The sequence below is a fragment of the Alcaligenes nematophilus genome (assembly GCF_026344155.1).
GTDB lineage: Bacteria > Pseudomonadota > Gammaproteobacteria > Burkholderiales > Burkholderiaceae_B > Alcaligenes > Alcaligenes phenolicus.
The window spans coordinates 170,690-286,032 of sequence record NZ_JAPKMZ010000003.1 but is presented as its reverse complement, the minus strand read 5'-3'; the positions used below and the strand labels follow the sequence as shown (position 1 = coordinate 286,032).

The window sequence follows — 115,343 nt, the reverse complement described above, 5'->3', positions numbered from 1 at the left end:
GCCGATTCTGTTGGCCGCCCTGCAAGCTCGTAGAAAGCAGGCTTGGTTTATACAGGAGAATTTGATTTGGCCAAGCGCTACGCGCTATTGACAGTAGATACCGAGGCTTTGCCCAGGCGTGCTATGGATAGCCATGTCCAACGCCTGGTCTGGGGTGAGCACCCCTCCGGAACTGCTGGTATCCGTGAAATGAGCTCTATTGGTGACGAGTTCGGTGCCAAGCATGTGTTCTTTGTAGACCTGTGTGCCACGATTGCGCAGCAGCCTCAGATGTTGGAAGCGGTTCGCTGGTTGGATCAGCAAGGTCAGGATGTGCAACTACATGCCCATCCTGAAACTTTACCCAAGTCTTTTTGGGCTAAACATCGTTTGCCTCCCAGTCCCGGTTTGATGAACCAATACAAGGACCAAGCTCGCGCCGAGTTCGTCTTCCGACACTTTGGCAAGCTGATCTCGGACGTTACCGGCAAACCCATCCTCGCCCACCGCGCAGGCTCGTTCCGCTGGAATGCCCTGACGATCCGTGCTTTGCAGGCCGTTGGCATTCCTTTGTCCTTCAACCAGTCCATGCGGGCTGCCTTGTTAAAACGCTGCCCAACAGGCCAGCCTGATTGCTTGCCTTATGCCTGGTCGAACGGAACGATTGAAGTGCCGGTCACAGAGCGCTTTAAGCCCGGTGAACCGGGGGGTAAACCAGATCGCTGGTCCAGCCTGACTTATCCGGAATCTTCTTATTTTCAATATGGTTCGCGGCCTACGACTTTCTGGAAGGATCCCTTGTGGTCCTTGCCCAAGGTCTCGGTGGTGTTGATGCACTCCTGGTCCTTGTTGGATCTGGATGAAAACGGCCATTTCCAGTACACGAACGACCGCTTGCTGGAGGGTTACCGCCTGTTCTTGCAACGAGTTGTTAAGGATTACGACGTGATCACCACAGCGGATTTTTTAGATCTGCAGGCGCGGGGTAAAATCCGTCTTTCGCGAACAGTTAACTTAGAGCAGGTAGAAACACAGGTATGAGGGATCGCTACGCAATGATTACGGTCGACACAGAGGCGCTGCCAAAGCGGGCCTCTGACGACCATGTTAATCGTCTGATCTGGGGGCGATTTCCAAAGGGTACGGCCGGGGTGGCCGAAATGTGCAAGATTGGTGACGAGTTCGGCGTCAAGCATGTGTTCTTTACGGACTTGTGCGGGGCTTACTCCCGCCTTGACGAGCTGAAAGAAGTGGTGCGTTGGCTGGATGAGCAAGGCCAAGATGTACAACTGCATACCCACCCGGAGTACTTGCCCGACAGCTTCTGGAAAGAGCATGGTTTGTCGAACCGTCCGCAGTATATGAACCAGTACACCGAGCAGGCCCGTGCAGAGTTTGTGTTCAGGCACTTTGCAGGTGTGATGTCCGAGGTAACAGGCAAGCCGGTTCTGGCTCATCGGGCGGGTTCATTCCGCTGGAATGCGGATACGATTCGTGCTTTGAAGGCAGTGGGCATTCCTCTGTCCTTCAATAATTCTGTATGCGCTGTCCACAATAATCAGTGCGTTTACAGCAAACCCACAAATAATCCTTTTGTTTGGTCTAACGGCGTGATCGAAGTGCCTACGACCGAGAAGCGGATTTTAGGTAAGGTAGGCAAGCCTGAATGGTGGGCTCGCCTCACTTACCCAGAGTCCAGCTATTTCCGCTTCCGCCCCTGGTGGGGGCAGTTGTTGTTGAATACGCTTAGTGGCAACCCTTCATTTGCGGTTTTCTTGCTGCATTCCTGGTCCTTGTTGTTCTGGGACGAGAACGGTCTGGGTGAATATCGTGACGATAGCCGTATGGAGGGGTATCGCAAATTGCTGGCCCGTCTGACTAAGGACTATGACGTGATTACGACGGCAGAGTTTCTGGATTTGAAGGCTCGCGGAAAAATTGTTGTGCCTGATACGGTGGACTTGTCATTGGCAGAGCTGAAGGCAGAACCGGACAATAAAATTCAGAAAAAGGCCTGAGGAACATGTTCTTTAAGTTATGGCGTGGGCTGGTGCGCGAGCCTTGGATGGCTTTGAGCAGGCGTTTGACCTTGTTTACTGTGCGTCGGCAAACCCGACGCGGTCAGCGTCGCCAGACACCTTACGAACCCGTGCCAGGACGTTTGCTGTATGTGCCGGCTAGTGCCTTGCCGTATCACATCAGTGGCTACACTACCCGAACCCATGAGATTATCCGTGCCATGCAAGCGGCAGGCGGGGATATCTGCGTGCTGACTCGTCCCGGCTATCCATGGGATCGTAAAGACAGACTGGTGGAGGCCGAGCAGGATGAAACTTTGGTGGATGGGGTGCGTTACGCACATGCTCGCAATCCTTCCAACAAGCGCCCCGTCATGCAGTTCGCCATAGAAGCTGCCGCCCCCATTGCTCAGGAAGCCATCAAGCAGCGCGTTGCTGTCATTCATGCTGCCTCCAACCACGTCAATGCCTTGCCAGCCTTGATCGCCGCACGTCAGTTAGGCATTCCGTTCCAATATGAAATGCGTGGCTTGTGGGAGCTGAGCCGAGCCTCCCGCATGCCGGAGTTCCGTGACTCGCAGGGCTTCAAGCAGGGTCTGGAGCTGGAAGGTCTGGTTGCCAGTCAGGCAGACCGCTTATTTGTGATTTCCGAGCAGTTGGGGCAGTACGCTCGCGAGCATTGGAATGTTGACCCGGCACGCATGGGCCTGATGCCCAATTGTGTCGACCCCTCGCGCTTTACTCCTGGCGCTGCCCAGGATGTGCAGCCCAACACGATTGTCTACGCTGGATCCCTGATTGTTTATGAAGGGCTGGATGTCTTGATCGATGCAGTGGCGGATCTGGCTGGCCGTGGCAAGGATGTGACCCTGACCATTATTGGAGATGGGGAGGCGCGCGCTCAGTTGCAGGCTCAGGTGCAAAGTCTGGGTATGGAAAAGCATGTGCTGTTTGCTGGTCGGGTCTCGCCTGAGGAGGCTCGCGCCTTACAGGCCAAGGCCGCGCTGGTATGTATTCCTCGTCGTCCCTTTGAGGTGTGCCGTATTGTGCCCCCCATCAAGTTGGTTGAGGCGATGGCGATGGGCAAGCCTGTTCTGGTGCCAGATTTGCCGGTGTTTCAGGATGAAGTGGGTCCCTGCCGTTCGGTGCGTTTTTTTAAAGCAGGGGATGTGCAGGACTTGGCTCGTGTGCTGGAGGAAACGTTTCAGGCTGGTCCGGAAGTGTTGGCCCAGGATGGTGCCTTGGCACGTGAAGAGGCCACGCAGCGTCGTAGTTGGGCTGACTTTGTGGTGCATGCTTTGCCTGCCGGGGCTAATTCATGATTGGTCGCGCAATCCGGGCTTTGGGGGCGCGCATCTACACGCACCCAACCGTCAGTGAAGACGGCAAGCCCGCGGGGCAGTTTGGGCAATTGAAAGTAGCCTTGGTCTCGGACTACTTCACCGCAGACTGCCTGTCAGCCGAATGCTCTATCCGTATTCTTAACCCGCGCAATTACGAGGAGGTCATCTCCTCCTGGAAGCCTGATCTGCTTTTTGTGGAGTCCGTGTTCCATGGGCTGGGTGGCGCGTGGCGCTACGAGCTGGCCAAGCAGTCGCGACTGATCCGTTTGCGTACGCCTCGCACGATTTACAAGCTGGTGCAGTTCGCTAAAGATCAGGGTGTGCCCACGGTGTTCTGGAACAAGGACGACGGGGCGTATTTCGAGCACTTCATTGATGTGGCCAAGGCCTTTGATTATGTGTTCACCACGGACAGTGATTGCTTGCCGCGCTATCGCGCTCGCTTGAATCCTGATGTACCTGTGAACACCCTGAGCATGCCGTATCAGCCTGCATTTCATAATTTCACGGGCTTTGATTTCACACGCAAGGAAGGGTGCTTTACGGGCAGTTATTACCGTCGCATCCTGAGTGAACGTAGGCGTTTTCTGGACATGATTTTCGGGGCCTGTGAGGATGCGCAGATGCAGCTTAATGCCTACGACAGAAATCACGACAGATTGTCCCGGCATATCGAATTCCGCTTTCCGCGCTCGACGCATGTGCAGGTTCATGGTCAGGTTCCGCACCGCGAGACGGGGCGTATCTACAAAGAACATGTGATGTGCCTGAACGTGAACTCGGTCACGGATTCTGACACCATGTGCTCGCGCCGCTTGCTGGAGATTCTGGCCAGTGGGGGCATTGCGGTGACTAATCCCGCTCGTGCGGTGGATCGTTATTTCCGCGATTTCTGCCACGTGGTGCATTCCCGTGAGCAGGCCACTGAGTTGTTTGCACGTCTGCGCCAGGGCCCCACCGCGCAGGATTGCGAGCGTGCGGCGGCGGGGGCGGCGTATGTGCGTCAGTTCCACACCTGGGAGCATCGCCTCCAGGAGCTGGCTGATGTGGTCGGCTTCTAGGGTGCGCTTGTTTCCATGATTGTGAGCATTTTTGCGTACCTGATTCAGGCGCTGTTCTTGTTGGTTGTGGGGGCCTTTGCCCTATACGTGGTTCTGGAACTGCGGGTACTGCTGATCTCGCGACGGGTGGAGCGTCGTAAGCTAAGCGAGCTGGTGCAGACGTCCGCCTCCTTGCAGCAGGATTGGTATCCCAAGGTCAGCGTTTTATTACCGATTTATAACGAGGCCGCTGTTGTCGAGCGTTTGATCGATGCGGCTTGTCGTCTGGATTATCCGGTGTCCGCGCTGGAAATTCTGGTGCTGGACGACTCAACAGACAAGACTGCGCTGTTGGCCCAGAACAAGGTGGATCAGTGTGCTCGGCAAGGTGTGCCCATTCGCCGCATTCAGCGTGCTGATCGTGCAGGCTACAAGGCCGGGAATCTGGTGCATGGCATTCAGCATTCCCAGGGCGAGTTTTTTGCGATCTTCGATGCGGATTTCTTGCCACCTGCCGATTTTCTGCAGAAAACCATCCCCCCCTTCAAGGACGAGAAGCTGGGGTTTTTGCAAACGGGTATTGGCTATGAGAACCGCGATCATTCTTTTCTGACCCGTTTTCAGGCCATGGAAATGGGCCACCAGCAGTATGTGACGGTGGGGCTGAGTGAAGATGGGGACATGGCCTCGCTAAGTGGCAGTTCCTGTGTCTGGCGACGCGCTTGCGTGGAAGCCCTGGGGGGCTGGAATGCCTCTACCATTACCGAGGACGTGGACCTGGGCTATCGAGCCCAGTTTGGTGACTGGAAATATGCTTATTTGCGCGATGTGGTGTCCATGTCCACTTTGCCCGAGAACATCAGTGCGTTCCGTGTGCAGCGGGAGCGCTGGGGGCGGGGTTTGATTCATAGTGCCTTCAAGCATCTGGGGCAGATGTGGCAGCAGGACATGCCCTTGATGAAGCGCATGCATGCGTTTTCCATGATGTTTTCATCGGTCATGCTGGCGTCGATTTATGCCCTGATCTTGCTAAGCCTGCCGCTGAATTATTTGCTGAATTTTGATCATGTCGTCTTGCAGTGGGGCGCGCCGCTATTCTTTTTGCTGGTCGCTGTCTGGGCGCTGAATAATGCTTTCGGTGCCCGCAAGGGAGCCCGTTTTGATGACAGGCCGGGCGTGTTGGGTACCTTGTGGCATACCTACTTGTATGTCGCCATGTTCCCACCCATGGCTTGGTATTATTTTGTCGGTGGTGTGCGAGCCGCCTTCAAGGTCTACGGGGAATTTAATCGTACCCCCAAAGGGGAGGGTGAGAAGGTGGCTAGACAGCCCCGCATCAATCTGTATTTGCTGATTGGTGAAGTGTTCACTTTCCTGTATTCGGCATTGGCCTTGTATGTGGCCATACGCATGGGCAATTACTTGTTGATTCCTTTGAATGCGACGGTTTGTGTAGGCTTTGGCATGGTTTTGTACTGGTCCTTCCAAGAAAGGAGAGCGCGTGGGCGTAGCTGAACCAGCAGAGCAGGAACGGATTCTGATTACCGGTGCCACCAGTGCCATTGGTGGCGAGCTGGCGCTTTACTACGCCAAGCCCGGTACAGAGCTGACTTTGCATGGACGCAATGCCGCGATTCTGGAACCTCTGGCCGAGCGCTGCCGACAGGCGGGTGCGCAGGTACAGACTCATCAGCTGGATTTGCGTGATCTGGATGCCTTGCATGACTGGTTGTCGCAATGCGCAGCCTTTGATTTGGTCATCGTGAATGCAGGCATGAATATCCATGTTGGCCCCAATGGCGAGCCCGAGGTTTGGGAAGATACCGAGCTGCTGCTGGATATCAACGTGAAGGCCTCGCTGCGAGTTGTGCAATCTGTGCTGCCTGCCATGCGGACGAAAGGGCGCGGTCAGATCGCCTTGATGAGCTCCTTGGCCGCTTACTTTGGTCTGCCCACCACGCCGTCCTATAGCGCTAGCAAGGCGGCGGTCAAAGCTTATGGTGAAGGTCTGCGTGGTTGGCTGGCTCCGGAAGGAATCAAGGTTAATGTGGTGATGCCAGGCTACGTTAGCTCGCCCATGTGCGATGCCATGCCGGGTCCCAAACCGTTTCTGTGGACCCCGCAAAGAGCAGCCAAGCGTATTGCCCGTGGCCTGAAAGCCAATAAAGCGCGTATCAGTTTTCCGTTCCCTTTGAACCTGGGTTGCTGGTTTCTCGCCGTGCTGCCCGCCCGGGTGTCTGTCTTTATTCTGAGCAAGATCGGTTATGACGCTTGAGCCCGGATTCTGGACTGCAATCCTGGCTGCCGTGTCGGGACTGGCCCTGACAGTCGGGCTGGAGCGTTTTCTGCAAACAGCAGCCAGCTTGCGTCGTCCTGCAGCGGCCTGGGCTTTGCATGCTGGCCTGTATGGCCTAGCGTATGTTGGGCTGGTTTTCGTGTTGGGACGGCCTATCTTTGCCACGGCCTTGCTGTGCGCTTTTTTCCTGCTGCTGGTCGTGGTCAGCAATGCCAAGTTCAAGGCCTTGCGTGAAGCTTTTGTATTTCAGGACTACGAGTATTTCACGGATGCGATTCGTCACCCTCGGCTCTACATTCCTTTTCTGGGGTGGGGGAAGTTCTTTCTGGCAGCAGCGGGTTTTATTGCCGCATTGACGATTGGCTTGTGGCTGGAAGCCGTGCCTGCCTTGCGGGCTGCCTGGACAGCGCAATGGGGAGCCTTGGCGCTGCTGGCTGTGCTGAGTCTGGGCTTGCTGCTTTGGGGCAATAGTGCGCGTTTGATGGTGCAGATTGCACCTGAGCAGGACGTGCAGGCCTTGGGGCTGTTAGCCAGCTTCTGGCGTTACTGGCAGCAAGGGCGGGAGCGCCCCAGCTTGTCCTCCCCTTTTGAAAGTGTTGCTCCAACGTCTGCACCTGTTTTGTCCGGTGCGGATTCCTTGGGGGGTCTGCCGCATCTGGTTTCCATACAAAGCGAGTCTTTCTTTGATGCCCGGCGAATTTCTGACGGGATTCGACCAGAAATTCTGGCGGAGTTTGACCGCTTCAAAACCGAAGCGGTTGCCAGCGGATACTTGCAGGTCCCCGCTTGGGGCGCGAATACCGTGCGCTCGGAGTTTTCCTTCTTAAGCGGTATTGAAAACAGCACTTTGGGCGTGCACCGCTTCAACCCCTATCGTGCAGTATGTGCGGGATGGTCTGTGGCGACTTTGGCTTCCTGGTTGAAGCAGCAGGGTTACCACACGATTTGTATCCACCCTTATCCCGCCAGTTTTTACCAGCGCAACCGTGTATTTCCGCTGTTTGGGTTTGACGAGTTTCTGGACATCAAGGCCTTTGCTGATGTGGAACGTACAGGCCCTTATATTGGCGATCTGGCGGTTGCGGATAAAGTCGCCAGTGTGCTGGAGCAGGCTACAGGGCCGGTATTCATACACGTGATTACGATGGAGAATCACGGGCCTTTGCATCTGGAAAAGGTTGCAGCGGGTGATATCGAGGCCTTGTACCATCAGCCACCTCCGCAAGGCTGCGAGGATCTGACGATCTACTTGCGTCATATCCGCAATGCCGATGCCATGCTGACACGTTTACGCGTAGCCTTGAGTGCATCGGATAGAGCCGCCAGCCTGTGCTGGTATGGCGACCACGTTCCCATCATGCCTTCGGTCTACGCGGCGCTGGGTACGCCTTGTGGGGATGTGGATTACTTTATCTGGAACTCTACACAGGGGCAGACAAGAGCGCCGCATCGGGATGCGGCGATTCATGATCTGGCACGGGAGTGGATGTGTTTAAGCGGAGTGATGTTCAAGCAGACGTTGTAAGCGCCTGCTTGGGGTCAATCTTTGAAAACGTCTATCCAATGCCGAGTAGACGCATCATGTTCAGCAGAGCTTTCTTTCTCTCCCGACAGTTCCTGCAAAATTCCATTCGCCAATACTTTCCCGTATTCCACCCCCCATTGATCGAAGGGATTGATCCCCCAGATCAAGGCCTGCACAAAAATCTTGTGCTCGTACAAGGCCAGCAGGGCGCCTAGCGAGAAGGGGTTCAGGCGAGGTAACACAATCAGGGTGTTAGGGCGGCCGCCCGAGTGCACGCGATGGTGGGCCAGTTCGGCAGCCTGCTCGCCCAGACCTTGTTGTTCGCACTCGGCCAGGGCCTGCTCGTAGGTTTTGCCGCGCATCAAGGCTTCGCGCTGTGCCAGGCAGTTCGCCAGCAGCAGGTTATGGTGCTCGACCTGATTGTGATCCGCCTGCTGGCACACAATAAAGTCCACAGGAGCGCCATCGCTGCCCTGGTGTAGCCACTGATAGAAGGTGTGTTGTGCGTCTGTTCCGGCCAGTCCCCAGACGGCTGCGCCGGTAGCGATTCCAACGGGGTCACCGCTGGTCGTGACGGACTTGCCCAGCGACTCCATGTCCAGTTGCTGGATATATGGCACCAGATTGCCCAGACGGAAGTCGTAGGGGGAAATGTTCAGTGAGCCATAACCCAGCACACTGCGGTTGACCACGCCAGCCAGTGCCATTTGCACGGGCACGTTGGACGTGATGGGGGCTTCCTGAAAATGCTGGTCCATGGCTGCAGCGCCTGACAACATCCCGGCCACCACGTCACTGCTAACCGCTAAAGCCGTTGTTAAGCTGACTGCCGACCACAGGGAGAAGCGGCCACCTACCCAATCCCAGAACTGGAAGACATTTTTTTGTGGAATCCCCCAGTTGGAGGCCGTTTCAGGGCGCGCGGTGACCGCAACGATTTGTTCGTAGGGGGTGGCAACGCCAGCGGCCTGCAGCCATTCCAGGGCCCGCTGTCCGTTCTTGAGAGTCTCGGTCGTGGTGAAGGATTTGGAGGCGATCACGATCAGAGTGTCGTGAGGGTCCATACCCGACAGTGCATGCTCCAGCGCATGGCCGTCGATATTGGCCAGAAAGCGTACGTTGCGCCAGCTGTGGCGATAGCCAAAGGCCGCCAGGGACAGGCGCACGCCCCAGTCGCTGCCCCCAATACCAATATGGATTATGTTGCGCCAGCGGCGCTCGGAGTCGGCGACGCGCACGAATTCGTTCATGCGCTCGCGTTCCTTGGCGACTTCCGCCATGGGGGCGGGGGCGCGCAAGGCGCTGTGCCAGGCGGCGCGTTGTTCGGTGCCGTTGACGATGCCGCCGTTTAGCAACTGTTTGCGTGCCGTGTCGAAATGGCGGGCTGCTAAAAGAGCGGCTCCGGCTGCCTGAAGTTCCGGTGAATGCCGCTGTCCACTCAAGTCCACTTGCAAGCCTGCTGCCTTCAAGCAATGCAGGTCCAACGCATATCGGTCGGACTGGTGTGCTGCCTCGCAAAACCCGGTCCATTCTGGCAGACCGGGTAAAGGGGCGGCAGAGGGAAGGGTTTCAGCGTTCAGGGGCATGGGGATTTGGCCTGCAGTAGACGAAACCGCCATTGTACGAGGCTTTATCGGGCTTGAGCGTCTGCCGGTAAGCGGGTTTGTCTTGGTGTTTACGAGTGCATCCGTACTAGCTGATCACCATCGTAGGGCAGCACCCATGCCTGCAAACCAGGATCGCCAGCCAGTACCCGAGCTATCTCTGGTGGCGACATCCAGGAAAAGGCTGTGGACAGGGCGTCGGCAATGGTGGCATTTCCGGCCACGACAGAGACACTGCGATACAAAGGACGGGCCTGACCATTGGCGGGGTTGAACAGATGGGTGACGGAGCCATCCCGGCTAAGTGCTGTGCCTGCTCCTGACGAGGTGCTGACTGCCTGATTGTGTATATCCAGATTCAACAAGCTGGCTGGCTCTGCTTGATCGCCTGCCAGACCGACGCGCCAAGGACGATTTCCCGGAGCCGTGCCCAGGCTGCGTATCTCGCCCATATCGACCAAAGCGTGCTCCAGGCCTGCCTGTTTTAGCTGTTCAGTGATGCGATCGGTGATGTAGCCCTGAGCAATCCCGTTCAGGGTCAGGGCCATGCCGGGGTGTTGTAGCAGGACTGTGTCACCTTGAATGTGGATGGCCTGGTAGCCGACTTGCTGCAGCGTTTGGCTAATCTCGGCGGCATCAGGGATGGAAGCTTTAGCGCTGCGTTGGGCTGCCTGGCTATACAGCTCCCAGAGCACCTGCACGGTTGGATCAAAGGCCCCGTTCGTTAATTCACTCAGGCGCTGTGATTCCAGCAGCAGCCGCGTCAAATCGCCGGGGGCTTGCTTCAGATAGCCATCGCGATTCAGGCGTCGCAAGGCGCTGTCTTGTTCATACAGACTGAATATTCGCTCCAGCCGTCGCACTTCGGACAGGGCCTGATCGATCAGGGTTTGTGCGAAAACCGGGTCGGGATGGTGAATATGCAGTTGTGCGTCCGCACCTAAAGCCACCCCTTGCCAGGAGCTGAGTGGGGTAGTGGCTGCTTGCATCGCTTTGACGGCCCAGGGCACGCAAGTCAGGGCGCTGGTCGCGGCCACGATACCGATAAAACGACGGCGGGAAACAGGAGTAGAAGTCATGGCAAATACCTGGGATCAGGAAGATAAGCGTTTCAAGGCAGCGCGACCGCACCAAAGATGTAGTTCTCCGGCATCTCGGCAAAGCGAACCACTTGGCCGCCATGCTGCTGCTGGAAGTCCTTGGCGGCCTGCTCCTGGCTAAAGGGCAGGGCATCGATGGTGCCCATGCCACCGGTGTAGCGGCTGTAGATCAGATACCAGGCATCTTGTGCCGGTATCCAGGCTTGGTTGGGGAACTGGCCGTCCTGATTGCGTTGGGCCATGTCTTGCACATAGGTGGCGGCAATGGCTTTGGATTCTTCAGGCAGCATGGTGTAGGCAAAGACCTCACGTATGGTGGTGAACCAGAGCGGCGCTTCGCGTTCGCGCAGAAGAATCTGCCCTTTGGGGCCTTGGTGCTCGAACAGGTACATGCCGCAGTAGTGGCCTACAGCCGTTTGTGGGATCTGGACGACGGGAGGCGGCGGGGCTTGCACCTGTTCCGGTTGGCCGCAGGCAGCCAGTATCAGACCCAGGCACAGCAACAGAAGAGTGCGCAGTTTTTTCATAGTGCTTTTCTTTTGAATACCAGGCTTGCCAGACCAAAAGGCACGGCGATCCACAGCAGCAGAACGCTCATCAACACACTGGCGGGCAGACGAGCCTGTTCGCTTAAACCGGCCATACCAGCAAACATGGCGACATTCTCGTAGCCGGTCAGATTCAGCAGGCGGTACACGTCGGTGGGGTTGAACAGCAGGATGATGTTCAGCCAGGAAGCGGTGATCATGGCACCTTGGTCAGCGACCAGAATACCCAGCAGAGCCATGTCATAAATCACCACGAAAAACAGCCAGATACCGATGGCCAGTCCGGCCGCAGTGGCACGCTCTCTGACCAGGGTGCTGATGAAATAGCCCATGGACAGGAAGCTGGCGCCGAGCAGAACGCTGGCACCCATCATGGCCAGAAAGGGCGTCCAGACGCTGAAGTCCAGGCCGCCATGTGCCACTTGCAAGGTAACGCCTGCCAAACCGTAGCCCACCACGGTAGATAAGCTCAGGATCAGGGCATGGCCCAGGAATTTACCAACCAGAACTTGCCAGCGATGGACGGGGTAACTGAGCAGCAAGGACATGGTGCCGCGCTCTATTTCACCCACAATGGCGTCGTAGGACAGCAGCATGGCTATTAGCGGGATCAGGAAAATAGACAGGCTGGACAGGCTGACAACCGTGACTGTCAAAGGATCTACCTTGACGCTGCCGGTGGGGGCGCTGCCCAGAAAACCCAAGGACAAAGCCAGTGCGGCCAGCAAGAGGGTGACGGCCAGTACCCAACGATTGCGCAATCCGTCGCGCACTTCCTTTTGGATGATGATCAGGACAGGGTTCATGGCTTAGTAATCCTCGCGCTTCAAAAAATGCGCATACAACTCGTCCAGACCGGGGGATTCCAGCTCCAGGTCGGTTAATCCTTGAATGGCATGCGCTTCGCGCAGAATCTGGATTTTTTCGGCTTCGGTGCAATGACGTTCCAGGCGATTGGCACCGATGGCATTCCAGTGCTGTGGAACAGAATCGGGGATTTGTTCCACGGTCAGGCGAATACGTACCGGCAAGCCAGCGTGTTGGCGCAATTCGGACAAGGTGCCATCGGCAATCTTGCGTCCTTGTTGCATCACGATGATGCGGTCTGCCAGACGTTCCATCTCCGCCAGAGCGTGGGTACTGAGCAGGATGGTGGCCCCGGCATCGCGCAGTTCTTGGACGATTTCGTAGAACAGCAGACGGGAGGCTGGGTCCAGTCCAGTGGTGGGCTCATCCAGTAACAGCACACGAGGTTTGCCCAATAGGGTTTGAGCCAGTGCCAAGCGTTGGCGCATGCCTTTGGAATAGGTGCCCACGCGCTTGTGAGCCGCTTGTGCAATGCCGACACGTGCCAGCAAGGCCTGGTTGTCACTGGTCGGCAGCCCTTTCAGACGAGCGTAAAAAGCCAGTGTTTCGGTGCCGGTCAAGGCGGGGTGCAGGGCGACGGTTTCGGGCAAGTAACCGATATGGGCCCGTAGTCGGGCAGCCTGGGATGAACCAGCGTCATGATCCAGCAACGTGACCTTGCCTTCGTCGGCGCGGATCAGGCCCAGAATCAGTTTGATGACAGTACTTTTGCCTGCGCCATTGTGGCCAGCCAGTACCGTGCATTGACCAGGGTAAAGCTCGAAGTTCACCGCGTTGGCGGCACGCTGCTGGCCATACAGCTTGCTGACATTGGCCAGCGCGACAGGGGCCGTGCAGTTATTGGATGGAGTCATGATGGGCCTTGTAGCGCTCCCAGACGGGATTGTCGGGCGCACGCATCAGCGGTGCGCTATCGATGATGCCGCCGGGCAAAATGGCAGGAAATTGGGTTTGCGCCCAGCGCACAATGGAAACGGCGGGGCTGTTCAAGAGCACGCGGGCCGAAGGGGCTCGCCACACCAGTTGTTCAATCAGGCCATTGGGGCGATAAGCGGTGTCACCAATGCCGTCACCGTTCAGGTCAAAGGCGCTGTGATCGCTCCAGTAATTGCCCCGGTCCTTGCTGGACCACTCCAGGTAGCGGGTACCCACATACTTCACCTGATTCTGGTTCTGGATGAAGGCGTTTTCCGTGATCTCATTGCCCTCGGAACCGGCGGTGTAGTGCACCCCGATCTGTGTGTTCTGAATCAGGTTGCCGGAGATCTTGTTGAAGTTGGCGTTGTAGAGAAAGACGCCTTTTTCGGCACCGTCCACGATATTGTCAGTAATGGTCGATTGCTGAGCGGCATTGAGCATCAAGCCCTGATGTGTGCTGTTGATGCTGATGTTTTCACGTACTGTCAGGAACTGCGAAAACATCAGGGCATAGGCAATGTCATTGCCTATGGAAACATTGCTGCTGACCTCGCTGTTATTGGTGTACATGTAGTGCACCGCATAGCGAAGTTGGGTAAAGCGGTTATGGCTGAAGACGTTGTCGCGGCTGGTATTGGAAAAAATGCCGTCGCGACCCCAGGAAATATCGTTGTGCAAGATGCGTGAGCCGGGGGAGTTCCACAGCGTGACGCCATTGCCGCGTTCGTTCAGGCGCAGCTCTTTATTGCCTACGATGGTGTTGTTTTGCACCAGCGCGTTATGGGGCCCCCAGACATACACCCCCACCAGATTGTCGAGGATGTCGTTGTTTTCAATCAGGGCGTTATGGGCGGGTTTATCCAGGAATATGCCTGCATCCATATCCGGCAGGCTCAAGCCGGAATTACGCACGGTAATCTGACGTATCTGCACATCTTCCGCCTGCACCCACACCGTGCGGCCTTCACGTTCGCCCAGCAACACGGCTTGCCGGTTGCTGGGGCCTTGAAGCGTCAAGGGCTTGTTCACGATGATGTTGCCCTGATACGTGCCGGGAGCCAGCATCAGGATGTCGCCAGCTTGGGCGGCATCGATGGCGGCTTGTAGCGCGGTATCGGCAGACACCTCAATGGTGGCCGCTTGAGCCATCAGGCCACTGGCCGCCAGGGCCAGGACCGTAAGCGGCTTGAAGGCCAGCCTCAGCACCAGAGCTGGGCTGAGGCATCGTGCACGGGTAGGGAGCAGGCAGAAAGGCTTCATGTCACCGTCAGGCTTTGGGTTTCACGTTCATCTGACCGGACATTTCCATGTGCAGTGCGTGGCAGAACCACTGGCAGTAGTACCAATGCACACCGGGGCGCGAAGCCGTGAAGGTGACCGAGCTGGTTTGCTGCGGTCCAATTTCCATGGCCACGCCGTAGCCGGACAAGGTAAAGCCGTGGGTCAAGTCCTCGATCATCTCCATATTGGTGACCACGACAGTGACCTCATCGCCCTGATTGACCTCAAAGCTGGGTACGGAGAATACGGGTGCTACTGCGGTCATGTAGACCCGCACCTTGTTGCCATCCCGAATGACTTTGGACGCACCCTCCAGGGTGACGCCGTCTTTTTCAGCCATTTTCCGTGCGCCGTCCCACCATGGGTCGTCGCGAGTCCAGACGCGCTTGGGTCGTACTTTGTCAGCTGCAACCAGCAGCATGTCGTGTGGTTCGGCAAAGCTTGGGCCATCGTGAACCAGCTTCATGACGTCGCCCGAAATGTCGATCAGTTGATCGTTTTCTGGTTTGAGCGGGCCTACGTTCAGGAAACGGTCTTTGGAGAACTTGTTCAGCGAGACCAGCCATTTACCATCGGCCTCTTTGGTCTCGCCCATGGTGGTGTGGTTGTGGCCGGGCTGGTAGTGCACGTCCAGCTTCTGGATGATGGGGTCTACGTCCTTGCCCTGGTAAGCCTCAATGGCTTTGGCCATATTCCACTTCACGATCTGGCTGTCGATAAACAGCGTGGTGTAGGCATTGCCGCGGCCGTCATAGGCCGTGTGCAGTGGGCCAAGACCCAGTTGAGGCTCTGCCACTACGCAGTCGCGCGGTTTGATCTTGTCGGCAAACAAGTCGTCCAGGCGGCGCACGTCAATCATGGTGACGGTGGGCGAGAGCTTGCCGTTAAACACCACGTGGATGCCATCGGGGCTGGCATTGCAACCGTGCGGGGAGTTGGGCACAGGAATGTAGCGGGTGTAGCGCGACCCTTTGCGGCCATCCAGCACTTTGACGCCCTGCATCTCTTTGAAGTCGCCTTTCTTGACGCCGTCTTCAATGGCCTTCAGGTTGAACACCACGGCCCAGTCCTGCTCGTTGGCGCTCATCTCGCCGACGTCCAGCCCCTTTTCAGAGTTGTAGCAGGTGGAGAAGGCGTACTTGCCCTGGTAGTCGGCGTCGCAGTTGTCCAGGTTGCCATCCACGATCACCTGCCAGGCAATTTCCATGGTGTCGCCATCAATGGCGGTAAAGACGGAGAAGTAGTTCTCTTTGGGGTTGCCGAAGATGGTGCCGTTATTGGGCAGGGGAACGATGTGTTCGCCGTTGCAGAACACATAGCCGGTGCGGGGATAACGTTGGGGGCGCAGGCCGTGGATGCCGTCGGCATTGGGGATCTCGATGATCTTGTCGCACTTCATGACATCGCAACGCACGCGAGCCACGCGGTTATTGGCCTTGTCATTGATGTAGATGAAGCGCCCGTCGTAAGTCCCGTCGGTAAAGGACATATGGGGGTGGTGGGCATCGCCGTTAGGCAGGATACCGCCCAGGGAGTCAGCAAAGGCCAGGGTTTCAGGCGTCAGGTTGGCGCGCATGATCTGGCGGCTTTCGTTGGTAATGCCCCAGCCCGTCGCGCTGCAAATGTTGAAAATCGGGATGCGCATCAGCTCGCGCATGGAGGGCAGGCCCATGATGCGGATTTCGCCGGACTGACCGCCGGAGTTGAAGGCGTAGTACTGGTCCAGTTCACCCGGCTCAATGTGGGCATTTTGCCCGTCCGGTGCTTTTTTCGTATCGGCCAGGGCATTGCCAATATGGGTGGCGCTGACGACTGCGGCACCTGACAAGGCGGCGGTGCCCAGAAAGGCGCGGCGACTCAAGCCGTGTTTATCCTGTGTGTTCTCGGACATGGTGTGATCTTCCTTTTGTGTGATGACGTGACCGACTTGGCGCTGGGGCGCGCCCAGCCGTCTCACGGCGTGGCTGGCGTGGAATCGGTACTGTCTACGCTGCGTGGACGCACGGTAGGGCGGGCAGCAGCATCGTCTTGCAGCGAGCTGGCAACGGCGACGGGGGCCGGTTTATCTCGCTTGCGCTTGGCGATCTTTTGAATCAGGTGCGGGCATTTTTTCTCGTGGTGATACAGCATCTGGCAGTTCAGGCACTGGATGCACTCGTTGGGGTTGATCGGGCCTTCTGGCTCGATGGCTTGGACGGGGCAGTCGGTTGCACAGCGCTGACAGGGGTTGCCACACATGGGGTAGCGACGCAGCCAGTCAAAGATGCGCAAGCGGGCGGGGATAGCCAGGGCAGCGCCCAGGGCACAGAGGTAGCGGCAGTAAAAGCGCTCGATAAACAGGCTGGCAATCAGCAGCAAGACGGCAAAGATGGTGAAGGGCCAGTCGCGGATGAATTTCAGGATGATGGCGGTCTTGAAGGGTTCGACTTCGGCCATCTTTTCCGCCACGGCCATGTCGTACAGGGCAAAGCCAAACAGCAGAATGAAGATCACGTATTTGATGGACACCAGGCGCTTATGGGCGCTGTAGGCTACCTTGATTTGCGGAATGTGCAGGAAGCGGGCCAGCTTGTTGGCTAGTTCTTGCAATGCTCCAAAGGGGCAGAGCCAGCCACAGAAGGCACCTCGATTCCAGAAGATCAGGGAGATGGCGGTGGCGATCCACAGAATGAAGACCAGCGGATCCATCAGGAAGTACTCCCAGCGGAAATCGGTGCGCAGTGCGTGGGAGAAAGTCAGTACGTTCACCACGGACAACTGGGCCGAGGCGTACCAGCCAATCCAGACCAGGGAGAACAGCAGAAAGCCGATGCGAAAGCGCTGGTAGAACACTTCGTGCTTGGTTAGCGTGTCCTGAAAGAAGAAGACTCCACCCAAGGTCAGCAAGGACAGCAGTAGCACGGCAATCTGCACTTTTTTGCCCGCCCAGATTTGCTTGTACAAAGGCTCGCCGGCGGTTTCCAGGTCATCTTGCGCTGCGGTATCGGGGACCGCTGCAACGGCTGCTGGAGGGGGCGCTGTCAAATAGGCGTCAGGAAGCTGGTAATTCAGGTTCAGCGTTACAAAGGCTTTGTCCTTGACGCTCAGCACGCGCTGAACCAGCAGTTGGAGCCGCCAGGGCTGGACCGGATCAAAGGTAGCAGTAGCCGGAATTTTGAACAGGGCGGCTTCTTTGAAGTCAGGGGCATTGGCAGCTTTCACGCCGGGCAGACGCTGGTGGTCCAGATCGGTGAAGTGAAAGCTGTCCAGATCCTGGACGATCTCGATACGGTCAAAAATCCCGCCGCGTACATAGCCTGACCCTTTGAAGGAGTACAACCCGTTCCCGACGACCAACATGGCTTGCTGACCGGGTTTCAGCTCTTGCTGCAGGTACGTGTAGTCAGATTCGCCCAGCAAGCTTTTTCCAATGCTGGGTACGCTGACCAGCGCGGCGTACAGATCAATAAAAGTGTCTTGTGGGTCGCCTTCCTGGGGATGGGCGGCGGCTTCTGTACGGCCACTGTCGATGAAGGCCTGGTTGATGTCGGCCACGCTGACGTGCAGGCGTTGGATGGCACCGCTTTGGAGCAATTCATCCCAGCTTGCAATGGTTTGATTGCTGCTGTCTATGCTGCGTTTGACTGCAGCCGGTGCTGTGGCGGGGGCGGCAGGCTGGCCTATGCCTTCTTGCCGGGCCACCAGTTGCGAAGAGCGCATGATGCTGTCACCGACCACCATCAAGGTCACGGTGGCGCCACTGATAATGTCGACAGGTGGTGGTGCGCCGGGTTTGGGACGGTTCTTGATGTAGTTCTGACCCACATAGCCTTGAATGAAGGCCTCTACTCGCGACTCGGGGATGCCAATCAAGACAATGGGTTCATGGTGTTCCAACAGTTTGGCAGCGACGATGCTGCCATCCATGCTCATGGCGACCAGGGTGTCGATGGGGAAGCTGGAGTAACCACGGGTGTTGACGATGTCGGTCGTCACATACACATACCCTAGCTGTTCCTGATCCTTAAAGACCTTGGCAACAGGCAAAGTGCCTGCGGGCTCGCTGGTGTGGGTGGCGGTGGGAAAGATCTCGTTAAGGGCAATGTCCGGCAGGAAATGGGCAATGCGTGAACTGGAGTGTGCCGGAGGACTGATCAGACAGGCTGCCAGTACAAAAAGCAGGAGCCAGATAATACGGAACTGAACATGCCGGGCAACGCGATTGAGGGACGTCATTTCTTACCACCTGCAACAAGATTCTTGCGAGATGGTAGGGGTTACCCTTTGTTTACTCTTTGTGTCAGAGCAAGGACAGATTCTGACAAGAGTGGATGTGGGTCGGCGTCAGTCTGTCCTTGATCTGTGAGGAATGGTGGCAGGCTTTGCTGGCCGGGCTTTAGATGAGGTTCAGTCTTGTTGACGCAAATAATTCAGGACCGCGTCGGCATCACCCTGAAAAATGATCCGTTCCGCTTTTTGTTCGCGTTGATAGGCGTACATGGGGTCGTAGTATTGCGTCAGCAAACCACCGATCCAGTCCCGGTGACCCTCCAGCGCGCCGCAGCGCTCCTGCTCCTGCAAGGCCTCGTCCATGATGGCGGCCAGCTGCTGGTAGCGTTGATGGCCCAGGCGCTTGGTAATGCGGGCCAGGCTTTGACGCAGTTGTTCGGCAAAGAGGGCAAAGCCTGTTTGCGGGTCGTGCTGGGCAATGTACTCCGCGTGCAGGTTCTGGACATAATCGCGCACGATGCGCGTAATGCGGTTTTCCAGGCTATCTTCCAGCCAGATGATGGACCACTGCTGCATCCCCCGGTACAGGCCCAGTGGCAGGCTGCAACGGCCTATGGTTTGGCTTTCATCTTCCAGGACGAAGCGCTGGTGCCCTTGGGCCGTCTTTTTGAGCATGGCGATCGATAGCCTGTGCTCGAAGTCGATCTGGCTGGGCTGGCTGGTGGCGTGTTTGCCAAAGCTGGAGCCACGATGATGTGCGTAGCCTTCCAGGTCCAGACTGTTATCAAGCTGCTGCAGGACATCGGTTTTGCCAGTACCCGTCATGCCGCCCAGAACCTGAAAACGGGCGTTGCCGACGGTTTGTTCCAGATTATTCAGCAAAAAGCCACGCATAGCCTTGTAGCCGCCCACTACGCGGGGATAGGGAATGCCTGCCTCTTCGCGCAGCCAGGTTTGTGTGATCTGGCTGCGCAGACCGCCTCGAAAGCAATACAGGTAGCCGTCGGGGTGGTCTTGCGTAAATTTCGCCCAGGCCTGCAGGCGAGCTTGCTTGAGCTGGCCACTGACCAGCTTGTTACCCAAGGCAATGGCGGCATCCTGGCCATGTTGCTTGTAGCAGATCCCCACCAGGTGACGCTCCTCGTCGTTCATCAGTGGCAGGTTCAATGCGCCGGGAAAGGCGCCTTTACTGAATTCGATGGGAGCGCGAGCGTCCATCAAAGGCACATCGTTCAGGAACAGCTCGCGGTAGTGGTGGGTATCAGGACGCATCAAGCGATTTCGACGGCGTGGGTTTTGGCGGGGATGAATTCCCCGATGGCTTCCAGGGGCAGGCCCAGTTCTTGTGCTGTTGCCAGAAACTCGGCAGTGGCAGCAGGCTCTACGGCGATCAGCAAACCGCCGCTGGTTTGTGGGTCGCACAGAATGTTGATCTGATCCTGGCTGATAGGAGCGATGCGATGGCCGTAGCTGTCGAAGTTGCGTTGCGTGCCGCCGGGCACACAGCCTTCTTGCAGGTAGTATTCAATGCCGGGCAACAGGGGCACACGGTCCAGATTCAGACGGGCGGTCAGGCCGCTGCCATCAGCCATTTCGATCAGGTGGCCCAGCAGGCCAAAGCCAGTCACATCGGTCATGGCTTTAACACCGGGCAGTTGTGCAAAGCGGTTGCCGGGCTTGTTGAGCGTGCACATCCAGTCGCGGGCCAGGTTTTGATCTTCAGGACGAAGCTTGGCTTTTTTCTCGGCCGTGGTCAGCACGCCAATACCCAAAGGCTTGGTCAGATAGAGCTGGCAGCCTTCAGTTGCGGTGTCGTTGCGTTTTAACTGGCCTTTATCAACTACGCCCGTTACAGCCAGACCAAAAATAGGCTCGGGGGCATCAATGGAGTGACCACCGGCCAGGGTGATGCCAGCGGCATCGCAAGCCGCACGCCCACCACGCACGACCTCGCGGGCAACTTCAGGGGACAGGACATTGATGGGCCAGCCCAAAATGGCGATGGCCATGATCGGTTTACCACCCATGGCGTAGATATCGCTGATGGCGTTGGTCGCAGCAATGCGCCCAAAGTCATACGGATCGTCCACGATGGGCATGAAAAAGTCGGTGGTCGAGACGACGCCTGTTTCCTCATTCAAACCGTACACAGCCGCATCATCACGTGATGTATTGCCTACCCACAGGTTCGGGTCCACATTCTGGGCTCCGCTTCCCGCCAGGATTATGTCCAATACTTTGGGGGAAATCTTGCAGCCGCAACCGGCTCCATGACTGTATTGGGTCAGACGAATGGGAGTATCCATGAGCGCGTACCAAGAAAGAGGTTGAAGATGAAATGATACTAAATTGCCCCTATGCTCTGCAGGCTTTTGCTACGGAAAGGGCAGAGGTCGAACACGCTGGGCCAGTTGGTCGGCGGCCACCCACTGTGCAAATTGCTCGCCCAGTCGCTGGCTTTGTTCGACGGAGTTTTGCCAGGCAATACGCCGGTCTGCGTCGGGCAGACGCTTGTAGTCGGAACGATCGGGGATTTTGCGGTCTTTTAGACGCCGATAGAAACGTTCGGTCGGGCACAGCAAAATCAGATTGTCCAGGTTGTGACGGCGGCGAGCCTTTTGCCAACGGGGCAGGTATTTGTCGAACCAGCTGGCGCTGATCTTTTGAGTGAAATGCGGAAACAAGGTCAAGCCTGGGCTATCCAGATCCAGAGCGCAGAAGTTGTAGTCGACTAGGCCTCCATCCCGGTATAGACCGGCAGGCCAGTTATGGGCGGCATTCACACCGTCAATCACGAGTGGAATAGCGGTGCTGGCGGCCAGGGTCTCGAACAGATTGTGCTGATCCAGTGCGGCGTAGCGAGCCAGGTCTTGATGTCTGCCGTGAATGGGCAAGGGGCTGCGGGTGTCGTGCACGATAACCCGCTCAAAGAACCAATGCGGGATAGCAGAGTGCACATAATTGCCGACCATGCAGCTGAGCAGGGCTGCACCAAGCTGTTTGGGGTTGCGGGAACCCGCCCAGCCCTTGCTGCGTGCCACGGTAATGGCGAAGCGATAGCGTGGATGCTTCAGAATCGCAGCCTGTGAGTCGGCGTCCCCCAGCAAGGTTTTCAGCATGGTCTGGGTAGACCGGGTAATGTCCGCTACCGTGGATTTGGGCAGAAAGGGGCTGTGTATATAAAGCTGCGCAAAGTCCGCAAAGGCTTTGTGCGGATCGCTCTGGGCCGCACAGGCAAAGCGCCAGGAAGCGATGGAGCTGCCAAACAACCATAGCGGCTCATCATGCGTGTTGAGCCAGTCGCCAAACAAATACTGATCCAGCCCGGTTAGCGCCAAAGCCTTGGGCCCACCCGCGCTGCCAATCAGCGTGCTGATGTCCTTGGCATGCAAGCCCTTGCTTTGAATATGACGATAAGCACGAGGCCCGGCGTAGATCGCGAGATCAGACTCGGTGGACGACAAGATCAGCTCCCGAATGAGGTGATTCTATGGCCAGAACGCTGGCCAACCAGGCTTTAGTCTAGCGCTGTTATGGCTGAAGGAAGAGCTTATCGGTCGGGTGAGGTAGACGAATGCAGTGGAGAAATAAAAATGGCCGGCACGCGAGGCGTCGGCCATTTGAAGTGGATGAAGGTGCTTAGAAGCGCAAGCCTACGCCCAGCCAGTAACGGCGGCCATCTTCAACATATTCATAATCTTCGTAGCGAATTTGTTTGTCCAGAACGTTGTAGATACCTGCGTATAAGTCGACATTCTTGTTCAGTTTGTAGGTGCCGCCCAAGTCTACAAATGTGTACGAAGGAGCTACGAAAGACGAAGACGAAGCGGAGGAAACTGGGTCGCTTTCTTTGCCCCGGTAGTTCACACGAGCCCAGGTGCTAATTTTCTCGCTCGGACGCCAGTCCAGACTGACATTAGCCATGTGCTTGGGCAACTGATTCAGAGGTTGACCTTCGTTGGGGCCACTCTTTTGCCTGGAGTGTGTGTAGGTGTAGTTGGCTTTCAAGGTCCAGTCCTTGGCCAGATCCCACGTGAAGTTGGTTTCAAGACCGCGAGTGACTGCCTTGTCAACGTTTTCGTAGGTAGTTGGGTTGGAGCCAAATTGGTTGGGACCATCGGTACATTTAGTGGTCGGGCATGCAACGCGAGTGATCTTGTCCTTGAAATCGTTGTTGAACAGGGTCACGCCAGCGGAGAAACCCTCTAGGGTGTCATACATGACGCCGAGTTCTTGCGACAGCGATTTTTCTGGCTTCAGGTCAGGGTTACCGTACATATTGCCACCACGGCTGACTTGGCCCCAACCAGGGATGGTTTGACGCAGGTCAGGTGCACGGAAGCCGGTGGATACACCGCCTTTGATAGTCCAGTTGTCTGTGGCAGACCACACGCCATAGATACGTGGACTGAAGTGTTTGCCGAAGTTCTCGTCGTGGTCGTAGCGCAGGCCGCCGGTCAGGGCGAAGCTGTTGGTCAGGCTCCACTCGTCTTCCATGAATAGCGCCCACTGGGTGCGTTTGATACGGCTGATGCCGGTAGTAAGCTGGTTACCGGTTTCATCATTCAGCTTCTGGTGCTGGTAGGAGGCACCAACTGTCAGTAGGTGATCCCCCAAAGGAGCAACCCATGCTGTACGTGCATCAGTATTCTTGATGCGCATGTCACGCGATTTGTTGTTGAAGTCTTCCTGCTGCACGTAGGTATCGGAAGTGGCAAAGCCCCAGTTGCCGTTGTGAGTCAAGGAAACCTTTTCACCGCGGTAATCGGTTTCGGATGTGTCACAACCGTATCTGGCGCAATTAGGTCCATTCGGATTAACAGTTTTGTCCAGCGTAGAAGTGTACTTTTGCCGTTTTGTACTACCTTCCAAGACAAAGCTGTGATTCTCGGAAGGAGTCAGGCTCAGTTTGGCACCGACCTCAAAGGACTCACGTTTACGATAGCCTTCATAAATATCGTCTTCTTTACGATTGGTTTGCTGACCATAGATCTGCAAGCCCAGCACGCCATCCTTGATCGGGCCACCCAGCATGAAATTGCCTTGGAAAATATCGCCCGAGCGGCTGTGCGACTGCAAGGTGCTATCCAGGCGAATGGAGCCGCCCCATTCCTTGGGCACTTTGCGGGTAATGATGTTGATCACACCGCCCATGGCGTCGGAGCCATACAGCGAGGACATAGGTCCGCGTACGACCTCGATACGCTCAATTTCGGACAGGGGAGGGGTCCAGCCGCCTTCCACACCGGAGGAGTCCGAGTTGGTGCGGGTTTCTGTCGAGCTTTGGCGTTTGCCGTCGATCAGGATCAAGGTGTACTTGGAGCTCATGCCGCGAATGGTGATGTCGCGACGGTCGCCGCCGCCAGTCACAATAACGCCGGGTACATCTTGCAGGGCGTCGTAGGCATCGCGGTAGAACTTGTTTTCCAGTTCATCGCGGGTAATGACGGTAATCGACGCAGGAGCTTCTTTAATGTCTTGTTCGAAGCCCGAAGCGGTAACGACAACAGGGCTGAGTTGAACGGGGGTGCTTTCTTGAGCAACTGCACCACTGGCAGCAAAAACGCTTGCCAGAACGAGCGGCAAGCGCTTTACGGTAAATAGAGATTTCATTGACGACTTCCAATTTGTGTCTGTTTTTAGCGTGTGCTGCGGTTGCTTTGCTCTTGATGGCCGTGTTCCCCGTACAGCGAAATTAATGATACCTATTCTCATTTCCAAAGCAAAAATAAAACGCTGAATCGAGGGTAAAAATGAGAATAATTGCTAAACACGTGGTTGAATTGCAACATAACTGTAACTTCAACGGGAGAAGCGGGAACAAAGTCAGAGTGTTGGGGGTGTGGTATTCGTCTGGAAGGTTAGAAGATCCTGGGTATTACTTGGTAAGCGGGGGGGGGCGGACGTTTAGGTGGCTAGCCGTTTAACTTAGGAGTTTTGGCATTGCTTGGCGCTGAAATGTGTCGTATCGGGCTTCTGCAGCCAGTGTTTGAGGATGTCGCTGCCACTCGGTGGGCGTTAAGGGCTTGGTAAAGGTTTGATGGTGTATGAGCTCTGAGGAAATTCTGTTTCCTGATTGACAGGATTGGACTTTAAAGGAAACATGCTTGCTTGAAGATGTAGTTCAGAACAATTCCAAACAACACATTCTTCATCTTACGGATACGGCTAATGCTGTATCAGCCTTCACAGCAGTTCTTGGCCTGGGCCAGGGTCGCCATCACTGAAGCGACTTCTTTTCAATAGCGCAGGAGCCCTGTTTAGGCATGAGGCTCTGTGCCTTTTGATGCTCCAGGCTGTTCACAAGGAATACTCATGACTACGACGATGGATTTGTCCAAATCAACGTTGATCACCCGCGCCCAGGAGCAGATGCAGGCTCAGTTTCAGGTTCCGAAACGTAGTGTTAGAGAAAAGCTGGCTCTGACCTGTCGCATCCTGTTTGATGGTGGTCATGATTCGGGCTTGGCGGGGCAGATTACGGCGCGGGGCGAGCAGGAAGGTACGTATTTCACCCAGCAGTTAGGGCTAGGGTTTGATGAAATCAGCGTGTCCAATATCTTGCTGGTGGATGAAGATCTGACGGTTCTGGAAGGTCAGGGCATGCCCAACCCTGCCAACCGTTTTCATTCCTGGGTGTATCGTGCGCGTCCTGATGTCAATTGCATTATTCATACCCATCCTCTGCATGTCGCGTCCTTATCCATGCTGGGCGTGCCCCTGGAGGTGTCCCATATGGATAACTGCACGCTGTACGAGGATTGCGCTTTTCTGAAGGACTGGCCTGGTGTGCCTGTAGGCAATGAGGAAGGGCAGATTATTTCCCGGGCCCTGGGTGATAAGCGGGCGATCTTGCTGGCGCATCATGGCATGTTGATTGCGGCCAGCTCTGTTGAGGAGGCCTGTGTGCTTGCCCTGCAGTTCGAGCGTACCGCGCGGATGCAGTTGCTGGCCATGTCAGCCGGAAAGATCAAACCCATATTGCCGGAGTTGGGGCGCGAGGCACACGACTGGATTTTGCGCCCTCGCCGGTCCGAGATCGGGTTTGAATATTACGTGCGCAAGGCGTTGAAGCATCATGTCGATGCGCTCGAGTAAAAAGATGGGGGCTGTTTGGGGGCGAGTCAGCTTGGAGCAGTGCTTTGGCCCAGAGGTCGGTGGCGGAAAGCAGCAGGAGTCGAACCTACCTGGGAACGTCTGACGCCCCCAACCGGGTTTGAAGCCCGGCCGTGCCACCGGGCACGGATGCTTTCCTTCAAGAGGCCCTATCATACGTTAGGGCCGATGACGCTTCAACGATCAGGGCGTTGCCTGCTCTGGTTCCCGCATGAAGCTCCGGGCTCAGTCCGCCGCTGCCCAGGCTTCACCTCGTAATACATGGCGATCACGCACACGTCGTGTATAGCCGACGCGATCAAAGAACTCCAGAATCTGAATGGCCCGTTTGCGGCCCAGTCCCGTTGCGTCCCGGAACTGCGCGGCGCTGACGCCTTGGCCGCTGTGCAGCTCCTTGACGATATTGGCTAGCACCGCGGTTTGGCGGCGGTGATAGAACAGGTCATGCACGATCTGAAATAGCTCCCCCTGGCGTACCAGTCGGCGCAGTACGTTGCGGGTCTGGTCTTCCGGGGTTTCGGTTTCTTTGGCCAGATCGCGTGTCCATGGAGGGTCGAAGCGGCCTGCCTCGATCAGGGGCAGCAGGGCGGTGGCTAAAGCTTGGTCTTCGGCGCTCAGAGTGACGCGGTGGCCTGGTGTATGCAGCCAGGCTCCTTGTCGGGCCAGGCGCTGTTCTGCCAGCAGATATTCGGTCAGGAGCTGCCAGATTGCGTCGGGCATGGTGGGGACGGCCATGCGTCGCAAGCGGCTGTTGGACAGGCCCGGCTCGTCCGGATTGCGCTCGTGGAACTGCAGCATCACGCTTTCTATGTGCTGACACAGCGCTTCCAGGCGTGCATCGCTCAACAAGATAGGCTGACTTTGTGGGCGAGATCCGGTGTGCCAGCGGGCATTGGCGGGGGCGCTCAAGCCTTGTTGAGATCCTCCTGACAGACGCAGCAGCGTTGCTTCGTCCAGACCGTAAGGCGCTTGGGCCAGCAGGCTCTCCAACGGTCCGCCGCGCGTCCATTGCGCCAAGGCGTCCAGCCAAGCCAGGCGCGTCGCAGAGCGTCGTTTGCGGTCCGGTGCGTTCGGGTCCAGCACAATCCCGCCGCCGACCGTTTCGCTGGCCTGGGCATTGCGCAAAATAAAGCGCTCGCCCGTCATGGTGCAGATCGGGCGGTCAAAGACCAACTGGACCTTGCCGGTCTGGCCGGGCTGCAAGGACTCGCCATCCAAAGGCACGGCATGGGCCGTCAGGTGAGCAGCTCCCATGTGGACATGCCAGGGCGACCAGGTACGTAGGGCGGGAATATCTTTGTCCAGCAGGCTCAGTTCCACATCGATACGTGTGGAGGGGGTGAAGCAGCGGGCGTCGGCCAGCCAGTCGCCACGCTCGATATCCTGTACATCAATTCCGCCCAGGTTCAGGGCACAACGCTGGCCGGCACGGGCCTGGCGTGATGCCTGATTCTGGGCGTGAATGCTGCGCACTCGTACGGGTGTACCGCGTGGCATCAGGCGCAAGTCCATCGCCGGGCCATCAAGATCCAACACGCCATCGTGCACGGTGCCGGTCACGACGGTGCCGTGACCTTGCAAGGTGAAAACGCGGTCAATGGCCAGGCGGAAATAGCCGTTGCCATCCTGCTTGGTGGATTGCATGGCCTGTGCGTGCAGATGTTGGCGCAGTGCTTCCAGGCCGGGTTTGTCGGCGGACAGGGCATCAACAACGAAGATGGGGGCATTGTCCAGAAAGCTTCCTTGGACGAGTGCTTGCAGCTCGGCTTTGACGGATTCAATTCTGGCAGCATCAGCGCGATCCGCCTTGCTCAGGACGATAGCTCCCGCCTGCAAACCCAGCAATTGCAGTACGGCCAGATGCTCGCGGGTTTGCGGCATGACGCCGTCATCTGCGGCCACGATCAGCAGGCCAAAATCAATGCCGGTCGCACCCGCGACCATGGTGTGCACCAGACGTTCGTGACCGGGCACATCAATAAAGCCCAGGATCTGTCCGTCGGGCAAAGGCGTATAGGCATAGCCCAGCTGGATGGAGATGCCGCGCTTTTTTTCCTCTTCCAGACGATCGGTATCCACGCCAGTCAAGGCGCGGATCAAGGTGGTTTTGCCGTGATCGATATGTCCTGCGGTGCCAACAATCATGCTTGCTCGGGAATCAGTTGTGCGCTGAAGGCGGCCTCAAAGGGCTCTTCCAGGCAGCGCAAGTCCAGCCAAAAGGCATCTTGCGCAATGCGCCCGATGACGGGCTGGGGCAAAGTGCGCAGGCGTTTTTCCAGTTGAGTCAGATGGCGGCCCGGACGGCCTGTGCCTTTGTAGGCAAAGCGCAGTCCAAAGCTGGGCAGTACGTCTTCGGGCAACGCACCGCTGCCGATCTGGCTTAGCATGGCAGTGGGTTCGACTGCAAATTGTGTCCCCACCCATTGCTGCAAGACAGGGGCCAAACGTAGTGCTTGGGCACGCATTTCAGCCGAAGGTCGAGTCAGCAGACGTAAGGTGGTCAGGTGCTCGGGCAGGCGCTCTGGCGAACGGTACAAGGCCAGCACAGGTTCCAGTGCGGCCAAGGTGATTTTGCCTACGCGCAGAGCGCGTTTGAGCGGGTTTTTCTTGATCTTGGCGATCAGGTCTGCACGGCCTACGATCAGACCGGCCTGGGGGCCACCCAGCAGCTTGTCGCCGCTGAAGGTCACGATATCGGCACCGGCTTCGATGGTCTCGCGCACGGTGGGTTCAGGCGGCAGGCCCCATTGGCTCAGGTCCACCAAGGTGCCGCTGCCCAGATCCACGCTGGTGGGCAGGCCGTGTTTTTTGGCTATCTGTGCAACTTCTTCGACTGAAACGCTTTTGGTGAAGCCTTTGACGGCGTAGTTGCTGCAATGCACCTTCATCAACATGGCGGTGCGCTCGTTGATGGCGGTTTCGTAATCAGCTGCGTGGGTACGGTTGGTGGTGCCTACTTCATGCAGGCGAGCACCGGCACGCTTCATGATGTCGGGAATACGAAAGGCTCCGCCAATTTCAACCAGCTCGCCACGTGACACCACGGTTTCGCGGCGGGGGCTCAGGGTGCTGAGCATCAGCAGCACGGCGGCCGCATTATTGTTGACGACTGTAGCCGCTTCAGCGCCAGTCAGTTCGCAGAGTAAGGGGTTGATCAAGTCATCGCGGTCGCCTCGGCCACCGGTTTCCAGATCAAATTCCAGATTGGCGGGCGAGCGCATGGCCTGGACAACAGCCTGTATGGCTTCATCCGGCAGCATCGCACGCCCAAGATTGGTGTGCAGTACGGTGCCGGTCAGATTGAAGACCGGGCGTAGCTGCAAGCGGGATTCTTCCTGCAGTTGTGATTGCAGTGCTTTGGCAAGCTGAGCGGGCTCCAGATCCTGAGGGCTTAGTGCTCCCTTCAACACGGCCTCCCGCAGTGCCTGCAAATGGGCACGAGTGCGTTGACTCAGGCGTGTGTGGCCGAACTGGCTTAGCAAGGGCTCGAACTCTGGCGAGCGCAGCAAGCGATCCAGGGAAGGGATGTGGGCGGGGGAGAGTTCAGGCGTAGGGCTCATCATTCAAAGGCAGGCGTTTGAGTCTATGGGCAGGGTCCGTCAGCTACGCCTTGTGCTCGGGGCAGCAAGGCGTAGGGGAATCTTAGCTTAAGACTGGTGCCAAAGAAGTGGATTGCCGCTGGCGCGGGAATAGCCTTCTTCACCCATCAGAACGTCCAAAGCCAGGCTGGCCAGGTCGTCCGCCACCGGGTCAATGCCCAGCTGCTTTTCCTGATAGAAGATTTTGCGGTAGGTATGGCAGTTGTCGCAGGACTCGGCCTTGATGCCTTCCGGGCCATCTTCAATGGCGTGATACGCCACGCTTTTGGTGCTTTCGCAATGCGAGCAGGTGACACGCACCAGATGCCATTCCACGCTGCAGCGCGGGCAGCACATATAGCGGCAGCCATCTTCACGACCACCCACACGCACTACGCTGGATACGGGCAGGCTGCCACATGATGGGCATACTCCAAAGGGGCTGGTTACAGACAGTTGGCCCTCGGTCAGCGAGCAGGCCAGATGCGTCCAGTAAACCTGCAAGGCGGCCATGACAAAAGGTGCTGCGGCACCGTCTTGCTCAGGCAATTGCTCGGCCAGAATGGCGTCAGCCAGATCTTCCAGTTGTTGTGGGTCAGACTCGGCTTTCTTTAGCAGGCCCTGACAGACCTCTTGGGCGGCTGCAGGCACGTCCGAAGTGTTGATCATGTGATTGAGCAGGCTGCTCAAAATGCTGAGCCACTGCGGATCACGCTTCCAGCCCGATGCCAGCAGGGGCGGCATACCGTGTCTTTGTGCTGTTTCCAGCATATCAGCGGGCAGTTCAGCCGGGGGCAGGGCATTGAGTTGTTTGTGCTGTCCATCAACCAGATGTGCCAGCAAGAGCAGGTAGGCACCAACGGGATTGCCGTCAGCCAATTGGCGCAGACGTGCTGCCCGGTCAGCAAAGACGCTGGCTCGCACAGGCAGGCGCAGTCGGGGGATGGAGGTGTGGTCCAGACTTTCGATTTCGCCGCGCGGAAGGATGCGTTGCAAGACAGACTCCTGAAAACAAGGCTGCCATGCCCGAAATGGTGCATGGCAGCCGGGTTGCTTATGTACCAGAGCCCCGCTTATTCGGCAGGACGGCTGGGACCTTTTTCCATTTCTTCACGGAACCAGGCGCGGTGGTGCTTCCAGGCCCAGGCACGGGTAACCGTACCGCGGGTCATGGCTTTGACCGAACCTTTTACCCAGATACCGGCGTAGATGTGCACGATAATCGCGCAAATCATCAGCAGGGCGCAGACCGCGTGCAGCACGGAGGCCAGACGGATAGCCCAGATGGGGAAGAAGGCGGAAAAGTATTCGCGCCACATCACCACACCGGTTGCCAGCAGGCCGATCATGAAGATCACCAAAGCAAAAAACAGGATTTTTTGCCCGGCGTTATAGCGGCCTACTTCGGGGATACGCTCGTCCTTGGCGTTCAGCACGTCCTTGAAGTGACGCAGCCAGGCTGCGTCACCCTTGGAGAACATATTGTGCCGTACCATGCGGGCCGCAAACAGGAAAAAGCACACAAACATCACCACACCAATGAACGGGTGCAGAATGCGTGTCCACGGACCGCCGCCAAACAGGTTGGTCAGCCAGAACATTGACGGATGAAACAGCGCCAGCCCGGACAAGGCCAGCAGCACAAAGCTCATGGCAATGATCCAGTGATTAATGCGCTGACTGGTGGTGTAGCGCTGAATCAAGCCCTTGCGGTTGTGATCAGTCATGGTGAGCCTCCTGGATCTTGCGTGCGTCCTCGTCGGCGCGGCGCTCGTCTTCCTCGTCGGTCTCGTTAGGACCGGTTCGGATGTAGTGGAAGAAACCAATCAGGGCGGTCAGTGCCATGGCAGCAACCCCCAGCGGCTTGGCCACTCCCTTCCAGAGCGAGACCATCGGACTGATTTGCGGGTCCTTGGGCAGGTCGCTGTACAGCTCGGGCTTGTCGGCGTGGTGCAGCACGTACATGACGTGGGTGCCACCCACTCCAGCCGGGTCGTACAAACCTGCGTTTTCAAAGCCGCGCGATTTCAGGTCTTCGATACGCTCTGCAGCGTGGTGCTGCATGTCTTCTTTGGTACCGAACACAATCGCGCCGGTAGGACAGGTCTTGGCACAGGCCGGTTCCTGTCCGACCGCCACACGGTCCGAACACAAGGTGCACTTGTAGGCTTTCTTGTCCTTTTCCGAAATGCGGGGCACATCGAAAGGACAGCCGGTAACGCAGTAGCCGCAGCCAATGCAGTTTTCCTCGTGGAAATCCACAATGCCGTTGGTGTACTGCACGATGGCGCCTGGCGAGGGACAGGCCTTCAGGCAGCCCGGATCCTCGCAGTGCATGCAGCCGTCTTTGCGAATCAGCCATTCCAGATCGCCAGCGGGGTTTTCATACTCCGCAAAACGCATGATGGTCCAGGACTTGTCGGTCAGGTCGGCCGGGTTGTCATACACCCCGACGTTGTGACCGATTTCGTCGCGCGTATCGTTCCATTCCATGCAGGCGACCTGACAGGCCTTACAGCCAATGCATTTACTGGTGTCGATCAGCTTGGCCACTTCCCCGCCCACGGGCTCGCGCACGCTGGGCGATGGGGTGGTGGTTGCGGAGCGCCGTTTGATATCAAGTGATTGCAAGGCCATGGCTTACTCCTTAACCTTTTCAAGTTGAACCAGGAAGGCCTTGGTCTCCGGCGTTTGCGAGTTGCCATCGCCTACCGGCGGGGTCAGCGCATTGATCAGGAAACCAGGTCGGGCCAGACCCACAAATCCCCAGTGCAGCGGGATACCCACTTGGTGGACAACCTTGCCATCCACGTTCAGGGCCTTGATGCGCTTGGTCACCACCGCCACGGCCTTGATATAGCCACGGTTGGAGGACACCTTGACGCGGTCACCTTGCACAATGCCCACTTCCTTGGCCAGCTCCTCGCCAATTTCCACAAACTGTTCGGGCTGCACGATGGCGTTCAGCTTCACGTGCTTGGTCCAGTAGTGGAAGTGCTCGGTCAGGCGGTAGGTCGTGCCCACATAGGGGAACTTGTCTACCGTACCCATGGCCGCCAGGTCGTCCTTGAAGATACGCGCTGCCGGGTTGGTCATGGCACGTGGCTCGTCAGGACTGAGCGGGTTGTAGCTCAAGGGGCTTTCAAAGGGCTCGTAGTGCTCGGGGAAGGGGCCTTCTGCCATGCCTTTACGGGCAAAGAAACGGGCGACACCTTCGGGGTTCATGATGAACGGGCCCATGCCATCAGCCGGATTTTCATCGGCTTTGTAGTCAGGGACATCCGCACCACCCCAGCGCTTGCCATCCCAGTGAACCAGGCTGCGGCGTGGGTCAAAGGGTTTGCCGGTCAGGTCACAGGAAGCACGGTTGTAGAGCACGCGGCGGTTTGCTGGCCAGGCCCAGGCCCAGTTCAGCGTCTGGCCGATTCCGGTTGGATCACTATTGTCGCGGCGAGCCATCAGGTTGCCTTGCTGCGTCCAGGCACCGGCATAGATCCAGCAACCGCTTAGCGTGGTGCCGTCGTCGCGCAATTCGGCAAAGCCATCCAGCTGCTCGCCTGCCTTACGCGTGATCTTCGTCGGATCCTTGGGATCATGCAGATCCACCAGTGCGCGGCCCGAGTATTCCTTGGCCAGTTCAGCGGCGGTTGGATCATCCGGGTTGGAGTAGGGCCAGGACAGGTTCAGGATCGGATCAGGGAAGGCACCGCCTTCTTTCTGGTACAGCGAGCGAATACGCGTGAACAGCGTGCTCATGATCTCAATGTCGCTCTTGGCCTCGCCCGGAGGGTTGGCGGCCTTCCAGTGCCATTGCAACCAGCGGCCCGAGTTCACCAGTGCGCCTTCTTCCTCGGCGAAACAGGTGGTGGGCAGACGGAAGACTTCGGTCTGGATGGAAGCGGAATCGACATCATTGTGCTCGCCATAGTTCTTCCAGAACTCTGACGTTTCCGTAACCAGCGGGTCCATGATGACCATGTACTTGAGCTTGGAGAAACCACGCAGCAGCTTGGCCTTGTACGGTGCCGCCGCCAGGGGGTTAAAGCCCTGACAGATGTAGCCCGTCATCTTGCCTTCGTCCATCAGCTCGAACACTTGCAGCATGTCGTAGAGCTTGTCCAGCTTGGGCAGATAGTCGTAGGCCCAGTTGTTCTCGGCCTGGGCGGCATCACCAAACCAGGCTTTCATCAGGCTGACGTGGAACTTCTTGTAGTTGCGCCAGTAGCTTAGCTGGTTGGGGCGTAGCGGCTGTTGGGCACGTGCGCCGATGTAGCCGTCAAACTCTTTCTCGGCCTGGTTGGGCAAAGTCAGATAGCCGGGCAGCAGGTTGGACATCAAACCCAGGTCAGTCAGACCCTGAATGTTGGAGTGTCCGCGCAGCGCGTTCATGCCACCGCCGGCAATACCAATATTGCCCAGCAGCAGCTGGACCATGGCGCCGGTACGGATGATCTGCGAACCAATACTGTGTTGCGTCCAGCCCAGCGCATACAGGATGGTGCCCGCGCGACCCGGTTCAGCGGTCGAGGCCAGCATTTCACAGACTTTCAGGAACTTGTCCTTGGGCGTGCCACAGACGCGTTCCACCATCTCGGGCGTGTAGCGCTCGTAGTGCTTGCGCAGCAGTTGGTAGACCGAGCGTGGGTGTTGCAAGGTGGGGTCCGTCTTGACGTAGCCGTCCTCGCCCAGCTCGTAGTCCCAGGAGGACTTGTCGTAGCTGCGTTTTTCTTCGTTGTAGCCCGAATACAGCCCCTGCTCGAAGTCAAAGTCTTCGCGCACGATAAAGGGCATATCGGTGTAGTTGCGCACGTATTCGTGCTGGATCTTGTCGTTGTCCAGCAGGTATTTGATGACGCCACCCAGGAAGGTGATGTCACTACCGGTACGTATAGGCGCGTAAAAGTCCGCTACGGATGCCGAACGCGTAAAGCGTGGATCCACAACGATCAGTTTTGCATTGTTGTGTGCTTTGGCCTCGGTCACCCATTTGAAACCACAGGGGTGCGCCTCGGCTGCGTTGCCGCCCATAATCAGCACAATATCCGCGTTCTTGATGTCGACCCAATGGTTCGTCATCGCTCCACGGCCAAACGTCGGGGCAAGACCTGCCACCGTCGGGCCGTGTCAGACACGTGCTTGGTTATCGAACGCCAGTACACCCATGCTGCGGATGACTTTATGGGTGACATAGCCCACTTCGTTACTACTTGCCGAAGCAGCCAGCATGCCGGTGGTCAGCCAACGGTTGACGACGGTGCCGTCTTCAGCGGTGGTCTGGAAGTTGGCGTCGCGGTCTTCTTTCATCAGCTTGGCAATACGCGTGAAAGCGTCTTCCCAGGAGATGCGTTCCCACTTGTCCGAGCCAGCGGCACGGTATTCAGGGTATTTGAGTCGGTTGGGGCTCTTGATGAAATCCACCAAGCCTGCGCCCTTGGGACAGAGTGTGCCGCGGTTCACGGGGTGGTCGGCATCGCCTTCAATGTGAACCACGCTGGGTTCGGCATTCATGGCGCCGTCACCACGGGAGTACAGCAGCACCCCACAGGCTACGGAACAGTAAGGACAGGTATTGCGCGTCTCTGTCATGCGGGTCAGTTTGTACTGCCTGACTTCCGCCATGGCGGGGGTGGGCGCAGCGCCCAGCAAGACCATGCTGGAACTGGCCAGCGAGGCCCCCGTCACTTTGAAGAACTGACGCCGATTCATGTTCACCATGCGGCTCTCCAATAGGATTGTGTTTTCGTGTTTGAAATCGTCAGGGGAGGCGCCTTGTGAGCTCTGCCCCTGTTTTATAGTTGAACAGTATAAGCGTTGAACTTATGGGCTACTGCCAAGAGGGCGTGTCTAATTGATCAAGGACAATCTTGATTCTATTGAGGTTTTCACGCCGGAGCCGCAAGTGTAGTCGGTGATGCGGGTATTCACCTACTATTTGCAAGGGATTTTTTCAATTTAGCGGGCTTGTTTGAAGAATTCGATCTGAAAGCTGCCGGGCAGTTCGAACTCCACGTGATGCAGAACTTGGGGCTCAATCGCCACACATTGTCCGGCTGTCAGCACCACTTCAGTAAAAGGCTCCTGATCCAGAGCAAAGCGCAGCACGCCGGTTTGAACACGCAGCAGGCCCCAGGTGCCAACTTTGGTGTTGTGGGCACGGCGCAAGGCCTCGGGCAAATTGTCCGGCGTGAAAACCGGGGATTGGCTGTAGCGCTCCAGCCCTTCAGGCAGGGTGTCAGGCAGGCGCGTTTGATTGCTTTGCGCCTGATAGGTCTGCCAAAGTTTGGCGGCAATGCGGTCTGCCATAGCGTCTGCCTTTTGTTGCAGGGTGGGTTTGCCCAGCGTGGCCGTGGTTTGGTGGAAAATTTCCAGCCAACGCTCAAACAAGGGCCAGGATAACTCGGGCAGGGCGGCATGGCGTGCAATCGGGGCCCCTTTGAAGCGGCGTGTGCCCAGCAAAATGGCCGACCAGAAATCGCACAGCATATCCAGATGCTCGTCCCAGTCCTGCACATTGTGTTCAAAAATCGGGCCTAGCTGCGCATCTTGCCGAACCTGGGCGTAGAACTGGGTCACCAATTGGCGAATGTCGGCTTCGGTGTAAGCGGCCTGCGGCGGCAAGTGTGTCATGAGTATCAAGCAGAGAAGCTAAAAGTCGGCATTCTCGGTCTGCTTGAAAAGTACTCAAATGACAAAAGTCATGAGTGCGTCGATCGCTTAAAAAGAGCGTTGGGCTGGACTGGCCAAGCGGCGCAGGTGGGCCTGGTCATGTACCTGCCAATCGCTGCGCTTGCCACTGACGTAACCACGCGCCTGCCAGTCGGTGAACAATCGGCTCAAGGTCTCTGCCCGTATACCCAGATGGGCGGCCAGTTGCCGTTGGTTCAAGGGTAACTGGATTTTTTCCCCTTGGCGGGCTTGCAGATTGAGCAAGTAGTTCGCCAAACGCTCGGCGGCCGAGCTGGCTGAAATCCAGTCCACTTTATTGACTTGTGCATACAAGGCGCTGCTCAGGCCCGCCATCATGTTCATGGCCAGTTCGGGCCAGCGGCGGCAGGCTTCTTGCAGGCTGCTGCGCGAGAGTTTGTAGACGCGCACGGTTCCCTTGGCGCGAGCGCACATGGGGTAGCGTCCATGCGGCATGAACATGGCGGCTTCCGCCACCAATTGGCCGGGCTCGAAAACATTGAAAACACGTTCGTCGCCATTTTGGCTGTAGCGCAGGATTTCTACCTGACCAGTGTCTACCAGCAAGCAATAGCGGGCCTCGTCGCCTTCATTGAACAGAATTTGTCCGGCGCTGGCGTTTTGAGCCAAAGCGTCACGGCACAAATGCTGGATGACCTCGATGGGCAAACCTTGCAGGAGACGGTGGCGAGCCAGCAATTCAAACAAAGCTGGACACGAGCCGGGCATGTTGACTTTTGTCATTGGGGGGCTGGGATGAAGATGGGAGAATTCCCATTTGATAATAGTTCTCATTATACAAATCTTCATGCCATATATCTATCAAGGGTTCTGCCGCTGGGCTGCATCTCAGGGAAAAAGTGTCCGTTCAGACAGAGGGCAGCAGGCTATAGCCAGCCATGCGCGTGGACTTCCCTTAAATCAGGCTACCCCCAAGGCAATTGATGCTGGCTTATCAGGTAAGCGTGCTGCCATGCCCCGTCTGGATGAGCTTGATCTAAAAAACGGGGCACAGGTTCACGTTTTTGGTGGGGTTAAGGAGCGGGTTCGTGCTCGGTTTGCCTCTACGACGCTGGGTAACTCCAAAAGAGATGGCCGTGGGATGTTCGTTCGCAAGGTCTTGAGCCGTGTTTTGCCTGGCTTGCTCCTGGCCTCGCTGGTAGCAGGTGCCCAGGCCGCTCCCCGTTACGAGTCTCTGACTCTGGCCGGCCCAGGCGCGGTGGTGTCCTATCCCTTGATGCATATGGCGCAGACCCAGGCCTTGAGCCAATACACGGACAAGCTGGAGTTTCGTCTGTGGCAGAACCCGGATCAGTTGCGTGTTCTGCTGGCTAAAAAGGAAGTGGATTACAGCGCTGCACCCAGCAATTTGTCTGCCTTGATGTTCAACAAGGGGCAGGCCGTCAAACAGCTGAATATTTCGGTCTGGGGCATTTTGTGGCTGGTCAGCCGTGATCCCGCCGTCAAGAGCTTTAGCGATCTGGCCGGTAAGGAACTGCTGGTGCCATTTCAGCGCGATCTGCCTGCTGTCTTGCTGGATACCTTGCTGGTCAAGCAAGCCCAAGGGGGTAAGGAAACTGTACGCTTGCGTCGTACGCGCGATGCTCAGGACGCCATTGCCTTGATGCTGACCGGCCAGGGCGATCAAGCCTTGCTAGTTGAACCCACTGCTTCCTTGCTCTTGTGGCAGGCGGAGCAGAAGAAGGTGGAGCTGCATCGCGGTCAAAGTCTGGAGCAAGCCTGGGCGCAGGCTTTTCCTTTGCAACAGGCGCTGCCTCAAGCCGGCGTCATGGCTAACGTCACTGTGGCCCACGATACCGAGCTGAATCAGGCCGTGGAACGGGCTTATGCCGAGTCGGCCCGCTGGTGCAGCCAGCAGCCGCAAGAGTGCGCCCAAATGGTTCATGGCTATTTGCCTCAGTTCCCGGTTCCGGCAATTCAAACCGCGATTGAAAAGACTCGTCTGGATAGTCGTCCAGCCAATGAAATCCGCCCTCAACTGGAGGCGCTGTACCAATTGCTGGCGGATCAGCATCCCCAAGCCTTGGGTGGTGGCCTGCCTGCTGCCGGGTTTTATGGACCATGAAAAGCAAGTCGAATTTATCGGCACGTAGCTCTCGTGCATGGGGCGTAGCGGGTGTGCTGCTGATTCTGCTGTGCTGGCAGATCAGCGCCATGTTTCTGGGGCCCTTGTTGATGGCTTCGCCCATGGAAACTGCCCGCGCGATTCCGCGTTTGATGATGTCCGGGCACTTTCTGAATGACGCCGGAGCCAGTCTGCTGCGCGTGGCCATTGGCGTCAGCGTGGGGTGTTCCATTGGTTTCACGCTAGGCATTTTGGCGGCACACAGCCCGCGGCTGCGTGGCTTGCTGGAACCTTTACGTTGGTTGTTGATGGCGATTCCGCCTGTGGTGGTCGTTGTGCTGGCCATGCTCTGGTTTGGCCTGGGTTCGGGCATGGTGATTTTCATGACGGTGCTGATGATGGTGCCGGGCATGTACGTGAACACCGTCAAAGGAATGTTGCAGGTGGACCGCGATCTGATCGAGATGAGCCACGTGTATCGCTTTGGCTGGTGGCGTCGTCTGCGTCACCTGTATCTGCCTTCTCTGACGGCTCCTTTGACTGCCGCTTTGCTGATTGCTTGCTGCGGTGGGGTTCGTCTGGTGGTGATGGCCGAAGTGCTGGGTGCAGAAAGTGGCGCAGGCTATGCCTTGGCCAACGCACGTAGCACCTTTGACAGCGCCGAGCTGTACGCCTGGGTTGTGCTGATTCTGGGCTTGGTCGCCGCGATTGAATTTGTTCTGCTGCAACCCTTGCAGCGTCGTCTGGGACAGTGGCGGGAGGATAGCCATGCTTGAGCTAAGCCATGTCCAGGTCCTGTTCGGGCAAAAGCCGGTTTTGCAGGATTTAAGTTTCACCTTGCAGGCCGGGCAGCGCCTGGGTGTTCTGGGGCCTAGTGGCGAAGGGAAAAGTACCTTGCTGCGTTTGGTTGCAGGCCTGATCAAGCCTGATTCCGGTCAGGTCTGGAACGAGTTTCGTCACCCCGTGTTGGTGTTTCAGCAGCCCCGTTTGCTGCCTTGGCGCAGCGTGCTGGACAACGTGCAGATTCCGCTGCGTGCGCAAGGTTTGTCCGCTACGCAAGCTAAAGAACGTGCCATGTACTGGCTGGGACAGGTGGAGCTGGCCGATATTGCCCAGTCCTGGCCCGGTGAACTATCCGGTGGCATGGCACAGCGGGTGGCACTGGCCCGCGCCTTTGCCTTGCAACCGGACCTTTTGCTGCTGGATGAACCCTTCAGTGCTCTGGACCCGGCGCTGCGCCATAGCCTGGCTCAAGTCTGCCTGCGCTGCCTGGAAGAAACCGGAGCAGCGCTGCTGTACGTCAGTCATCAACCCCGTGAATTGATGCGGGTCGCTGATTCCTGCCTGCTGCTGAAAAAGGGGCAAGGCCAGTTGTTTGAACCGGTGGCCCTGGCGGATACCGCTGCCCGCGAGCGTCTGGCCGATTCCTTGTATGCCCAACTTTTGTCTCAGGAGGTTTTGACGCCATGACTGCCTATCCTGTGATCCTGCTGTTCCATCTGTTTGCCGCTCTGTTTTTCATCGGCACGGTGTTCTTTGAAGTCCTGATGCTGGAAGGCATACGCAAGCACGTTCCGCGAGAGGCCATGCGCACCTTGGAGATTGCCATTGGTGACCGCGCACGCCGCATCATGCCCTGGGTTCTGCTGGTTCTTTACAGCGCCGGGATAGGTTTGGCCTGGCATCACCGCGCTGCGCTTGCCCATCCTTTCGATAACACTTTGGGCCTGTTTTTGACCATCAAGATTCTGTTGGCGCTTAGCGTTTTTGGTCATTTTCTGACGGCCATGACTTTGCGGCGCACCGGGCGCATGAAGTCCATCCATTTCAAGCGCATTCATCTAAGCGTGTTCTGTCACATGGTCGGGATCGTGATCCTGGCCAAGACCATGTTTTATCTGCACTGGTAATTTCACTTTCTATCGAGAATACGATGTCACACGTTCCTGTATTGCGTCGGCTGACAGTCAGCCTGGCGCTGGGAGGGCTGTGGTCGGGCGCCGCCTGGGCCGACCCGTCTACCTCCACCTTGTCTCCCATTGTCGTCAAGGCGCCTGTCGGGCAAAGCGTGCTGCAGGCCGACCTGCGACAAGAAAAGGCCCGTCTGGATGCCGTGCCCGGCGGTACCAATTTGATTCAGCCGCAGGAAGAGCTGCGTCTGGTGACTTTGCGCGATGCCCTGGACTATCAGCCCGGTTTGGTAGTGCAGGATTTCTTTGGCGGGATTGATCAGCCTCGGCTCAATATTCGCGGTTCGGGGATTCAAAGTAATCCGGTTAATCGAGGTGTCTTGCTGTTGCAAGATGGTCTGCCTTTGAACGAGGCGGACGGCTCGTTTGTGATTGGCTTTCTGGAACCGCGCAACAGCTCCTTGATCAGCGTGCGGCGTGGTGCGAATGCCTTGTCGGCCAGTGCGACCACTTTAGGTGGAGAATTGGATTTTCGCTCCATGAACGGTACGCAGGGTGACGCCATCAGCGTGGAGGGCGGCAGTTTCGGGCGTCTGGGTTTGTATGCCGCCAAGGGTTTTCAGACGAACGAGTTTGATGGGCGCTTGGCAGTCAGCCATGACAAGGCTGATGGCTACCGTCATCACTCGGATTCCGAGCGCACGAATGTGCAGGGCAATATCGGTTTCAAGCGCGGGCAGTTCGAGAATCGCACCTACCTGTCCTATGTGGATTTGAAGTTTGATATTCCCAATGTGGTCCCACGCGAACGTCTCTACAGCGATCCGCGCAGTGTGATGGGGGACTATGGCACGCCGCAGGATATGGCAGCTAACGTCTATAAACGTGACCCGAATCGCAAGGCTACTCAATTCCGTCTGGCTAACCGTAGCTACTGGGGCACTGAAGATTTCAATCAGACCGTGGGGCTGTATTGGCAGACGGTGGACGATACCTTTACGAATCCGCAGGTGTCTTCGCCCACCAAGGGCCACACCTATGGGGCGCAGTGGCAAATTGCTGGCCGCGAAGGTGCGTTGGATTACCGTGTGGCTTTGGATTGGGCGCGCAGTGATATGGATCGCGAGCTGTATGCGGTGAACCCGGCCAATGGCAGCCGTGCCTTGTTCTTTGGGGACTATCGCCTGCGTGCTGAAAACCGCAATGCACTTCTGGGCTTGAGCTGGAATGTTGCACCCCAGTGGACCGTGGTGGGGGATGTGAAGTACAGCCAGGCGATTCGTGATGCGCGCAATCGTTTGGGGGGCGATACCCTGAACCAGAAATGGTCCTACGCCAGCCCGAAACTGGGCGTGGTGTGGCAGCCGTCCGAGGATTTGCGGGTGTTTGCCAATGTCAGCCGCAGTCATGAGGCGCCTACGTATTGGGAGATCATCAGTGCGGAAGTACCGCAGCCCATGAATGTGCGCTCGGCAGTGACAGGGCTGACGGAATTGAATGTGCAAAAGGCGACGACTTTTGAGTTGGGTGGTGCCGGGCGTTGGGGCAGTGGCGAGTCGGCGGTGGACTGGTCCCTGGCTGTGTATCGCAGCAATGTGAAAGATGAGCTGATGGCTGTCAGTGATGCAACCGGGGCTTCATCGGTGACATTTAACTATGCTGATCGGACGCGGCACCAGGGCGTGGAGGCTGGTTTGAGCGGTTCCTTGCCTGCTCCGGCTGCAGGGCGCTGGGACTATCGTCTGTCCTATACCTACAGTGATTTCCGCTTCCGAGGGGGCGAGTATGAAGGCAATCGTATTGCCGGGGTGCCCAAGCATTTGCTGGGTGCAGAACTGATGTATCGACGTGGTGGCTGGCGGTTTGGGCCGAACGTGCGCTGGCTGGCTTCGGATACGCCGACCAACCATCAGAATGTGGAAGGCACGCATCAAAATGCTTATGCCATTTGGGGTTTCAAGGTCGCTTATCAGCATGACAAGCATTGGAGTGCTTATCTGATGGCAGATAACATTTTTGACAAGACGTATGCCAGCAGTTATGTGATTCGACGTTCGGCTTCGGAGGCGATGCCTACTTATCTGGCGGGCAATGGCAGGAGTTTCTTTGGTGGGGTGAAATATAACTTCTGATTGTTTTTGATGCCTCGGTTTTTGGCTTGATGATTAGTTAACGATTAGGCAGGAGTTGTCTCAGTGGAGACGCCCCTCTGGCCTGCGCCGGGGCCTTGGGGCTTGAGCACTTGCCGGTGCTGCGCACCGGTCCCCTTGTCAAGAGATCAGGCAGGGCGCACCCAGAACTCACCCGGTACTTGGTCCCCCGGACCAAGTACAAGCGTCGGGTTCAAACAGCTGGGTGCTTGAACCCCCGCCTGATCTCTCGCCTGCGGCAAGCACTCTGAATCGCCCCAAGGCCCCGGCGCAGGCCAGAGGGGCTCACAGGGAATTCTTGCCTTAAGGCTTTCCGACTACAGGGGCGTGACTTGGGCTTTCATTGCACGGTCCCTTGAATCGGCCACGGGTTTATGACGCTGCGTCTGGGTGGATTAAGGCCCGCTTGTATCTGAATTGTTGTTGTTGTTGTTGTTGTTGTTGTTGTTGTTGTTGTTGTTGTTGTTGTTGTTGTTGTTGTTGTTGTTGTTGTTGTTGTTGTTGTTGTTGTTGTGTAGTGCTGTGGGAGAGTGCCTCTGACGTGTTCAGGGGCTTTTTTTTGGTCTGTTTGGATGTGTGTCTTGATCAGGATCAGCCGATAGGGCGGTCAGGGTGCACTTTCAGAATTATCTGACAGACCGGGGTGGAATGGGTCGGTAAGTTCAGGGTTCACCGTTCTCTTACATCCTTAGGTTTGTCAGCCATGATGAATACATACTTGTTGACCACTGAAGATATTGATCCTCGCACTTTGCCCGAGCAGGCCGTGCTGTATGCCCATCTGTTGACACGAGATGCCATGAATGATGAGTGCGTGCGCAAGTTGATGGCCGCACCGCGTTTCGTGCGTTCGGACAAGGGTATCCCGTATGTGGTGCTCAAGGATATGCGAACGCATCGCTGGACCCTGATTCGTGCCTGGCGCGAGTATCTGGAGATCAAGCGCGAGCGTTTGGCCAGTCGTTTGGGAATCAGTGTGGCGGAATACAACGTGATTGAGAAAGGTCTTGTTCCATTGAGCCTGACGATGTTGGCTCTGTTGGCGCAGGGAATGGGCCTGGACGAGACGCAGTTGCAGATGTCTCCGTATCAGCCCGTGCTGGAACCTTTGGCTTTGAGCTAGTGCCAAGGGATTAAAAAGAAAGCTACGACAGGAAAGGGCAGGTGCAGGCAGCAGCTTGTGCCAGGCTCAAAAGCAGTTCCGGCCCCATCACGTTTATCGCGCGATGGGGCCGGTTTTTTGGTGCAGGATTTGGCTGGTTTTACTCGGCCGAGTCTTCGGTTTGCAGTTTCACTACCTGCTTGGCTCGGGTGTCTACATGCAGGGAGAAGATGTCGGGGCGCGAGTAGTGGCCGTAGACGTCAAAGTCCAGATTGGCCTGTTTGAGCAGGTCCATATCCAGTTCAGCGTACAGCTCGGTTTCTTCGTCAAACACTGGGCCGGCCAGCACTTCGCCGGTGGGGCTGACGATCATGCTGCCGCCGTGCATCACGTAGCTGTCCGGAGCAAATTCGCCGGGCAGGGCAAATTCTTTCTGGAAGGACTCGGGGTAATTGTTCAGGCGGATGGCCTGGCAGGCGGACAGCACAAATACACGGCCTTCAACGGCGATGTGAATCATGGACGAGGCCCAGGTGGGGCGGTCGTCTGCCGTGGGGGCGCAGTACAGTTCGGTGCCTTGGGCATACATGGTCTGACGCAGGGTGGGCATGTAGTTCTCCCAGCAGATCACGTTGCCGATACGACCCATGGGAGTATCGACAGTGCCCATGGTGGAGCCATCGCCAAAGCCCCAGACCAGACGTTCCTGACCGGTAGGCATCAGCTTGCGGTGGATGCCCACCACGCCTTTGCCCGGAGCCAGTGTCAGAGCGGTGCAGTACAGGGTGCGGCCCATTCTTTCGATTACGCCCATCACGGTGTAGACACCGGTTTGGGTAACGGCATCGGCCAGTGCTTCCAGTTCAGGGCCCCCCAGGGTGACAGCGCCTTCCACATACATCTGGTACAGGGCACGGCCTTCAGGACGGCGGTTGCCGATGACGCTGCCAAAGCTGATGCCTTTGGGATACCCGCCCAGAAAGGCTTCGGGAAAGACAGCCAGGGTGGCGCCATTGGCAGCCACACGCTGCAAGATGGCGGCGGCTTTTTCTACACTGCTGGCAGAGTCAAACGGAATGGATGCCGCTTGTATAACAGCAACTTTGCTCATAACTAGGTCTCCTTTGAAGGTCAGCCTGCGGACAAGTCCACGTTTTTGGTTTCAGGCAGGCGGGTATACAGGATCAGGAAGCACACCAGGGATACGGCAGCCAGGTACCAGGCCGGTACGTTGGGGTTACCTGTGTACTGGATCAGGGCGGCAGCAATGAAGGGGCCAGGGCCAGCCAGCAGTGCCGACGAGACGTTGTGGCCCAGTGCGGCGCCGGTCGAGCGAATCGAGGCGGGGAACACTTCCACCAGCAGCACCACGTTCATGACGGCAGAGATGGCCACCAGGAAAGCCATGATGATCAGGCCCAGCAGAATCAGCGCGGGTTTGCCGGAGTTCATCATGATGAAAATCGGGTAGGCCATGATGGTCAGACCCGCAGCGGCAAACAAGGCCAGTTTGCGGCGACCGTAGTGGTCCGAGAAACGGCCAACCAGTGGGTGCAAGATGCAATACACCACCAGCGAGGCACTGCACAGCCACAGGGCCGAGGTCTTGCTCATGCCCAGGATGGAAACCAGGTGGTTATTGGCGTAGGTGATGAAGTAGTACAGCGACACCAGGAACAGGGCGGAGAACGCAAAGGACAGAACAAAGGCGTTGAACTTGTCCTTGGACGAGACGCGCTCCAGCGTGTTGTTGGCTTTCTTCTCCTGCAGCTCGTGGTAGACGGGGGTGTCGTTCAGTTTGCGACGGATAAAGACCGCAATGAAAGTCATCACAATCGACAGCACGAAGGGCACACGCCAGCCCCAGCTGTAGACCTGGGCTTCGGTCAGCGTGGCGTTGATGGCGGCAGCGGTGGCGGTACCCAACAGGAAGGCGATGCCGGCGGTGAAGGTCACCACGCTGGCGGCGGTGGCACGACGGTTGGAGGGGGCGCTTTCCACCAGGAAAATACCGGCAGCGGACCACTCGCCACCCACCATCATGCCTTGCAGGAAGCGCAGCACAACCAGCAAGATAGGAGCCGTAATGCCGATGGTGTCATAGCCAGGCAGCAGGCCAATCAGAGTGGTGAACACGCCCATGCCAAAGACGGTAATCATCAGCACGGTCTTGCGGCCAAAGCGGTCGCCAATCGGGCCCAGAATCAGGGCGCCAAAGGGGCGCGAAACAAAGCCCACGGCAAACACGGCCAGGGACGACAACAGGGAAACGCCAGCGGCGTCGGATGGAAAGTAGATGCTGCCGATAATGGCTGCAAAGTAGCCATAAATCGCGAAGTCAAACCATTCCATAAAGTTGCCAATACCAACGGCAACAACTTGTTTTTTACTTAAGCCCGGCTGGCCTGGGGGGGCCGATTTGGCATGTGCAGGGGCGACGGTAGCAGTGCCCATAAAGATCTCCTCGAGCAGGGCAGGTGAATACCCGACCCTTATTGTGGTTGTGGCTGATTTTTAGTCTAATCAAGCCAAATAATTATTCAAACTAATTAGAAAAATGGCTTCCATTAATATCGCTAATATCAGGCGGATGGATCTGAACCTGCTGCTGGTGTTCCAGTGCTTGATGAACGAGCGCAGCGTGACCAAGGCCGCCAATGCCCTATTTCTGACCCAGGGCGCGGTCAGCGCGTCCTTGCGCAAGTTGCGGGTGGTATTCAATGACGAGCTGTTTACCCGTGGTTCGCACGGAATGACGCCTACGCATCGGGCCTTGGAGATTGCCCCGCAGATATCCGAGGCCCTGAAAAGCATCTCGGCGCTGGTTACATCCGAGCAGGAGTTCGACCCAGCTCGCTCCAGCCGGGTTTTTCGCATCGCTTTGTCCGACGATCTGGAAAATATGCTGGCCAAACGCATGATTCGCATGGCTGACGAGCAGGGCTGGACGATCAGTTTTTCCTTCTACCAAACCAATAGCTATTTGTGGCCGCAAAGCATGGTGGAGCATGGGGCGGATCTGGCGATTTGCTCCAGCCCCAAATTTCTGAGCACCATGCACAAGTCGCAAGTGCTGTTTTCCGCTTCCTATATCTGCATTTACGATAAGCAGTCCATTGCGTTTTCAACCCCCATCAGCAAGCAGGAGTATCTGCATGCTCATCATGGGCGGGTGTCCTTTGACGGCTTGCGCGGCTTTGTTGATGAACTCTTTGATGCCGAGCGACTGCAGCGCAAGGTCAAGGCCTCGTTCACGCATTTTTCCGGGGCAATCAACGCCATTATTGGCAGCCCTTTGGTGCTGACCATGCCCGATTACGCCGCCCGCTCCTTTGTGGAATGCAATAGTCGATTAGCCGTCTCGCCGGTGCCGTTGCGAGTGCCATCTTTTGTGGTGTCCATGATTTGGGACATCAACAAGGAACATGATGAAGAAAGCCGCTGGTTGCGGCGTTTTGTGCTGGAGCTGACCGAGTCTGTCAGCCAGTGATGTGCTGCTGATACGATCCGGCGGCGTACTATTGCCCCTGTTCTGTTTTCTTTTCTACTATCCGCCATGCGAATTTTATTGATTGAAGACGAGCCTGATTTGGCCCTGTGGCTGACACGCAGCATGCAAAAGAAAGGGTTTGCAGTCGAGTGGTCCAACGACGGGATGGTGGCCTACCATCGTTTGCAGATCGAGGAATTTGATGCGCTCGTCCTGGACCTGGGCTTGCCGGGCATGGACGGACGTGCCTTGCTGGCACGTCTGCGTTCGGAGGATAACCGGACTCCCGTGTTGATTTTGACGGCTCGCGACTCCTTGCAGGAGCGAGTGGAAGCCCTGGAGTGTGGGGCGGATGATTTTTTGCCCAAACCTTTTCGTATTGAAGAGCTGGTGGCGCGCGTCAATGCCCTGATTCGTCGTAGCCGGGGCAAGGACAAACCGCGTATGGCGTGTGGCAGCCTGGTCTATGACTTGTCCACACAGCGCTTTACGCTGGATTCGGCGCTTCTGTCCGTGTCACCGCGTGAGGCCGAGGTACTGCGTATTCTGGTGCAGCGTAGCGGAGAACCTGTGAACAAGCAGTTCATCCTGGATCGGCTCAATGACAAGGATGAAGATGAAATCAATATCGAAGCTATCGAGGTATTGGTGCATCGCTTGCGCAAGAAACTGCAGTCCTCGGATGTCCATATCGTCACTTTGCGCGGCGTAGGTTATTGCCTGGAGCCTGTGGGCGATGATGAGCCTTAGCGTGTTGCCTTATTGGGGGCAAATATGGCCTTAAGCAGTCTGCGTCGTACTTTGTTGTTCATGCTGATTCCTGCGGCCTTGCTGACCTCGGGCGTGTCCCTGTTTGTTTCCAGCATGACTCTGAAGGATCAGGTCAACGCCGCGTTTGACCGGGCTTTGGCCGGTGCCTTGAAGTCCATGTCGTCCAATGTCTTGACCATTAGTGGCGGGCTGGCGATGGAGCAGTCTTACTACATGATGGAGTTCATGGAGTACACCATCAGCAGTCAGGTGTATTTCAGGGTGGCTACTGAAGATGGTTTATCGGAAATTGGCTTTACCGGTATGCCGCTGCCAGTGCGGCGTCTGCTCAGTAATCAGCCCGTTTTCTATGACGCTGAATATCTGGGAGAGCCCTTGCGCATCGCGGCGGTGGCGCTGGAGTCGGATGGACGCTTGCAGACTTATCAAGACAGCCGAATCCTGATTCAGGCAGGTGAAAACCTGAGCGAGCGCCATGCTTTCATACGCAAAGTCATTATCCAGAATCTGATTCAGGACGTGGCGGTGCTCAGCCTTTTCATTATTCTGATTCTGGTTGGCACCTTGCTGGCGCTACGCCCTTTGCGCAAGTTGAGCGCCGAGGTACGGCATCGTTCCCCCGATAATCTGGAACCGATCAGCGAGGCCAGCCTGCCGCGAGAGGTCCGGCCTTTGGTACAGACCATCAATTTGCATATGGATCGTTATGCACGCAAATCACGCGAGCAACAGCAGTTTCTGGACGATGCCTCGCACCAGTTGAAAACCCCCTTGGCTGTTTTGCTGACCCAGGTGGATTTTGCCCTGTCTCTGGCCAAGACCGATGAAATGAAGGAGGTGCTGGAGGCAATTCAATTACGCTTGAACAACACGGCTCAGATGACGCATCAAATGGTGGCCTTGTCCAGGGTTCGCGATGCTGCTGACCAGCTACGCACCCGCGCGGCCTTGGGCACAGTCGACTTGTGCCAGCAAGCCGGGCTGGTGGTGGATGAGCTCTGGAGCCTGGCGAGGTCCAAGCGTCAGGACCTGGGCCTGGACGCGCCCTCCACCCCTGTTCGGGTAGCCGGGGAGGCTTGGCTCTTGCAACAGGCTTTAAGCAATATGGTCAGCAATGCCATCAAGTACTGCCCACGTGCTGCATGCATTACGGTAACGGTGCGCAAGGAAGGGCCGGTGTGCAGCATTCAGGTTGAAGACGATGGTCCGGGTATGAGTGCTGATGATATGGCCAAGGCGGGCCATCGTTTCAGGCGTGGCGAGGCGGGGAAGGCCTTGCAGGGCTCCGGTTTGGGGCTGGCGATCGTACAGGCTATTGCACAGATTCATGGCGCCCGCATGAGCTTGCGGACAGGCCCGCAGCAGCGTGGTTTGATCGTGCGTTTGGAGTTTGATTCGCTTGAACACTGATTGGATTGTTCAGGGTATACCCTTGAAAATCGTGTTTTTTGGCGAAATTGAAAGGTAGGCGAAAGCTTCGCTCCGGTAAGGTCGCACCCATTACAACGACTAAGATCCTCCTGGAGGCGAATCAATGACTATCCACATGAAACTACGGGTGCTACTGGCCAGCAGTATTCTGGGCTTGAGCAGCCTGAGTGGCGTACAGGCCCAGCAACCCTCCAAGCCTGAGTGTATTGCTCCAGCACAGCCAGGCGGCGGGTTTGACCTGACCTGTCGTGTAGCCGTGAACGGTTTTCTGGAAACCAAGCTGCTGGAAAATCCCATGCGCACCGTCTATATGCCCGGCGGTGTAGGGGCGGTGGCCTATAACCATATCGTGGCGCAGCGTCCGGGCGACGGCAATGCGATTGCTGCTTTCTCGGGTGGCTCCCTGCTGAATCTGGCACAGGGCAAGTTTGGCAAATACTCGGTAGAGGACGTGCGCTGGCTGGCGTCGATTGGCAGTGATTATGGCGTGGCCATTGTGCGTGCGGACTCGCCTTATCAGGACCTGAAATCCCTGATGGAGGCCTTCAAGGCCGACCCGACCAAGATTGTTTTGGGAGCGGGTGGTTCCGTGGGTGGGCAGGACTGGATGAAGGCTGCGTTGACGGCCCGTGCCGCAGATGTGGATTTCCGCAAAATGCGCTTTGTTGCCTTTGAGGGCGGTGGCGAGGCGATGACGGCCCTGCGCGGTGGTCATATTCAGGCCTATATGGGTGATGCAGCCGAAGCTCACACCATGCTGGAGGGTGGAGCGCCTATTCGTGTTCTGGCTGTCTTTAACGACAAGCGACTGGACGGTGCGCTGGCCGAGATTCCCACGGCCAAAGAGCAGGGCTTTGATATTGAGTGGCCTATTATTCGCGGCTTTTATGTGGGCCCCAAAGTCTCTGACGAGCAATATCAGTGGTGGGTTCAGGCGTTCGAGCAGCTGATGAAAACGCCCGAGTTTGCTCGCATGCAAACCCAGCAGGGCCTGTTCCCCTTCAATATGAGCGGCCAGGAACTGGATGCTTACGTAAAACAACAAGTACTTCAGTATCGAGAATTGGCTGACTCGTTTGGCCTGATCAAGAAGTAAGTTTTTACGGTACTCCCGGCCGGTTTGCGCCGGGAGTGCCGCCTGTCTGCCCCGTCGTCCATGGCGGGTGAATCCGGAGATTCCAATCATGACGCTGAATGATCGCGTACTAGGCGTGGGCGCGCTGGTGCTCGCTGCCTTGATCACCGCTTTTGGCTACGACCTAGAGCCGCCTTTTTCCTATGAGCCTGTTGGCCCCAAGGCCTTCCCTTTATTGCTGGCCTTGATCATTGCTTTATGCGGGCTGCGCCTGATTATCAAAGGTGGTGGGACTGTGCCTGCCAACCCCAGTGGAGCCAATGGCCGCATCTTGATGATGGTGGCCTACCTGGCGGCTTATGCCTGGCTGTTTCAGTGGCTGGGTTTCATCATTGCCACCACGCTGATGGCTACCTTGGTAGGCCGTCTGTTTGGCGGTAGCTGGAAGCAGGCCCTGATTGGCGGGCTGGCGATGGGAGTGGGGCTGTTTCTGCTATTTGATTTGGGCCTGGATGTGGTTCTGCCCTACGGCATCCTGGGAGAGTGGTTATGAGCTCGATTCTTGATTATTTGAGCGTAGGCTTTGGCGTTGCTTTTTCTGCCCAGAATCTGCTGGTCGCCGCGATTGGCGCTTTTATCGGCACCATTGTGGGCGTGTTGCCTGGGCTGGGGCCGATTAATGGTGTAGCCATGCTGGTGCCGATTGCCTTTGCCATGAAGCTGCCCCCGGAGTCTGCTCTGATCCTGCTGGCCGCTGTGTATGTGGGTGCGGAGTATGGTGGTCGTATTACCTCCATTCTGATCAATGTGCCCGGTGAAGCGGCAGCGGTTATGACGACGCTGGACGGTTATCCGCTGGCGCGCAAAGGTTTGGCCAGTGTGGCCTTGTCCTTGTCGGCTTTTTCCTCGTTCATCGGGTCCACCATTGCCATCTGCGGTATTGTGCTGCTGGCTCCCATGCTGGCGGGCTGGGCGGTTGCCTTTGGCCCGGCCGAGTATTTTGTGCTGATGGTGTTTGCCTTTTGTGCGCTGACCAGTTTGTTGGGGGATGAGCCAGTCAAAGGTATCCTGGCCGCTATGCTGGGCCTGTTCATTTCTACGGTGGGAGTGGACGCCAACTCGGGGGTATATCGGTACAGCTTTGATATTCCGAACCTGGCAGACGGCATTGATTTTGTTGTTGTCGTGATTGGTTTGTTTGCTGTGGCAGAGATGTTGCAGATGCTGGAAAACCTGTTGGGTGGCGTGTCGATCGAAGTACCTAAAAGCAAGCGCAAGCTCTTTAACCTGAAAGAGCTGGGCATGACCTGGTGGAGCACCGTGCGAGGTGGTGTGATGGGTTTTTTCATCGGTATCCTGCCCGGTGCCGGGGCCAGTGTGGCCTCTGCGGTGGCCTACGCCAATGAGAAAAAATATATCGAAGGCAAAGATCCCAATGCCATGTTTGGCCAGGGCGATATGCGTGGCCTGGCTGCGCCAGAGGCGGCCAATAACAGTGCTGCAACCGGCTCCTTTATTCCCATGCTGACACTGGGCGTGCCAGGCTCTGGAACAACGGCGGTCATGATGGGTGCCCTGACGCTGTACAACATCACGCCGGGGCCGGTGCTGTTTGAGTCTCAGCCACAGATTGTGTGGGGCTTGATCGCCTCCTTGATGGTCGCCAACGTCATGCTGTTCTTGATGAACGTGCCCATGGTGCGGGTCTTTGCCTCCATGCTGGCTATTCCTCCGCGCCTGTTGGTGCCTGGTATTTTGGCGATCAGCTATATCGGGGTCTATGCCATCAATGGCACGAGCTTTGATCTGCTGCTGGTCGTTGGTATCGGCGTTCTGGGCTACTTCCTGCGCAAGATGAACGTGCCCATGGCACCGATGGTGCTGGGAGTGGTTCTGGGCAATATGATGGAGCAGAATCTGCGTCGCGCGCTGTCCATCACGAACGGTGAAATCGGTATTCTGTTCGAGAGCAAAGTTTCAATTGCCTTGTGGATCGCGGCCGTTTTGGTTAGTGTAGGTCCGATCGTGCTGCGTCGTATTGCAGGGCGCAAGCAACTGCACGACGAGACATAAATAGGGGGACCCCACCGCTTCGGTGGGGCTTTTATCGGGAGAAAGTGCCAGGCTGCGGCCTGGCCTTGTTGTTTTTGTTATGGCTATCTGGTTTCGAATTGCCCTGGGTTTTGGGGTGGCCCTGCTTGGTGCCCTGGTGGCCAGTTGGCTAAGTATGCCTTTGCCCTGGATGTTGGGTGCCCTGATCTTGACGGCAGCTACCAAAATGGCGGGCAGTCCGGGGGCCTGCATGCCGCTGGCGCGCAACGCAGGTCAATGGGTTATTGGGACATCCCTGGGGCTGTATTTCACTCCGGCCATGGTGCATCTGATTGGCAGTAATGCTCTGTTTATCGTGATGGGCATGGTGTTTGCGCTGGTCTTGTGCTGCATAGGCACATTCATGCTGACCCGTTATGCCGGTACGGATCTGCGTACTGCCTGGTTTGCCAGTGCAGTAGGGGGAGCCAGCGAGATGACGGGGCTGGCGGAGCGTTATGGCGCACGTCCGGATCTGGTCGCCTCTGCACATGGTTTGCGGGTGCTGATGGTCGTAGTGATTATTCCCTTCGCGTTCGAGGCTTTGGGCTTTTCAGGGGAGCAGGCGGGAGCTGTTGTACGGCCTGATTTTTTGAGCCTTCCTGGCCTGGCTCTGCTGGTGCTGTTAAGCAGTGTGGCCGGCTTCCTCTTTCAAATCCTGCGTTTGCCCAACCCTTGGGTGCTAGGCCCTTTGTTGGTGGTGGCCATTCTTACGTATAACGACATTATTTTGTCGGGCCTGCCGATACAAATTTCCAACTTGGGGCAGCTGTGCATTGGCTGGGCTCTGGGCGACAAGTTCGGGCCGGACTTTTTCCGTCGTGCTCCCAGGTATCTGGGGGTCGCTGCCATCAGTAACCTGATCAATCTGTGCTTGGCGTTTGCCTTTGCCTATGGCTTGTATAAGCTGTCCGATATTGCCTATCCCACATTGGTGCTTGGCGTCAGCCCAGGCGGCATTGCAGAGATGGCGATTACCGCCAAAGTGCTGCAATTAGGAGCGCCGATGGTGACCTCCTTTCAGGTGGCGCGCATGGTTTGCGTGTTGGTGTTGACCGGACCTTTATATACCCGTCTTGCCCGCTACTTAAAACTGAGTTGAGGGCTGTTCGTATCAGCCTGATGAAAAAAGCCCGGTGTCTGACCGGGCTTTTTTTTACATCAAGAAAGGGTGGCTTGCGACAGAGGGTTAGCGGCCAGGCGTGACTTTGCCATGCTCGCCGATCTCGGTCAGGCGCTCGCCCATCAGGGTGGCTTTCAGCATTTTTCCGGCTTGTGCCAGCTTGCCTTCGCGCACGCTCCAGTACTCCGCACTATCAATATGCACGCACACTAGCGCCAGATCGGGGTCGGTAATACCCTCGGCAAACCAGGCTTCAGTCATGGTGTTCCAGAAGCGTTCTTTCTGGTTCATGGAGTCGACCACGCGGGCCATACCGGACACCGACACATAGGTGTCGCTTTTAGGGTCGGCATAGCTGACGTTCACATGCGGATTGGCGCTCAGATTACTGACCGGGTCACTGCTGCGCGACATGAAGAACCATAGCTTGTCATGCTCATAGTCCTCTTGGGTCGACCCCATTTTTGCCTTCTGGGTTGTCATGGGCCAGGCATGGAGTTCGCCATTGGCCGCATGGGTGACGAACATCGCAAAGCGGATGTCCTTGATAATCTCTTGCAGATGTTCAAAGGAAGATTCAATTGTTTCGTTCATGGCATCTCCTTGAGAAGGTTGAAGAGTTAACACTGCTTACTTAATCACCCCGCAAGCAAAGCGTCCGCCACCGCCGCCCAGGGGCGCGGGGTGGTCGGAGTGGTTGTCACCGCCTTCGTGAATCATCAGGGAGCGGCCCTTGATCTGATCCAAGGACTTCAGGCGTGGGGCCAGAACGGGTGTGCTGGCGGTACCGTCAGCCTGTACATACAGGGCGGGCAGGTCGCCCAAGTGGCCGTTGCCCCATGGGAAGCCGTGCTTGCCGGTTTTTGCAGGATCCAGGTGGCCGCCCGCTGCTCCGGCAGGCGTTACCTTGCCGTCTTTTTCGCTGGGGGCGCAGCTGGCATTCTCATGCACATGGAAGCCATGTACACCGGGTTTCAGGTTTTTCAGGTCTGGCGTGAAAACCAAACCATGCTCTGTCTGACGGACGCTAACCTGGCCGATCTGTTCGCCAGCACCGCTTTCGGTAGCCATATTCATGGGGATGATGACGTCGGCCAGCGAGGGGGCGGATAAAGCAAGGGTGGCGCCTGCGGTGGCCAAGACCATTGCGCATCGCGCTTTGAAGGAAGAAAAACGCATAAGGCTGATTCCTTTGCTGAAATAAAACAGAAGGTTAGATCAGCCTAGCATTGCAGCCGCGCCATGCAGTTAAGAGACGTTTCTCTTTGTCAGTAAAGTCGGCCTGAAAAAGTGCCTGAAAGCGGTGGACCAAGAAAGGTTTAGTCGGTCCGACAAGGGTAGTCCCGGCCTATCGTCTTTTCCAGAAAACGAGTTACTGCCTTGATGCGGGGCAAGTATTGCAAGTCCCGATGCACTGTCATCCAGATGGTGCGACGTACGGTAACTTGTTCATCCAGCAGCTTGATCATGCCCAGTCTTTCCGGTTTGGCAAAAGAGGGCAGCATGACGATACCTGCACCGGCTGCGGCGGCAAACATCTGGGCAATCATGCTGGAGGACTGAAAAGCCAGCTTGGGCCGGGAGATGATTTCATTAAGCCAGCGCACGGTATCCAGCTGGATCAGGTCGTCCACATAAGAGGCAAAGTGGTGATCCAGCAGGTCGTCCAGATCACAGGGATGACCGTGACGGGTCAGGTACTCGGGAGACGCGTACAGATGTAGCGGAAAGGAGCCCAGGGGCACCACATCAATGGACTTGCCTGCCATGGGAAAAAAGCTCAGGAATACATCCGCTTCGCGCCGGTTGACGTGCATTTGCTGGGTCGTCGTGACTAGCTCAATGGCGATTTTGGGGTGTAGCGATGAAAAGCCCTGAAACTCTGCCGCCAGATATAAGGAGGCAATGCCTTCCATGGAGCCGACCCGCACTGTGCCGGAGGGCTCTTTAGGGCGATCCCCCAATTGTTCTGCCAGAGCCACGGCACTGGCTTCCATGGACTCCACATACTCCAGCAAGCCTTGCCCGCCTGCGGTCAGATGCAGACCCTGGTTACTGCGCTCGAAGATGGGCGCGTTAATCGTTTCTTCCAATCGGCTGATATGGCGGCTCAGGGTGGACGGGTCTACCTTCAAACGTCTGGCGGCCGCGCCCAGGGTGCCGCAGCGCGCCACTTCCAGGAAAATTTTCAGATCATGCCAATTGGGATCAATAGGAGACATGGCTACAACCCTGGACAAGAATATTTGCAAGGCGGGTATCAAATAATGGACGAAACCCGTGCGTATTTTAAAGTCTACTGCGAGCTATCACGGTATAGATCAAGCTTTCAGGGAGTTGCAAATTTGCAATGTACCTTGTGTTGCGGACGGCCTTGTTTGGAAAGAGAAATAGAGGCTGCCATGTACCCCCGAGGCAACGGAAGTACATGGCAGGTACTGCTAGCAGGGTGGGTCAGACGATGGCCTTATTCCTCCATCGTTTCCGAACTGGCTACCTGACCGTCCTGCACGGGCTCACTGCTACGTGATTGTTTACCGCTTGCGCTGTTTGGTCCTCGGAAAGTAGCGGGCGTGATGCGTCGACGATCAATGGACAGATCAAACACATCGAAGCGGTTGTAGTAGCCCACAATGTCGTGGAACTGCTTGGGTTCCACGCAGGCGTTCAAATCGAAAGTGGCATAGGCAATCCCTTCTTCATTTTGCAGAAAGTCGCCTACGGATGCGCCGGTGGGGTCCAGGAACTGGGTTGCCGCGCGCGGGGTGTTTTCCAGCACTTCGCGCGCCTGGGCATCCCCGCCTTCGGTCAGGGCATCAAGCATGGCCTGGTCCATGAAACCGGCATTCAGAATGCCGAAGACTTTGGACTCAAAAGAGTGGCCGCCTGCTCGTATTTTGTTGGCTGCCACATTGTCAAAGTTCTGGCCTGATTTGGGCATGCGAGTCGGCCAGATAGCCGGCCAGGCGGAGATGTGAATCTGCTCGCCCTGGGCCGCCAGTGAGTAGCGGGCCAGCGGGTTGGTGTTCTCCCCGCAGATCAGGGCACCGATGCGGCCAATGCGGGTTTGGCACACGCGCAGACCATGGCCATCGCCCGGAGCCCAGACCATTTTTTCGTAGAAGGTGGGCACCAGTTTACGGTGGTGATTCAGGATGGAACCATCATCGCCAATGATCACATTGGAATTCCAGATGCAGCCTACGCTGGCCTCGGTGCTTTCGCTAAAACCCAGGGATACAAAGATGCCATTGCGCTTGGCAGCGGCACGAATCTGGGCGATTTCCGGGCCATCAATATGGATGCTGTTGGCTGCCATTTTCTTGAACCAGTCGTGGTTGTAAATGGGCGCCCACAGCGCGGCCCAGACTGGAAAACCGGGGATGAAGGCTTCGGGAAAGGTGATCAGCTCGGCACCGTGGCGGGCGGCCTCGTCAATAATGGCTATGGCCTTGCGTACCGAGGCGGCCGCGTCCATGTAAACAGAGGCAATATGTGCCGCGGCAACTTGAGTGATTGGAAGTGACATGGTGTGTTTCTCTCTACGTTTAGTGAACCGTGGCCTTGGCCACACCTAATCCGGTTTCCCGGCGAACCGACATCTCTACCCACCTGGATTCCGACAGGGCGCTGCGGGTGAACAGCGAGAACAGAATCACCAGTAAAAAGCCCAGAGGGATGGAGATAATTCCGGGATTGCGCAGGCTGATCAGGGGCTTGGACAGGCCCACCACGCTGCTTGCATCGGCAGGAATGGCATCTGCCGTGGCCTGGGCTGCGTTGCGTTCAGTGACCAGCTTGTCGCGCAGGGCAGGGTCGCTTGCCGTGTTCAGCTTTTGATTGACGGTGGTGACAGTGGCCAGTGCCGCTTCTTTTTGCAGCAGCGGGTAGCTCATGTTGGGCGATACCAGCACCAGCCCGATGGACAGGATCGTTCCGCCTACTACACCCGCCACCACACCGGCGGTATTGCAGCGTTTCCAGTACAAGGTGCAGACCAGCGCTGGCAGGTTGGCCGATGCGGCAACGGCATAGCCCAGGCCCACCAGATGCGCCACGTTCTGTCCCTTGGCCGCAATACCGGCAGCGATGGAAATCACCGCCATCAGCAAGGTGGCGATACGCGCTGCAATGACCTGTTCGCGCTCGGTGCCTGCACCGTTGCGAATTGCGCCGATATACACGTCATGGGCCAGCGAGGAAGCCGCGGCCAGTGTCAGGCCGGCCACCACCGCCACAATCGTGGCAAAGGACACGGCAGCCACCACGGCCAGCATGAAGTTGCCCATCATGCTCTCCGGCCCCCCACCCAACAGTTGCGCCAGCATGGGCGCGGCCAGATTGCCGCCCTTGTCCAGGCCCAGAATCGCGCTGGGGCTGACATTCAGTGCGGCAGAAAAGCCGATCACCACAATGAACAGATGGCACAGGCCGATGGCAAACATGGCGTACAGTGCCGATTTGCGGGCGGCTTGCGCATGTGGCACGGTGAAAAAGCGCATCAGGATATGTGGCATTGCGGCGGTTCCCAGCACCAGTGCCATACCCAGCGAAATCTGTTCGACCGGGTTTTTCAGATACAGGCCCGGTTCCAGAAAGCGCTGTCCGGCTTCGGCCACACCCAGCGAAGATTGCCCCAGGAAATTGATCACATGATTCTGGATGGCGGGGCTGGAAATGACCGAGCCAAAAAACGCTTTCACGTTAAAGCCGTAGGGCGCCCAGGACAGAATCACCAGCACGAAGCAGAAACTGATCAGCAGACCAGCCTTGAGCACTTGCACTGAAGTAGTGGCACGCATGCCACCAAATAACACGTAAATCAGCATCATCAGGCCGACGATGCCAACAGAAACCTCATAGGGAATCCCGATCAGCGCCCGGATAATCACGGCACCGCCCACAATCTGCGGGACCATGTAAAACAGCGCGACCAGAATGCTGGACCCGGCCACAACCAGCTTGGTGGCACGGAAGTTGTTTCGATAGGACAGCACATCGCCCAGCGTGTAGCGACCCAGATTCCGGCAAGGTTCGGCCACCAGAATCAGCACTGGAATGAAGGATACGAAAAAGCCCACCAGATAGCTGATACCGTCCAGACCATATATCGCGATCAGCCCGGAAACGCCCAAAAACGCGGCGGCTGAGAGGTAATCCCCGGCAATGGCCAGTCCATTGAAACGGGCGCTGATACCGCCGCCCGCCGTGTAGAAGTCGCTGGCAGTGGCGTTGCGGCGTGCCGCCAGAAACGTGATGCCCAGCGTGAACAAGAACAAGAAGGCGAATACTGAAAACGTCAGCACCCTGTTGCCTTCATTAACCAAGGTGCTTTCCTGTGCGAGCGCAGCTTCGCTGACAGCCATCAAGGCTGTCGCAAATACTATTTTTTTCATGATGAGCCCCTTAAACGGTCGCGGAGCGCATTGAGAACTGCTGGGCTTCTTCTTGTGTTAACTGCTGCACCATCTTGTCCAGGTGACGCAGTTGAACGGCATAGCGCCACGCTACAGCACCGCCCACCAGATACTGGGCGATCAGATACCAGAGCCCGAAATTGGTGGAGTTGCTCAGTTTCAGACGAAAAAGCTCGGGGCTAAGACTGGAAAGAATGGGAACCAGAAAAAAGAAGGCCATGCTGACAAACAACAACCGCAGCACCACGCCTCTTCGCTTGCGTACCAGATCCTGGAATTGAGGCTTTGCGTACAGCGCCTCATAAACCTGGGCAGAGATATCCGCCATGTTTGTCTCCTTTTTTTGATTGGATTTGTATTTGCCATTCTTAAGAAGGAGGGCGCGATAGGAAAGCGCCAATGTTGCAAACCCTCTTGCAAATTTGCAGGATGAGGTGGGATGCCACACCGCAGGGACTTTTCTATATCTAAATGAGAATTATTTTTAATATGCTCGCTTCATTCGACATCCGTCTCTTGTATTTGCCATGTCCCGCCGCCCCACGTCCAAGAAAGGCTGGCTCGCTCATTACAGCGGGCTGATCGGCTCGTGGGCCAAGCGCAGCTCTTTGCCGCAGGACGCGGAAGATGCCGCGCAGGACTCCATTGAAGGCTTGCTGCGCGGCGAACATGCTGCGGCACTGAATCAAAAAGCCTATATGTATCGCAGTGCGCAAAACCAGCTGATCAGTGAGATCCGCCGTCAGTCGCGCCACGACGTGGTGCCTCTACACGATTTGCGAGAGGAGGAGCACCCGGTAGGTCTTGGCCCGGAAAGTGATCTGCGCATGGAGCAGCTTAGCCAGGCGTTGCGAGATGCCTTGCAGGAGCTGCCCTTGAAGTGCCAGCAAGTGTTTTTGTGGAACAAAATAGAGGGCTATACGCAAAAGGAAATTGCAGAGAAGCTGGATCTGACACCCAGCTCGGTGGAAAAATACATGAAGCGGGCATTGCGGCATCTTCAGAAAAAGTTACAAAGCTATGCCCCTCATTGATTCCGGATTTCCTTATGCATAAACGTCTTATCAGTGAAGGGCACGGTTTTGTGCCCTGTGTCCCTGGCGACGCGAGCCATGCCTAAAAACGACAAGCATCCCCCCTCTTATCTGCCCCAAGAGCAAGCGCTGGACTGGTTTTCCAGAGAGCAGCTCGGTGAGCTGACGCCGCAGGAGCAGCGTGAGCGGGATGCGTGGTTGGCGCAGGATCCGGCCAATGAGCGGGAGTACCGTTCCTTGCAGCAGGTCTGGCAGGTGGCGGACCATCTGCCCATGGACGAGATGCGGGAGATCATGAATCGTCCGGCGCAAGAGGTGCCTGACTTCGCGCGTCGACGCTGGGTGATGGGTACAGGGGTGACGCTTGCAACGGTGGCCGCCGGGGCCTGGTTCAGTCGTTCGATGTGGGCCGAAACGCCTGTGTTTACCCAGCGCCTGTTGACCGCACGCGGCGAGCGCAAGCAGCTTGAATTGCCGGATGGTTCGCGTCTGGATTTGAATACGGACACGGAGGTGAACATCGCGTTTTACGCGTCGCGCCGAAACGTGGAGTTGCTGCGGGGCGAGGCCCTGTTTGCGGTGCAGTCCGACAAGAATCGCCCCTTTTCCGTAGACGCGGGTCAGGCGCAGGTGCTGGTTACCGGGACGCAGTTCAATGTGCGTCGAGAGGCGGAGAGTGTCGCCGTGGCTGTGCGCGAGGGCTCGGTGCAGCTTTCCACAGGCCCGTGGTGGCGCCGGGACCGGGCGATGTTATCGGCTGGGCAGGTATCCAGCGCGGTAAACAACAAGGTGATGCCTTTAGCTCAGGAGCGTGTGGAAGCGATTATGGCCTGGCAAGAGGGGCGCATCGTGTTCCGTGATGTGCCTTTGACGACGGTGGCACAGGAGCTGAGCCGCTATCTGGAACACCCCTTGCGGGTGACAGACTCACAGATCACCAAGTTGCGCATTTCGGGCACATTGAGTATTGAGGAACCATCAGCGGCGCTGGATATCCTGCCGGATATCGCGCCAGTACGGGTGGTGCGACAAGCGGATGGCAGCGCTTTGTTGATGGCGCGTTAAGGTTACGGCTCGTTTTACGTTTGGCAGCAAGCAACAAGCAACAAGCCACGAACCGTGAAGTGCGAATGGTGAACAGCGATTCGAAGACGAACGATGCTGTGCTGTTGAGTTCCGTTGCCAAGCAAGTCGTGCACCACTATCGATACATCTTGTATCAAAAAGAGCAGTGAGAATCATTCCGGAAAATTTTTCGCTACGGCGTCTTACTTATGGGGGCCTGCTTTCCAGATCGGAAACAGGCTAACCCATAGCCTTGGCCAAGGGCGTCTGCGCACCATGCGCGTACTTATTTTTTGGAACTCTGTTCATGCTGGACACGCAAGCAATACCCGCCGCCGCGCGTCGGGGTACGACATCGATTGGTCTTAACGCCCTCGCACTTTCCCTTTTTCTGGCTATTGGTCTGTACGCACCCCATGCCTGGGCGCAGGAAACGCCGGTGGCGATCAGCATTGCCGCACAACCCTTGGAGGCCGCGCTGGAAAAGCTAGGTGCACAGGCCGGGTTGCAGATTTTCTATCTGCCTGACGCGGTTAAAGGGATTGCGGCTCCCCCTGTGTCCGGCAGTCTCACGGCAGATCAGGCCTTAAGTCGCTTGCTGGCAGGCACGGGTCTGGAATTTCGACGTAAGGGCAAGAATGTGTCTCTGACCCGCCCGGTGCAGGGCGAGACGACGCAGCTGGCTCCGGTTCGTGTGGTGGGGCGTGATCTGTCTACTGAAGGCTCGGGCTCCTATGCCGTTCAGGCGACCACGGCGGCAACAGGTTTGCGTCTGTCACCACGCGAGACCCCGCAGTCCGTCAGTGTGATTACACGCCAGCAGATGGAAGATATGAATTTGACCACGCTGGGCGAGAGCTTTAAGACCGTCACGGGGATTGCAACGTCCATGTCGGATATTGACCGCACCGATATTCATTCGCGTGGTTTCTATATCGACACTTACCAATACGATGGGGTGTCTATTGCCACACAGAATGATTTCTTCGGAACTTCCAACTTTGATCCCATTCTGTACGACCGCATCGAGATAGTGCGTGGTGCTACCGGCTTGATGACGGGGGCGGGCAATCCTGGGGCTTCGGTGAATATCGTGCGCAAACGCGCGACCAGCGATGTGTTTACCGGCACCGCCTCTGTTGGCATAGGCTCTTGGGGTCATCATCGGGGCACGATTGATCTATCTACGCCCTTGAACAAGGACGGTACCGTGCGTGCCCGCGTGGCAGGGATGATGGAGGAGCGCGATTCGTATATCGACCGTTACCACACGCGCAATCGTGCCTGGTTAGCGACTGCGGAAGCGGATCTGACGCCTGACACGACTGTGCGGGTTGGAGTAGAGCATCAGGCTAAACGTCCGACGGGCGTGACCTGGGGCGGTCTGCCTACTCTGGATAACAAGGGCGGGGATCTGGATTGGCGTCGCTCTTTCAGTGTCGGTGCAGATTGGACACGCTGGGATACGACCAGCAATACCTTCTACGCGGGCATAGACCATCGCTTTTCCAATGGCTGGTCCTTGAAAGCCAATGTCAGCCGTCTGGAGAGCGAGTACGACTCCAAGCTGGTGTATTTGATGGGCCACCCTGATCCTGTCACCGGCTTGGGCATGACGTCCTTGCTGAACAACTCGCATCAGGAGTTCGATCAGAACAGCGCCTCGCTGGAACTGAGCGGGCCATTTAATGCCTTCGGCCAGGAGCATGAGGCTTTTGTGGGAGTGATGGGCAGCAAGTCCAACTACCGTTATGGCAACCACGCTCCGCAAGGCAATACGCCAGTGGGTAATGTCTTTGAATGGGACGGCTCCTATCCCGAGCCGGTATGGGGGAGTTTTCAGCCGTTGGGCGAACAGGAAACGCGCCAGAATGCGGTCTATGGCGCTCTGCGCCTGTCCTTGAGCGATTCCCTGAAGCTGATTGTGGGTGGTCGACAAACCAATTGGAAGCGCGAGTCCGGCAATGACACCATGAACCATCATGTATTCACGCCGTACGCTGGCCTGCTGTACGACTTCAACGATAACTTCACGGCTTATCTCAGCTACACGGATATCTTTCAGCCCCAGACCTATCGTGATGCCAGTGGTGGCTTTCTGGACCCGGTGCAGGGCAAGAGTTATGAGCTGGGTCTGAAATCCGAGCACTTTGATGGCAAGCTCAACACTTCGCTGGCATTGTTTCGTATCGAGCAGGACAATGTGGCCGAAAAAGACGGTGACAGGACTGTACCTGGCTCCAGTGATTTTGCTTATCGGGGGGCCAAGGGCGTGACTAGCGAGGGCTTCGAGCTACAGGCTTCGGGTGAAATTCAACCTGGCTGGCAGGTGTCCGCAGGCTTTGCACGTAATCTGGTGCGCAATGCTGAGGGTGGTCCTTTTAAAACTTCTGAACCGCAGAACCTGGCGCATTTGCAAACTTCCTATATCGTGCCGGGTACCGAAGGGAAGTTGACGGTAGGCGGCGGTGTGCAATGGCGCAGTCATGTTTATGTGGATAGAACTGTGGCGCCAAATCTTAGCGCACGACGCGAGCAAGGTTCCATTTTGCTGGCCAACTTGATGGCGCATTACCGCTTCTCGCCTAGCTTGTCGGCCCAGTTGAACGTGAATAATCTGTTCGACAAAAAGTATGTAGACCTGACGGAAGACTCTCAGGGCTTTTACGGTGCACCGCAGAAGATCATGCTGACGATGAAGTACCAGTTCTAAAACAAAAGCCCTGGTCTGATGCCAGGGCTTGATATTGCGAAGCAGAGGTTTGTGGAATCAGTCCTCTGCTTCCACCTCTTCCACGGACAGCAGCTCCTGGTGGTCGAAGTACAGATGGGAGCTGATTACGGGCGAGGAGTCGTCGGCCTGTGCACTTAGTTCCAGACAATCGCCGGACAGATAAAGATCAGTCAGCAGAGCGGGCTTGCCATTCATCCAGATTTTCCCGCTGACATCCTGATACCGCTGCTTGAGCTGCAAGCGGTAGTCCGTCCCGTCCAGACCTTCCCATTCCCATTCGCCTGCCACCTGCGCGGGCACAATCCATTTGTAGATTTTGATGCCGCCTACATGCAGGATTTCGTCGGCTTCCCAGTCTCCCATATCAAAAGCGTGCGACACAATACGCGCGCCGGGCCGCAGCTCCTGCAACAAGCGTGGGCGCAGGATGGCATTGATGGTGTCCATCAAGTACAGCGTCACGATGGTGGCCTGGCTGAAGTCTGCGGTAAACAGATCCTCTTCCACAAAGTCCACCAGATACTCCACGCCGGCATGGCCGGCTTGCTCCATGGCATCGGCAACGCGCAGCGGGTCCAGTTCGACGCCTATGCTGGTGCAGTGGTATTTTTTGGCGGCCGCAATGACAATGCGCCCATCGCCACAGCCCAGGTCATACAAGACGTCCTTGCGCCCGGTTTGAGCCAGTTGCAGCATGGTGTCGATGACGCGGTCGTCGCTGGGGACGAAGGGTACGTCCAGAAAAATGTCAGGTTCCACGATGGAATGGTCGTCAAGGTCTTTAATCAGGTCTTTGAACAATAGCGGTCCTTATCAATGGTGTTGGGCGAAAATTCGTTTAAATTCGGCTATCTATAGTTTAAACCACAGCAAAATAAGCCAAAATTCGCTTTTTGTATGGATATGGACGATCATCAGTCTATGTCAGACTTATATGGCTCGACCTCATCCACGCCCGCCAAGTTAAAAACCCGTCTCCAGCATATACGAATCTCGCCCAGAGAATCGTTACGTATTCGTTCCTTGGCCGATCACATGCAATATGCTGACCCGTTGGGACATGCACAGTCTCTGGGCATAGGCCCGGCTGTCTGGCCCTTGTTTGGCCTGGTATGGCCGTCCAGCATTCAACTGGCGCGCAAATTGAAAAATCGTCCCATTCGGGCGGATGAAAGCATTCTGGAACTGGGCTGCGGATTGGGCCTGACCAGTCTGGTGATGCATAAACGTGGCGCGCAAATCCACGCCAGCGATTGCCATCCCATGGTGCCGCATTTCCTGAAGCTGAATCAGGCTTTGAATGGCTTGTCCGATCTGCCGTATGTCCATGCCCAGTGGGGGGAGCAATCTTGCCCTGATTTATTGGCTTCTTTGGGGCTGAAACCCGCCCGGCAGCGTTATGACCTGATCGTGGGCAGTGACCTGTTGTATGAAGGGAATACGCCCGCCCAATTAGCCCAACTGGTAGACCAGCGTGCGAAGAAACAGGCCGAAGTCTGGGTGGTAGACCCGGACCGGGGGCATCGCAATAAATTTACTCAGGAAATGTCGCGCTACGGTTTTGAGCTGGTACGACAGGTCTGCTTGCGCGATCGCCCCATTTTGATGCCCGAAGGCAAGGAGGTGTCTTACAAGGGGCGTTGTTTGCAGTATCAGCGCAGTTAGAAAAAACACATCATCTCAGGCTTTTTTACCTGAGGGGCTGGAGTCAGTCAGCGCTAGCAGAAGCCCCACACAAATCGGACACGGGACCGATTTGTGTGGGCTTTTTTATATTCAAACAGGTTTGCTTGGGGCCGGCTGCTTTCTCAGGGATTAGGCGGCGCAAAAGGCGAAGGCGCTGATGGCCGTGGCGGTCGTTGCGGATAAGCCGAGGTCCCGAAGTTCGAGCCCATGCGATTGCTGCTTGTTGCCGGATTGACCAAACCCATCGCATTCGGGCCTTTCTGGATGATGGCTTCAGACCCTATTCCTGGCGCCCCGGGTGTTGTGCCTGCTTTGGGCTGCATTTGCTGGCTCAAGCAATCGTAGGACAGGGCCGCCTGTCCATCCACTACTACACTGACACAGCCGGGAGACACATCGGACGGGGGCCTTTTTGCGCCTTCAGTCTGCGCGTTTTCCTGGGCCATGCTGCCTGCCTGAACCAAAAACAATAAGAAGAAAAGGAGAGGGCGCATAGGGTGGTGCCAATAAAAAGGAGTCACACCATAACGGCGTTCGGGTTCCACACACCCTAGCGCAAGCCTTCACTTTTCTGGGTGAAGTTTTCATGACAAAGGCGGCGTATTTTGCCGCTGTCATGGGGGCAGGCACATCGCGCCGTTGGGGACGAGTCCGCCTGTTTGGCCCCCGCCGCCCAGAAAGAATTATGAAGTTTTTGTTACAAACGAAAGTTTTCGATTTCTGCTGCGTCTAGATGTCAACGAGTCGCGCGGCGTGTCGTCCCAGCAGGGACACACCGACACAGCGCTCATCAGATTGAGGATCGGAAGCATCGTGATGCCAGCAGAAATTTCAGGGCGCAACGTCCGTTTGTCCGGGTGGAGGGGCCACCCCTTTTGTGCTGCGCCAGTGATGGCGCTGGCTTTGTTGCTGCCTCAGAGTGCCTTTGCGCAGGCTCAGGGCAAGGTCAACATCAATGAATACATTGTGCGTGGCAATACCGTGCTGGATGCCCGCAGCATTGAAAAAGCGGTCTACCCCTTTTTAGGCCCCGAGCGCAGCCTTGAGGATATTGAAAAAGCGCGCGACGCCTTGCAGGAAGTCTATAACGCGCAGGGCTATCAGTCGGTTTACGTGGACCTGCCCGAGCAGGCCGTGGCTGATGGCGTGGTGTTTTTCCAGGTCACGGAAACCAAGGTAGGCCGTGTGCGCGTGGTCGGTGCTGAACACTATTCGCCGCTGGCCATCCGTGACGGCGTGCCGTCCTTGCAAGAAGGTCAGGTGCCGGATTTCAGCAAGGCGCAGGCGGAACTGGCGGAGCTCAATCGCGGCGCCAGTCGCCAGGTCATGCCCATGGTGAAAGAGGGGCGTGTGCCCGGCACCATGGACGTGGATCTGCGCGTTGACGACAAAAGCCCCTGGAGTGCCAGTGTGGGCTTGAACAATGATTACAGCGCCGACACCAGCAAGCTGCGCGGCATGGTCACCCTTGGCCACGACAATCTTTGGCAAAGCGGCCATACCTTCTCCCTGACCTACTTCACGGCTCCGCGTGACATGCAGGATGCCAAGGTCTGGTCGGCGGCCTACACCATGCCTTTGTCCCCGCGCTGGAGCCTGGCGTTCTCTGGCTACAAGTCTGACAGCGATGTCTCGACTGTTGGCGGCACCAATGTGCTGGGCAAGGGCCAGTCCTACGGCATTCATGCCACCTACACCTTTCCGCAGTCCGGCTCCTGGTATCACACCGCCTCGATTGGCATGGACTACAAGGATTTTGAAGAGCAAACCCGTTTTGGTGAGACCAGCGACCGCGTGCCGCTGACGTATCTGCCCTTCACGTTGGCCTACAACGGCTACCGCTATACCGAAGACTCGCAAACCAGTGTCGGCCTGACCTTGACGGGCGCCAGCCGCAGCCTGTTTGGCCTGAACAGCGAATGGGAAGAGTTCGACTACAAGCGCTGGATGGCCAGCCCCAGTTTCATGGTGTTCAAGGGCGATCTGAACCACACCGAAACTTTTGCCAAAGACTGGCAGGCCTATGGCCGAGTGGGCTTTCAGATTGGTTCAGGCGCTCTGGTTTCCAACGAACAATTTTCGGCCGGTGGCGCGACCAGCGTGCGCGGTTATCTGGCCGCTGAGCGCAGTGCAGACGATGGCTGGATGGCCAGCGTAGAGCTGCGTACCCCCTCGCTGGCCCGCTGGATTGGCCCCTCGGTTAACGAGTGGCGCTTCTACGCCTTCAGCGACGTTGCACGTTTGCGCTTGCGTGACCCCTTGCCTGAGCAGGAGTCCAGCTTTCATCTGGCCAGTGTGGGCATCGGTACGCGTCTGCAAATGTTTGACTGGCTGTCCCTGCATGCCGACTGGGCTTATCCCCTGACGCAAGGCGTCAACACCGAACGACACGATCCGCGTGTGCACTTCAGCCTGCGCGCCTCCTTCTGACCCCCTTAGCCAGAACAATCTGCCTGATTTTGTTCCCGGAGTAATTCGATCATGAAACGCCTTCTTCTTTTGATGCTCGCCATGATGGTGGGCTGGCTACCCGCCGTGGCGCAGGCCTGGTGGCAGCCTGATTGGCAGTACCGCAAGCAAATCTCTGTTGATACTACGCCTGAAGGCGCGGCTATCAGCGAAAGCGTAGGCCGCACCCCTTTGCTGGTGCGCCTGCATACTGGCAATTTTTCCTTTGATGGCACCAATGAAAATGGCTCGGACCTGCGCTTTGTGTCCGGTGATGATCAGACCGTGCTGAACCACCAGATCGAGAGCTTTGACCCCTTGATGGGCATGGCGCTGATCTGGGTGGATATTCCTGAGGTGATGGCCAGCCAGAAGCAGGATATCTGGATGTACTACGGTAACGAGAAAGCCCCGGTGGCTTCCAACGGCCAGATTACCTTCGATCCCAACTACACCCTGGTCTACCACTTTGATGGCGCCGCTGGTGCACCTTCGCGTGACAGTACGGCGTACACCAACCACGCTCAAACAGCCCCAGCGGGCGTGATTGACGGCGTGTCCGGACGTGCCGCCCAGTTTGTGGGTACAGCGCCCTTGATGCTGCCTGCCAGTCCTTCCCTGGCCGTGCCAGCAGCCGGTGCTTTTTCTTTCAGCGCCTGGGTGCGTGCAGATCAGCCCCAAGGCCAGCAATTGGTCTATGCCCGTCGTGATGGTGCCAACAGCTTTCTGATCGGTCTGGACCAGGGCGTGCCCTTTGTTGAGATCAATGGCCAACGCAGTCCTGCCGGTGCCCCCTTGTCGCCCAGCACCTGGCAGCACCTGGCCGTGACAGCCGATGGCAGCCAAGTGATTCTATACGTCCAGGGCCGTGCCACGGCTTCCCTGAATGCCAGCCTGCCACCACTGAACACGGTTGCCGCTTTGGGTGGTGATGTCCCCGGAACCTTGCTGGCCGCGCCTGCTCCTGTGGCGGCTGAAGTAGTTGGCGCTGACGGTGCCACGCCCGGTGCAACTGCCTCTGCCGGTGCCGAGGCCACAGCGCCTGTCACCGCTCCAGTCGCTAACTATGCGCCCTTTGTTGGTGCGATTGACGAGCTGCGCTTGTCCAAGGTTGCCCGACCTGCTGCCCTGATTTACGCCGATGCACTGGCACAAGGAGCCGAGTCTCGCCTGATTGCGTACGGTGCGGATGAAGAGCAGTCCGGCTTCGGTTTCGGTGCTCTGGGCTTTCTGCTGAAAGCCGTCCCGATGGACGCCTGGATTGTGATCGCCGTGCTGGTATTCATGATGTTCCAGTCCTGGGTCATCATGTACCGCAAGAGCCGTCAGGTGGGCCGTGTGCAAGAAGCCAACCGTCAGTTCCGTGCTGCATTTGGTGAGTCCGGCGGCAAGCTGGATGCGGTACAGACCGACGCCAAGGCTGAACAGAACTTTGCTCATTCCTCTTTGTGGCGCCTGTACCGCATGGGGGTGAAAGAGCTGCACAACCGTCAGGCCCAAGGCATGAAGGCCTTGTCTCCCAACACCATCGAAGCCATCCGCGCTTCCATGGACGGTGTTCGTACACAGGAAAATCAGGCACTGGGTGCACGTCTGGGCATTTTGTCCAACGCGATTGCCGGTGGCCCTTACATCGGTCTGCTTGGCACGGTGCTGGGGATCATGGTGGTGTTCCTGGGAACCGCGATGGCAGGTGATGTGAACATCAATGCAATTGCTCCCGGTATGGCTGCTGCCTTGCTGGCGACTGCAATGGGTCTGTTCGTCGCGATTCCGGCCCTGTTTGGCTACAACCGCCTGATTGGCCGCAATAAAGATGTCAGCGCGGATATGCGTGTGTTTGTGGACGAGTTTGTGACTCGCTTGGCTGAAATTCATGGCCAGAACAGCGCACCTGGCAAAACCAAACACGACAAGCACGAAACGGCATTGGCTCAAGGCGCTGATCTTGATCTGGCCAATGCCCAGGCTGCTGGCTCGGCATAAGGAACGGACATGGTAGCCCTACGAGACGACGATGATGACAGCGCAGCTGTTGACGGCATCAACATTACTCCGCTGGTCGATGTGCTGATGGTGGTGCTGGTCATGTTCATCCTGACCGCCACCGCACAAATCTCCGGCATCCAGGTGAATTTGCCCAAGGCCAGTTCCACCGTATCCCTGGTTCAGCCCAAGACCAAAGCCATTTCCGTGAACGAGGCCGGTCAGGTGTTTCTGGATGCTTATCCGGTCACCCTGCCCGAGCTGGAAGACCGCTTGCGTACCGAGAAAGCCTTGAACCCGGACTTCCCGGTGATTGTGCGCGGCGACAGCATCGTGCAGTACCAGAAAGTGGTGGAAGTGCTGGATGTGTTGCGGCGCTTGGAACTGTCCCAGGTCGGTCTGGTGACCGGCAAACCTCAGTAAGTTAATTGGTGTTCTAACGATGTTGCCAAACTCATCCAAACCGCAAGCCAACCAACGCGCACGCTGGCGTCGGCTGGCCATCAAGGTGCTGGTTGTGGTGCTGGTGGCGCTGCTGGGCTGGTGGGTCTGGAAATGGGCCAACGACATGGCGGGGATCAAGCGCCAGGTGCCCAAAGAGCCCATGTTGATTCCTTTGCCGCCACCGCCTCCTCCGCCGCCCGAACCCGAGCCGCCACCGGAGCCTGAAGAGCCCAAAGAAGAGGAAGTGGTCGAGCCGGAGCCTGAACCCGAGCCTACGCCGGTTGAAGAGCCCCAACCGCAGGATGAAGCGCCACCTACGCCATCGGACGATTTGTCAGACCCGATGCAGATGGACAGCGACGCCCAGGCCGGTACTGACAGTTTCAACATCAGTGCCGGACAGGGACGAGGCATGGGCGGCAGTGGCGGTGGCCGTGCAGGCAATGCCACCTATAGCCAGTACCTGGCCTATGCGCTGCAAAAAATCCTGCGCGAGGACAGCCGCACCCGCAACTTGGTCTACCGCGTTCAGGTGCAGTTGTGGTTGACCGAAGACGGGTCCATTACCCGTGTCGCCCTGGCGCAGTCCTCGGGCGATACCGAGATTGATGAGGCCTTGGTAGCTGCCTTGCGTGAAGTCGGGCGCTTGAGCGAGCGGCCACCGGCGTCGGTAAGCATGCCTATCCGAGCCCAGGTAACGGGTCGTAGGCCCAGTTGATTGTCTGCCTTTTTTGACCGAATGATTTGGAGTGCGCTTTTCATGAAAACCCATCCTAGTCGGCTGGCTTGCGCGGTGGCGCTGGCCTTGACCTGCACCGCTGGCCCTGTGCTGGCTCAGGCGCCATCCCAGAACGCCACCGTTAACCTGATTCGTCTGCTGGTGCAGCAAGGCGTCTTGCCCCAGGCTCAGGCCGATGCCCTGGTGGCTCAGGCCGAGGCGGAAGCGGCCCAGGCTCGTAAAGCCGATATTGGTGCAGCAGGTGCCGCCCAGGCCCGGCCAGGTGATGTGCGTGTCACGTACATCCCGGAGACGGTGCGTGAGCAGATCCGCGAAGAAGTGAAGAATGAAGTGATGTCGCAAGCCAAGGCCGAGAACTGGGCCCAGCCCAACACCTTCCCGGACTGGGTGTCGCGCATCACGGTTGAAGGCGATGTACGCGTGCGTAACGAGTCGCGCCTGATGGATGGCGCGAACAGTAACGAGTTGATCAACTTTGCGAAGTGGAACGACAACGGCCCCATTCCTACCGTGGTCGAAAACAAGCCCTATGGTTTGAAGATTCCTTATCTGAACAGTCGCCAGGATCGCCGCAACCTGTGGCGTATCCGTGCTCGTCTGGGTGTGAAAGCGACGCTGTCCGAGCGTTGGGAGGCCGGTATCCGCCTGGCCACGGGCAGCGATGACAATCCGGTGTCCACTTCCGATACGCTGGGCAACGGCATGGGCAAGAAGCACCTGTGGCTGGATCAGGCCTACTTGTCTTACCGTCCTACCGATTGGGCCACTATTGTGGCGGGTCGCGCCTCCAGCCCCTTTGATTCCACGGATCTGCTGTGGTCGTCTGACTTGAACGTGGATGGTATTTCTGCCGCCTTCAAGCACGCGATGTCGGATCGTCCAGTGACCGTCTTTGGCAATCTGGGTGCCTATGCGCTGGAATACGCCAACACGCCATGGGATCGCAACAGCCTCTCTGAAGGCTCCAGCGAAAACAAATGGCTGTTGGGTGCGCAGATCGGTGCTGAATGGAAGATCAACCAGCGCAACAATCTGCGCGGCAGCGTAGCGTACTACCACTTTGACAATATCGCCGGCCAGCGCTCCAGCGCGTGTACTTTGTACTCGTCCAGCGATGTGTGTGACACAGACTGGTCGCGTCCGGCCTTCATGCAAAAGGGCAATACCGTCTTCCTCTTGCGTGACATCCGTCAGTGGTCGGCAGATCCCAAGAACTGGAACGAATGGCAATACGTGGGCCTGGTCTCCAAGTTCAACTTGCTGGACGTGAACATGCGCTGGGATACCGAAGTTATGAATGGCTTGAACCTGCGTTTGGCCGGTAATTACGTGCGTAACCTGGCTTACGACAGCAACAAGATGGCGGATCGTGCTGGTGGTCTGCACAACATCGCCTCCAACGGTACATATGACGCCTCGGGCAACCCGACCGGTATCGAAAGCGGCGGCAATGCCTGGATGGTTCAAGCGACCTTGGGCAGTAGCCTGGGCTTGAAGGACAAGGGCGATTGGTTGGCTTTTGCGGGCTACAAGTACATCGAACCGGATGCCATGCCTGATGGCTATAACGACTCCTCCTTCCACTTGGGTGGCACCAATGCACGTGGCTACTTCCTGGGCGCAGGCTATGCCTTCGAGAAGAACGTAACCGGCCATCTGCGCTGGAGCAGCTCCAAGGAAGTCTATGGCGCACCGCTGTCTATCGACATCATCCAGCTTGAACTTAACGCCAGGTTCTAAGCCATGAAGATATTGAACTCATCCTGGAAGCCATGTGTGCAGCCAAGCGGGCGCAAGCCTTTTGTCATGACGCTGTGCGCGCTGCTGCTGGCGGGTTTGGGCCAATGGGCTGGCCCAGCCATGGCACAAAAATCGGATATGGAGGAGCGGCTGCGCACGCAGTTGCGCTCCAGTACCCAGCAATTGCAGCAGTTGCAAAGTCAGCAAGCGCAGCTGACGGCGGCAAAAACCGCCGCAGAAACCGAACGTGATGCGGCCCGCAAGGAGGTCGAACAGCTCAAGGCCCGTTTGGACAAGGCCAGCAAGCAGGCTCAGACCTTGCAAGATGAGCAGGACGGCATCAAGACGTCTGCGCGTCAACAAGTGGCCGCTGCGCAATCGCAATTAGGCCGTGCGCGTAACGAGTTTGAAACCTTGCAGGAGCAAGCTCGTGCCACTGAAACGCAACGTGCCAGCCTGGCCACCAGTCTGGCCCAGCGCGAAGAGGAATTGGCGCTGTGTACAGCAAAAAACAAGGAACTGTATGCAGCCGGGAAAGAAATCCTGGCGGCTTACGAACAGTTCAGCACGGGCGACTTGCTCAAGATCCGACAACCGCTGGCCGGCTCGGCACGCGTGAAGTTTGACGAACACGCTCAGGCGCTGGGCGACAAGCTTTACGACGGCTTGTACACGCCCGGTGCCACGTCGTCGGAACAGCCGCCTGTCGCGCCCTGAGTCTTATTGATTGATACCCACAAGGAATATGTATGACTGACTCCCAAACCATCCAATCCGTCTCCTTGAAGCAATTGCAGGAGTTGTTGCAACAGATGGGCTATCGCGTGACCGAGTCCGAGCAGGCTGGTAATCGCCAGCTTTTGTCGGCTTCGCAAGGCATTGGTTTTGCGCTGCGCCTGGGTAATCCTGCGCATGAGGCGGACCAGGCACTGGACTACACCTTGAGCTGCGCTTTGCGCGTTCAAGGCGAGATGCCTGCCGGTATCGAATCGGCCTGGAATATTGGCAAACGCTTTGCTCGCCTGGCGGTACAAGGCGAGTTTCTGGTGCTGGAAATGGATGTGATTGTGGCCGGCGGCGTTGCACCAGGTTACCTGCAAGCGACCGCTGAATTGTGGGACCGCTTGTTGCAGGAATTCTTGCTGTTTTTGCGTCAGCATGCGGCGGCCAATAATGAAACCCAGAGTGCCGACAAGGGTGAAGCGGTTACTGTTCAGCCAGAAGTAGCCCAAGAGACTACTGCGCCTGTCGACGCTGAACAAACTGAAGCGGCACAAGCTTGAATCAGGTGAGCACGATGACACACCCCAAATTTCTGCTGCAAAGTGTGCTGGCTCTGAGCCTGTCGGCCATGTTGGTGGGTTGTGGGAAAAATGGCGATGCTCAAGCCCAGCAGCCGCAAGCTGCCGGGCAACAAAGCAGCGCTCCGGCATCGACGGCAAAAAGCAGTGCTGCGACGCCGGCGGTCGCCACGCTGGGACAGGTGGTGGTCAGCCAGGACGAGCTACAGCAGTTCCTGCAGGTTTTGCCCGCAGCCCAGCGTGAAGCCATGCGTAATGATCGCGTGGTGCTGGAGCAGTGGCTACGCAGCCGCCTGGCCGAGAAAGCCGTGGTAGAGCAGGCCAAGGCTCAGGAATGGGACAAGAAGGCCGAGATACGCAGTGCCATTGAAGAAGCGCAGAATCAGGTGATCCTGCGCAGCTATCTGCAATCCGTGTCTGAACCTGCAGCGGATTACCCGTCCGAGCAGGATCTGCAAACGGCTTATCAGGCCAATCAGGATCAGTTCCAGTTGCCGGCCATGTATCGCTTGAGCCAGATCTTTTTAAGCGTGCCGGACAAGGACGAACAGGCTTTGGCGCAAGCGAAGAAACGGGCCGATGCCTGGGTCAAGCAAATGCGCGAAGGCAAGGCGGATTTTGCGGCGCTGGCCAAAGAGCATTCGGACGAGAAAATCAGTGCCGAGCGGGGTGGCGACAATGGCTTTTTACCGATGAGCCAGTTGGTGCCTGCCATGCGTGCCACGGTTGCCAAGCTGGAACCGGGCCAGCTGAGTGATCCGATTGTGCAGGCCGATGGTGTGCATATTCTGCAATTGACTGATCTGCGCCCGGCCAGCGTGCGTTCGCTGGAGGAAGTGAAGCCGGCGCTACGTGATGCCTTGCGTCGTCAGCGACAGCAGGAAGCAACGCAGGCCTATGTGGCCGGCATGCTGGATGCCGATACGGTAAGCGTGGATGGCAAGGTGTTGAGTCAGTTGTTGCAGCAGACCCCATAGTCTTGAACCCTGGGGGTGATGCTGGCTGTTTGTACCGGGCAAAATGTTGCAGGCAGCAGGCCCAGGGGCAGGGCGGGTGAAGGAGAATGGCATGCGATTGTGGCGGATCAGCAGTACGCATTGGGAAAAGCAGCATGAAGCCACGCCGTGGTTCAGTGCCAAAACTTCTTCCATCGCCATCTACCATGCTTCCCCTCTGGCGGCGGTGTGCGCCTATTTACTGCGCCACTGCCTGCCTCATCCAGACCTGATCCCCAGCCACCAGACTCTGCATTCAGTCGGTGTCAGCCAGAATTTGATACGCCGTGCGCAGGTCTCGCGCCACTGGCATTTCAACCTGAAAGAAACGCGCGACCTGACCTTTCGCTGGCGCTTGCTGGCCGACCGGCCTGTGCTGTGTGTGCCTGCCTTGAACGGGGCGAATCAATATTTGATTGATACCCGCTCGCCGCTGTTTTCCTTGATTCATCTTTATCGCCAGGATGCTCAGGCGCTGGAGCGCAGCCTGGAACAGATGCGTGAACACCTGCAGGGCGCTACGCCCTGGCTGGTGCTGCGCTAAGGTGGCTTGGCACGTAAAGCGGGCGGGAACTGTCACTATGTTGTCATTGGGGACTTCTACAATCGCCTCGCCTCACCCCTTTTCGTTTCACTGTCCGACGCCGCGGCTAGACCTATTAACGTGCGCATGACCATGACTCAGGTGGCGATCAGTGTGGCGGTGTTACTCGGCGCTTTCTTGTTATTTGCCTGTGCAAGTCTCGCAGTTGCCCGGTCTGATGCTGACACCCTGCTAAATTCTTCCGAACGTTTGTCTTTCGACATTCAGGCTCAGCCTTTGGCTCAGGCCTTGAAAGCGTATGGTCAACGTTCTGATCTCTCTGTGCTGCTGGACGGTGCCGATCCGCAGCGACCCATGCCAGCCGTGCGCGGCGAAATGACGCGCAAGCAAGCCTTGTCCTCCTTGCTGCATGGTTCGGGCTTGCAAGCCTATTACGTGGATAACCGCTCGATTGTGATCCGCTTGCCCGATAGCAGGCCGGGTAAAGTGGCCACCGGCCAGCGTCCCTTGAATCTAAATCACATCTCGGGCGTGCGTGATGGTGCCCATGATTACAGTGCCTATGTCACCCGAGTACAGCAGACCGTGCGTAATGCCTTGTGCCGATCGCCCCAGACCCGCCCCGGCGCATACCGGCTGGCCATGCAGTTGTGGCTGAACCCGCAGGGGCAGGTGGAACGCGTGCACCTGTTGGGCTCGACCGGGCAGGCCAGCCGCGATCAGGCGATCAGTCAGGTGCTGGACTCACTGGCAATGGGCGTGGCCCCGGATGCCAGTCTGCCGCAACCCTTGGTCCTGTTGCTGGCTCCCGTCTCGGGCCATGTGCGTGACGACTGCCCTGTGCAGGCCGGGAAGTAGATCATGTCCGAAGCACTGCGTAGCCGTTTGCGCCAAAGTCTGATCGCCCGTTACACGCATTTGCGTCGGCGGCTGGAGCGCACGATAGGTTCGCGTGAAGATGCGGCGGATGCCTTGCAGGAAACCTGGATACGGATAGGGGGGGTAGGCAATGGAGTATCGGTGAACAATGACGAAGCCTACTTGCTGCGCATGGCTACCCATATCGCCATTGATTCCTACAAACAGCGCAACAGCTTGCTGACTGCCATGGATCTGGACGCCTTGAGCCATATTGCCGATGACACCTACGATACCCAGCGTTGTGCCTGGGCGCGCATCACGACGGCGCAATTGCTGGCTGTGCTGCAGGACATGCCGATTCGTCAGCGCACGATTTTGATGGCTTCGCGGGTAGATGGTCTGACCTATGCCCAGATCGCCAAACAGTACAATATTTCGGTTTCCCTGGTGAACAAGGAAATGATGCGCGCGCTGGACTATCTGCGACTGCGGTGCGCGGAACAATTCAATGATGCTGTGGGTGTCAGCGTCTCCGACAGCCTTACCGACGCTTAAGTTTTGCCCCATGAGTCCTTCTTCCTCCTCTCCGTCTGACGCCGTGCGTACCCAAGCCAATCAATGGTGGGTGCGGCTGCATTCGGGCAGTGCCCGGCAGTCTGATGCGCAGAGCTTTCAGCAATGGCTGGAGCAAAGTCCCGAACATCGCGTGGCCTGGCAGGAGCTGACGGTAACGATGGACACGGTAACGCCGGGTTTGCAGGCCGCCAGAGACTTGTTGCCGGAATGGAAAGCTCCCGCTGCCTCACCCATATTTACGGCCCGGCGCGCCTTCATGGGGGGAGCTTCTGCAGCCTCGGCCCTGGCGGTGGTGGGAGTGGTACATCCGCCCTGGGGCTTGTGGCCATCGTTCACGGAATTGACATCGGATTTTCGAACAGGGGTGGGCGAACAGCGCGAGATTCAACTCGGGCAGGCCGTTGCCATTCAGATGAACACGCAAACTTGCATCAACCGTCGTGATACGGCCCAAGGGGCAGGCATTGAGCTTGTTGAAGGCGAAGTCGAAATCCGTGTGCTGGATGGAGCGACCAGCCACCTCCACGTCCAGGCTGGGCCAGGACGTATGCAAGCACAACAGGCGCAGTTCAATGTGCGCTACACGGGGAAGAACGTAACGGTGACGTGCCTGCAAGGGCAGGTCCAGGTGCAGGCGAATCAAACCGTCACTTTGCAGGCGGGCCAGCAAACGGTTTACGACTATGAGCGCATCCACGCGGTGCAGCGCCCTAACCTGGACCAGGTCAGTTCCTGGCGACGTGGTTATCTGGCTTTTGAAGGTCAGCCTCTGGCCGATGTAGTGGAAGAATTGAACCGCTATCGGCCCGGAAAAATCGTGATTTACAGCGATAGTTTGAAGAGCCGCCCGGTGTACTTGAGCTTGTCCATCAGCGATATGGATTTGGCCCTGGATATGCTGCGCGCCATGTCCGGCATACGGGTGCAAGAGTTGGCGGGTGGTATTGCTCTGGTAAGGCAGGCGTAGTTACATAAAGTAACAAAATGGGCATGATTGATTTCTCGCCAGAACCAGTCTTGTAGATATGGATACGAAATCCCTCCAGTCTTAAGCCGGGAAACTCAAGCAATGTCGCCACGCCTACGCAGTTTGTCTTCCAAGTCATCTGATCCTAGAAACCCTGTCGATAGAGCTCCTCGCGACAAGACCCGAAATCGCCTGACGCCGGTGGCCCGAGCCATCGCGACCTTGCTGCTTACAGGGGGGGTAAGTGCGCAGGCTTATGCGCAAACCCAGCCCGTATCAGGCGCGTGGTTCGCCTCGCGGGGAGCGGTAGAGCGCAATGTCTCCGGCGCCCAAGGTGGAATGGTTGATCCGGGCAATGGCCTTTTGAACTCGGCGGCACGCCAACATGCCGAAGCACGTCAGCAATTGGCCCGTTCGGTCGAGAACCTGGGTCGTACCGCCAGTGCGATTGCTGCTCAGCAAGCAGCACAAAAAGCCGCGCGCGAGGCCGCTGCCAAAGAAGCCGGTGTGCCGGACGGTTATGTGCAAGGCGGGGTGTGGGATCATGATGCTGCAGGCAATCTGCACGTCTGGACCGGCGCAGAGCGTCCGGTGCACACACAAGACAATGGTCAGCACACTGTTGCCATCAAGCAGACCGAAAGCAAAGCCGTACTGAATTGGGAAAGCTTTAACGTGGGCCGCAACACCACGGTGCAGTTCCAGCAAAAAGCGTCCGATGCGGTGTTGAACCGTGTTGTGGGAGCGGATACCGCCCCGAGCCAGATTCAAGGCGCCATCAAGGGGGATGGCACCGTGATGGTGGTGAACCAGAACGGGGTGGTGTTCAGCGGCACGTCTCAAGTGAACGTGCGCAATCTGGTGACAGCCGCCGCCAAGATCACGGACCAGCAATTCAAGGAAGGTTTGTATGGCAAGGACGCCAACACGGCGTCCTTCACTAATGCGCAAGGCAAGATCGAGATACACGCCGGTGCACGTATCGGCACACATGCGTCCGAGACCGTGAACCAGGGCGGGGGCTATGTGCTCTTGCTGGGGCAGGAAGTGCACAATGCAGGCAGTATCTCGACCCCGGGCGGGCAGGCTGCCTTGGCCGCTGGCGAGAACTTCATCATCCGCAAGGGGATGGGGACAGAGGAAAACGTCAATTCCACCACCCGTGGCAACACGGTGGTAGCTCAGGCAGGGGCATCCGACAAGGCGGGCCTGGTTCGCAATACGGGCGTGATTCAAGCCGCAACGGGCGACATCACCTTGGCCGGGCGCACGATCAGCCAGGACGGCGTGCTGGTGGCCAGCACCTCGGTTCACAACCGAGGCACGATTCATCTGCAGAACAACAAGACGGATGCTCAATCCAGCGTGACCTTGGGCAAGGATAGCGTCACAGCGATTGTGCTGGACGAAAGCGCCGCCACCGCCCTGGATGTACAACGCGAAGCCCTGATCAAGGAATCGGACAAGGAAGGCGACGGCCTGCGTCATCGCCGTGATCAGTCGCTGGTACAGATTGCCAGCGGTGGCGATGTGGTTTTCGACGCCGACAGCCTGACGCTGGCGACGGGTGGTCAGGTCTTTGTGGACGCGGCCAGGAACAGCGAGGTACGTCAGGACGCCGTGATTGATGTGTCCGGCCATGTGGGTGTTCGCGTGGCGATGGAAGCCAACAACCTGATGATCAACATTCAGGGTAATGAGCAGCGCGATGCTCCGGTCAACCGCGAGGGCGACAATCTGCGCAGCAGCGATGTCTGGCTGGATCGCCGCAACCTAGTGTTTGTTCCTGCTGGCACCAATGGCTATGAAAAGGACCGTTGGTACACCGCGGGCGGGCTACTGGAAGTGGGTGGTTATCTGGGCGTCGCCAGCCATAGTATTGGCGAGTGGGCCGCCCAGGGCGGCACCGTGCAGTTCAGCGGTGCCAGCGTGGTGACGCGTCCCGGTTCCTTGATCAACTTGTCGGGCGGAACGCTGGATGTACAAAGCGGTTATCTGCGTCAAAGCTGGCTGCGGGGTGTGGATGGCCGTCTATACACGGTCGATAGTGCACCGGGCGATTTGCTCTACACCGGCTTGTACAAAGGTTACGAGCAGACCAGCGCGCGCTGGGGTCAAACCCGTAGCTTCTATAACCCGATTCTGGCTCCTACCCAGCGTTACGAAGAAGGCTATACGGTAGGACGTGATGCGGGCCGCCTGGTCATCTCGACCAAGGCGGCGGACCTGCAAGGGCATATCGAGACCGAGGTTTACCAGGGCCCGCGCCAGATTCAGGCACCGGCTCCCAAGCTGGATGGCTATCAGCAGTCACAAACGGCTGTAGCGCGTCGGGCCGAGCTGATTCTGGGTGGCTGGACGCCGGTTTATGACAAGGACACGCAGAATCTGCGCTATAGCCCCAGTGCAGTGGTTGAGCAGATTGTGATTGGCAAGGCTCAGGCGCAAGAGGCGGGGGAGCAGTCCGATGCGACGCCCGGCCCTTCTCGCATCAGCCTGGATTCCGATTGGTTGACGCAAATGGGTCTGGGGGCTCTACGTGCCTATGCCAGCCAAAGTGTGGAAGTCAATGACGCGCTGGAGCTTGCTCTGGGGGGCGAGATCGCGCTGCATGCCAATCAAGTCGATGTGAAGGCTGACCTGACGGCGCGCGGTGGCCGTATTGTGCTGGGTGATCTGGTGGATAAATGGACCAGCGCCAGTTTGGGCTGGCAATCCAGCAAGATTGCCGATGTGGCAGCCGGCGCTATCGCTGCCACACGAATTGACTCAGGTGTCACCCTGGATACCAGAGGCTTCTGGAGCAATCAGGAGCTGGATGGCCGCGCGATGCGCTATCTGCCGTGGCGTAATGGTGGTGAAATCATTTTGCGCAGCAGCGGTGATGTGACTGTGGCCGAACACGCGCTGCTGGACGTCTCCTCGGCGGCGGCCTATATGGCCGATGGCTCGGTGCTAGGTGGCAAGGGTGGCAATATAACTCTGGCCGCTGATGCGTATATGTCCGGCGTATCCGGCATAGGTGGACGACTGGTCTTCGAAGGTGAAATCCGTGGTCATGGTGTGGCTGGTGGTGGCACCTTGCGCTTGCAGACCGGGGAGACTGTCGTGTTGGGTGGTACGGTGCAGGGCAGTGATGGTGTCCTGCAAGCGGGTCAAAGCTCTCTGGCCGATTTGTTGACGACCGAGGCCTTTACCATTGCTGCTGGTGCGATTTTGCCGGTGGATTTCCACTACATGCGTACCCATGCCGCCGCTGGCGAGGTGATTGGCGGGGCGCCCAAGGTTGAGCAGGCCAATCAGTCCAGCTGGATTCATTTGACAACCCCCTGGACCTTGCCCAAGCCAAGCAACGAGAACTCCAGTTATTCGGTTTGGCTGTCCAATGGTCAGCAGTTGCGGGTAGACGGTTATAGCTGGAGCGTGGCGCCAACCTTGCCAGCGGGAACGGTGATCATGGAGATCATGAATCCCGCCAGCTTCCCGACCAACTATGTGGTGCCAGCCGATATCCTGCCTGATGGCATTGCCATTGCGCCATCACCCGGTGTTTACAAGGCTGGCACCGTCGCTCATGCCGATCTGAGCTATAGCGCAGGCACCTTGCTGCGTGCCGGAACGCGCTTGACGCAGGATGTGGCCGTGAGGGCCATGCTGCATTTGGACAGCAGCCTGTTCCAGAAAGGGTTTGCGAATTACGACGTGATAGGCGGCTACGGCGTGGCCGTGGCAGAAGGGGCCAATCTGGCGCTGAACATGCCCGTCATGCAGCTGGATCTGCCCGCTGCACGTCAACTGGCCAATGGTGGGGATCTGAGTCAGGTTGCCTCCCTGTGGTTGCCACCCGAGTTCAGCGAATCGCCCGAAAAAGGCTCGATCAGCCAGCGCGGCGGTGCCGATCTGAGCTTGACGGCAGGCTTTGAGTACAAGCAGCAAGATGTGGACCCCAGTGGCCCCACCTTGTCCGTGGGCAAGGCGGCGCAGATTAGCGTAGATGATGGTCGCAATATTGTCTTGCAAGGCAGCGGTCAGATTACGGTGGATGGCTCCTTGCGAGCCTCGGGCGGCAAGATCGGTATCTATGGTCTGAGTGCTGGTAGCGAGGACGTGCGCCACCTCAAAGGACACGACGGTTCGATCTGGTTGGGCAGCAATGCCGTGCTGGATGTGTCGGGCAAAGCCATGACGGCTGTCGATGCCCAGGGTCAAAGCTACGGCAAGGTGCTCAATGGTGGCCGTATCGAAATTGGCAGCAAGTACCAGCAGGCTGCAACGCAGGTCAAGGCTATCGACAGCTTTGTCATTGTGCGCGAAGGCGCGCGCCTGCTGGCATCCGGAGCCGCAGCGACTTTGGACATGCCTGGTCAGGGCGCGCAAACCATCGCTTCCAATGGCGGTGTGATTCATCTGGCCAGCTTCAACGGGCTGTATCTGGATGGCGATATGCAGGCCTGGGCCGGTGGTGCCAATGCGGCGGGCGGAACTTTGTCGGTCGCCCTGGAGTCGCCGAACTATGAAATGTCAGGTGGGCCGGGTGATCGCGTGTTGGCACACCGCGAAATGACCTTGGTGCAAGAGCAGCAACTGGAGAATCTGCCGCTTGATCTGCAAGCTGGTCGTGCTGATGCGGGTCTGGTCTACGGCCATGCTCGTGTGGGTGTGGACCGCATTCAGGCGGGGGGCTTTGACAATCTGGCCCTGCTGTCCAACGGCATTTTGTCGATTGAAAACGGTGTGGATTTGCAGATGGGCCAAAGCCTGCATCTGGCCACCCCCAAGATTGCCTTGGCCCCTGGCTCTATGCCCGGTGCTACGGTCAAGCTGGCCGCGCCTCATGTCCGTTTGGCAGGGGCAACGCATCCCACCCGCGACAAGTATGTGACTCCGCTGATTCAGGCTCTGAACAGTAATGAAGGCCGATTGCCCGAGCTGTTGCCAGACTCCTATCTGCGTATCGATGCCAATGTGCTGGACATTGCCAACCAGATCGCCTTCGGTGCGTTGGGCCGGTCCTTGCAAAGTGGCAAGGCCGAGGTATCGCGTGCCGGTTTTGATACGGTGGATCTGCGCGCGCAGAACGATCTTCGTTTCTTGAAGCATACGGTCGGTGATCGTACACAGCTGCTGACCGAAGGGGATCTGGTGCTGGCGGCTGGCCGCATCTATCCTGGAACTGGCGTGACGGCGGAGGTGATTTCCGGCCGTTATATCCAGCGTGATCAGTGGAATAACCCGCTGACACAGTATGACCCGCAGCGCAGCTTGCGTATCGAGCGCATTGGCAGTGGCCCTGTCGCCCAGCCTTATTCTGCCTTGGGTGTCTTGCGCCTGATGTCGGGCAATATTGATCAGGGCGGTGTGTTGCTGGCTCCCTTGGGGCAGTTGGAATTGGGTGTGGGTGTAGGTGGTGCCTCGCAAGCCCCAACCTCCATGGTGATGCGCCCTGGCAGCATTACCTCGGTCAGTGCCGCGGGTTTGATCATGCCCTACGGCGGGACGGTGGATGGGCTGACTTATAACTATGCAGGTAGCGATGCGCCTTATGTGGGCCTGGGCGGTCTGCTGGGTAATCTCAGCCTGAAAGCCACCAGCGTGGACGTGCAAGAAGGTGCCTTGCTGGATCTGTCGGGTGGTGGGGAACTGACAGGAGCAGGTTTCCTGCCTGGGCGGGGTGGTTCTACGGATGCCCGTCTGCACCCCCTGATTCAGAGCACCAATAACGGCTTCATGCTGCCCGAGCTTGCTGGCAACCCGGTCTATGCCGTCGTGCCAGGTGTACAGCAAGTGGTGGCGCCATTGGCGGCCGACAATGGTGCAGGCGATCCTATGGTGGGACGCCAGATTCATATCGGAGAGGGCGTACCGGGCCTAGCCGCAGGGACGTATACCTTGCTGCCCTCCACCTACGCCTTGTTGCCTGGTGCTTACCGCGTTGAAATCAGTGGTTCGGGCAGTGCCAGTGCGGCTATGGGTGGCACCATTGCCATGCGTAATGGTTCCTACAATGTGGCCGCCCGTTTGGGGATCGCCAATACCCATGTCATGGATGCCATGCCCTCGCGCGTGGTGCTGACCTCGGCAGACACTCTGCGCCAGTATTCCCAGTACAACGAAACGTCTTACTCGCAGTTTGGGTTGGACTGGGCCATGCGTGATAGCGTCCCGCGCCCTCAACTGGAGCGGGATGCCCGCCAACTGCAGCTGGAGGCGAACCGTTTGCAGGTGGCGTCCGGTGTTGCCAAGTTTGAACCGGCCCAGAATGGCCGTGGGGGCAATGTGGTGCTGACTGGTCAGCGCATTGAAGTGCTGGCTGATGGGGCAGCGCCGACCGCAGGTTTTGATGGTATGTCGGTAGAGTCCGGTGTGCTCAATCGCCTGGGGGCGGCAGGCATCAGTATCGGGGGTTCACCTACCTCCACGTTTGCCTTGCAAGGTTATGGTTCGACCCGCGATGCCTGGCGTGTCAGTCTGGGCAACACGCGCACAGATGAAATCTATATTCGCGGCGGCGCCGTGCTGGAAGCAGCGCAGGTATTTCTGGTGGTGGGTAATCGTGAAAAGGGCCTGACAGTTGAGCAGGGCGCCACGATCAACACCTTGGGCAAAGGCGCCGCGCCCTGGGACTCCAGCGAGGGCTATGTGCTGCAGCCCGGCCAGAAAGGGGTTCTGGCCTTGAGCAATGGCTGGCTGGATGTCACTTCACCCAGCAACGACGATAGTTGGGGCACGGTAGGGGCGGGCTTTCTGCATATTGGGACTTGTGCCGTCGGTAGCAGCTGTTCGGGTGAAACCCGTTTGTATTCTGAAGGCACGATTACTGCTGCCACCAATAAAACCTTTGAGCTGGATGAGTCGGTGCGCTATGGCACACGCAATCTGGTGCTGGCTATGGGTGGCATCAATGTGGGCGGAGCGCAGGCCCTGTCCGACGCGTCTGCTGCGGGTATCTTGCCCTCCGGTCTGACGCTGAATCAACGTGTGCTGGAGCGTTTGCTGCGCGGCGATACCCAGATGGGGGCGCCTGCATTGGAGAACCTGGTGTTGACGGCGCGTGACTCCGTCAACTTCTATGGTGATGTCAATTTGAGCACGCTGGACCCGGTGACAGGCAAGTCGGCACTGGAGCGCCTGGTGTTAAGCGCAGCTGCCATTTATGGCTATGGCGACGCAAATAGTGAAGCACGTATCGAAACCGGAATTCTGGTCTGGAACGGAGCCACGACACCGGCGGGCAGCATCGTGGAAGGCGGCGCGGGCACGGGGAATGGCCGTCTGGTATTTGATGCTCAGCAGATTGAGTTTGGTTACGGCCCGAAAAGCCAGCCCGATACCGTGGGTATGCACGACCGTCTGGCCTTGGGCTTTAGCAGCGTGAACCTGAATGCCTCCGAGCGCATCACAGCCAATCACAAGGGCAGCTTGTCCGTGTACCACAGTCGTGGTGCCTGGGATGCAGCCAGCAATGGCTGGACCTATCAGGGCGGCAATCTGAACATCAGCACCCCCTTGTTTACCGGACAGGCCGGTTCGGTCAACAACATCCGTGCAGGTGGCAACATTGCGGTGACTCGTCCGCAGGGGAGCAGCACGGTGCAGCCTGATCTGGCCACAGCAGTGCACGCCTTGGGAGCCGAGTTGAGCCTGGATGCTGCCAGGTCCCTGGTCTGGGACAGTGCGGCCTTGCTGCCTAGCGGCAAGCTGAAGCTGTCTGCTCAGGACGATGTGGTTCTGCAAGAGGGTGCGCAACTGGATCTGGCAGGGCGTCCGATCGGCTTTTTTGATGTGAACAAGTACAGCTGGGGTGGCGAGGTTGTGCTGGAGAGTCGCGGCGGCAATGTGACCCAAGCGGCGGAGTCCCTGATTGATGTATCGGCCCAGCACAATCGTGCAGGCAAACTGACGGCCCTGGCCTTGAACGGTTTGGTGGACTTGCGTGGCCGTATGTCGGGAGCTGGAACAGGGCATTACGATGCGGGCGGTACCTTGGTGCCTTTTGCCTCCGGCTTTATTGAGCTGCGTGGACAGCAGATTTCGGACTTTGCGGGACTTAACGCCCGTCTGAATGAAGGATCGGTGTGGGGTGGTCGCAGCTTCCAGCTGCGCCAGGGGGATCTGCTCATTGGCAACGAGCTTAAAGCGCGTGAAATCAATGTCTCCGTGGACAATGGCAGCCTGACGGTCAACGGCACCATTGATGCCAGCGGTGAGCAGGCGGGCAGCATTCGCCTGGCTGCCAAGCGAGGGGTGACCCTGACTGGCAGCGCCGTGCTGGATGCCAGTGCCAGTGTGCTGCGTCGGGACAGTTACGGCCAAGTGATTGAAGCACCTAACCGGGCTGTCATTGAAATTGATTCGGGCCAGGGTCGTCTGGTTCTGGCCGATGGCATGCGCATGAATCTGAGTGTGGCTGGTTCCCATGCGAATTACGGCACTGTCGCTCTGAACGCACCGCGCCTGGGTGGCGCGACGGGCAACGATGTCGATATTGATGCACGCGGTGCACTCAACATTACCGGGGCCAGGTCGATTGCCGTCAATGCTTTCCAGCAATACGACGATGCGCAGCTCGGCCTCGATGAAACGGTAGATGGTCGCAGCTACCAGCGTATCGATCAGGACTACTTGCGTCAGAAGCATCTGGATAGTGAAACCTTCATCAACAAGGCTCTGGCGAATCAGGCCTTGATGCAAGGCAAGCTGGCCGGGCTGCGTGCTTATGGTGATCAATTCCACCTGCGCCCTGGTGTGGAGATTGTCAGCAATGCCGTCACGAATCCAAATGGTGATCTGCATGTGGATGGGGATATTGATCTGTCGGGCTACCGCTATGCCAGCGTCAATCCTCATGCTCAGAAAAGCTCGGTATATGGCTCGGGCGAGGCCGGGGCCCTGGTATTGCGCGCCGCTGGAGATCTGACGATTTTTGGCAGTTTGACGGATGGCTTCAATACCTCCGTGCTGGGTGTCACGGCTGATGATGGTGGCTGGGTTCTGCCCGCAGGTCGTATGCCTTTTGGCGGTGATCTCATCATCCCCCATGGCGGCATGGCCACGCTGGACGTGGGGACCCAGTTCGCGGCCGGTCGCACCGTTAACTATGATCTGCCCGTGGAGGGCATGAGCTTGCCACGCGGCACCGTAATCCCCAGCCTGATGAGTCTGGCGCAAGGCCTGTCCTTGCAGGCAGGAACGGTGCTGTCAGCGGCCGTGCTGGATGCGTCCGGGCAAGTGGTTTATGCCGCTGGCACGGTCTTGAAAGAGGCTGTGACACTACAAGCCAATATGCAGTTGGCCGCGGGCTTCCGTTTGCCGGAGGATGCGCAAATGGCGGCTACTCTGTGGCCCAAAGGCGTGCCCTTGCCGGTGCTCATGAAATTGAACCAGCAGGTCGCCTTGAAGAAAGGGGCGCTGGTGCCTTCCGAGACGGACGTGGTATTGCCGGGCGGGGCCGTGATGGTCGATCTTCGTCCTCGAGATGGGGATGACGCGCAAGGTCGCATGCTGGCTCTGGCCCCCATGTTGGCCGCTGGCTCGCAGTCCTGGGATTTGCGTCTGGTTGCCGGGGCGGATACCTCGGCAGCGGATAATCGCTTGACGTTGATTGATACCGAGCGTCGCTTGATGCTGGCGGATACGCACTTTGGCCTTGGCGTGAAATCAATCGAAATTCCAGGAACGGGTAAACCAGCGGTGTATGGCTGGGGAGAGGTCAGCCGCTTTGAAGAGCTGATTGAATTGCTGGCGGGGGGCTATTGGTTGAGCTTTGTGCCTGTCTCTGGTGAGCAGGTGACACAGGCGCAGATCGAAGAGCTGCAAGCGTACGGCATTATCGGCGCCGATGTTACTGAATTGAATATTTTTGGCATGGGCGATATGGCCGCCGAGCTCTCGCCCGCTACACCGCCCGAGATGCAAGACGTGAAACAGCCCGCCCGTGAGCAACTGTTCAGTGTCCTGCGTACGGGCGTGGGTGACCTGGATCTGGTGTCTGGTGGTGACATCGAGATGAATTCGCTGTATGGGGTCTACACCGCGGGCACGCCGTCGGCATCGATGGGGGCGGCCTATAACCAGGCGCGTGGCAAGTTGTTCGATGGCACGATCTTGCGTGCGGAAGGCAAGCGTTTCGAGTCGCTGGTCGACGGTGGTGCGGACAGCCTGTATCAGGCCTGGTATCCCGAAAAGGGCGGCAATGTGTTGCTGCGTGCTCAAGGCAGTGTGAAGGGGGATCTGGTCGGCAATAACGACGGCAAGAATGATCTGAGCTACACCTTCTACAACACGCGTCAGCAGATTGCTTCTACGGCAGTGGGTAACTGGTTGTGGCGCCAGGGAACGGGTAGTGCAGTGTCAGCCTCGGAAGGGACTCCCAGTGCCTGGTGGGTCAACTTCGGGACATATGTGGCGGGTACCGCAAATGGCGGGTATAGCGAGTACGACACCTGGTTGTTTGCCAACGATCCTTTCCTGGCCGGCTTTACCGGTGTGGGTACTTTGGGTGGTGGCAACTTGACCGTGGAGGCCGGGGCGGATGCCGGCATGTTGAACCAGCGCGGTATTCGCAGCAGCTGGAATCAGCAGACGCATACGCCGCGCAGCCAGGGCTTGCATCTGGTGGTGGGCAGCACAGGCCGAATCACCCCGGGGGGCGAACTGGTACAGACAGGTGGCGGGGACCTGGTCCTGCGCCTGGGCGGCACACTGAACCCGAACCCCGATGTGCGCTTGAACGAGCATGACCTGAACAGCACTTTGGTGAATTTGCGAGGGGCCATTGCTTTGGATGCCGGCGCGGTTGGTGGGGTAAAGCTGGGCTTTGGTGGAACAGATCAAATGGATACGCGTCCTGGCAATATTTATGCCAGCGGCGGAGGGGCCGCAACCGGTGGTCCGATTCTGGTCTTGGGTGATTCCGCAGTACGCATGCAAACGCGGGGCGATCTGGTGCTGGGCAGTACGGTAGACCCAGGGCGTACCTTGTCCTTAAGCTCAATGCCTTTCTCCGTAGATGGCCAGCACTATGACGGCAATGGCTGGTCCTGGTTCTCCTTGTGGACACCGGCGACGGCGATTGATTTGTTGAGTGTGGGGGGCAACCTGACGCCCACCACGTCCTGGGATGAGCGCAATGCGTATGAGGATACGCGTTGGGGCGACCCAGGCCGCAACCAGTCTCATAACGCAGATGGTCATTTTTATCCTTCTATCCTGCGTGCGGCAGCCGCCAACGGCAATATTCAGTATGGAGCCAGTGCCAGCGATGCCACTGTATCCAGCAATTCGATATTGCGTTATGGCTTTGGTACGGTACTGGCCCCTTCGCCAATGGGCGAGCAGTTTGTCAACGCAACAGGGCGTGGTGAACTGCAGTTCCTGGCGGGGGGCTCCATTCAGGCGGCCGGCTATGTTTTCTCGGCCTCGGCGGCAGACGCAGCGGCCATGTCCAGCCCTTTCCGTCCTGCCTTTGTAGGCTTGCTATCGCAGACAGGGGGCGGCGAGTACGGCTATAACCCTCGCATTATTCATAACGTGGATGGCGAGGCCGTCAAGCTCAACGACTGGTTCACCGTCAGCAGCAAGGCGGTCACTTCGCTGTACGGAGGCCGTCAAAATACAGGTTCCTTGTTTGTGTTTGGTACGCCGGTCAATATCGGTACTGCCGCAGCTCAACGTCAGCCTGCTCGTTACTACGCTGTCAACGGCGACATTGTTGGCTTGCGCGTCGGTCAGGAAGTGTTGTTGGGGTACCCTCCAGGCTCGCAGGGCTCACGTATGGAAGGCACGGTTCCTGTGGCGATTCGGGCCGGGCGTGACATTACCGATTCGGGCACACGCCTGGGGCAGAAAGATGCGGTGGCAGGGGCCAAGAGTGCCACTGCGACGACACGCGGTAATTTGATTACCCATGCCTGGGCAGACGATATTTCCATTGTTGAAGCGGGTCGGGATGTCCGTAACAGCAGCTTCTACATCTTGGGGCCAGGTTTGCTGGACGTGTCGGCCGGGCGTCATGTGTATCTGGCTGACAAAGGCGAGATCAAGAGTCTGGGACCCTTGAGCAGTGCCTTGTCCGATAGTCGTGGTGGCGGCGCCAGTATTTCGGTCTCGGCCGGAATGGGCGAAGGAGCGCATTGGAACGACTTTGCGGCGCGCTATCTGAACCCCGAGAATCAGGCTGATCTGGAGCTGCCGTTTGCAGATCAACAGGGCAAGGCGCTGTATATCTACAGCGGTGGCCTGACGCTGGGGCAATGGCTGCAACGCGAGTTTGGCTACACAGGTGATGAAGCCGGCGCACAAACCTTCTTGCAGGAGAAGCAAGGAGAGCTGGACCAGGTACGCGATCAGGCCAGGGCTGAAGGCCGCAATGCGTCCAGCCGTCCCCTGGCACGGGAGTACAAGCTGGAGAGCCAGCTGCACCTGGTCAATTGGTTGAGCACCCGCTTTGGCGACAAGAACGGCCTGGGCCTGCATTTTGATGCGGCCAGCATGGATGCCCGCAGCTTTTTCGAGGCCTTGCCGCCCGAGCAGCAACGCAGCTATCTGCGCAATGTGTACTACGCAGAGCTGAAGGCATCGGGCCGTGAGTACAACGATAGTGACAGCAAGCGCGCAGGCAGCTATTTGCGTGGCCGTGAAGCGATTGCCACCTTGTTCCCCGAACAGGATGCTCAAGGCAAGGCCTTGAGCTACACGGGTGATTTGACGATGTACAGCAGTGCGCTGTATTACGACGCGGATTACGTGAACAACACGGCGGGCAAGAGCCGGCCTAATCCCAAGCTGGATTACATCACCAAGGCCGAGTGGGAGGCCTTGGGCAGTCCGGGTTACAACGTGTCGTTCTACGACGTGCTGGATGCAGGTATTCACACCAACTTTGGTGGGGACATCAGCATCCTGACTCCCGGCGGGCGTGCTCTGGTGGGGATTGATGGTGGCTTTAACCCTGGTCCGGGATCAGGTGTGATCACGCAAGGGGAAGGGGACATCAACTTCTTCTCGCAAAGCGACATTCTGATGGGGCAGAGCCGGGTCTTTACGACCTTTGGCGGCAATATTCTGGCCTGGTCGGCAGCAGGGGACATCAACGCGGGTCGGGGTAGCAAGACCACGGTGGTCTACACACCGCAGCGTCGTGTTTACGATCTGTTTGGCAATGTGGCCTTGTCACCATCAACACCGAATACCGGTGCAGGTATCGCTACCTTGAACCCGGTTCCCGAGGTCCCGCCAGGTTATATCGATCTGATTGCGCCATTGGGAACGGTGGACGCGGGCGAGGCAGGGATTCGCGTGTCGGGCGACATCAATATTGCCGCCTTGCGTGTGGTCAATGCAGACAACATTCAGGTACAGGGCGAGTCCAAGGGAATTCCGGTGGTGGCGACTGTCAACACGGGAGCCTTGAGTAACGCCAGCGCGACAGCATCGTCGGCCGCATCGGCGGCGCAGGATACGGTCAACCGCGCTCGTGCACAGGCTCGTCAGAATCTGCCTTCGGTCATTACTGTGCAGATTCTGGGATTTGGGGATGCAGGGCAGTCAGGGGGCGGGGCCACATCATCAGGAGCAGGCCCAGCGACTTCCAGGATAGATGCCTCTGCGTATCGCCAAGACAGTACGGTGCAGGTCCTGGGACTGGGCGCCAATCCGCAATCCGCTCTGGATCGGTTGACGCCCGAGGAGCGGCGGCGGATGACACTGTAGCTTGAGCCTGGGAGATCTGATCATGCTGTCCACTTGCCTGCCCTTGCCTACACGCAAGCGTAATGAAGAGTGTGTGACGCCGCAGTATTCACTGTGCTTGTATCTGAAGGTGCACTACGAAGAGCTGCTGCGTCAATTGACCATCCGCCTGCGCTGCCGCGACCGCGCAGCGGATGCCTTGCACGACACCTGGCTGCGTCTGCATGGCAGCCGGGAGATCGGGCCCGTTGCCAACCCGCGCTTGTATTTGCTGCGTATGGCCAGCAATCTGGCGATCGATGAATGGCGTGCCGAGTCCGGCAGAGGGACGCTGGTGCCCCTGGAGGAACTGGAAGAGCATCAGCAGATTTCCCCCATGCCGGGGCCAGAGTCCAGCCTGATCGGCCGATCTTTGCTGTCCGTCCTGATCTACGCCATCGAGCTGCTGCCCCGCCAACGCCGCGCCATCTTTCTGGCGGCCCGGCTGGAAGAACAGAGCCTGAGTGTGGTGGCCGAACGATTCGGCGTCACCACCAGCAAAGCACGCAACGAACTGCGCCGGGCAGAGGCGCATTGCGAACAGGCGTTGCTAGGCAATTGGACAGAACTGCGGCAGGGGCGAAATTCCTGTCTGAAACCACCACCGACCATGACGGCCGGGTTTGGCTGGATGGCGGAGCCGGTGGGGTTTTGAGGCTTTTATCGCTAATATCGATAATTTAATTTTATCGATATTGTCGATATTTGTTGTTTATCGAGATAATCGATATACTCAAATTATCGACATTAGCGATAAATAGATATGTACATACTTTCTACTAGTGATCAGCTTGGTTATCAGCTTGTTGCTCGACGCAAGGCTTTAGGTCTGACGCAGCAGGAAGTCGCATCTCGTTTGGGGATCAGCCAAAATCGTTTGTCCGAACTGGAAAGTCAGCCGAGCCAGTTAACCGTTGAGCGATTGTTAGCCTTGACTGGTATTTTGGGGCTGGAGCTAGCCGTACAACAGCGCTCTCAAGCCCCTTTAAGTACAAGTGAATGGTAGCCATGGCGCACCGTTCACAGCAACGCCTATTGGGTTTATGGGCGAATGGCCTTCGGGTAGGGACTTGGCAAGTAGCCGCCAATGGCGAGGATAGACTGACTTACGACCCTGTTTGGCTCGTATCATCACAAGGGCGTCCCTTATCGCTTTCTTTGCCGTTCACTATTGATAACGCGCCTTTGCGTGGTCCTCAAGTACGAAATTATTTTGACAACCTGCTACCAGACAGTGATGTAATCCGCCGTCGCCTGCAGACACGATTCAGAACATCCAGCACAGATGCTTTTGATTTGCTAACGGCTATCGGGCGTGATTGTGTTGGAGCTATTCAGCTGCTTCCCGAAGGTGAGGAGCCCGATGATGTCTTTGATATTCAGGCTTGTCCTTTAAACGAGGCTGAAATCGCTAACGCTTTGAGGGCGGCTACTGCTGCACCGTTGGTCTTGGGGCAACAGCAAGCGTCTGATGAAGACTTCAGAATATCTTTGGCAGGAGCCCAGGAAAAAACAGCCTTTTTATGGCATCACGGACAATGGTGTCGACCTGTTGGATCTACTCCGACAACGCATATCTTCAAACTACCATTGGGCTTGGTGGGGGGCCGCCAAGCGGATATGCGCAGTTCTGTAGAAAATGAATGGCTGTGTGCACAGATTTTGCGCGCCTTTGATTTACCTGTCGCTAACTGCGAGATGGCCAGTTTTGAAGAGCAAAAGGTATTGATCGTTGAGCGTTTTGACCGGAAGTTGGCTGTACAGTCTTATTGGCTGAGGCTGCCACAGGAGGACTTTTGTCAGGCAACAGGCAAGTCTCCTGATGCTAAATACGAGGCCGATGGCGGGCCGGGCGTTGTTGATATCGCGCGTATTTTGCAGCTGTCTGAAGCGAGGGAGCAGGACTTGCGTACTTTGCTGACAGCACAATTAGTGTTTTGGATGTTGGCAGCGACTGATGGGCATGCGAAGAATTTTTCGATTTTTCTATTGCCTGGTGGCCGTTACCGCTTGACGCCTTTGTACGATGTTTTGTCGGCTTGGCCAGTCACGGGTACTGGACCGAACAAGTTGGATGTGAATCGTCTCAAGCTGGCCATGGCCGTTCGCGGGAAAAATACCCACTACCGATTGCGTGATATTCAGCGCCGGCATTTCAACCACATGGCCCGACTGTGCGGGTGGGGAGAGAGCATGGAGGGCCTGATCAAGGATTGCTTAGGACGAGTCCCGCACGTGTTGGAGGTGGTCGCCCAGCAGCTGCCTGCTGAGTTTCCTATGGAAGTGTTTGAGGCAATTGAACTGGGAATGCGTGAGTCCGCCAAGCGCTTGGAGGCGATGCCAGCGACACTGCTGTAGGCAAAGCATGCTGTCTGATGATCGATAGACGAGGTGTCCGAGGCAGGTAGGGCAGATTTCCATACTGAAATGAAAATGCTTTCACGTCGTGTGTATGGGCTAGAGTCTGCGCATCTGGCAAGTAGAAAAACAAAAAGCCCAGTCAGATGACTGGGCTTTTTGCTTGAATTCTTGGTGGCCTGGGGCGGAATCGAACCACCGACACAAGGATTTTCAATCCTCTGCTCTACCGACTGAGCTACCAGGCCAACGTGTACTGCTCGGTAAAAATAGAACTATACCACGTTTTTTAATTTGTGCGCATAGTACAACAAAAAATTTATGCATCTTTTCGACTTCAAATTTGCCGTACCCCTAGGGAGACGCCCTTTTCAGCAAAAAGAGGGCTGCATAAAGGAGTGCAATTGTAATCACAAAAAGGCAATTCAAGTAACATTTTTGGCAAAACTGCGGCTTGCGGCGTAAAATCACTTAAATTTCATGCGTTTTGCCTTTGCAAAATTGCCAGTCTTGGTCTTTTCAGGGCTATAGCCTGTACTGCTCATGTCTGTAGATGTTCTAACCTTCGGTCTGAATCATGTGTCCGCGCCCGTTGCCGTGCGCGAGCGCGTTGCGTTTCCGATCGATGTGTTAAAGCCTGCGCTTGATACCTTGCGTGCCACGTTCGGCACCGGTGTCCGTGAAGCAGCCATTCTGTCTACCTGTAATCGTACCGAGATCTACTGTGCGGCCGAGCCCCATGTGGCTGAGCGTCTGCCCGAATGGATGGCAGACTTCAACAGTCTGCGCTCTGCCGAGCTGACCCCCCATCTGTACCGCTACAACCAGAACGAGGCCGTGCGCCATGCATTCCGTGTTGCCAGCGGTCTGGACTCCATGGTCTTGGGCGAGCCCCAGATTCTGGGTCAGATGAAAGATGCCGTGCGTGCCGCCAATGAAGCTGGCTCGCTGGGCACCTTGTTGCATCAATTGTTCCAGCGCACCTTCTCGGTGGCCAAGGAAGTCCGTACGCAAACGGCTATTGGCGCCCATTCGGTGTCCATGGCGGCAGCTGCTGTCCGTTTGGCCGAGCGTGTGTTTGGTGATTTGAGCCAGGCCAAGGTGCTGTTTATTGGCGCGGGCGAAATGATCGAGCTGTGCGCCACGCACTTTGCGGCAGTGAACCCCTGTAGCATCGTGGTCGCTAACCGTACTCAGGAACGGGCTGAAAGCCTGGCCTCGCGTTTCATGGCCAGCACCATGAAGCTGGCGGATGTGCCGGATCGTCTGGCAGATTTTGATGTGGTGGTGTCCTGTACGGCCAGTACCTTGCCCATTCTGGGTCTGGGTATGGTGGAGCGAGCCGTACGTTCGCGTCGTCACCGTCCTGTGGTCATGGTTGATCTGGCCGTGCCACGCGATATTGAAACCGAAGTAGGTCGCCTGGACGACGTGTACCTGTATACCGTCGATGATCTGGGCCGCTTTGTACAACGGGGTGCCGATGCCCGTCAGGCCGCTGTGGTGCAGGCTGAAGCCATTATTGACACCCAGGTGCAGCATTACATGCACTGGCTGAGCACCCGTGCGATTGTGCCGGCCATTCTGGATGTGCAGCAGTCGGTCGAAAAAGTACGTCAACACGAGCTGGAGCGTGCGCGCCGCATGTTGGCCCGTGGCGATGATCCAGCAGAAGTCATTGAAATGCTGGCGCATGGCCTGACTCAAAAGTACATGCACGGCCCGATGGCTGAATTGACGCGCAGTGAAGGTTCCGAGCGCGAGCAATTGTTGAATTTGCTGCCTCGTCTGTTGCCCTCGACCACCCGTCGACGTTAGCGTTTGGGCTGTTGTCTGTTCACCGACTCTCCTGCGGTGCAGCCCGATAGCTTTTAACTGCGCCCAGACCCTCTGATTTTCCCTTTAGGCTGTTCCCTATGAAAGACTCTATGCGCAGTCGGCTTGAGCAATTGGCTCGCCGTCTGCATGAAGTTGATGCCATGCTTGCCGAGCCTGAAATTGCCAGCAATATGGACGAGTTTCGCAAACTGTCGCGCGAACGTTCCGAGCTGGACCCTGTTGTAGCAGCCTTCAAAAGCTATGAGGCTGCCGAAGGCGATCTGCAAGCGGCCCAGGACATGATGTCCGACCCTGAATTGAAGGAAATGGGCGAGGAAGAATACAAGTTGGGCAAGGAACGTATCGCTCAACTGGAAGATGAATTGCAAATCCTGCTCCTGCCGCGCGACCCGGACGACACCCGTAACGTGTTCATTGAAATCCGCGCCGGTGCAGGTGGGGACGAAAGCGCCTTGTTTGCCGGGGATTTGTTGCGCATGTACATGCGCTATGCCGAAAACTGCGGCTGGCGTACGGAGATCATGTCTGCCAGCGATTCGGAAGTGGGTGGTTACAAGGAAGTGATCGTCCGAATTGAAGGCCAGGATGTGTACGGGCGTCTGAAGTTCGAGTCCGGTGCGCACCGTGTGCAGCGTGTGCCTGAGACTGAAGCCCAGGGCCGCATCCATACCTCTACGTGTACCGTGGCCGTGTTGCCCGAAGCCGAAGGCCTGGCTGAAATCACCATTAACCCCGCTGACTTGCGTGTGGACACCTTCCGCGCCAGTGGTGCCGGGGGTCAGCACGTGAACAAGACGGACTCAGCTGTCCGTTTGACTCACTTGCCTACAGGTTTGGTGGTGGAGTGTCAGGACGACCGTTCCCAACACCGCAACCGTGAAAAAGCCTTGCAGGTGCTGGCCGCGCGTCTGAAAGACAAGCAGCAGCGTGAGCAATCTGACAAAGAAGCCGCTGAGCGTAAAAGCCTGGTCGGTACGGGAGACCGCTCCGAGCGCATCCGTACCTACAACTTCCCGCAAGGCCGCATGACGGATCACCGTATCAATCTGACCTTGTACAAGCTGGGCTACATCATGGACGGCGATCTGGACGAGCTGATCAAGGCCTTGCTGTCCGAGCATCAGGCCGGTTTGCTGGCTGATCTGGCGCAGGCGTGAGCATGAACCTATCCGGTGAGCAGGCCGTGTCCTCAATGGCCACGCCTGCCGATTCTCCCCGTACCTTGCGAGCCTTGCAGCCGCTAAGTCCCTTGCCGCGCCTGGAGCGCGACATGCTGTGGATGCAGGTGCTGGGCGTCGGTCGTTCCTGGTTGATTGCGCACGATACGGACGAGTTGCCGCTGGACAAGATCCAAGCCTATCAAGCACTGGAAGCCCGCCGTGTGGCAGGCGAGCCCATGGCGTATATCGTGGGTGTGCGGGAATTCATGGGCCACGAGTTTCTGGTGTCGCCCTCGGTGCTGATTCCTCGCCCGGATACCGAAACCCTGGTTGAGCGTGCCTTGGAGCGTGTGCAGCACATCCAGTCTCCCCGCATTCTGGACATGGGCTGTGGCAGTGGTGCCATTGCGGTTTCTCTGGCACTGGCACGTCCCGATGCCCATGTGGTCGCCAGTGATATCAGCACGCTGGTATTGGCGCAGGCGGGCTTAAATGCTCAGCGTTTGTGTGGGAAAGTCGAGTTTTGCCTGGGGAGTTGGTACGATGCCGTGGCAGGCCAGGAACCTTTTGACCTGATCGTGTCCAACCCTCCATACATTGCAGTGGATGATGAACATCTGGCGCAGGGCGATGTGCGGTTCGAGCCGCGTCAGGCACTGACAGATGGCTCTGACGGCTTGACGGATTTGCGTACAATAGTTCAGGGAGCCGGGCCGTATCTGCGTCCTGGTGCTAGTCTTCTCATGGAGCACGGCTGGGATCAGGCCGACCATGTGCAAAATATGCTGCGGCAGGCAGGGTTCAAACAGGTCATCAGTTATGAAGATCTGGCAGGAATCCGGCGGGTCACAGGTGGACAGTGTTAATTCTTTTCTTAAGAGAACATCATGAGTGAAGTTCAAGATTTCATCCGCGAAACCGTAACGGAAAACCCCGTTGTGCTGTTTATGAAGGGCACAGCTCAAGCTCCTCAGTGTGGTTTCTCCGCACGCACCGTGCAGATTCTGCGCGCTGTTGGCCTGAGCCAGGTGGTTGTGGTCAACGTGCTGGACGACGCCGAAGTGCGTCAGGGCATCAAGGACTTCTCCAACTGGCCCACCATCCCCCAGCTGTACATCAAGGGCGAATTCGTCGGCGGTTCGGACATCGTGTCTGAAATGTACGAAAACGGCGAACTGGAAACCATGCTGCGCGAGGCTGGGGCTCTGGAGTGAGCACCAAGCGACGCCTGGTCATAGGTATGACCGGGGCCACCGGGGCGGTCTACACCGTGCGCCTGCTGCAAGTGCTGCAGTCCTGTCCGGATGTGGAAACCCATTTGGTGATCTCGCCCTCCGGGGTGCTGAACATCAAATATGAGCTGGATATCGGCAGGCACGAGATTCAGGCTCTGGCCGATCAGGTGCACAGCTTCCGCGATGTGGGTGCAACCTTGGCCAGTGGCAGTTTTCCTACGGCGGGCATGGTGATTGTGCCGTGCTCGATGCGTACCCTGGCCGCCGTGGCGCATGGTTTGTCTGACAACCTGATTACCCGGGCTGCCGACGTTACCTTGAAAGAGCGTCGTCGTTTGGTGATGATGGTGCGCGAAACGCCATTCAATCTGGCGCATTTGCGTAATATGACGGCCGTAACGGAAATGGGCGGGATCATCTTCCCGCCTATGCCCGCGTTTTACCTGCGACCCAAAAGCATCGATGATATTGTCGATCACACGGTGATGCGGGTGCTGGAATTGTTCGATATTCAGGTGCCCGGTGAACGCTGGGATGGTTCGCAAAAACCGAGCTAAGGTCTGATAGCCGTTCAGCGCGTCCAAAAAAGCCCCGATATAAATCTCCAAAACCTGGACTTCATTCCAGATGCTGTTGATTTATATCGGGGCTTTTTATTGCCTGTATGTTGCGTGCCTCTCGGCTAGCGTCAGGCTAAGCCGCGTGTCATGTTTATTGGCCGGAACGACGCTTGCTCATGAACACAATCTGCTGTTCACCAGAAGCGGCAGGCTGAGCAGGTGTGAAGGCATCCTGACGCACGCCCGGAGTAGCGTCGTCGTTATCTTCCTCAAAGCCTGCGGCCAGCAAGCTCTCGGGCAGGTGATCGTCAAAATAATCCTGATCAAAGCCTTTATCGCCTTCCGGATCGGCCTGGCCTGTGACCTTCAAGTCTGCAAAGTTATGCAGCTTGGGGTCCATCAAGTGCGAAGGCACCACGCGAGTCAGGGCGCCAAACACGTTCCAGGAACGGTGCGGGAATTTCTTGTCCCATTCCGCAATCATGCGGTTGATCTCCTGGCGCTTCAGGTTTTCCTGCGAACCGCACAAATTACAGGGGATGATGGGGAATTCTTTGAGCTTGGCGTAGGCGATCAGGTCCTTCTCGGGCACATAGGCCAGAGGGCGGATCACGATGTGCTCGCCATTGTCCGACATCAGCTTGGGCGGCATGCCCTTCAGGCGGCCACCGTAAAACAGGTTTAGGAAGAAGGTAGCCAGAATGTCATCACGATGATGGCCCAGGGCGATCTTGGTGGCACCCAGTTCCTTGGCGACACGGTACAAGATGCCGCGACGCAAACGCGAGCACAGCGAGCACATGGTCTTGCCTTCGGCAATCACGCGCGTCACCACCGAGTACGTGTCCTGAGTTTCTATGTGATAGGGCACGCCCAGCTTTTCCAGATACTCGGGCAGGATGTGGTCAGGGAAACCGGGCTGTTTCTGGTCCAGGTTCACGGCCACGATGTCGAACTTGATCGGAGCGCGCTTTTGCAAAGTCATCAGCACGTCCAGCAAGCCGTAGGAATCCTTGCCGCCAGACAGGCAGACCATGATCTTGTCGCCTTCCTCGATCATGTTGAAGTCACCGATGGCGCGGCCCACCTCACGCATGATGCGTTTGCTCAGCTTGTTGTCATTGACGCGCTGCTTGCGTTCAGCCTTGCTGGCAAACACGGGAGTCTCGGTTTCGGAAGGAGGGAGGGTGCTGGTGTCTTGGGACATAAGGAAAAGCGGAAATAAGTGTCGTCGTAGCCCCGGCCAGAGGCGGGGCAGGGGGCTTTAGCGGCTGCGTTCAATCTCGATGCCGACGGCATCACAGTCGGCAAAGGCCTCGGGTTTGCTGGCGCGGATTTTAACGCGTTCCACGGTCGGGAAATCATTCTGGATGCGATCAGCCAGGCGCTCTACCAGTGTTTCCAGCAGATTGGTGTGTTCCGTGGTGCTGACGTCGATCAGTGCCTCGCGTAGCTGACGGTAGTCCAACACGGTCCCGATGTCCTCGTCCTGAACGTCCTGCGTAATGGTGGTGTCGAATTCGGCATCAATATGCAGGGGCTGGCGGTGAACCAGTTCGTGGTCCAGCATGCCGATAGAGGCTTGCACCACCAGATTGTTGATGAATATACGGCGTGTAGTCATGGCAAAAACAAAGTAGCAGGCCCGCCATGGTTGGCGGGCCTGGAAAGAAGATCAGGACTGGCGGCTCAGGACGCATTCGTCCAGAGCAGGGCGCGCCAGTTGTAGCGTGAAGCAGTGTAGTTCATCGCGGCGGAAGGCGTGAACTTGTACGGTCTGGCCGGGTTCATAGGCAGCCAGCAGGCGCTCCAGACTGGCGGTGTCACTGACACGCAAGCCGTCAATAGCGACCAGGGCATCACCGGCAGACAGCCCGGCTTGATGCGCTGCACCATCAGTAAATACCGTGGCCAGTTGGCATTGGCCTGCGCTTTGGCGCAAGCGGGCGTTCAGACTGGGCAGCTTGGAGGAGGCTTGCCATTCCAGCTTCAGGCCTTGTTCGGCCAGCCAGGGCTTCAGGGGCAGGTCCTCGCAGCCTTCCACATAGCGGGCAATGAAGTCGGTAGCGTCATAGCCAGTTGCCTCCAGAATCAGCACTGGCATGGCGTCCTCAGGGATGCCGTGTGGCTTGCCTTGATAGAACTCGCGCCCATAGCGTTCCCACATCAAGAGCATCACATCGTCCAGACTCTTGGCTTGCTGGGTATGGCTGCGAATGCACAGGTCCAGGCCCAGGGCGATCAGTGCGCCCTTGCTGTAATAGCTGACCAGTGCGTTGGGGGAGTTCTCGTCCTGCTTGTAATAGCGCGTCCAGGCGTCAAAAGAGCTTTGTGCGGCGGACTGCTTGAAGCGCCCGGGGCCACGCTCAACGGCATTGATGTTCTTGGCCAGCAGCTTCAGGTAGTCGGCTTCGCTCAGCACGCCCGAGCGCAGCAGCATCAAATCGTCGTAGTACGAGGTGAAGCCTTCAAACACCCATAGCAAGCGGGTGTGGTTTTCACGGCTCAGGTCATAGGGTGCGAAGACGGCGGGCTTGATGCGTTTGACGTTCCAGGTATGGAAGTACTCATGGCTGACCAGGCCCAAAAAGGTCTGGTAGCCTGCGCTTTTCACCGATTTGTCCTGGCCCTGGGTAGGCAGGTCTCGACGCGAAGCCATCAGGGCGGTCGAGGCGCGATGCTCCAGTCCGCCGTAACCGTCATCGGTCACCATGGTCATGAACACGTAGCGCGAGCTGCAATCCAGGAAGGGCGCGCGACGGGTTTCAGGTTCAAAAAAGGCGATTTGCTCGGCACAGATTTTCTCTACGTCACGGGCAATGCGGGGCAGGTCCAGGTTCGGGATGACGCCAGTAAAGACCAGTTCGTGTTCAGCGCCGTGGGCAAAGAAGCTGATGACCTGGGGAGTACCCATCTCAATGGGGTGGTCGATCAACTCATCGTAATTGCTGGCGCGGTACAGGCCAAAACCATAGCGCTCTGCCGCGCCTGGCATGCCGGTGGCCTCGGGCAGGCTGGTGTAAACCTGCCAATCTTCCATGTCCTCGTTGGACATCAGTTCCAGCAGGCACGGCTGTTCAGTCTGGCCCTCAACGGCCAGCAGGGCGCTGGTGCCATTAAAGAAAGCATGGGTCTGATCAATATGCGCGCCTCGTACGGACAGGTCCCAGGCATAGACCTGGTACTGAATGCTCAAGGGGCCCTCGCAGGGTTCGCACTGCCAGCGATGGTTGTCCAGCTTGCGGATGGAAACCGGCTTTTCGCCGGAGAAGGCGGCTATGCTTTCGATCTGACGCGAGAAGTCGCGGATCAGGTAGCTGCCAGGGATCCAGGCCGGAAGGCTCAAGATCTGGCCATCTGTTTGGGGGGAAGTGATCTGTATCTGGACAGTCAGGCGGTGGCCGGCGAGATCTGTCGGCTCGGCACGGTAAAGTACGGGTGTAGGTTCCATTCCCCTATTCTATTTAATTTTTCTGGGAGTCAGCATGAACGAACCCTTAGTCAAAGCAGAGGTGCATGGTCGTGTTGCTTTATTGACATTAAATCGGCCCAAGGCTTTGAATGCGCTCAATAACGAGCTGATCGCCGAGTTGTATGCCCTGTTAAAGAAATACGATGCCGACAACGAAATCGGTTGTATCGTGCTGACCGGTAATGAAAAAGCCTTTGCCGCCGGCGCCGATATCGGCGCCATGAAAGACTGGAATTACCACGATGTCAGCTCCCAGGACTATCTGGGTGGCCAGTGGGAAGAACTGCGCCGTTTCCGCAAGCCCATCATTGCCGCCGTCGCTGGCTATGCCTTGGGCGGTGGCTGCGAACTGGCCATGTTGTGTGACTTCATCATTGCCGCTGACTCCGCTCGTTTTGGTCAGCCAGAAATCAAGCTGGGCGTGATTCCCGGTTTTGGTGGTACGCAGCGTCTGCCCCGTGCCGTGGGCAAGGCCAAGGCCATGGATCTGATCCTGACTTCGCGCATGATGAATGCCGAAGAGGCCGAGCGCTCCGGTCTGGTGTCGCGTGTGGTGCCTGCCGACAAGCTGATTGAAGAGGCGCTGGAAGCCGCAACGGTTATTTCCAGCATGTCCTTGCCCTCGGTCCTGATGGCCAAAGAGTGTGTGAACCGTGCTTTTGAATCGTCACTGGAAGAAGGGTTACTGTTCGAGCGTCGTAACTTCCATGGCTTGTTTGCCACTGACGATCAGAAGGAAGGCATGCGTGCTTTTGTCGAGAAGCGCAAGCCCGAGTTCAAGCACCGCTAAGTTTCTCAATCGCTGATAAAACAAGGGGTGTGTTGTAAAATTGCTGCACTGCAATGTTACAAAATAAGCTTACCCCTTGATGCCATTGAGATTGCGTAAATCAGCCTTGCATTAAGTATCAAACAAGCAAGGCTGAATTTGCTTACAACAAAAAAAAGACGCTATACTTTATGGGTTTGACGACACCGGCTTTTGAAAGGGGCCGATAATATTGCGCGGATGGATTGGCCAAGGCCTTTGCAGTACATCCACCCACACAACGTTATCTGATTGTTTCCTACTATGAATCAGCCGATTTATCAGCAGACAGGCACCACAGCCACGGTGCAGGCAGCAGGGGACAAGCCACCATTTCCGGAACCCGTAGTACTTACGCCCGAGCAACGTAGCCGCATGGCTCGCCGGGCAGGGCAAGGAATTGTGCGCACACTTGTTGCCCAGGCTTTTATGGGTCTGGTGGCAATTGGCCTGTCGGCATGGATTTCCGGCGCATATGCAGCAGCCTCAGCACTGATTGGTGCGGCTGCTTATTTTGTGCCTAACGCATTGTTCGCATTGCGTCTTTTGCTGGGTTTGATGGGCGGCGGCAACGCCGGAGCGCTTTCCTTCTTCTGGGGGGAGGCATTCAAACTCGGTTTTGCGGTATTGACACTGGCAACGGCTGCCATGGCAAACACGGGCTGGTTAGTTTGGCCTGCCTTGCTCTTTGGCCTGCTGTGTGTCTTGAAGGGATATGTGCTGCTGCTGTTTTTCCGCAAGCTGCCATAACGAATTTTTGTTTCACGGGCTCGTCCCATAACGTATACATCACAGGGTAAATACAGATGGCTGCTGCTAGTGATATTTCGCCTCAGTCAGGGTACATCCAGCATCACTTGGTTCACTTGAACAACTTGGGTGAAAAACAGGATGTTCTGGCCAACTTCGGTGTCATTAACTACGACTCCATGTTCTGGTCCCTGCTGATGGGTCTGGTTGTGGTTTTCTTTCTGTGGCGCGCCGCTTCGGCCGCAACAGCCGGCGTACCAGGCCGCTTGCAGTCTTTTGTAGAAATGCTGGTCGATTGGGTTGAAGACCAGGCCAAATCCATTGTTCCTAACGCTGAGTCCCGGAAATTTGTCTCGCCCCTGGCGCTGACCGTGTTCCTGTGGATCATCATGATGAACGTGCTGGACTTGCTGCCCGTTGATGGTCTGGGCTGGATCTTCATCCAGACCGGTCTGGCCGCTGAACATGGCGACCCTCTGTACTACCACCGTATTTTGCCAACCGCTGACTTGAACGTGCCTATGGGCATGTCCATGGGCGTGCTGCTGCTGATGTTCTACTACGGCATCAAGATCAAGCACCCCGGCGGCTTCGTCAAAGAGCTGTTTACTGCACCGTTCACTGCCACAGGCCTGATGGCCGTTGTGCTGGCACCTTTCAACTTCTTGCTGAACTGCATCGAATACGCGGCCAAGTCCGTGTCCTTGGGCATGCGGTTGTTCGGCAATATGTTTGCCGGTGAACTGGTTTTCATGTTGATCGCTCTGCTGGGTGGCGCATGGACAGGGTTTAATGGCGCCAGCCTGGGACTGGGTATCGGTCACATTCTGGCCGGTTCTGTGTGGGCAATCTTCCACATTCTGATTGTGTTGCTCCAGGCGTTCATCTTCATGATGCTCACCCTTGTCTATATTGGACAAGCACACGAAGGCCATTAATCCGATTCCGACTGGACAATGGTGTCTGGTTGGGGGGAGCAGGCCTGGCCTGCTAACGCTTTGATTTTTTTGAATTACACCTGATTTTTAACCAAGGAGTTGTCATGACCAACGTAGCTCTCGTTGCTCTTGCTTGCGGTATCATCATCGGTCTGGGCGCTTTTGGCGCTTGCATTGGTATCGCCCTGATGGGTGGTAAATATCTGGAAGCATCGGCTCGTCAGCCTGAACTGATGAACGCTCTGCAAACCAAGATGTTCCTGTTGGCCGGTCTGATCGATGCTGCTTTCCTGATCGGTGTCGGTATCGCCATGTTGTTTGCATTCGCCAACCCATTCGTTGGGTAATAAGGCGAGTCCGTTGCCGCTTTTGGCAGACGGGCAGGCAGTCGTCGTTAGCGGTGTGTTGCTCGGTTTGATCATGCACCGCTTGTCGACTTGAACATACATGTGTCAGGACGCATACCGCTTCCTACACACGTGGTATTGAAGGGATACGACCGTGAATTTAAACGCGACTCTCTTTTTTCAGATGATCGTGTTTTTCGTTTTGGCCTGGTTTACGATGAAATTCGTATGGCCGCCACTGACGAAAGCAATCGATGATCGTCGTCAGAAAATCGCTGATGGTTTGGCTGCTGCCGATAAAGGCAAGGCCGATCTGGCACAGGCCCAAGCGCGTATCAGCCTGATGGATGCTTCGGCCAAGTCCGAAAACCATCAACGCATTGTCGACGCTGAAAAACAAGCGACTGCTCTTTTGGAGCAAGCTCGTCGTGAAGCCGAAGCCGAAAAAGCCCGCATTATTGCGCAGGCCCAGCAAGACGCTAACCAGGAAGTGCAACGTGTACGTGAAGGTCTGCGTAGCGAAGTGGCTGCCTTGGCCGTCAAGGGTGCCGAGCAAATCTTGCGACGCGAAGTTGACGCTAATGCGCACGCCCAGCTGCTCGAGCAGCTCAAGGCAGAACTTTAACATCAAGGCAGGCCATGGCTGAACTATCGACTATTGCCAGACCTTACGCCGAAGCCCTGTTCGCCGCCGTGCGCGACGACAGCCAGGGTCTCGAATCGTGGTCGGCCCTGTTGTCCGAAATGGCTCAGGTGGCCGGTCTCCACGATGTGCGCGAGGCACTGAACGATCCGCGCCTGAATAACGGGCAGCGACTCGAACTCTTTACGGGCCTGGTTAAGTCACAGGTCACCGAAAAGGCTCGCAACTTTCTTCAATTGTTGGTGGATAACCAGCGCATCTTGCTGTTGCCACAAATTGCAGAACAGTTTGATCTATTGAAACACCAACTCGAAGGCACGGCGCAGGCACAGATTATCAGTGCTTTCCCGATGGCTGAGGCTCAGGTTGCTGAGCTGACCGCTGGGCTGGAGAAAAAGTTTGGCCTGAAGCTAAAACCGACTGTGACCGTCGACGCTGACCTTATCGGCGGTATTCGGGTGATTGTTGGTGACCAGGTGCTCGACACTTCCGTGCAGGCCCGGCTGGCCAGCATGCGCGATACGCTGACCGCATAGCGCGAGTCAGTAAACAGGATTTCAGGAGTCTGAACATGCAACTTAATCCGTCCGAGATCAGCGAACTGCTCAAGAGCCGCATCGAAGGCCTGGGTGCGTCGACTGACGTTCGTACACAAGGCACGGTCGTATCCGTGACCGACGGTATTACGCGCATCCACGGTTTGTCCGATGTGATGCAGGGCGAAATGCTCGAATTTCCGAACAACACGTTCGGTCTGGCCCTTAACCTCGAGCGCGACTCTGTCGGCGCCGTGATTCTGGGTGAATACACCGGTGTTTCCGAAGGCGACGCAGTTAAAACAACTGGCCGCATTCTGGAAGTACCCGTTGGCCCCGAACTGCTGGGTCGTGTGGTTGATACTCTGGGTATGCCTATCGACGGCAAGGGCCCGATCAACGCCAAGATGACTGACGTCATCGAGAAAGTGGCTCCTGGCGTTATCGCCCGTGAGTCCGTCTCCCAGCCCATGCAGACCGGCACGAAAGCCGTGGATTCCATGGTGCCAATCGGTCGTGGTCAGCGCGAACTGATCATTGGTGACCGTCAGACCGGCAAGACTGCCGTGGCTGTGGACACCATCATTGCTCAAAAGGGCAATGGCGTTAAATGTATCTACGTTGCCGTGGGCCAAAAAGCTTCCACGATCAACAACGTGGTGCGCAAGCTCGAAGAGCACGGTGCTCTGGAGTACACGATTGTTGTGGCCGCCTCGGCTTCCGAGTCCGCTGCCATGCAATACCTGGCTCCTTACTCCGGTTGCACCATGGGTGAATACTTCCGTGATCGTGGCGAAGACGCCCTGATCATTTATGACGACTTGACCAAGCAAGCTTGGGCCTACCGTCAAGTATCCCTGTTGCTGCGTCGCCCACCAGGCCGTGAAGCCTACCCCGGTGACGTGTTCTACCTGCACTCCCGTCTGCTCGAGCGCGCTGCTCGTGTGAACGCCGAGTACGTAGAAAAATTCACTAACGGTGAAGTGAAGGGCAAGACCGGTTCGTTGACCGCACTGCCTATCATTGAAACGCAAGCCGGTGACGTTTCCGCTTTCGTTCCAACCAACGTGATTTCGATTACTGACGGTCAGATCTTCCTGGAGTCCGACCTGTTCAACGCTGGTGTTCGTCCCGCTATTAACGCCGGTATTTCGGTGTCCCGCGTGGGTGGCGCTGCTCAAACCAAGGTCATCAAGAAACTGTCCGGCGGTATTCGTACCGACTTGGCTCAGTACCGTGAATTGGCTGCGTTTGCTCAGTTCGCTTCCGACCTGGATGACGCAACCCGTCGCCAGCTGGAACGTGGTAAGCGCGTGGTCGAACTGCTCAAGCAGCCCCAGTACCAGCCTCTGGCTGTGTGGGAACTGGCCGTGAGCCTGTACGCTGTGAACAACGGTTACTTCGACGATCTGGAAGTCGCTCAGGTTCTGCCTTTCGAGAAAGGCCTGAAAGATCACCTGCGCAGCAAGTTCGCTGCCCTGGTTGAGCGTATCGAAAGCAAGAAGGAACTGGTTAAAGAAGACGAGGCTGAGTTGGTTACAGCCATCCAGGACTTCAAAAAGCACGGCGCTTTCTAATCATTGTTGGCAGGCGCCGGAAACCCCGGCGTCATGATTAGCGGGAGTCGACAGCCTAGTCTGGCTCCCGATAATGCCCTTACAGGAAAGTGTGATGGCCGGAATCAAGGAAATTCGTACTAAGATCAAGAGCGTGCAAAACACGTCCAAGATCACCAAAGCCATGGAGATGGTGGCGGCATCCAAGATGCGCAAGGCGCAAGAGCGGATGCGTGCTGGTCGTCCCTATGCAGACAAGGTGCGCGAGATTGCTTCGCATCTGATGCAGGCGCACCCCGACTACACTCACCCCTACATGGTTGAGCCTGCCGAAGTCAAATCGGTAGGTATCGTGGTTGTCAGCACGGACAAAGGTCTGTGTGGCGGCCTGAACACCAATATTCTGCGTCTGGTACTTGCGCGTGTTCGCGAGTTTGAGGACAAGGGTATTAAGGTTCAGACAACGGCTCTGGGTGGTAAAGCTGCTGGAACATTGGCGCGTGTTGGTGCCAATCTGGTTTCTCAGGAAGTGGGCTTGGGCGACGCGCCTAACCTGGAACGTCTGATTGGCGCTATCAAAGTGCAGATCGACGACTTCGTGGAAGGCCGCATTGATGCTGTTTATCTGGCGACCAGCCGCTTTGTCAATACGATGAAGCAGGACCCAACATTTATTCGCTTGCTGCCTCTGCCTTCCGGTCTGAAAGATCCTTTCCAGGCTGGTGATCAGGTAGTCGCTCAAGAAAGCGCTAACTCTTCCGAATACGGTTGGGATTACATCTACGAACCCGATGCCAAGTCGGTTATTGACGACTTGTTGCTGCGTTACGTAGAGGGTCTGGTGTATCAGGCCGTTGCCGAGAACATGGCCTCTGAGCAGTCTGCCCGTATGGTGGCCATGAAAGCCGCTTCGGACAACGCCAAGACCGTTATCGGTGATCTTCAGCTGGTCTATAACAAGACCCGCCAGGCAGCGATTACGAAAGAAATCTCTGAAATCGTGGGGGGTGCCGCTGCTGTGTAATCACGGCAAGGCACACCATCAAAGTTATATTGCAAGGACTCAACATGAGCAACGGTACCATCGTTCAGTGCATCGGCGCCGTGGTGGATATTCAGTTCCCCCGCGACAGCATCCCTAAAGTCTACGAAGCATTGACGCTCGTTGACGAAAGTTCGGCTTTCGCAGAAAAAGGCCTGACTTTTGAAGTACAGCAACAATTGGGTGACGGTGTAGTTCGCACCATCGCCATGGGTTCCAGCGACGGCCTGCGCCGCGGTATGGAAGTGGCCGGTTCGGGCGCTCCTATCTCCGTGCCAGTCGGTGTTGGTACTCTGGGCCGCATTATGGACGTTCTGGGTCGCCCCATTGACGAAGTCGGTCCTATCCAGTCCGACGAGCGTCGCGCCATTCACCAGGCTGCTCCTACTTTCGACGAACTGTCGCCTTCCGTAGAGCTGCTGGAAACCGGTATTAAAGTGATTGACCTGGTTTGCCCGTTCGCCAAGGGTGGTAAGGTTGGTCTGTTCGGTGGTGCCGGTGTGGGCAAGACCGTGAACATGCTGGAGCTGATCAACAACATCGCCAAGGCACACAGCGGTCTGTCCGTGTTTGCCGGTGTGGGTGAGCGTACCCGTGAAGGTAACGACTTCTACCACGAAATGGCCGATGCTGGCGTTATCCAGATGGACAACCTGAGCGAATCCAAAGTGGCCATGGTGTTCGGTCAGATGAACGAACCTCCAGGCAACCGTCTGCGTGTGGCACTGTCCGGCCTGACCATGGCCGAGAAGTTCCGTGACGAAGGCCGTGACATCCTGTTCTTTGTGGACAACATCTACCGCTACACGCTGGCCGGTACCGAAGTGTCCGCTTTGCTGGGTCGTATGCCTTCCGCAGTGGGTTACCAGCCTACGCTGGCCGAGGAAATGGGTAAGCTGCAAGAGCGCATTACCTCCACCAAGACCGGTTCGATTACGTCCATCCAGGCCGTTTACGTTCCAGCCGATGACTTGACTGACCCATCGCCTGCTACGACCTTCTTGCACTTGGACTCCACCGTTGTGTTGTCGCGTGACATTGCTGCTCTGGGTATTTACCCCGCTGTGGACCCTCTGGACTCCACCAGCCGTCAGCTGGATCCACAAATTGTGGGCGAAGAGCACTACGCAGTGGCTCGCGGTGTTCAGCAAACGCTGCAGCGCTACAAGGAATTGCGTGACATTATCGCGATTCTGGGTATGGACGAGCTGTCTCCAGAAGACAAGCAGGCTGTTGCCCGCGCTCGTAAGATCCAGCGCTTCCTGTCTCAGCCTTTCCACGTGGCAGAAGTGTTTACCGGCTCGCCTGGTAAGTACGTTCCACTGGCTGAAACCCTGCGCGGCTTCAAGATGATCGTCGACGGCGAGTGTGATGCACTGCCAGAACAGGCGTTCTACATGGTCGGTTCGATCGACGAGGCTTTCGAAAAAGCCAAGACTATTCAGTAATAAGGATTACTCATGGCTAAGCTTCATGTTGACGTGGTTAGTGCTGAAGAATCGATCTTTGCTGGTGAAGCAAAGTTCGTGGCACTGCCCGGCGAGGCTGGGGAGCTGGGTATTTTGCCCGGTCACACTCCACTGATCTCGCGGATTCGTCCCGGCACGCTGAAGATCGTTATGGACGATGGCAGCGAAGAGCATATCTTTGTCGCTGGCGGCATACTCGAGGTTCAGCCTGGGAAAGTCACTGTATTGTCGGATACCGCGATTCGCGCACAAGACCTGGATGAAGCAAAGGCGCTGGAAGCCCGCAAGCATGCGGAAGAAGCCCTGCGTAACACCAAGGACAAGGCCGATATTGCTGTTGTGGAAGCCGAGCTGGCCATGCTGGCCGCTCAAGCTGCCGCAGCACGTCGCTTGAGCAACGCGCGCAAGCACTAAGCTCAAGTCGGTAGCATCCGTGAAAAAGCCACCCTTAGGGGTGGCTTTTTTGCGTTTGGCTTTTCAAGGAAATGCAGGGGGGGAACACGGCTGTTGCGTGTGACGGCTACTTCAGGGTAAGGACGATAATCCTGCTAGAAGTAGAAAGAAGGGGGCAGAAGGGGCGGGGCATCGTGCTAGCGGCCATAGCTTGTGCAGAAGAGTGGGCCGATGCCGTATTAATGTGAGTTGAATGGCTCAGGAGTACTCCCCAAGCGTGAGGAGGATCAGCCTTAGCGAGTGCTTTTAAGCGATAGCAGGCTTTTCTCTACACCCTGACGCCAGTCTCGCTCCTTATTTTGCGGGCCTAATAAAGAATCAAGCCTGGTTTGCAGTAGGCGCGATTGTGCTGGTCGCTTTGCAGGTGTGGGGTAGTGGCTGGTGGGGATAGGTGTCAGGCTGGGGGCTTGAGCCAATAATCCCAGTTTGACCGCCTGGCTGAAGATCTCCTGGGCAAACTCATACCAGCTGACATTAGGTTGCCCTGCGAAATGGTAGATGCCTGAAGGCGGCCGATGCTTGTCTGGGTTCTGCTTGGACTCAAATAGTTTTTCTGCCAGCGCCAATAGCACTTGGGCAATATGCGGTGCGTAGCTTGGGCCACCAATCTGATCAGCCACAATGCGTAACTCAGAGCGTTCCTGTCCCAAGCGAAGCATGGTTTTCAGAAAGTTAGTGCCAAATTGGCTGAACACCCAGCTTGTGCGCAGAATGATGGCAGAGGGTAGGGCGGCCAGGACTGCCTGTTCTCCCTCCTGCTTGCTTTGCCCGTAAATGCCAAGTGGATTGGTAGGGGCGTCTTCGGAGTAAGGCTGTGTCGATGAGCCGTCAAAGACATAGTCTGTCGAGACCTGCAGCATGCTTATGCCTCGCTCTGCACATGCCAGTGCGAGCAGGCCAGGGGCTGTGCAGTTGATTAGCCGTGCAGCCTGAGGTTCTGACTCGGCTTTGTCGACTGCCGTATAGGCTGCAGCATTGATCACGATATCAGGACGATACTGATCCAGAGCCTGGGTAATGGACTTTGCTTGTGTGATATCCAGATCGGCACGGCCAAGCAGGATTAGGCTGGCGTCAATCTTTGTACTTTTATCGAGCCAGGCAAAAGACTGGCCTAATTGACCGTGGGCTCCAGTAATCAGGAAGGATGGGAGTGACATGGATTCAGGCTTTGCTTTGTGCGATGAGCTGGCTCAGCACAGGGTAGTTTTTATCCTTCTTGGACAACTGGGGGTTCTGGATTGGCCAGGCAATCGCTACTTCAGGGCAATTCCATGCCAAGCCACCTTCATCTTCAGGAAAGTAAAAGTCGGTGCACTTGTAGCTGAAGTCGGCAAAGTCAGACAGAACACAAAAACCATGGGCATAACCTGGAGGAATCCACAACTGCTTATGGTTGGATTCGCTGAGCTCAATGCCTACATATTGGCCCAAAGTGGGTGAGTCTGGCCGTATATCTACAGCCACATCGTATACTGCTCCCCGGCTGACACTGACCAGCTTTCCTTGAGGCCGAGTTTTTTGAAAATGCAGACCACGCAAGACCCCTTTCTCGGAGCGAGAAAAGTTGTCTTGCACAAATGGTAGATTGATCCCAGCCAGTTCCTGATAGCGTTGCTGGTGAAAAGTTTCCTTGAAGAAACCACGCTCATCACCAAAAACAGCTGGTTCAATAATCAGAACACCAGGCAGGCGGGTGGGATAAATGGTCATTGCAAATATTTGGTTTGGGGTATGGGGGGCTGTGTCGGGCGGGAAAAGCGACGCAAGCTGCGGTATTTACAAACCTGCTAAAGCTCTTGATGCAGTATAAGGCTGGCACGACAGCAAGCCTGAAATTGTATCTATTTGACCCTTTTTTAGCTATCGTGGATGGCTTGAGTAAAACACTGGATTAAGCGCGAATGGTTGTTTTTATACGCTCGTACCTGCGCCATGTGGATGGCAAGCTGGCCAAGTACCTCAAGGTTTTGGACGAGGCGCAGATCCCTTACCATTTTGTCGGCTGGGAGCGAGGAACGGTTCCTGCACAGAGGACCAGCAACGACACCTATTACACGCGTCCAGCCGCACTGGGTGCCGGGTGGCGTAGCCTGATTGGTATTGCCTTCTGGAATGTATTTGTCTTGCGCTGGTTGTTAAAAAATAATCGCAAGATCGATTTGGTCCATGCTATCGATCTGGATACCGCGATGGCTGTGAAGGTGTACGCGGTGCTATGTAGGAAGCCTTGGATTTTTGATGTCTATGACAAGTACAGTTCCTTACGCTATTTTCCGGGCGCTTTAGGCAGATGGGTAGACAAGCTCGAAAACTATCTGCTGAAGACGGCTGATGTGGGAATTCTGGCTGATCCATGCCGTATAGCGCAGCAAGGCATTGATCCCGCAACCCCCTCTTTAATGGTGCTGGAGAATGTCCCACAGAAATCCGAGATTCAGAACTATGTGCCGGTCTCTGATGAGCAACCTGTGAAGATTGCTTATTTTGGAGTGCTCGAAGCAAAGAATCGTGGCCTGGAAGACCTACTGGCTGCGTGTGAGCAGTCCCCCGCTTGTGAGCTGCACGTGGCGGGATACGGCCCGTTGGCGGATTTGTTTACGCACTCCGCACAGAAACATCCTCATATTCATTACTATGGGGCACAAAGTTCGGTTCAAGGGCTTCAGCTGATGCAGTCATGCCAGATTGTGGTGGGGATGTATTACAAGACAGTTCCCAATCATTTATTTGCTGCGCCTAACAAATATTACGAGCACTTGATGCTCGGGCGCGCCATGTTGACGACAGCCGGCATTCCGACTGCTACGAAGGTACTTGAGCATCAAACAGGTTGGGCCGTAGAGGAAGGTCAGCAGGCGATTGAAGCCTGGTTAAAAGACCTGGACATGCAGCAGGTTCAACAAGCGGCAGCACGCGCACGGGGAGTATGGCAGGCCCAATATGCAGACTATTTTGACCAGCATTATGCTGGGCAATACCTGCAAAAAGTGCAGGCCTTGCGTAAAAGTTAAGGGGCTTTTCCAGGCAGAATTGGGTCTTGGAGAAGCTTGTGCAAATATTGGCCGTATTCTGTTTTTGCCAAAGCCTGTGCTTGCCGTTCCAAGGCGCTACGTTCAAGCCATCCTTGCTTAAAGCCAATTTCTTCCAGACAGGCGATTTTCAGTCCTTGGCGATGCTCAATCGTGCGTACAAAGCTGCCGGCTTCTTGCAGACTTTCGTGAGTGCCGGTGTCCAGCCATGCAAAGCCTCGGCCTAACAGGCTGACATGTAAATTACTTTGCTGTAGGTAGGCATTGTTTACGTCGGTAATTTCCAGCTCACCACGAGCAGAAGGGCGTACCTGGCGGGCGATATCTACGACGTGATTGTCGTAGAAGTACAGGCCAGTTACGGCAAAATTGGATTTGGGCTGCTGGGGTTTCTCTTCGATCGAGACAGCTTTGCCCTGGGCATCGAACTCCACCACGCCAAAGCGTTCTGGATCGCTGACTTGATAGCCAAAAATAGTGGCTCCTTGTTCGCGTTGTGCCGCCTCTTTCAGCATCTGGCTAAAACCATAGCCATAAAAAATATTGTCCCCCAGGATCAGGCTGACCCGGTCGGAGCCAATGAAATCGGCCCCGATCAGAAAAGCCTGTGCTAACCCATCTGGGGAGGCTTGCTCGGCATAGCTCAACTGAATGCCAAAGTTGCTGCCATCACCCAGCAGAGCACGAAAGCTGGGTAGATCGGCAGGGGTGGAAATGATCAGAATTTCACGTATCCCGGCCAGCATCAGTACTGACAAGGGGTAATAAATCATGGGCTTATCGTAGATAGGCAGTAGTTGCTTGGATACCCCCAAGGTAATAGGGTGCAAGCGGGTACCGGATCCACCGGCGAGGATGATGCCTTTCATTATTCTGTCTTGCCTAAGCGATGTAGCTGATATTGACCGTTAAGGATACGCTCCCACCAGCCCGAGTTTTCTAAATACCACTGTACAGTTTTGCGCAAGCCCGTCTCGAAGGTTTCCTGGGGTCTCCAGCCCAATTCCCGTTCAATCTTGCTAGCATCAATAGCGTAGCGCTGATCGTGGCCAGGTCTGTCCTGCACGTAGGTGATCAGGTCTGTGTAACGCTGGATACCAGCGGGTTTTACCGGAGCCAGCTCTTCGAGCAGTGCGCAGATCTCTTGAACGACATGGATATTCTGCTGCTCGTTATGGCCACCAATATTGTAGGTTTGACCTACCTGGCCTTTTTTCAGGACCGTCAGCAAAGCTCGTACGTGATCTTCCACATACAGCCAGTCACGGATTTGCTTGCCCTCGCCATACACAGGTAGCGCTTGCCCTTTGAGGGCATTCAAGATCATGTGAGGAATAAGTTTTTCAGGGAAATGGTAGGGGCCGTAGTTATTGGAGCAGTTGCTGAGCAAGGTGGGCAGGCCATAGCTACGTTGCCAGGCTCGTACCAGGTGGTCTGAACTGGCCTTGCTGGCTGAGTACGGTGAGCTGGGCGCATAGGGCGTGGTTTCTACAAAGAGCTCCGTGGTGTTATGCAGATCGCCATACACTTCGTCCGTCGATATGT

Annotated in this window: 94 protein-coding genes and 2 tRNA genes (1 of these 96 cut by a window edge); 57 read left to right on the top strand and 39 right to left on the bottom strand. The window is 56.9% G+C overall.

Annotated elements, in window-relative coordinates; translation table 11 throughout:
- Positions 1 to 123: 123 nt before the first annotated feature.
- The 7 genes from OSH04_RS10000 to OSH04_RS09970 are packed head-to-tail and all read left to right on the top strand — an operon-like array spanning position 124 to position 8,201.
- Positions 124 to 1,020, top strand: coding sequence for a polysaccharide deacetylase family protein (locus OSH04_RS10000; RefSeq protein WP_266108384.1), 897 nt, complete (start codon positions 124 to 126; stop codon positions 1,018 to 1,020).
- A gap of 14 nt (positions 1,021 to 1,034) precedes the next feature.
- Positions 1,035 to 1,997, top strand: coding sequence for a polysaccharide deacetylase family protein (locus OSH04_RS09995; protein WP_240688318.1), 963 nt, complete (start codon positions 1,035 to 1,037; stop codon positions 1,995 to 1,997).
- Positions 1,998 to 2,002: 5 nt separating this feature from the next.
- Positions 2,003 to 3,319, top strand: coding sequence for a glycosyltransferase family 4 protein (locus OSH04_RS09990; RefSeq protein WP_266108383.1), 1,317 nt, complete (start codon positions 2,003 to 2,005; stop codon positions 3,317 to 3,319).
- On the top strand, positions 3,316 to 4,401 hold the full coding sequence (locus tag OSH04_RS09985; protein ID WP_266108382.1) for a CgeB family protein: 1,086 nt from the start codon (positions 3,316 to 3,318) through the stop codon (positions 4,399 to 4,401). Before OSH04_RS09990 ends, OSH04_RS09985 begins: the two co-directional genes overlap by 4 nt.
- Positions 4,402 to 4,416: 15 nt before the next feature.
- Positions 4,417 to 5,895 carry a glycosyltransferase gene (locus tag OSH04_RS09980; protein ID WP_115634509.1) on the top strand — a complete coding sequence of 493 codons (1,479 nt, stop codon included), beginning with the start codon at positions 4,417 to 4,419 and terminating at the stop codon, positions 5,893 to 5,895.
- Complete coding sequence (locus OSH04_RS09975) at positions 5,882 to 6,655, top strand: SDR family NAD(P)-dependent oxidoreductase (protein WP_266108381.1); 774 nt, start codon at positions 5,882 to 5,884, stop codon at positions 6,653 to 6,655. The genes OSH04_RS09980 and OSH04_RS09975 overlap by 14 nt, the downstream gene beginning before the upstream one ends.
- A complete protein-coding gene (locus tag OSH04_RS09970; RefSeq protein WP_266108380.1) occupies positions 6,645 to 8,201 on the top strand; it encodes an LTA synthase family protein in 1,557 nt (518 codons plus the stop codon). The genes OSH04_RS09975 and OSH04_RS09970 overlap by 11 nt, the downstream gene beginning before the upstream one ends.
- A gap of 14 nt (positions 8,202 to 8,215) precedes the next feature.
- Here the strand turns inward: OSH04_RS09970 and pgi are convergent, their stop codons facing one another.
- The 12 genes from pgi to OSH04_RS09910 form a co-directional block, all read right to left on the bottom strand.
- On the bottom strand, positions 8,216 to 9,787 hold the full coding sequence (gene pgi, locus OSH04_RS09965; protein WP_266108379.1) for a glucose-6-phosphate isomerase: 1,572 nt from the start codon (positions 9,785 to 9,787) through the stop codon (positions 8,216 to 8,218).
- An 89-nt stretch (positions 9,788 to 9,876) separates the two neighbouring features.
- Positions 9,877 to 10,884: an FAD:protein FMN transferase gene (locus tag OSH04_RS09960; RefSeq protein WP_266108378.1), complete on the bottom strand. Its 1,008-nt coding sequence runs from the start codon at positions 10,882 to 10,884 to the stop codon at positions 9,877 to 9,879.
- 32 nt (positions 10,885 to 10,916) lie between these two features.
- Positions 10,917 to 11,432 (bottom strand): nitrous oxide reductase accessory protein NosL, encoded by a 516-nt coding sequence (locus OSH04_RS09955; protein ID WP_266108377.1) that lies wholly within the window; start codon positions 11,430 to 11,432, stop codon positions 10,917 to 10,919.
- The gene (locus OSH04_RS09950) at positions 11,429 to 12,259 is read right to left on the bottom strand and encodes an ABC transporter permease (RefSeq protein WP_009463485.1); all 831 of its coding nucleotides are present in this window, start codon (positions 12,257 to 12,259) and stop codon (positions 11,429 to 11,431) included. The genes OSH04_RS09955 and OSH04_RS09950 overlap by 4 nt, the downstream gene beginning before the upstream one ends.
- A gap of 3 nt (positions 12,260 to 12,262) precedes the next feature.
- The gene (locus OSH04_RS09945) at positions 12,263 to 13,174 is read right to left on the bottom strand and encodes an ABC transporter ATP-binding protein (protein ID WP_266108376.1); all 912 of its coding nucleotides are present in this window, start codon (positions 13,172 to 13,174) and stop codon (positions 12,263 to 12,265) included.
- Positions 13,158 to 14,498 carry a nitrous oxide reductase family maturation protein NosD gene (locus tag OSH04_RS09940; protein ID WP_266108375.1) on the bottom strand — a complete coding sequence of 447 codons (1,341 nt, stop codon included), beginning with the start codon at positions 14,496 to 14,498 and terminating at the stop codon, positions 13,158 to 13,160. Before OSH04_RS09940 ends, OSH04_RS09945 begins: the two co-directional genes overlap by 17 nt.
- A gap of 7 nt (positions 14,499 to 14,505) precedes the next feature.
- Positions 14,506 to 16,410 carry a TAT-dependent nitrous-oxide reductase gene (nosZ, locus tag OSH04_RS09935; protein WP_021447219.1) on the bottom strand — a complete coding sequence of 635 codons (1,905 nt, stop codon included), beginning with the start codon at positions 16,408 to 16,410 and terminating at the stop codon, positions 14,506 to 14,508.
- Between the two features lie 62 nt (positions 16,411 to 16,472).
- Complete coding sequence (locus OSH04_RS09930; RefSeq protein ID WP_266108374.1) at positions 16,473 to 18,734, bottom strand: NosR/NirI family protein; 2,262 nt, start codon at positions 18,732 to 18,734, stop codon at positions 16,473 to 16,475.
- A 171-nt stretch (positions 18,735 to 18,905) separates the two neighbouring features.
- Positions 18,906 to 20,000 carry a tRNA 2-selenouridine(34) synthase MnmH gene (gene mnmH / locus OSH04_RS09925; protein ID WP_266108373.1) on the bottom strand — a complete coding sequence of 365 codons (1,095 nt, stop codon included), beginning with the start codon at positions 19,998 to 20,000 and terminating at the stop codon, positions 18,906 to 18,908.
- Positions 20,000 to 21,034, bottom strand: a complete 1,035-nt coding sequence (selD, locus tag OSH04_RS09920; RefSeq protein ID WP_266108372.1) for a selenide, water dikinase SelD — start codon at positions 21,032 to 21,034, stop codon at positions 20,000 to 20,002. Before selD ends, mnmH begins: the two co-directional genes overlap by 1 nt.
- Before the next feature lie 69 nt (positions 21,035 to 21,103).
- A complete protein-coding gene (locus tag OSH04_RS09915) occupies positions 21,104 to 22,192 on the bottom strand; it encodes a hypothetical protein (RefSeq protein WP_266108371.1) in 1,089 nt (362 codons plus the stop codon).
- 175 nt (positions 22,193 to 22,367) lie between these two features.
- Positions 22,368 to 24,341, bottom strand: a complete 1,974-nt coding sequence (locus OSH04_RS09910) for a ligand-gated channel protein (RefSeq protein WP_035270167.1) — start codon at positions 24,339 to 24,341, stop codon at positions 22,368 to 22,370.
- Between the two features lie 702 nt (positions 24,342 to 25,043).
- On the opposite strand from OSH04_RS09910, the gene OSH04_RS09905 reads away from it, so the two are divergent.
- Complete coding sequence (locus tag OSH04_RS09905; RefSeq protein ID WP_266108370.1) at positions 25,044 to 25,826, top strand: aldolase; 783 nt, start codon at positions 25,044 to 25,046, stop codon at positions 25,824 to 25,826.
- A 60-nt stretch (positions 25,827 to 25,886) separates the two neighbouring features.
- Here OSH04_RS09905 and OSH04_RS09900 read toward each other — a convergent pair.
- The 9 genes from OSH04_RS09900 to OSH04_RS09860 all read right to left on the bottom strand — a co-directional run bounded on the left by OSH04_RS09900 (position 25,887) and on the right by OSH04_RS09860 (position 36,850).
- Positions 25,887 to 25,982, bottom strand: a tRNA-Sec gene (locus tag OSH04_RS09900).
- A gap of 87 nt (positions 25,983 to 26,069) precedes the next feature.
- A complete protein-coding gene (selB, locus tag OSH04_RS09895; protein WP_266108369.1) occupies positions 26,070 to 27,989 on the bottom strand; it encodes a selenocysteine-specific translation elongation factor in 1,920 nt (639 codons plus the stop codon).
- Positions 27,986 to 29,404, bottom strand: a complete 1,419-nt coding sequence (gene selA, locus OSH04_RS09890) for an L-seryl-tRNA(Sec) selenium transferase (protein ID WP_266108475.1) — start codon at positions 29,402 to 29,404, stop codon at positions 27,986 to 27,988. The genes selB and selA overlap by 4 nt, the downstream gene beginning before the upstream one ends.
- Before the next feature lie 87 nt (positions 29,405 to 29,491).
- Positions 29,492 to 30,418, bottom strand: coding sequence for a formate dehydrogenase accessory protein FdhE (fdhE, locus tag OSH04_RS09885; RefSeq protein WP_266108368.1), 927 nt, complete (start codon positions 30,416 to 30,418; stop codon positions 29,492 to 29,494).
- Between the two features lie 77 nt (positions 30,419 to 30,495).
- On the bottom strand, positions 30,496 to 31,149 hold the full coding sequence (locus OSH04_RS09880; RefSeq protein WP_009463457.1) for a formate dehydrogenase subunit gamma: 654 nt from the start codon (positions 31,147 to 31,149) through the stop codon (positions 30,496 to 30,498).
- Positions 31,142 to 32,059 carry a formate dehydrogenase subunit beta gene (fdxH, locus tag OSH04_RS09875; RefSeq protein WP_021447214.1) on the bottom strand — a complete coding sequence of 306 codons (918 nt, stop codon included), beginning with the start codon at positions 32,057 to 32,059 and terminating at the stop codon, positions 31,142 to 31,144. The genes OSH04_RS09880 and fdxH overlap by 8 nt, the downstream gene beginning before the upstream one ends.
- A 3-nt stretch (positions 32,060 to 32,062) precedes the next feature.
- Positions 32,063 to 35,137: a formate dehydrogenase-N subunit alpha gene (gene fdnG / locus OSH04_RS09870; protein WP_143241241.1), complete on the bottom strand. Its 3,075-nt coding sequence runs from the start codon at positions 35,135 to 35,137 to the stop codon at positions 32,063 to 32,065.
- Positions 35,138 to 35,374: 237 nt separating this feature from the next.
- Entirely contained in the window at positions 35,375 to 36,049 is a 675-nt protein-coding gene (locus tag OSH04_RS09865; RefSeq protein WP_137430586.1) for a DUF1971 domain-containing protein, read from the bottom strand.
- Between the two features lie 87 nt (positions 36,050 to 36,136).
- The gene (locus tag OSH04_RS09860) at positions 36,137 to 36,850 is read right to left on the bottom strand and encodes a Crp/Fnr family transcriptional regulator (RefSeq protein WP_266108367.1); all 714 of its coding nucleotides are present in this window, start codon (positions 36,848 to 36,850) and stop codon (positions 36,137 to 36,139) included.
- Between the two features lie 229 nt (positions 36,851 to 37,079).
- On the opposite strand from OSH04_RS09860, the gene OSH04_RS09855 reads away from it, so the two are divergent.
- The 6 genes from OSH04_RS09855 to OSH04_RS09830 all read left to right on the top strand — a co-directional run bounded on the left by OSH04_RS09855 (position 37,080) and on the right by OSH04_RS09830 (position 43,375).
- Positions 37,080 to 38,192, top strand: a complete 1,113-nt coding sequence (locus tag OSH04_RS09855; RefSeq protein WP_266108366.1) for an ABC transporter substrate-binding protein — start codon at positions 37,080 to 37,082, stop codon at positions 38,190 to 38,192.
- The gene (locus OSH04_RS09850; RefSeq protein WP_266108365.1) at positions 38,189 to 38,968 is read left to right on the top strand and encodes an ABC transporter permease; all 780 of its coding nucleotides are present in this window, start codon (positions 38,189 to 38,191) and stop codon (positions 38,966 to 38,968) included. The genes OSH04_RS09855 and OSH04_RS09850 overlap by 4 nt, the downstream gene beginning before the upstream one ends.
- Positions 38,961 to 39,662 carry an ABC transporter ATP-binding protein gene (locus OSH04_RS09845; RefSeq protein ID WP_266108364.1) on the top strand — a complete coding sequence of 234 codons (702 nt, stop codon included), beginning with the start codon at positions 38,961 to 38,963 and terminating at the stop codon, positions 39,660 to 39,662. Before OSH04_RS09850 ends, OSH04_RS09845 begins: the two co-directional genes overlap by 8 nt.
- Positions 39,659 to 40,102, top strand: a complete 444-nt coding sequence (locus OSH04_RS09840; RefSeq protein WP_035270184.1) for a CopD family copper resistance protein — start codon at positions 39,659 to 39,661, stop codon at positions 40,100 to 40,102. The genes OSH04_RS09845 and OSH04_RS09840 overlap by 4 nt, the downstream gene beginning before the upstream one ends.
- 23 nt (positions 40,103 to 40,125) lie before the next feature.
- Positions 40,126 to 42,234: a TonB-dependent receptor family protein gene (locus tag OSH04_RS09835; RefSeq protein WP_266108363.1), complete on the top strand. Its 2,109-nt coding sequence runs from the start codon at positions 40,126 to 40,128 to the stop codon at positions 42,232 to 42,234.
- A gap of 721 nt (positions 42,235 to 42,955) precedes the next feature.
- Positions 42,956 to 43,375: a helix-turn-helix domain-containing protein gene (locus OSH04_RS09830; RefSeq protein WP_035270189.1), complete on the top strand. Its 420-nt coding sequence runs from the start codon at positions 42,956 to 42,958 to the stop codon at positions 43,373 to 43,375.
- Between the two features lie 139 nt (positions 43,376 to 43,514).
- Here the strand turns inward: OSH04_RS09830 and OSH04_RS09825 are convergent, their stop codons facing one another.
- Both OSH04_RS09825 and OSH04_RS09820 read right to left on the bottom strand, forming a co-directional pair.
- Complete coding sequence (locus OSH04_RS09825; protein WP_266108362.1) at positions 43,515 to 44,465, bottom strand: carbon-nitrogen hydrolase family protein; 951 nt, start codon at positions 44,463 to 44,465, stop codon at positions 43,515 to 43,517.
- A 20-nt stretch (positions 44,466 to 44,485) separates the two neighbouring features.
- Entirely contained in the window at positions 44,486 to 45,808 is a 1,323-nt protein-coding gene (locus OSH04_RS09820) for an MFS transporter (protein WP_035270190.1), read from the bottom strand.
- 103 nt (positions 45,809 to 45,911) lie between these two features.
- Here OSH04_RS09820 and OSH04_RS09815 point away from each other — a divergent pair, with 103 nt between their 5' ends.
- The 7 genes from OSH04_RS09815 to OSH04_RS09785 all read left to right on the top strand — a co-directional run bounded on the left by OSH04_RS09815 (position 45,912) and on the right by OSH04_RS09785 (position 53,314).
- The gene (locus OSH04_RS09815; RefSeq protein ID WP_009463447.1) at positions 45,912 to 46,844 is read left to right on the top strand and encodes a LysR family transcriptional regulator; all 933 of its coding nucleotides are present in this window, start codon (positions 45,912 to 45,914) and stop codon (positions 46,842 to 46,844) included.
- Between the two features lie 66 nt (positions 46,845 to 46,910).
- Positions 46,911 to 47,594 carry a response regulator gene (locus tag OSH04_RS09810; protein WP_035270192.1) on the top strand — a complete coding sequence of 228 codons (684 nt, stop codon included), beginning with the start codon at positions 46,911 to 46,913 and terminating at the stop codon, positions 47,592 to 47,594.
- 24 nt (positions 47,595 to 47,618) lie between these two features.
- The gene (locus tag OSH04_RS09805; protein WP_035270193.1) at positions 47,619 to 49,025 is read left to right on the top strand and encodes a sensor histidine kinase; all 1,407 of its coding nucleotides are present in this window, start codon (positions 47,619 to 47,621) and stop codon (positions 49,023 to 49,025) included.
- Positions 49,026 to 49,149: 124 nt separating this feature from the next.
- Positions 49,150 to 50,142: a Bug family tripartite tricarboxylate transporter substrate binding protein gene (locus OSH04_RS09800; RefSeq protein ID WP_035270195.1), complete on the top strand. Its 993-nt coding sequence runs from the start codon at positions 49,150 to 49,152 to the stop codon at positions 50,140 to 50,142.
- A gap of 94 nt (positions 50,143 to 50,236) precedes the next feature.
- A complete protein-coding gene (locus OSH04_RS09795; protein WP_035270589.1) occupies positions 50,237 to 50,674 on the top strand; it encodes a tripartite tricarboxylate transporter TctB family protein in 438 nt (145 codons plus the stop codon).
- Positions 50,671 to 52,194: a tripartite tricarboxylate transporter permease gene (locus OSH04_RS09790; protein WP_009463441.1), complete on the top strand. Its 1,524-nt coding sequence runs from the start codon at positions 50,671 to 50,673 to the stop codon at positions 52,192 to 52,194. Before OSH04_RS09795 ends, OSH04_RS09790 begins: the two co-directional genes overlap by 4 nt.
- A gap of 79 nt (positions 52,195 to 52,273) precedes the next feature.
- Positions 52,274 to 53,314 (top strand): AbrB family transcriptional regulator, encoded by a 1,041-nt coding sequence (locus OSH04_RS09785; RefSeq protein WP_266108360.1) that lies wholly within the window; start codon positions 52,274 to 52,276, stop codon positions 53,312 to 53,314.
- Between the two features lie 87 nt (positions 53,315 to 53,401).
- On the opposite strand, the gene OSH04_RS09780 is transcribed toward OSH04_RS09785, so the two are convergent.
- The 6 genes from OSH04_RS09780 to OSH04_RS09755 all read right to left on the bottom strand — a co-directional run bounded on the left by OSH04_RS09780 (position 53,402) and on the right by OSH04_RS09755 (position 59,080).
- A complete protein-coding gene (locus tag OSH04_RS09780; RefSeq protein WP_035270198.1) occupies positions 53,402 to 53,929 on the bottom strand; it encodes a pyridoxamine 5'-phosphate oxidase family protein in 528 nt (175 codons plus the stop codon).
- A 36-nt stretch (positions 53,930 to 53,965) separates the two neighbouring features.
- Positions 53,966 to 54,514: a superoxide dismutase family protein gene (gene sodC, locus OSH04_RS09775; protein ID WP_009463437.1), complete on the bottom strand. Its 549-nt coding sequence runs from the start codon at positions 54,512 to 54,514 to the stop codon at positions 53,966 to 53,968.
- A 140-nt stretch (positions 54,515 to 54,654) separates the two neighbouring features.
- Positions 54,655 to 55,557: a LysR family transcriptional regulator gene (locus tag OSH04_RS09770; protein ID WP_226348281.1), complete on the bottom strand. Its 903-nt coding sequence runs from the start codon at positions 55,555 to 55,557 to the stop codon at positions 54,655 to 54,657.
- 245 nt (positions 55,558 to 55,802) lie between these two features.
- The gene (locus tag OSH04_RS09765) at positions 55,803 to 56,864 is read right to left on the bottom strand and encodes a carbon-nitrogen hydrolase family protein (RefSeq protein WP_052159294.1); all 1,062 of its coding nucleotides are present in this window, start codon (positions 56,862 to 56,864) and stop codon (positions 55,803 to 55,805) included.
- Positions 56,865 to 56,883: 19 nt separating this feature from the next.
- On the bottom strand, positions 56,884 to 58,731 hold the full coding sequence (locus tag OSH04_RS09760) for a solute symporter family protein (protein ID WP_266108359.1): 1,848 nt from the start codon (positions 58,729 to 58,731) through the stop codon (positions 56,884 to 56,886).
- A 10-nt stretch (positions 58,732 to 58,741) separates the two neighbouring features.
- Positions 58,742 to 59,080 (bottom strand): DUF485 domain-containing protein, encoded by a 339-nt coding sequence (locus OSH04_RS09755; RefSeq protein WP_266108358.1) that lies wholly within the window; start codon positions 59,078 to 59,080, stop codon positions 58,742 to 58,744.
- A gap of 199 nt (positions 59,081 to 59,279) precedes the next feature.
- Between OSH04_RS09755 and OSH04_RS09750 the strand changes: the two genes are divergently transcribed.
- The 3 genes from OSH04_RS09750 (at position 59,280) to OSH04_RS09740 (ending at position 63,564) form a co-directional block, all read left to right on the top strand.
- Positions 59,280 to 59,786, top strand: coding sequence for an RNA polymerase sigma factor (locus OSH04_RS09750; protein WP_088451931.1), 507 nt, complete (start codon positions 59,280 to 59,282; stop codon positions 59,784 to 59,786).
- A 78-nt stretch (positions 59,787 to 59,864) separates the two neighbouring features.
- Positions 59,865 to 60,851 carry a FecR family protein gene (locus tag OSH04_RS09745; protein WP_266108356.1) on the top strand — a complete coding sequence of 329 codons (987 nt, stop codon included), beginning with the start codon at positions 59,865 to 59,867 and terminating at the stop codon, positions 60,849 to 60,851.
- Between the two features lie 307 nt (positions 60,852 to 61,158).
- A complete protein-coding gene (locus OSH04_RS09740) occupies positions 61,159 to 63,564 on the top strand; it encodes a TonB-dependent siderophore receptor (RefSeq protein WP_266108354.1) in 2,406 nt (801 codons plus the stop codon).
- Positions 63,565 to 63,621: 57 nt separating this feature from the next.
- Here OSH04_RS09740 and OSH04_RS09735 read toward each other — a convergent pair whose 3' ends face one another.
- On the bottom strand, positions 63,622 to 64,386 hold the full coding sequence (locus OSH04_RS09735) for a class I SAM-dependent methyltransferase (protein ID WP_086069042.1): 765 nt from the start codon (positions 64,384 to 64,386) through the stop codon (positions 63,622 to 63,624).
- Between the two features lie 120 nt (positions 64,387 to 64,506).
- Between OSH04_RS09735 and OSH04_RS09730 the strand changes: the two genes are divergently transcribed.
- Complete coding sequence (locus OSH04_RS09730) at positions 64,507 to 65,250, top strand: class I SAM-dependent methyltransferase (RefSeq protein ID WP_051316297.1); 744 nt, start codon at positions 64,507 to 64,509, stop codon at positions 65,248 to 65,250.
- 143 nt (positions 65,251 to 65,393) lie between these two features.
- On the opposite strand, the gene OSH04_RS09725 is transcribed toward OSH04_RS09730, so the two are convergent.
- Positions 65,394 to 65,717, bottom strand: coding sequence for a hypothetical protein (locus tag OSH04_RS09725; protein WP_247966353.1), 324 nt, complete (start codon positions 65,715 to 65,717; stop codon positions 65,394 to 65,396).
- 457 nt (positions 65,718 to 66,174) lie between these two features.
- On the opposite strand from OSH04_RS09725, the gene OSH04_RS09720 reads away from it, so the two are divergent.
- From OSH04_RS09720 to OSH04_RS09645, 16 genes are all read left to right on the top strand, one after another.
- Positions 66,175 to 67,701 (top strand): ShlB/FhaC/HecB family hemolysin secretion/activation protein, encoded by a 1,527-nt coding sequence (locus tag OSH04_RS09720; RefSeq protein ID WP_266108353.1) that lies wholly within the window; start codon positions 66,175 to 66,177, stop codon positions 67,699 to 67,701.
- 51 nt (positions 67,702 to 67,752) lie between these two features.
- Positions 67,753 to 69,705 (top strand): DUF2341 domain-containing protein, encoded by a 1,953-nt coding sequence (locus OSH04_RS09715; RefSeq protein ID WP_266108352.1) that lies wholly within the window; start codon positions 67,753 to 67,755, stop codon positions 69,703 to 69,705.
- Positions 69,706 to 69,714: 9 nt separating this feature from the next.
- The gene (locus OSH04_RS09710) at positions 69,715 to 70,128 is read left to right on the top strand and encodes an ExbD/TolR family protein (RefSeq protein WP_266108351.1); all 414 of its coding nucleotides are present in this window, start codon (positions 69,715 to 69,717) and stop codon (positions 70,126 to 70,128) included.
- A 19-nt stretch (positions 70,129 to 70,147) separates the two neighbouring features.
- On the top strand, positions 70,148 to 70,867 hold the full coding sequence (locus tag OSH04_RS09705) for a TonB family protein (RefSeq protein WP_247966356.1): 720 nt from the start codon (positions 70,148 to 70,150) through the stop codon (positions 70,865 to 70,867).
- 42 nt (positions 70,868 to 70,909) lie between these two features.
- Complete coding sequence (locus OSH04_RS09700; RefSeq protein WP_266108350.1) at positions 70,910 to 72,628, top strand: putative porin; 1,719 nt, start codon at positions 70,910 to 70,912, stop codon at positions 72,626 to 72,628.
- 3 nt (positions 72,629 to 72,631) lie between these two features.
- Positions 72,632 to 73,345 carry a DNA repair protein gene (locus OSH04_RS09695; RefSeq protein WP_266108349.1) on the top strand — a complete coding sequence of 238 codons (714 nt, stop codon included), beginning with the start codon at positions 72,632 to 72,634 and terminating at the stop codon, positions 73,343 to 73,345.
- Between the two features lie 32 nt (positions 73,346 to 73,377).
- Positions 73,378 to 73,911, top strand: coding sequence for a YbjN domain-containing protein (locus OSH04_RS09690; RefSeq protein WP_266108348.1), 534 nt, complete (start codon positions 73,378 to 73,380; stop codon positions 73,909 to 73,911).
- Between the two features lie 14 nt (positions 73,912 to 73,925).
- A complete protein-coding gene (locus OSH04_RS09685; RefSeq protein ID WP_266108347.1) occupies positions 73,926 to 74,906 on the top strand; it encodes a peptidylprolyl isomerase in 981 nt (326 codons plus the stop codon).
- A 91-nt stretch (positions 74,907 to 74,997) separates the two neighbouring features.
- A complete protein-coding gene (locus OSH04_RS09680) occupies positions 74,998 to 75,468 on the top strand; it encodes a hypothetical protein (RefSeq protein WP_266108346.1) in 471 nt (156 codons plus the stop codon).
- A 126-nt stretch (positions 75,469 to 75,594) separates the two neighbouring features.
- Positions 75,595 to 76,326 carry an STN domain-containing protein gene (locus tag OSH04_RS09675; protein ID WP_026483708.1) on the top strand — a complete coding sequence of 244 codons (732 nt, stop codon included), beginning with the start codon at positions 75,595 to 75,597 and terminating at the stop codon, positions 76,324 to 76,326.
- Between the two features lie 3 nt (positions 76,327 to 76,329).
- Positions 76,330 to 76,884: an RNA polymerase sigma factor gene (locus tag OSH04_RS09670; protein ID WP_009461859.1), complete on the top strand. Its 555-nt coding sequence runs from the start codon at positions 76,330 to 76,332 to the stop codon at positions 76,882 to 76,884.
- A gap of 10 nt (positions 76,885 to 76,894) precedes the next feature.
- Positions 76,895 to 77,872, top strand: a complete 978-nt coding sequence (locus OSH04_RS09665) for a FecR family protein (protein ID WP_266108345.1) — start codon at positions 76,895 to 76,897, stop codon at positions 77,870 to 77,872.
- A 102-nt stretch (positions 77,873 to 77,974) separates the two neighbouring features.
- Positions 77,975 to 91,582 carry a filamentous haemagglutinin family protein gene (locus OSH04_RS09660; protein ID WP_266108344.1) on the top strand — a complete coding sequence of 4,536 codons (13,608 nt, stop codon included), beginning with the start codon at positions 77,975 to 77,977 and terminating at the stop codon, positions 91,580 to 91,582.
- Between the two features lie 22 nt (positions 91,583 to 91,604).
- Complete coding sequence (locus tag OSH04_RS09655; RefSeq protein WP_128831698.1) at positions 91,605 to 92,255, top strand: RNA polymerase sigma factor; 651 nt, start codon at positions 91,605 to 91,607, stop codon at positions 92,253 to 92,255.
- Between the two features lie 108 nt (positions 92,256 to 92,363).
- A complete protein-coding gene (locus OSH04_RS09650; RefSeq protein ID WP_080655514.1) occupies positions 92,364 to 92,606 on the top strand; it encodes a helix-turn-helix domain-containing protein in 243 nt (80 codons plus the stop codon).
- Positions 92,607 to 92,608: 2 nt separating this feature from the next.
- Entirely contained in the window at positions 92,609 to 93,958 is a 1,350-nt protein-coding gene (locus OSH04_RS09645) for a type II toxin-antitoxin system HipA family toxin (protein ID WP_203145408.1), read from the top strand.
- 172 nt (positions 93,959 to 94,130) lie between these two features.
- Here OSH04_RS09645 and OSH04_RS09640 read toward each other — a convergent pair.
- Positions 94,131 to 94,206: transfer RNA gene (locus OSH04_RS09640), tRNA-Phe, on the bottom strand.
- A 295-nt stretch (positions 94,207 to 94,501) separates the two neighbouring features.
- On the opposite strand from OSH04_RS09640, the gene hemA reads away from it, so the two are divergent.
- The 5 genes from hemA (at position 94,502) to OSH04_RS09615 (ending at position 98,749) form a co-directional block, all read left to right on the top strand.
- Entirely contained in the window at positions 94,502 to 95,776 is a 1,275-nt protein-coding gene (gene hemA / locus OSH04_RS09635) for a glutamyl-tRNA reductase (protein WP_021447198.1), read from the top strand.
- 98 nt (positions 95,777 to 95,874) lie between these two features.
- Positions 95,875 to 96,954: a peptide chain release factor 1 gene (gene prfA / locus OSH04_RS09630; protein WP_009464100.1), complete on the top strand. Its 1,080-nt coding sequence runs from the start codon at positions 95,875 to 95,877 to the stop codon at positions 96,952 to 96,954.
- A gap of 2 nt (positions 96,955 to 96,956) precedes the next feature.
- On the top strand, positions 96,957 to 97,823 hold the full coding sequence (prmC, locus tag OSH04_RS09625; protein ID WP_083054779.1) for a peptide chain release factor N(5)-glutamine methyltransferase: 867 nt from the start codon (positions 96,957 to 96,959) through the stop codon (positions 97,821 to 97,823).
- Positions 97,824 to 97,844: 21 nt separating this feature from the next.
- Positions 97,845 to 98,171, top strand: coding sequence for a Grx4 family monothiol glutaredoxin (grxD, locus tag OSH04_RS09620; protein ID WP_003804985.1), 327 nt, complete (start codon positions 97,845 to 97,847; stop codon positions 98,169 to 98,171).
- The gene (locus OSH04_RS09615; RefSeq protein ID WP_080748002.1) at positions 98,168 to 98,749 is read left to right on the top strand and encodes a UbiX family flavin prenyltransferase; all 582 of its coding nucleotides are present in this window, start codon (positions 98,168 to 98,170) and stop codon (positions 98,747 to 98,749) included. Before grxD ends, OSH04_RS09615 begins: the two co-directional genes overlap by 4 nt.
- Before the next feature lie 154 nt (positions 98,750 to 98,903).
- On the opposite strand, the gene ttcA is transcribed toward OSH04_RS09615, so the two are convergent.
- Genes ttcA through OSH04_RS09600 form a run of 3 tightly spaced genes read right to left on the bottom strand, consistent with a single transcriptional unit; the run spans position 98,904 to position 102,203 of the window.
- Complete coding sequence (ttcA, locus tag OSH04_RS09610; protein WP_266108342.1) at positions 98,904 to 99,959, bottom strand: tRNA 2-thiocytidine(32) synthetase TtcA; 1,056 nt, start codon at positions 99,957 to 99,959, stop codon at positions 98,904 to 98,906.
- Between the two features lie 57 nt (positions 99,960 to 100,016).
- Positions 100,017 to 100,376 (bottom strand): dihydroneopterin aldolase, encoded by a 360-nt coding sequence (gene folB, locus OSH04_RS09605; protein ID WP_026483715.1) that lies wholly within the window; start codon positions 100,374 to 100,376, stop codon positions 100,017 to 100,019.
- Positions 100,377 to 100,427: 51 nt separating this feature from the next.
- Positions 100,428 to 102,203, bottom strand: coding sequence for a M61 family metallopeptidase (locus tag OSH04_RS09600; protein ID WP_266108341.1), 1,776 nt, complete (start codon positions 102,201 to 102,203; stop codon positions 100,428 to 100,430).
- 34 nt (positions 102,204 to 102,237) lie between these two features.
- On the opposite strand from OSH04_RS09600, the gene OSH04_RS09595 reads away from it, so the two are divergent.
- The 10 genes from OSH04_RS09595 (at position 102,238) to OSH04_RS09550 (ending at position 110,727) form a co-directional block, all read left to right on the top strand.
- Complete coding sequence (locus tag OSH04_RS09595) at positions 102,238 to 103,014, top strand: enoyl-CoA hydratase (protein ID WP_060185379.1); 777 nt, start codon at positions 102,238 to 102,240, stop codon at positions 103,012 to 103,014.
- A 282-nt stretch (positions 103,015 to 103,296) separates the two neighbouring features.
- Positions 103,297 to 103,782 carry an ATP synthase subunit I gene (locus tag OSH04_RS09590; RefSeq protein WP_226349147.1) on the top strand — a complete coding sequence of 162 codons (486 nt, stop codon included), beginning with the start codon at positions 103,297 to 103,299 and terminating at the stop codon, positions 103,780 to 103,782.
- Positions 103,783 to 103,838: 56 nt separating this feature from the next.
- Positions 103,839 to 104,720 carry a F0F1 ATP synthase subunit A gene (atpB, locus tag OSH04_RS09585; RefSeq protein ID WP_035270224.1) on the top strand — a complete coding sequence of 294 codons (882 nt, stop codon included), beginning with the start codon at positions 103,839 to 103,841 and terminating at the stop codon, positions 104,718 to 104,720.
- A 104-nt stretch (positions 104,721 to 104,824) separates the two neighbouring features.
- Positions 104,825 to 105,067: a F0F1 ATP synthase subunit C gene (gene atpE / locus OSH04_RS09580; protein ID WP_009464117.1), complete on the top strand. Its 243-nt coding sequence runs from the start codon at positions 104,825 to 104,827 to the stop codon at positions 105,065 to 105,067.
- Positions 105,068 to 105,221: 154 nt separating this feature from the next.
- Complete coding sequence (locus tag OSH04_RS09575; RefSeq protein WP_009464119.1) at positions 105,222 to 105,692, top strand: F0F1 ATP synthase subunit B; 471 nt, start codon at positions 105,222 to 105,224, stop codon at positions 105,690 to 105,692.
- A 14-nt stretch (positions 105,693 to 105,706) separates the two neighbouring features.
- Positions 105,707 to 106,246 carry a F0F1 ATP synthase subunit delta gene (locus OSH04_RS09570; RefSeq protein ID WP_003805005.1) on the top strand — a complete coding sequence of 180 codons (540 nt, stop codon included), beginning with the start codon at positions 105,707 to 105,709 and terminating at the stop codon, positions 106,244 to 106,246.
- 35 nt (positions 106,247 to 106,281) lie between these two features.
- Positions 106,282 to 107,823 carry a F0F1 ATP synthase subunit alpha gene (gene atpA, locus OSH04_RS09565; protein WP_003805007.1) on the top strand — a complete coding sequence of 514 codons (1,542 nt, stop codon included), beginning with the start codon at positions 106,282 to 106,284 and terminating at the stop codon, positions 107,821 to 107,823.
- 94 nt (positions 107,824 to 107,917) lie between these two features.
- Positions 107,918 to 108,826, top strand: coding sequence for a F0F1 ATP synthase subunit gamma (gene atpG, locus OSH04_RS09560; RefSeq protein WP_035270228.1), 909 nt, complete (start codon positions 107,918 to 107,920; stop codon positions 108,824 to 108,826).
- Between the two features lie 44 nt (positions 108,827 to 108,870).
- Positions 108,871 to 110,292, top strand: a complete 1,422-nt coding sequence (atpD, locus tag OSH04_RS09555; protein ID WP_035270229.1) for a F0F1 ATP synthase subunit beta — start codon at positions 108,871 to 108,873, stop codon at positions 110,290 to 110,292.
- 12 nt (positions 110,293 to 110,304) lie between these two features.
- Positions 110,305 to 110,727, top strand: a complete 423-nt coding sequence (locus tag OSH04_RS09550; protein ID WP_009464130.1) for a F0F1 ATP synthase subunit epsilon — start codon at positions 110,305 to 110,307, stop codon at positions 110,725 to 110,727.
- 272 nt (positions 110,728 to 110,999) lie between these two features.
- On the opposite strand, the gene rfbD is transcribed toward OSH04_RS09550, so the two are convergent.
- Positions 111,000 to 111,926 carry a dTDP-4-dehydrorhamnose reductase gene (rfbD, locus tag OSH04_RS09545; protein ID WP_266108339.1) on the bottom strand — a complete coding sequence of 309 codons (927 nt, stop codon included), beginning with the start codon at positions 111,924 to 111,926 and terminating at the stop codon, positions 111,000 to 111,002.
- 4 nt (positions 111,927 to 111,930) lie between these two features.
- Complete coding sequence (rfbC, locus tag OSH04_RS09540) at positions 111,931 to 112,479, bottom strand: dTDP-4-dehydrorhamnose 3,5-epimerase (protein ID WP_254002334.1); 549 nt, start codon at positions 112,477 to 112,479, stop codon at positions 111,931 to 111,933.
- Between the two features lie 191 nt (positions 112,480 to 112,670).
- Here rfbC and OSH04_RS09535 point away from each other — a divergent pair, with 191 nt between their 5' ends.
- Positions 112,671 to 113,780 carry a glycosyltransferase family protein gene (locus OSH04_RS09535; protein WP_266108338.1) on the top strand — a complete coding sequence of 370 codons (1,110 nt, stop codon included), beginning with the start codon at positions 112,671 to 112,673 and terminating at the stop codon, positions 113,778 to 113,780.
- On the opposite strand, the gene rfbA is transcribed toward OSH04_RS09535, so the two are convergent.
- Entirely contained in the window at positions 113,777 to 114,667 is an 891-nt protein-coding gene (rfbA, locus tag OSH04_RS09530; protein WP_254002332.1) for a glucose-1-phosphate thymidylyltransferase RfbA, read from the bottom strand. The genes OSH04_RS09535 and rfbA overlap by 4 nt on opposite strands.
- Positions 114,667 to 115,343 carry the 3' portion of a dTDP-glucose 4,6-dehydratase gene (rfbB, locus tag OSH04_RS09525; protein ID WP_254002331.1) on the bottom strand. Its footprint extends 388 nt past the window's final position, so 677 of the gene's 1,065 nt are visible here — the last part of the coding sequence; the start codon falls outside the window, past its right edge; its stop codon occupies positions 114,667 to 114,669. The genes rfbA and rfbB overlap by 1 nt, the downstream gene beginning before the upstream one ends.

Coding starts and splice junctions, on each gene's coding strand:
- OSH04_RS10000 (WP_266108384.1), top strand. CDS start 124: ATGGATAGCCATGTCCAACGCCTGGTCTGGGGTGAGCACCCCTCCGGA.
- OSH04_RS09995 (WP_240688318.1), top strand. CDS start 1,035: ATGATTACGGTCGACACAGAGGCGCTGCCAAAGCGGGCCTCTGACGAC.
- OSH04_RS09990 (WP_266108383.1), top strand. CDS start 2,003: ATGTTCTTTAAGTTATGGCGTGGGCTGGTGCGCGAGCCTTGGATGGCT.
- OSH04_RS09985 (WP_266108382.1), top strand. CDS start 3,316: ATGATTGGTCGCGCAATCCGGGCTTTGGGGGCGCGCATCTACACGCAC.
- OSH04_RS09980 (WP_115634509.1), top strand. CDS start 4,417: ATGATTGTGAGCATTTTTGCGTACCTGATTCAGGCGCTGTTCTTGTTG.
- OSH04_RS09970 (WP_266108380.1), top strand. CDS start 6,645: ATGACGCTTGAGCCCGGATTCTGGACTGCAATCCTGGCTGCCGTGTCG.
- pgi (WP_266108379.1), bottom strand. CDS start 9,787: ATGCCCCTGAACGCTGAAACCCTTCCCTCTGCCGCCCCTTTACCCGGT.
- OSH04_RS09960 (WP_266108378.1), bottom strand. CDS start 10,884: ATGACTTCTACTCCTGTTTCCCGCCGTCGTTTTATCGGTATCGTGGCC.
- OSH04_RS09955 (WP_266108377.1), bottom strand. CDS start 11,432: ATGAAAAAACTGCGCACTCTTCTGTTGCTGTGCCTGGGTCTGATACTG.
- OSH04_RS09950 (WP_009463485.1), bottom strand. CDS start 12,259: ATGAACCCTGTCCTGATCATCATCCAAAAGGAAGTGCGCGACGGATTG.
- OSH04_RS09945 (WP_266108376.1), bottom strand. CDS start 13,174: ATGACTCCATCCAATAACTGCACGGCCCCTGTCGCGCTGGCCAATGTC.
- OSH04_RS09940 (WP_266108375.1), bottom strand. CDS start 14,498: ATGAAGCCTTTCTGCCTGCTCCCTACCCGTGCACGATGCCTCAGCCCA.
- nosZ (WP_021447219.1), bottom strand. CDS start 16,410: ATGTCCGAGAACACACAGGATAAACACGGCTTGAGTCGCCGCGCCTTT.
- OSH04_RS09930 (WP_266108374.1), bottom strand. CDS start 18,734: ATGACGTCCCTCAATCGCGTTGCCCGGCATGTTCAGTTCCGTATTATC.
- mnmH (WP_266108373.1), bottom strand. CDS start 20,000: ATGCGTCCTGATACCCACCACTACCGCGAGCTGTTCCTGAACGATGTG.
- selD (WP_266108372.1), bottom strand. CDS start 21,034: ATGGATACTCCCATTCGTCTGACCCAATACAGTCATGGAGCCGGTTGC.
- OSH04_RS09910 (WP_035270167.1), bottom strand. CDS start 24,341: ATGAAATCTCTATTTACCGTAAAGCGCTTGCCGCTCGTTCTGGCAAGC.
- OSH04_RS09905 (WP_266108370.1), top strand. CDS start 25,044: ATGACTACGACGATGGATTTGTCCAAATCAACGTTGATCACCCGCGCC.
- selB (WP_266108369.1), bottom strand. CDS start 27,989: ATGATTGTTGGCACCGCAGGACATATCGATCACGGCAAAACCACCTTG.
- selA (WP_266108475.1), bottom strand. CDS start 29,404: ATGAGCCCTACGCCTGAACTCTCCCCCGCCCACATCCCTTCCCTGGAT.
- OSH04_RS09880 (WP_009463457.1), bottom strand. CDS start 31,149: ATGACTGATCACAACCGCAAGGGCTTGATTCAGCGCTACACCACCAGT.
- fdxH (WP_021447214.1), bottom strand. CDS start 32,059: ATGGCCTTGCAATCACTTGATATCAAACGGCGCTCCGCAACCACCACC.
- OSH04_RS09865 (WP_137430586.1), bottom strand. CDS start 36,049: ATGACACACTTGCCGCCGCAGGCCGCTTACACCGAAGCCGACATTCGC.
- OSH04_RS09860 (WP_266108367.1), bottom strand. CDS start 36,850: ATGACAAAAGTCAACATGCCCGGCTCGTGTCCAGCTTTGTTTGAATTG.
- OSH04_RS09855 (WP_266108366.1), top strand. CDS start 37,080: ATGCCCCGTCTGGATGAGCTTGATCTAAAAAACGGGGCACAGGTTCAC.
- OSH04_RS09850 (WP_266108365.1), top strand. CDS start 38,189: ATGAAAAGCAAGTCGAATTTATCGGCACGTAGCTCTCGTGCATGGGGC.
- OSH04_RS09845 (WP_266108364.1), top strand. CDS start 38,961: ATGCTTGAGCTAAGCCATGTCCAGGTCCTGTTCGGGCAAAAGCCGGTT.
- OSH04_RS09840 (WP_035270184.1), top strand. CDS start 39,659: ATGACTGCCTATCCTGTGATCCTGCTGTTCCATCTGTTTGCCGCTCTG.
- OSH04_RS09835 (WP_266108363.1), top strand. CDS start 40,126: ATGTCACACGTTCCTGTATTGCGTCGGCTGACAGTCAGCCTGGCGCTG.
- OSH04_RS09830 (WP_035270189.1), top strand. CDS start 42,956: ATGATGAATACATACTTGTTGACCACTGAAGATATTGATCCTCGCACT.
- OSH04_RS09825 (WP_266108362.1), bottom strand. CDS start 44,465: ATGAGCAAAGTTGCTGTTATACAAGCGGCATCCATTCCGTTTGACTCT.
- OSH04_RS09820 (WP_035270190.1), bottom strand. CDS start 45,808: ATGGGCACTGCTACCGTCGCCCCTGCACATGCCAAATCGGCCCCCCCA.
- OSH04_RS09815 (WP_009463447.1), top strand. CDS start 45,912: ATGGCTTCCATTAATATCGCTAATATCAGGCGGATGGATCTGAACCTG.
- OSH04_RS09810 (WP_035270192.1), top strand. CDS start 46,911: ATGCGAATTTTATTGATTGAAGACGAGCCTGATTTGGCCCTGTGGCTG.
- OSH04_RS09805 (WP_035270193.1), top strand. CDS start 47,619: ATGGCCTTAAGCAGTCTGCGTCGTACTTTGTTGTTCATGCTGATTCCT.
- OSH04_RS09800 (WP_035270195.1), top strand. CDS start 49,150: ATGACTATCCACATGAAACTACGGGTGCTACTGGCCAGCAGTATTCTG.
- OSH04_RS09790 (WP_009463441.1), top strand. CDS start 50,671: ATGAGCTCGATTCTTGATTATTTGAGCGTAGGCTTTGGCGTTGCTTTT.
- OSH04_RS09785 (WP_266108360.1), top strand. CDS start 52,274: ATGGCTATCTGGTTTCGAATTGCCCTGGGTTTTGGGGTGGCCCTGCTT.
- OSH04_RS09780 (WP_035270198.1), bottom strand. CDS start 53,929: ATGAACGAAACAATTGAATCTTCCTTTGAACATCTGCAAGAGATTATC.
- sodC (WP_009463437.1), bottom strand. CDS start 54,514: ATGCGTTTTTCTTCCTTCAAAGCGCGATGCGCAATGGTCTTGGCCACC.
- OSH04_RS09770 (WP_226348281.1), bottom strand. CDS start 55,557: ATGTCTCCTATTGATCCCAATTGGCATGATCTGAAAATTTTCCTGGAA.
- OSH04_RS09765 (WP_052159294.1), bottom strand. CDS start 56,864: ATGTCACTTCCAATCACTCAAGTTGCCGCGGCACATATTGCCTCTGTT.
- OSH04_RS09760 (WP_266108359.1), bottom strand. CDS start 58,731: ATGAAAAAAATAGTATTTGCGACAGCCTTGATGGCTGTCAGCGAAGCT.
- OSH04_RS09755 (WP_266108358.1), bottom strand. CDS start 59,080: ATGGCGGATATCTCTGCCCAGGTTTATGAGGCGCTGTACGCAAAGCCT.
- OSH04_RS09750 (WP_088451931.1), top strand. CDS start 59,280: ATGTCCCGCCGCCCCACGTCCAAGAAAGGCTGGCTCGCTCATTACAGC.
- OSH04_RS09745 (WP_266108356.1), top strand. CDS start 59,865: ATGCCTAAAAACGACAAGCATCCCCCCTCTTATCTGCCCCAAGAGCAA.
- OSH04_RS09740 (WP_266108354.1), top strand. CDS start 61,159: ATGCTGGACACGCAAGCAATACCCGCCGCCGCGCGTCGGGGTACGACA.
- OSH04_RS09730 (WP_051316297.1), top strand. CDS start 64,507: ATGTCAGACTTATATGGCTCGACCTCATCCACGCCCGCCAAGTTAAAA.
- OSH04_RS09725 (WP_247966353.1), bottom strand. CDS start 65,717: ATGGCCCAGGAAAACGCGCAGACTGAAGGCGCAAAAAGGCCCCCGTCC.
- OSH04_RS09715 (WP_266108352.1), top strand. CDS start 67,753: ATGAAACGCCTTCTTCTTTTGATGCTCGCCATGATGGTGGGCTGGCTA.
- OSH04_RS09710 (WP_266108351.1), top strand. CDS start 69,715: ATGGTAGCCCTACGAGACGACGATGATGACAGCGCAGCTGTTGACGGC.
- OSH04_RS09705 (WP_247966356.1), top strand. CDS start 70,148: ATGTTGCCAAACTCATCCAAACCGCAAGCCAACCAACGCGCACGCTGG.
- OSH04_RS09700 (WP_266108350.1), top strand. CDS start 70,910: ATGAAAACCCATCCTAGTCGGCTGGCTTGCGCGGTGGCGCTGGCCTTG.
- OSH04_RS09695 (WP_266108349.1), top strand. CDS start 72,632: ATGAAGATATTGAACTCATCCTGGAAGCCATGTGTGCAGCCAAGCGGG.
- OSH04_RS09690 (WP_266108348.1), top strand. CDS start 73,378: ATGACTGACTCCCAAACCATCCAATCCGTCTCCTTGAAGCAATTGCAG.
- OSH04_RS09685 (WP_266108347.1), top strand. CDS start 73,926: ATGACACACCCCAAATTTCTGCTGCAAAGTGTGCTGGCTCTGAGCCTG.
- OSH04_RS09680 (WP_266108346.1), top strand. CDS start 74,998: ATGCGATTGTGGCGGATCAGCAGTACGCATTGGGAAAAGCAGCATGAA.
- OSH04_RS09675 (WP_026483708.1), top strand. CDS start 75,595: ATGACCATGACTCAGGTGGCGATCAGTGTGGCGGTGTTACTCGGCGCT.
- OSH04_RS09670 (WP_009461859.1), top strand. CDS start 76,330: ATGTCCGAAGCACTGCGTAGCCGTTTGCGCCAAAGTCTGATCGCCCGT.
- OSH04_RS09665 (WP_266108345.1), top strand. CDS start 76,895: ATGAGTCCTTCTTCCTCCTCTCCGTCTGACGCCGTGCGTACCCAAGCC.
- OSH04_RS09660 (WP_266108344.1), top strand. CDS start 77,975: ATGTCGCCACGCCTACGCAGTTTGTCTTCCAAGTCATCTGATCCTAGA.
- OSH04_RS09655 (WP_128831698.1), top strand. CDS start 91,605: ATGCTGTCCACTTGCCTGCCCTTGCCTACACGCAAGCGTAATGAAGAG.
- OSH04_RS09650 (WP_080655514.1), top strand. CDS start 92,364: ATGTACATACTTTCTACTAGTGATCAGCTTGGTTATCAGCTTGTTGCT.
- OSH04_RS09645 (WP_203145408.1), top strand. CDS start 92,609: ATGGCGCACCGTTCACAGCAACGCCTATTGGGTTTATGGGCGAATGGC.
- hemA (WP_021447198.1), top strand. CDS start 94,502: ATGTCTGTAGATGTTCTAACCTTCGGTCTGAATCATGTGTCCGCGCCC.
- prfA (WP_009464100.1), top strand. CDS start 95,875: ATGAAAGACTCTATGCGCAGTCGGCTTGAGCAATTGGCTCGCCGTCTG.
- prmC (WP_083054779.1), top strand. CDS start 96,957: ATGAACCTATCCGGTGAGCAGGCCGTGTCCTCAATGGCCACGCCTGCC.
- grxD (WP_003804985.1), top strand. CDS start 97,845: ATGAGTGAAGTTCAAGATTTCATCCGCGAAACCGTAACGGAAAACCCC.
- ttcA (WP_266108342.1), bottom strand. CDS start 99,959: ATGTCCCAAGACACCAGCACCCTCCCTCCTTCCGAAACCGAGACTCCC.
- folB (WP_026483715.1), bottom strand. CDS start 100,376: ATGACTACACGCCGTATATTCATCAACAATCTGGTGGTGCAAGCCTCT.
- OSH04_RS09600 (WP_266108341.1), bottom strand. CDS start 102,203: ATGGAACCTACACCCGTACTTTACCGTGCCGAGCCGACAGATCTCGCC.
- OSH04_RS09595 (WP_060185379.1), top strand. CDS start 102,238: ATGAACGAACCCTTAGTCAAAGCAGAGGTGCATGGTCGTGTTGCTTTA.
- OSH04_RS09590 (WP_226349147.1), top strand. CDS start 103,297: ATGAATCAGCCGATTTATCAGCAGACAGGCACCACAGCCACGGTGCAG.
- atpB (WP_035270224.1), top strand. CDS start 103,839: ATGGCTGCTGCTAGTGATATTTCGCCTCAGTCAGGGTACATCCAGCAT.
- atpE (WP_009464117.1), top strand. CDS start 104,825: ATGACCAACGTAGCTCTCGTTGCTCTTGCTTGCGGTATCATCATCGGT.
- OSH04_RS09570 (WP_003805005.1), top strand. CDS start 105,707: ATGGCTGAACTATCGACTATTGCCAGACCTTACGCCGAAGCCCTGTTC.
- atpA (WP_003805007.1), top strand. CDS start 106,282: ATGCAACTTAATCCGTCCGAGATCAGCGAACTGCTCAAGAGCCGCATC.
- atpG (WP_035270228.1), top strand. CDS start 107,918: ATGGCCGGAATCAAGGAAATTCGTACTAAGATCAAGAGCGTGCAAAAC.
- atpD (WP_035270229.1), top strand. CDS start 108,871: ATGAGCAACGGTACCATCGTTCAGTGCATCGGCGCCGTGGTGGATATT.
- OSH04_RS09550 (WP_009464130.1), top strand. CDS start 110,305: ATGGCTAAGCTTCATGTTGACGTGGTTAGTGCTGAAGAATCGATCTTT.
- rfbD (WP_266108339.1), bottom strand. CDS start 111,926: ATGTCACTCCCATCCTTCCTGATTACTGGAGCCCACGGTCAATTAGGC.
- rfbC (WP_254002334.1), bottom strand. CDS start 112,479: ATGACCATTTATCCCACCCGCCTGCCTGGTGTTCTGATTATTGAACCA.
- OSH04_RS09535 (WP_266108338.1), top strand. CDS start 112,671: ATGGTTGTTTTTATACGCTCGTACCTGCGCCATGTGGATGGCAAGCTG.
- rfbA (WP_254002332.1), bottom strand. CDS start 114,667: ATGAAAGGCATCATCCTCGCCGGTGGATCCGGTACCCGCTTGCACCCT.